The organism is Streptococcus criceti HS-6 (assembly GCF_000187975.2).
GTDB classification, from domain to species: domain Bacteria; phylum Bacillota; class Bacilli; order Lactobacillales; family Streptococcaceae; genus Streptococcus; species Streptococcus criceti.
In genome coordinates this window covers 1326121-1441463 of the sequence record NZ_AEUV02000002.1, presented here as the reverse complement: position 1 = coordinate 1441463, position 115343 = coordinate 1326121, and the positions used below count along the sequence as shown (strand labels likewise).

General features: G+C 42.3%; 95 protein-coding genes, 3 tRNA genes, 6 pseudogenes and 1 other annotated feature (2 of these 105 only partly in view). Of the genes and pseudogenes, 21 read left to right on the top strand and 83 right to left on the bottom strand.

Features of this window, described 5'->3' with window-relative positions:
• The 3 genes from STRCR_RS06715 to rplJ form a co-directional block, all read right to left on the bottom strand.
• A protein-coding gene (locus STRCR_RS06715) for a carboxymuconolactone decarboxylase family protein (protein WP_040804930.1) crosses the window boundary here: on the bottom strand, nucleotides 1-392 show its 5' portion. It extends 160 nt beyond the left edge of the window; the window shows 392 of its 552 coding nt (coding positions 1-392); the start codon lies at nucleotides 390-392; the stop codon falls past the left edge of the window.
• Between the two features lie 273 nt (nucleotides 393-665).
• Nucleotides 666-1034 (bottom strand): 50S ribosomal protein L7/L12, encoded by a 369-nt coding sequence (rplL, locus tag STRCR_RS06710; RefSeq protein ID WP_002262825.1) that lies wholly within the window; start codon nucleotides 1032-1034, stop codon nucleotides 666-668.
• A gap of 75 nt (nucleotides 1035-1109) precedes the next feature.
• Complete coding sequence (gene rplJ, locus STRCR_RS06705) at nucleotides 1110-1610, bottom strand: 50S ribosomal protein L10 (RefSeq protein WP_004228562.1); 501 nt, start codon at nucleotides 1608-1610, stop codon at nucleotides 1110-1112.
• A 26-nt stretch (nucleotides 1611-1636) separates the two neighbouring features.
• Nucleotides 1637-1795: a sequence feature (ribosomal protein L10 leader region), on the bottom strand.
• A 219-nt stretch (nucleotides 1796-2014) separates the two neighbouring features.
• Here rplJ and STRCR_RS06700 point away from each other — a divergent pair.
• Nucleotides 2015-3187 carry an MFS transporter gene (locus tag STRCR_RS06700; protein ID WP_004229680.1) on the top strand — a complete coding sequence of 391 codons (1173 nt, stop codon included), beginning with the start codon at nucleotides 2015-2017 and terminating at the stop codon, nucleotides 3185-3187.
• Nucleotides 3188-3422: 235 nt separating this feature from the next.
• Here STRCR_RS06700 and mmuM read toward each other — a convergent pair whose 3' ends face one another.
• The 16 genes and pseudogenes from mmuM to STRCR_RS06620 all read right to left on the bottom strand — a co-directional run bounded on the left by mmuM (nucleotide 3423) and on the right by STRCR_RS06620 (nucleotide 18701).
• Nucleotides 3423-4370, bottom strand: a complete 948-nt coding sequence (gene mmuM / locus STRCR_RS06695; protein ID WP_004226509.1) for a homocysteine S-methyltransferase — start codon at nucleotides 4368-4370, stop codon at nucleotides 3423-3425.
• 36 nt (nucleotides 4371-4406) lie between these two features.
• Nucleotides 4407-5780, bottom strand: coding sequence for an amino acid permease (locus STRCR_RS06690; protein WP_004227644.1), 1374 nt, complete (start codon nucleotides 5778-5780; stop codon nucleotides 4407-4409).
• A gap of 131 nt (nucleotides 5781-5911) precedes the next feature.
• The gene (locus STRCR_RS06685) at nucleotides 5912-6133 is read right to left on the bottom strand and encodes a hypothetical protein (RefSeq protein WP_004226310.1); all 222 of its coding nucleotides are present in this window, start codon (nucleotides 6131-6133) and stop codon (nucleotides 5912-5914) included.
• A gap of 18 nt (nucleotides 6134-6151) precedes the next feature.
• A pseudogene (locus STRCR_RS06680) lies at nucleotides 6152-6319 on the bottom strand (DUF1349 domain-containing protein); the annotation flags it as partial.
• Nucleotides 6320-6659: 340 nt separating this feature from the next.
• Complete coding sequence (locus tag STRCR_RS06675) at nucleotides 6660-7025, bottom strand: hypothetical protein (protein WP_004230046.1); 366 nt, start codon at nucleotides 7023-7025, stop codon at nucleotides 6660-6662.
• A gap of 8 nt (nucleotides 7026-7033) precedes the next feature.
• Nucleotides 7034-7315 (bottom strand): hypothetical protein, encoded by a 282-nt coding sequence (locus STRCR_RS06670; protein WP_004226084.1) that lies wholly within the window; start codon nucleotides 7313-7315, stop codon nucleotides 7034-7036.
• A 21-nt stretch (nucleotides 7316-7336) separates the two neighbouring features.
• The gene (locus STRCR_RS06665; RefSeq protein ID WP_004227109.1) at nucleotides 7337-9019 is read right to left on the bottom strand and encodes a lipase family protein; all 1683 of its coding nucleotides are present in this window, start codon (nucleotides 9017-9019) and stop codon (nucleotides 7337-7339) included.
• Nucleotides 9016-9483 (bottom strand): hypothetical protein, encoded by a 468-nt coding sequence (locus STRCR_RS06660; protein ID WP_004228322.1) that lies wholly within the window; start codon nucleotides 9481-9483, stop codon nucleotides 9016-9018. The genes STRCR_RS06665 and STRCR_RS06660 overlap by 4 nt, the downstream gene beginning before the upstream one ends.
• Nucleotides 9484-9666: 183 nt before the next feature.
• Nucleotides 9667-9780: pseudogene (locus tag STRCR_RS12555) on the bottom strand (lipoprotein BUG3); the annotation flags it as partial.
• Between the two features lie 80 nt (nucleotides 9781-9860).
• Nucleotides 9861-10355: a hypothetical protein gene (locus STRCR_RS06650; RefSeq protein WP_004225591.1), complete on the bottom strand. Its 495-nt coding sequence runs from the start codon at nucleotides 10353-10355 to the stop codon at nucleotides 9861-9863.
• A gap of 21 nt (nucleotides 10356-10376) precedes the next feature.
• A complete protein-coding gene (essC, locus tag STRCR_RS06645) occupies nucleotides 10377-14771 on the bottom strand; it encodes a type VII secretion protein EssC (RefSeq protein ID WP_004226693.1) in 4395 nt (1464 codons plus the stop codon).
• Nucleotides 14772-15217: 446 nt separating this feature from the next.
• On the bottom strand, nucleotides 15218-15817 hold the full coding sequence (yihA, locus tag STRCR_RS06640; protein ID WP_100207988.1) for a ribosome biogenesis GTP-binding protein YihA/YsxC: 600 nt from the start codon (nucleotides 15815-15817) through the stop codon (nucleotides 15218-15220).
• 9 nt (nucleotides 15818-15826) lie between these two features.
• Complete coding sequence (gene clpX, locus STRCR_RS06635; protein WP_004226719.1) at nucleotides 15827-17056, bottom strand: ATP-dependent Clp protease ATP-binding subunit ClpX; 1230 nt, start codon at nucleotides 17054-17056, stop codon at nucleotides 15827-15829.
• 23 nt (nucleotides 17057-17079) lie between these two features.
• A complete protein-coding gene (locus STRCR_RS12200) occupies nucleotides 17080-17250 on the bottom strand; it encodes a hypothetical protein (RefSeq protein WP_004227880.1) in 171 nt (56 codons plus the stop codon).
• An 11-nt stretch (nucleotides 17251-17261) separates the two neighbouring features.
• Nucleotides 17262-17777 carry a dihydrofolate reductase gene (locus STRCR_RS06625; protein ID WP_004228382.1) on the bottom strand — a complete coding sequence of 172 codons (516 nt, stop codon included), beginning with the start codon at nucleotides 17775-17777 and terminating at the stop codon, nucleotides 17262-17264.
• A gap of 84 nt (nucleotides 17778-17861) precedes the next feature.
• On the bottom strand, nucleotides 17862-18701 hold the full coding sequence (locus tag STRCR_RS06620; RefSeq protein WP_004230078.1) for a thymidylate synthase: 840 nt from the start codon (nucleotides 18699-18701) through the stop codon (nucleotides 17862-17864).
• Between the two features lie 287 nt (nucleotides 18702-18988).
• Here STRCR_RS06620 and STRCR_RS06615 point away from each other — a divergent pair, with 287 nt between their 5' ends.
• Both STRCR_RS06615 and STRCR_RS06610 read left to right on the top strand, forming a co-directional pair.
• Nucleotides 18989-20155, top strand: coding sequence for a hydroxymethylglutaryl-CoA synthase (locus STRCR_RS06615; protein ID WP_004226407.1), 1167 nt, complete (start codon nucleotides 18989-18991; stop codon nucleotides 20153-20155).
• Between the two features lie 5 nt (nucleotides 20156-20160).
• A complete protein-coding gene (locus STRCR_RS06610; RefSeq protein ID WP_004229006.1) occupies nucleotides 20161-21072 on the top strand; it encodes a polysaccharide deacetylase family protein in 912 nt (303 codons plus the stop codon).
• 204 nt (nucleotides 21073-21276) lie between these two features.
• On the opposite strand, the gene STRCR_RS06605 is transcribed toward STRCR_RS06610, so the two are convergent.
• Together STRCR_RS06605 and STRCR_RS06595 are read right to left on the bottom strand one after the other, a co-directional pair.
• The gene (locus tag STRCR_RS06605) at nucleotides 21277-22167 is read right to left on the bottom strand and encodes a lactate/malate family dehydrogenase (protein ID WP_004226668.1); all 891 of its coding nucleotides are present in this window, start codon (nucleotides 22165-22167) and stop codon (nucleotides 21277-21279) included.
• A gap of 918 nt (nucleotides 22168-23085) precedes the next feature.
• Nucleotides 23086-23931 (bottom strand): Cof-type HAD-IIB family hydrolase, encoded by an 846-nt coding sequence (locus STRCR_RS06595; protein WP_004227015.1) that lies wholly within the window; start codon nucleotides 23929-23931, stop codon nucleotides 23086-23088.
• A 139-nt stretch (nucleotides 23932-24070) separates the two neighbouring features.
• On the opposite strand from STRCR_RS06595, the gene STRCR_RS06590 reads away from it, so the two are divergent.
• The gene (locus tag STRCR_RS06590) at nucleotides 24071-24457 is read left to right on the top strand and encodes a hypothetical protein (RefSeq protein ID WP_004229675.1); all 387 of its coding nucleotides are present in this window, start codon (nucleotides 24071-24073) and stop codon (nucleotides 24455-24457) included.
• A 126-nt stretch (nucleotides 24458-24583) separates the two neighbouring features.
• Here the strand turns inward: STRCR_RS06590 and STRCR_RS06585 are convergent, their stop codons facing one another.
• The 5 genes from STRCR_RS06585 to yjbM form a co-directional block, all read right to left on the bottom strand.
• Nucleotides 24584-25339 (bottom strand): SDR family oxidoreductase, encoded by a 756-nt coding sequence (locus STRCR_RS06585; RefSeq protein WP_004226246.1) that lies wholly within the window; start codon nucleotides 25337-25339, stop codon nucleotides 24584-24586.
• Nucleotides 25340-25588: 249 nt separating this feature from the next.
• Complete coding sequence (pta, locus tag STRCR_RS06580; protein WP_004226241.1) at nucleotides 25589-26575, bottom strand: phosphate acetyltransferase; 987 nt, start codon at nucleotides 26573-26575, stop codon at nucleotides 25589-25591.
• A gap of 12 nt (nucleotides 26576-26587) precedes the next feature.
• Nucleotides 26588-27484 (bottom strand): RluA family pseudouridine synthase, encoded by an 897-nt coding sequence (locus tag STRCR_RS06575; RefSeq protein ID WP_004227187.1) that lies wholly within the window; start codon nucleotides 27482-27484, stop codon nucleotides 26588-26590.
• Complete coding sequence (locus tag STRCR_RS06570) at nucleotides 27481-28320, bottom strand: NAD kinase (RefSeq protein WP_004228404.1); 840 nt, start codon at nucleotides 28318-28320, stop codon at nucleotides 27481-27483. The genes STRCR_RS06575 and STRCR_RS06570 overlap by 4 nt, the downstream gene beginning before the upstream one ends.
• Complete coding sequence (gene yjbM / locus STRCR_RS06565) at nucleotides 28295-28960, bottom strand: GTP diphosphokinase (protein WP_004229525.1); 666 nt, start codon at nucleotides 28958-28960, stop codon at nucleotides 28295-28297. The genes STRCR_RS06570 and yjbM overlap by 26 nt, the downstream gene beginning before the upstream one ends.
• Nucleotides 28961-29089: 129 nt before the next feature.
• On the opposite strand from yjbM, the gene STRCR_RS06560 reads away from it, so the two are divergent.
• From STRCR_RS06560 to STRCR_RS06535, 6 genes are all read left to right on the top strand, one after another.
• On the top strand, nucleotides 29090-29662 hold the full coding sequence (locus STRCR_RS06560; protein ID WP_004226834.1) for a CYTH domain-containing protein: 573 nt from the start codon (nucleotides 29090-29092) through the stop codon (nucleotides 29660-29662).
• 181 nt (nucleotides 29663-29843) lie between these two features.
• Nucleotides 29844-30809, top strand: coding sequence for a ribose-phosphate diphosphokinase (locus tag STRCR_RS06555; protein ID WP_004227930.1), 966 nt, complete (start codon nucleotides 29844-29846; stop codon nucleotides 30807-30809).
• A gap of 3 nt (nucleotides 30810-30812) precedes the next feature.
• Nucleotides 30813-31934, top strand: a complete 1122-nt coding sequence (locus tag STRCR_RS06550) for a cysteine desulfurase family protein (RefSeq protein ID WP_004226264.1) — start codon at nucleotides 30813-30815, stop codon at nucleotides 31932-31934.
• A gap of 4 nt (nucleotides 31935-31938) precedes the next feature.
• The gene (locus tag STRCR_RS06545) at nucleotides 31939-32301 is read left to right on the top strand and encodes a DUF1831 domain-containing protein (protein WP_004227302.1); all 363 of its coding nucleotides are present in this window, start codon (nucleotides 31939-31941) and stop codon (nucleotides 32299-32301) included.
• A 126-nt stretch (nucleotides 32302-32427) separates the two neighbouring features.
• The gene (locus tag STRCR_RS06540; protein WP_004227241.1) at nucleotides 32428-33066 is read left to right on the top strand and encodes a redox-sensing transcriptional repressor Rex; all 639 of its coding nucleotides are present in this window, start codon (nucleotides 32428-32430) and stop codon (nucleotides 33064-33066) included.
• A gap of 225 nt (nucleotides 33067-33291) precedes the next feature.
• Complete coding sequence (locus STRCR_RS06535; protein WP_004228468.1) at nucleotides 33292-33984, top strand: gamma-glutamyl-gamma-aminobutyrate hydrolase family protein; 693 nt, start codon at nucleotides 33292-33294, stop codon at nucleotides 33982-33984.
• 141 nt (nucleotides 33985-34125) lie between these two features.
• Here STRCR_RS06535 and radC read toward each other — a convergent pair whose 3' ends face one another.
• The 15 genes and pseudogenes from radC to STRCR_RS06460 all read right to left on the bottom strand — a co-directional run bounded on the left by radC (nucleotide 34126) and on the right by STRCR_RS06460 (nucleotide 46472).
• Entirely contained in the window at nucleotides 34126-34821 is a 696-nt protein-coding gene (radC, locus tag STRCR_RS06530) for a RadC family protein (protein WP_004229236.1), read from the bottom strand.
• A gap of 131 nt (nucleotides 34822-34952) precedes the next feature.
• Nucleotides 34953-36911, bottom strand: a complete 1959-nt coding sequence (locus STRCR_RS06525) for a PTS fructose transporter subunit IIABC (protein ID WP_004228368.1) — start codon at nucleotides 36909-36911, stop codon at nucleotides 34953-34955.
• Nucleotides 36908-37819: a 1-phosphofructokinase gene (gene pfkB / locus STRCR_RS06520; protein WP_004227478.1), complete on the bottom strand. Its 912-nt coding sequence runs from the start codon at nucleotides 37817-37819 to the stop codon at nucleotides 36908-36910. The genes STRCR_RS06525 and pfkB overlap by 4 nt, the downstream gene beginning before the upstream one ends.
• Nucleotides 37816-38559 (bottom strand): DeoR/GlpR family DNA-binding transcription regulator, encoded by a 744-nt coding sequence (locus STRCR_RS06515; protein ID WP_268739571.1) that lies wholly within the window; start codon nucleotides 38557-38559, stop codon nucleotides 37816-37818. Before STRCR_RS06515 ends, pfkB begins: the two co-directional genes overlap by 4 nt.
• 372 nt (nucleotides 38560-38931) lie before the next feature.
• Complete coding sequence (locus tag STRCR_RS06510) at nucleotides 38932-39930, bottom strand: NAD(P)/FAD-dependent oxidoreductase (RefSeq protein ID WP_004225811.1); 999 nt, start codon at nucleotides 39928-39930, stop codon at nucleotides 38932-38934.
• Nucleotides 39908-40669, bottom strand: a complete 762-nt coding sequence (gene trmD, locus STRCR_RS06505) for a tRNA (guanosine(37)-N1)-methyltransferase TrmD (protein ID WP_004228277.1) — start codon at nucleotides 40667-40669, stop codon at nucleotides 39908-39910. The genes STRCR_RS06510 and trmD overlap by 23 nt, the downstream gene beginning before the upstream one ends.
• On the bottom strand, nucleotides 40659-41180 hold the full coding sequence (rimM, locus tag STRCR_RS06500) for a ribosome maturation factor RimM (RefSeq protein WP_004226704.1): 522 nt from the start codon (nucleotides 41178-41180) through the stop codon (nucleotides 40659-40661). The genes trmD and rimM overlap by 11 nt, the downstream gene beginning before the upstream one ends.
• A 449-nt stretch (nucleotides 41181-41629) precedes the next feature.
• A tRNA-Arg gene (locus STRCR_RS06495) sits at nucleotides 41630-41703 on the bottom strand.
• A gap of 82 nt (nucleotides 41704-41785) precedes the next feature.
• Nucleotides 41786-41869 (bottom strand) — tRNA-Leu (locus tag STRCR_RS06490).
• Between the two features lie 19 nt (nucleotides 41870-41888).
• A tRNA-Gln gene (locus tag STRCR_RS06485) sits at nucleotides 41889-41960 on the bottom strand.
• A 381-nt stretch (nucleotides 41961-42341) separates the two neighbouring features.
• A complete protein-coding gene (locus STRCR_RS06480) occupies nucleotides 42342-42581 on the bottom strand; it encodes a KH domain-containing protein (RefSeq protein ID WP_004229971.1) in 240 nt (79 codons plus the stop codon).
• 11 nt (nucleotides 42582-42592) lie between these two features.
• Complete coding sequence (rpsP, locus tag STRCR_RS06475; RefSeq protein ID WP_004227887.1) at nucleotides 42593-42865, bottom strand: 30S ribosomal protein S16; 273 nt, start codon at nucleotides 42863-42865, stop codon at nucleotides 42593-42595.
• 164 nt (nucleotides 42866-43029) lie between these two features.
• Nucleotides 43030-43820: pseudogene (locus STRCR_RS06470) on the bottom strand (SDR family NAD(P)-dependent oxidoreductase).
• A 574-nt stretch (nucleotides 43821-44394) separates the two neighbouring features.
• The gene (locus STRCR_RS06465; protein WP_004226609.1) at nucleotides 44395-45240 is read right to left on the bottom strand and encodes an alpha/beta hydrolase; all 846 of its coding nucleotides are present in this window, start codon (nucleotides 45238-45240) and stop codon (nucleotides 44395-44397) included.
• A complete protein-coding gene (locus STRCR_RS06460) occupies nucleotides 45240-46472 on the bottom strand; it encodes a PTS sugar transporter subunit IIC (protein ID WP_004225137.1) in 1233 nt (410 codons plus the stop codon). The genes STRCR_RS06465 and STRCR_RS06460 overlap by 1 nt, the downstream gene beginning before the upstream one ends.
• 327 nt (nucleotides 46473-46799) lie before the next feature.
• On the opposite strand from STRCR_RS06460, the gene STRCR_RS12135 reads away from it, so the two are divergent.
• Nucleotides 46800-47276 (top strand): hypothetical protein, encoded by a 477-nt coding sequence (locus STRCR_RS12135; protein ID WP_157769175.1) that lies wholly within the window; start codon nucleotides 46800-46802, stop codon nucleotides 47274-47276.
• Between the two features lie 538 nt (nucleotides 47277-47814).
• Here STRCR_RS12135 and STRCR_RS06445 read toward each other — a convergent pair.
• The gene (locus tag STRCR_RS06445; RefSeq protein ID WP_003048818.1) at nucleotides 47815-50712 is read right to left on the bottom strand and encodes a putative Ig domain-containing protein; all 2898 of its coding nucleotides are present in this window, start codon (nucleotides 50710-50712) and stop codon (nucleotides 47815-47817) included.
• Nucleotides 50713-50784: 72 nt separating this feature from the next.
• Here STRCR_RS06445 and STRCR_RS06440 point away from each other — a divergent pair, with 72 nt between their 5' ends.
• Entirely contained in the window at nucleotides 50785-51738 is a 954-nt protein-coding gene (locus STRCR_RS06440; RefSeq protein ID WP_004225294.1) for an IS30 family transposase, read from the top strand.
• A 14-nt stretch (nucleotides 51739-51752) separates the two neighbouring features.
• Here the strand turns inward: STRCR_RS06440 and STRCR_RS06435 are convergent, their stop codons facing one another.
• The 8 genes from STRCR_RS06435 to STRCR_RS06400 form a co-directional block, all read right to left on the bottom strand.
• Complete coding sequence (locus tag STRCR_RS06435; protein ID WP_004228931.1) at nucleotides 51753-53561, bottom strand: InlB B-repeat-containing protein; 1809 nt, start codon at nucleotides 53559-53561, stop codon at nucleotides 51753-51755.
• 365 nt (nucleotides 53562-53926) lie between these two features.
• Nucleotides 53927-55165, bottom strand: a complete 1239-nt coding sequence (locus tag STRCR_RS06430) for an ABC transporter permease (protein ID WP_004228084.1) — start codon at nucleotides 55163-55165, stop codon at nucleotides 53927-53929.
• An 11-nt stretch (nucleotides 55166-55176) separates the two neighbouring features.
• Entirely contained in the window at nucleotides 55177-55884 is a 708-nt protein-coding gene (locus tag STRCR_RS06425) for an ABC transporter ATP-binding protein (protein WP_004225948.1), read from the bottom strand.
• Nucleotides 55885-55889: 5 nt separating this feature from the next.
• On the bottom strand, nucleotides 55890-57047 hold the full coding sequence (locus STRCR_RS06420) for an efflux RND transporter periplasmic adaptor subunit (protein ID WP_004227085.1): 1158 nt from the start codon (nucleotides 57045-57047) through the stop codon (nucleotides 55890-55892).
• Between the two features lie 527 nt (nucleotides 57048-57574).
• Complete coding sequence (locus STRCR_RS06415) at nucleotides 57575-58036, bottom strand: hypothetical protein (RefSeq protein ID WP_004228324.1); 462 nt, start codon at nucleotides 58034-58036, stop codon at nucleotides 57575-57577.
• A 190-nt stretch (nucleotides 58037-58226) separates the two neighbouring features.
• Nucleotides 58227-59228 carry a DUF6568 family protein gene (locus STRCR_RS06410; protein ID WP_004229935.1) on the bottom strand — a complete coding sequence of 334 codons (1002 nt, stop codon included), beginning with the start codon at nucleotides 59226-59228 and terminating at the stop codon, nucleotides 58227-58229.
• Between the two features lie 614 nt (nucleotides 59229-59842).
• Complete coding sequence (locus STRCR_RS06405) at nucleotides 59843-60142, bottom strand: bacteriocin immunity family protein (RefSeq protein ID WP_040804923.1); 300 nt, start codon at nucleotides 60140-60142, stop codon at nucleotides 59843-59845.
• A 166-nt stretch (nucleotides 60143-60308) separates the two neighbouring features.
• Nucleotides 60309-60524, bottom strand: a complete 216-nt coding sequence (locus STRCR_RS06400; protein ID WP_004226465.1) for a Blp family class II bacteriocin — start codon at nucleotides 60522-60524, stop codon at nucleotides 60309-60311.
• Nucleotides 60525-61149: 625 nt separating this feature from the next.
• Between STRCR_RS06400 and STRCR_RS06395 the strand changes: the two are divergent.
• A pseudogene (locus STRCR_RS06395) lies at nucleotides 61150-61590 on the top strand (cysteine peptidase family C39 domain-containing protein); the annotation flags it as partial.
• A pseudogene (locus STRCR_RS06390) lies at nucleotides 61565-61779 on the top strand (HlyD family efflux transporter periplasmic adaptor subunit); the annotation flags it as partial. The pseudogenes STRCR_RS06395 and STRCR_RS06390, both read left to right, overlap by 26 nt.
• 52 nt (nucleotides 61780-61831) lie before the next feature.
• Here the strand turns inward: STRCR_RS06390 and STRCR_RS06385 are convergent.
• The 12 genes from STRCR_RS06385 to STRCR_RS06325 form a co-directional block, all read right to left on the bottom strand.
• Entirely contained in the window at nucleotides 61832-63160 is a 1329-nt protein-coding gene (locus tag STRCR_RS06385; RefSeq protein ID WP_004225929.1) for a sensor histidine kinase, read from the bottom strand.
• A gap of 2 nt (nucleotides 63161-63162) precedes the next feature.
• The gene (locus STRCR_RS06380; protein ID WP_234944271.1) at nucleotides 63163-63858 is read right to left on the bottom strand and encodes a response regulator transcription factor; all 696 of its coding nucleotides are present in this window, start codon (nucleotides 63856-63858) and stop codon (nucleotides 63163-63165) included.
• A gap of 168 nt (nucleotides 63859-64026) precedes the next feature.
• A complete protein-coding gene (locus tag STRCR_RS06375) occupies nucleotides 64027-64530 on the bottom strand; it encodes a phosphatase PAP2 family protein (protein WP_040804920.1) in 504 nt (167 codons plus the stop codon).
• A gap of 674 nt (nucleotides 64531-65204) precedes the next feature.
• The gene (locus tag STRCR_RS06370; RefSeq protein ID WP_004225450.1) at nucleotides 65205-66065 is read right to left on the bottom strand and encodes a patatin-like phospholipase family protein; all 861 of its coding nucleotides are present in this window, start codon (nucleotides 66063-66065) and stop codon (nucleotides 65205-65207) included.
• A 1455-nt stretch (nucleotides 66066-67520) separates the two neighbouring features.
• The gene (locus STRCR_RS06365; protein WP_004229141.1) at nucleotides 67521-68894 is read right to left on the bottom strand and encodes a hypothetical protein; all 1374 of its coding nucleotides are present in this window, start codon (nucleotides 68892-68894) and stop codon (nucleotides 67521-67523) included.
• 175 nt (nucleotides 68895-69069) lie between these two features.
• Nucleotides 69070-71214: a type I DNA topoisomerase gene (topA, locus tag STRCR_RS06360; RefSeq protein WP_040804917.1), complete on the bottom strand. Its 2145-nt coding sequence runs from the start codon at nucleotides 71212-71214 to the stop codon at nucleotides 69070-69072.
• Nucleotides 71215-71979: 765 nt separating this feature from the next.
• The gene (gene dprA / locus STRCR_RS06350) at nucleotides 71980-72819 is read right to left on the bottom strand and encodes a DNA-processing protein DprA (RefSeq protein WP_004230005.1); all 840 of its coding nucleotides are present in this window, start codon (nucleotides 72817-72819) and stop codon (nucleotides 71980-71982) included.
• A 117-nt stretch (nucleotides 72820-72936) separates the two neighbouring features.
• Nucleotides 72937-74424 carry an ROK family protein gene (locus STRCR_RS06345; RefSeq protein WP_004228799.1) on the bottom strand — a complete coding sequence of 496 codons (1488 nt, stop codon included), beginning with the start codon at nucleotides 74422-74424 and terminating at the stop codon, nucleotides 72937-72939.
• Nucleotides 74425-74474: 50 nt separating this feature from the next.
• Entirely contained in the window at nucleotides 74475-75041 is a 567-nt protein-coding gene (locus STRCR_RS06340; RefSeq protein WP_004227215.1) for a DapH/DapD/GlmU-related protein, read from the bottom strand.
• A 40-nt stretch (nucleotides 75042-75081) separates the two neighbouring features.
• Nucleotides 75082-75849, bottom strand: a complete 768-nt coding sequence (locus STRCR_RS06335) for a ribonuclease HII (RefSeq protein ID WP_004225828.1) — start codon at nucleotides 75847-75849, stop codon at nucleotides 75082-75084.
• A complete protein-coding gene (gene ylqF / locus STRCR_RS06330; RefSeq protein ID WP_004225448.1) occupies nucleotides 75836-76687 on the bottom strand; it encodes a ribosome biogenesis GTPase YlqF in 852 nt (283 codons plus the stop codon). The genes STRCR_RS06335 and ylqF overlap by 14 nt, the downstream gene beginning before the upstream one ends.
• Nucleotides 76688-77141: 454 nt before the next feature.
• Complete coding sequence (locus STRCR_RS06325) at nucleotides 77142-77648, bottom strand: ECF transporter S component (protein ID WP_004229654.1); 507 nt, start codon at nucleotides 77646-77648, stop codon at nucleotides 77142-77144.
• Between the two features lie 117 nt (nucleotides 77649-77765).
• On the opposite strand from STRCR_RS06325, the gene STRCR_RS06320 reads away from it, so the two are divergent.
• Nucleotides 77766-79043, top strand: coding sequence for an aminotransferase-like domain-containing protein (locus tag STRCR_RS06320; protein ID WP_004225872.1), 1278 nt, complete (start codon nucleotides 77766-77768; stop codon nucleotides 79041-79043).
• Nucleotides 79044-79482: 439 nt separating this feature from the next.
• On the opposite strand, the gene STRCR_RS06315 is transcribed toward STRCR_RS06320, so the two are convergent.
• From STRCR_RS06315 to STRCR_RS06290, 6 genes are all read right to left on the bottom strand, one after another.
• Nucleotides 79483-79821, bottom strand: coding sequence for an ATP cone domain-containing protein (locus STRCR_RS06315; RefSeq protein WP_004229942.1), 339 nt, complete (start codon nucleotides 79819-79821; stop codon nucleotides 79483-79485).
• Between the two features lie 229 nt (nucleotides 79822-80050).
• Nucleotides 80051-80998: a 4-hydroxy-tetrahydrodipicolinate synthase gene (gene dapA / locus STRCR_RS06310; protein WP_004228953.1), complete on the bottom strand. Its 948-nt coding sequence runs from the start codon at nucleotides 80996-80998 to the stop codon at nucleotides 80051-80053.
• 226 nt (nucleotides 80999-81224) lie between these two features.
• A complete protein-coding gene (locus tag STRCR_RS06305; RefSeq protein ID WP_004226467.1) occupies nucleotides 81225-82301 on the bottom strand; it encodes an aspartate-semialdehyde dehydrogenase in 1077 nt (358 codons plus the stop codon).
• Nucleotides 82302-82662: 361 nt separating this feature from the next.
• Nucleotides 82663-84183, bottom strand: coding sequence for a cardiolipin synthase (cls, locus tag STRCR_RS06300; protein WP_040804914.1), 1521 nt, complete (start codon nucleotides 84181-84183; stop codon nucleotides 82663-82665).
• Between the two features lie 151 nt (nucleotides 84184-84334).
• On the bottom strand, nucleotides 84335-85654 hold the full coding sequence (locus tag STRCR_RS06295) for an FAD-containing oxidoreductase (RefSeq protein ID WP_004227929.1): 1320 nt from the start codon (nucleotides 85652-85654) through the stop codon (nucleotides 84335-84337).
• Nucleotides 85655-85870: 216 nt separating this feature from the next.
• Nucleotides 85871-87541: a formate--tetrahydrofolate ligase gene (locus STRCR_RS06290; protein WP_004226830.1), complete on the bottom strand. Its 1671-nt coding sequence runs from the start codon at nucleotides 87539-87541 to the stop codon at nucleotides 85871-85873.
• A 180-nt stretch (nucleotides 87542-87721) separates the two neighbouring features.
• Between STRCR_RS06290 and STRCR_RS06285 the strand changes: the two genes are divergently transcribed.
• The 4 genes from STRCR_RS06285 (at nucleotide 87722) to STRCR_RS06270 (ending at nucleotide 91381) form a co-directional block, all read left to right on the top strand.
• Nucleotides 87722-88408: a phosphopantothenate--cysteine ligase gene (locus tag STRCR_RS06285; protein ID WP_004226997.1), complete on the top strand. Its 687-nt coding sequence runs from the start codon at nucleotides 87722-87724 to the stop codon at nucleotides 88406-88408.
• A complete protein-coding gene (gene coaC, locus STRCR_RS06280) occupies nucleotides 88401-88949 on the top strand; it encodes a phosphopantothenoylcysteine decarboxylase (protein WP_004227335.1) in 549 nt (182 codons plus the stop codon). The genes STRCR_RS06285 and coaC overlap by 8 nt, the downstream gene beginning before the upstream one ends.
• A complete protein-coding gene (locus tag STRCR_RS06275; protein ID WP_004225903.1) occupies nucleotides 88939-89511 on the top strand; it encodes an ECF transporter S component in 573 nt (190 codons plus the stop codon). Before coaC ends, STRCR_RS06275 begins: the two co-directional genes overlap by 11 nt.
• Before the next feature lie 151 nt (nucleotides 89512-89662).
• Nucleotides 89663-91381: a phospho-sugar mutase gene (locus STRCR_RS06270; protein WP_004228069.1), complete on the top strand. Its 1719-nt coding sequence runs from the start codon at nucleotides 89663-89665 to the stop codon at nucleotides 91379-91381.
• A 336-nt stretch (nucleotides 91382-91717) separates the two neighbouring features.
• Here STRCR_RS06270 and STRCR_RS06265 read toward each other — a convergent pair.
• A pseudogene (locus STRCR_RS06265) lies at nucleotides 91718-92334 on the bottom strand (hypothetical protein).
• A gap of 564 nt (nucleotides 92335-92898) precedes the next feature.
• On the opposite strand from STRCR_RS06265, the gene STRCR_RS12130 reads away from it, so the two are divergent.
• On the top strand, nucleotides 92899-93132 hold the full coding sequence (locus STRCR_RS12130) for a hypothetical protein (protein ID WP_040804519.1): 234 nt from the start codon (nucleotides 92899-92901) through the stop codon (nucleotides 93130-93132).
• A gap of 222 nt (nucleotides 93133-93354) precedes the next feature.
• Here STRCR_RS12130 and STRCR_RS06255 read toward each other — a convergent pair whose 3' ends face one another.
• Nucleotides 93355-94131: a class A sortase gene (locus STRCR_RS06255; protein WP_004226711.1), complete on the bottom strand. Its 777-nt coding sequence runs from the start codon at nucleotides 94129-94131 to the stop codon at nucleotides 93355-93357.
• Nucleotides 94118-96589 carry a DNA gyrase subunit A gene (gene gyrA / locus STRCR_RS06250; protein ID WP_004227488.1) on the bottom strand — a complete coding sequence of 824 codons (2472 nt, stop codon included), beginning with the start codon at nucleotides 96587-96589 and terminating at the stop codon, nucleotides 94118-94120. The genes STRCR_RS06255 and gyrA overlap by 14 nt, the downstream gene beginning before the upstream one ends.
• A gap of 206 nt (nucleotides 96590-96795) precedes the next feature.
• Here gyrA and STRCR_RS06245 point away from each other — a divergent pair, with 206 nt between their 5' ends.
• On the top strand, nucleotides 96796-97785 hold the full coding sequence (locus STRCR_RS06245) for an L-lactate dehydrogenase (protein ID WP_004226444.1): 990 nt from the start codon (nucleotides 96796-96798) through the stop codon (nucleotides 97783-97785).
• Between the two features lie 335 nt (nucleotides 97786-98120).
• Here STRCR_RS06245 and nox read toward each other — a convergent pair whose 3' ends face one another.
• The 12 genes from nox to STRCR_RS06185 form a co-directional block, all read right to left on the bottom strand.
• A complete protein-coding gene (gene nox, locus STRCR_RS06240; RefSeq protein WP_004230102.1) occupies nucleotides 98121-99491 on the bottom strand; it encodes a H2O-forming NADH oxidase in 1371 nt (456 codons plus the stop codon).
• 281 nt (nucleotides 99492-99772) lie between these two features.
• Nucleotides 99773-102169 carry a glycogen/starch/alpha-glucan phosphorylase gene (locus STRCR_RS06235; RefSeq protein ID WP_004229308.1) on the bottom strand — a complete coding sequence of 799 codons (2397 nt, stop codon included), beginning with the start codon at nucleotides 102167-102169 and terminating at the stop codon, nucleotides 99773-99775.
• A gap of 34 nt (nucleotides 102170-102203) precedes the next feature.
• A complete protein-coding gene (gene glgA, locus STRCR_RS06230) occupies nucleotides 102204-103634 on the bottom strand; it encodes a glycogen synthase GlgA (protein WP_004225316.1) in 1431 nt (476 codons plus the stop codon).
• Nucleotides 103631-104764, bottom strand: a complete 1134-nt coding sequence (glgD, locus tag STRCR_RS06225) for a glucose-1-phosphate adenylyltransferase subunit GlgD (RefSeq protein WP_004227791.1) — start codon at nucleotides 104762-104764, stop codon at nucleotides 103631-103633. Before glgD ends, glgA begins: the two co-directional genes overlap by 4 nt.
• A complete protein-coding gene (locus tag STRCR_RS06220) occupies nucleotides 104754-105893 on the bottom strand; it encodes a glucose-1-phosphate adenylyltransferase (RefSeq protein ID WP_004229068.1) in 1140 nt (379 codons plus the stop codon). The genes glgD and STRCR_RS06220 overlap by 11 nt, the downstream gene beginning before the upstream one ends.
• Nucleotides 105894-105956: 63 nt before the next feature.
• Nucleotides 105957-107840, bottom strand: a complete 1884-nt coding sequence (gene glgB, locus STRCR_RS06215) for a 1,4-alpha-glucan branching protein GlgB (protein WP_004225635.1) — start codon at nucleotides 107838-107840, stop codon at nucleotides 105957-105959.
• 173 nt (nucleotides 107841-108013) lie between these two features.
• Nucleotides 108014-110203: a type I pullulanase gene (gene pulA / locus STRCR_RS06210; RefSeq protein ID WP_004226685.1), complete on the bottom strand. Its 2190-nt coding sequence runs from the start codon at nucleotides 110201-110203 to the stop codon at nucleotides 108014-108016.
• 182 nt (nucleotides 110204-110385) lie between these two features.
• Entirely contained in the window at nucleotides 110386-111342 is a 957-nt protein-coding gene (locus STRCR_RS06205; RefSeq protein ID WP_004227041.1) for an ABC transporter permease, read from the bottom strand.
• 1 nt (nucleotide 111343) lies between these two features.
• On the bottom strand, nucleotides 111344-112414 hold the full coding sequence (locus STRCR_RS06200; protein WP_004228113.1) for an ABC transporter permease: 1071 nt from the start codon (nucleotides 112412-112414) through the stop codon (nucleotides 111344-111346).
• The gene (locus STRCR_RS06195; RefSeq protein ID WP_004230076.1) at nucleotides 112407-113942 is read right to left on the bottom strand and encodes an ABC transporter ATP-binding protein; all 1536 of its coding nucleotides are present in this window, start codon (nucleotides 113940-113942) and stop codon (nucleotides 112407-112409) included. The genes STRCR_RS06200 and STRCR_RS06195 overlap by 8 nt, the downstream gene beginning before the upstream one ends.
• 142 nt (nucleotides 113943-114084) lie before the next feature.
• Complete coding sequence (locus STRCR_RS06190; RefSeq protein ID WP_157769183.1) at nucleotides 114085-115140, bottom strand: BMP family lipoprotein; 1056 nt, start codon at nucleotides 115138-115140, stop codon at nucleotides 114085-114087.
• Nucleotides 115141-115236: 96 nt separating this feature from the next.
• Nucleotides 115237-115343, bottom strand: the 3' portion of a protein-coding gene (locus STRCR_RS06185; RefSeq protein WP_004226326.1) for a cytidine deaminase. The gene runs 289 nt beyond the window's last position; the window shows 107 of its 396 coding nt (coding positions 290-396); the start codon falls outside the window, past its right edge; the stop codon is at nucleotides 115237-115239.

The following is a 115343-nucleotide window of genomic DNA, read 5'->3' as shown; positions in this document are numbered from 1 at the left end:
CGTCCCTTGGTGTTAATCACGGCAATGGTAAATTTAGCCAGCGTATCCAGCTTGGGATCGCTGTCGATAGGCGTACTGTTGCGCAGCGCTTCCAAAAGATCCGGGGACATTTGAATTTGCTTAATCGAAAAGGCCGTGTGACCGGCGACACAAAAGGCACAGCCATTAGTTACAGCCGCAGTAATCTGAACAACCTCCCTCTCTGTCGGTGTCAGAGAATTGCGGCGGTTAATAGCTCCAACAGTGCGGTAAGTTTCCAGTGCTGTCGGTGCATTGGCCAATAACCCGATAAGATTAGGAATATAACCGCCGTTATCCTTTTCAACCGCGCGCAGGGTTTCTTTGACTTCCTCAGGTGCAGTGTCGATGGTATGTATAGTAAATTTAGACATAAAATAACCTCGATTCTTTTGATATTGCTGATAGGATACCATCTCCCGCGCACTCTGCATAGTCTAAATTTTTTATGGTCAGCCATAAACAATCTATATGGCAAATATGAGGAGAAGTATTCAGAAAATAAGCAATATACAGTATACCCATCTCGAGAAACAGAAAAAAGCCTCCCCGCAAAATAACGAGGAGACTTTGGTATTTCATTGCCTTAACACTAACACGAAAAGGCTTTTAAATTCGGCTTTCTGTTTTAAACAATCAGTAAATGATTATTTAAGAGTAACAGTAGCTCCAGCTTCTTCAAGTTTAGCCTTAAGTTCTTCAGCTTCTGCTGCTGCAACGCCTTCTTTAAGAACAGATGGTGCGTTATCAACAAGACCTTTAGCTTCTTTAAGACCTTCGCCTGTGATTTCACGAACAACTTTGATAACAGCAACTTTCTTGTCGCCGCCAGCAGTCAATTCGATATCGAATGAATCTTTAGCTGCAGCTTCTTCTCCGCCAGCAGCACCAGCAGCAGCTACAGGAGCAGCTGCAGTTACGCCAAATTCTTCTTCGATAGCTTTTACAAGGTCGTTCAATTCAAGGATTGACGCTTCTTTAATTTCAGCAATAATGTTTTCAATGTTCAATGCCATTGTGATTTCCTCCAAAAATTTTATTGTTTAATGGTTTGCAGCACTAGGCTGCGTCTGAAAAGCGACTGATGATACTTATGCCACTTCGTCTTTGCTGTCGGCAACAGCCTTGACAGCGTAAGCAACGTTGCGTACAGGCGCTTGAAGCACAGAAAGGAGCATAGAAAGCATACCTTCGCGGTTTGGCAGAGCAGCCAGAGCTTTGATTTCTTCGACTGAAGAAACAGCACCCTCAACGGCACCACCCTTAATTTCAAGTGCTTCAGCTTCTTTAGCAAAATCGTTGATGATTTTTGCTGGGGCTACGACGTCTTCGTTTGAGAAGGCTACAGCAGATGGTCCAACAAAAAGGTCCTTCATATCGTCAAGACCTGCTTTTTCAGCAGCACGAGTCAAGATTGAGTTTTTAATGACTTTAAATTCAACACCAGATTCACGAAGTGAACGGCGAAGATTGGTGTCTTGCTCAACTGTCAGACCGCGTGAGTCAACGACAACGATAGACGCAGCAGCTTTCATTTTTTCAGCAACTGCATCAACCAATTCAGCTTTTTTAGCAATAACAGCTTCACTCATTAAGTTTTACCTCCGTTTTTATTTTGTCTGGAAACGAAAAAATCGCATCCAAACCTAGACACGAAAGTACAAATACGTTTATAGACTAGCCAAGCAAGTTGGCCAAGATTTTACGTTTTTGTGCCTCGGCAGGATGTTTATGAGTTGAACTCCCCTGCTGTCTTAGGTCGGTTTTCTTAAAACCGTAACTATATTAACATGCCAATACATTCCTGTCAAGACTTTTATTTTAAGTAGCTGGCACTTTTCTTTATGACGGCTCACCTGTATAAATACAAGATAGCATGTGTTATGGGGAGTAGCTTACCTTTGTAACATACTAACGTTGAAGTTTGCGTGAGGAGATGAAAACTCCTATAAGATTTGATATGATGATAATAAATTTATTACGAAAGGTATTCATCATGAAACAAAAACGCATCTGGATAGTCGTTGGTCTAGTTATGCTGGGGATTGTCATGCGCTCACCATTTACCACTATCCCAACTATATTATCTAATATCGCTAAGAGTTTGGAGGTCCCTGTTAGCTCTTTGGGAGCTTTAACCTCCATACCGCTGTTGATGTTTGCCTTCTTTTCATCCTTGGCCCCTAAGCTGGCCCAGCGCTTTGGCCTAGAGCGCTTGATGGCAGTCATCTTGTTTCTTATGGCGATAGGCTCTGCCCTACGGGTTATTGCTCTACCGACTCTCTACCTAGGAACAGTGGTCGTCGGGGCTACTATTGCCTGTGTCAATGTCCTTTTGCCTAGTATCGTGGCTCGCTATTTCCCGCATAAGGTTGGGATTTATACGACTCTTTACACCAGCGTTATGGGCTTATCATCTACAATTTTTACCTCATTGGCTTCTCCTATCACTCACATCATCCGTTGGCGCGGCTTTATTCTTTGCCTATCTGCTATCGTTTTATTGGCCTTTATCCTATGGCTGCCTAATGTCAGCAAAAATGCTCAAGTCCAAATGGAGACTAAGACAGCAGAGCCTTCCCAGCAAAATCTCTGGACAAATAAATATGCCTTAGCCCTTTTGATTTTTGGTGGCTTGCAATCGCTGCTTTTTTATACCGAGATGACCTGGCTTCCTACCTTGTCTCAGGCCGCTGGTTTCTCAGCCAGTCAGGCTGGATCACTCCTAGGGCTCTACAATCTGGTTAGTCTGCCTATGTCTTTGACAATCCCAAATCTGGTTACAAGTCAAAAGAGTCAGCAGCGCACTTGGACCATGTTAGGATTTGCCGGTTTGACCTTTCTTGGGATTGCTATTCTCCTTTCTGCTCCAAAAACCTATTTCTTTTGGGCTCTTGGGCATGTCAGCCTAGGATTATCCGTCGCGGCTTTATTTCCCTATATGCTCGTTAGTTTCAATCTTAAAACGACCACAGCTCAAAACACCGCACGCTTATCAGGTATGGTGCAAACAGGCGGCTACCTTTTAGCAGCCATCGGTCCATTCCTCCTGGGATATAGTCAAGAACTTTTTGGATCTTGGGAGGCTCTGCTCTGGATTTTAGCGCTAATGGCTGGGATAATGGGACTTTCCTTGGTAGCTTTTGAAAAGACTGATAGCATTTTATAAAATGAAGCAGTGAGGCTGAGATAAGAAGAGTTTCATTGCTGCTTGATACAAAAAACGAACAAAATTAGAATTCTCATCATTGGAAATCTAGCTTTGTTCGTTTTTTAATCTTGTTGTCGGACTTTTATACATCATCTTCACAGGTGAGAGCACAGCCCTCATGACTGTCCGCCCCCCCCTCCTAATAGTAAGGATAGAAGATACTAGAATGTAAATAGACTTAACAGCCAACAGCCTATCTTAAGCGACTGGATAGGATTTGAATATCGCTCGGTCTGGTCCGGCAGCAGCCACCGACCACTTTGGCTCCCAGCTTCTGCCATTCCAACGTATTTTCCAAGAGGGTGTGTGAATGGTCTGGATCCTTGGTCCAAGTCTGACTAGCGCCATCGTAGACCTCACCAGAGTTAGGATAGGTTACCAAAGGTTTCTGGCTATAGTTCCTCAGCCCCTGCAAAAAACTTGGGTAAACACTGGGAGAACTGCAATTGAGACCAAGTGCTAAAATCTGCCGACTGTCATCAACTAGAGGAGCTACTTCTGCAATAGGCGTTCCATCTGAAATAGACAAACCGTCTTGAGAAGTAAAGCTCATATAAGCTTCCATGCCCGGAAATTCGCTAGCCAACAAGTCGACCAGAGCCTGAACTTCTAGAAGATTAGGTATCGTTTCTAAAGCCAGCAAGTCCACTCCCTGATCCTGCAAAATAGCTATCCGAGGGCGATGAAAGTCCATCAGTTCTTTCTTGGTGACAGAGCCATAGGCACCGGTATACTCTGAACCATCAGCCAAATAAGCAGCATAAGGACCGATATCTCCAGAGATTAAAGGATAGGGACGCTTAGCCTGTTCTTCTCCTGCCAGTTCAGACCAGACTTGATCTCGGGCAGCCTTGGCAATACTGACTGTTGAAGCGATAACCGCCTTAGCTTCCTCTTCAGACAAGCCATATTCTTCAAGTCCCGGTAAGGTTGCTTGATAGGAGGCCGTAGTGACAATGTCACTGCCTGCCCGCAAATAAGTTTCGTGAATATCTTGAATAGCCTGTGGATCTTCCAAAAGGTACTTGGCTGACCAGAGTTTACCAGAGACATCATAACCACGGTACTCCAACTCTGTTCCCAAAGCCCCATGCAAAATCAGGTTGTCTTGACTGGTCAATAAATCCTTAAATCTTCCCATGAATTTTCCTCCTCAAAACAATGATTCGAACTGTTATCAAAACTTTTTATAACGCCAATAATGATAAAGGTAACAGAAAGCAACAAAAGGAAGGCCGAAATATAGCCCAGCCCGCTGCTCCTTATCCCAAGCAATGCCGATGATAGACAGGCCTAAAAGAATAATAGTGATATAAGGCAAAATAGGATTAAAAGGCGTTTTATAGTCCAGGTCACTGTCGCTGTGATCTTTGAGCCAAACCTTGCGGAAATTTATCTGAGAAACCGGAATGGATAACCAGACTGCAACCACGGCAAAACCGGCAATAGAGACCAAAGCCAGATAGACCGTTGAGGCTGCATAGAAACTAGCAAAGAGCGACAAACCAGCCCCCAGCATAGACAGTAACATCGCCCGCATAGGAACACCGTGTTTATTGATTTTGACGACCCGCTTATCCAACATGCCTTCGTTAGCCAGTGACCAGAGCATCCGGCTGGAAGCATAGAGACCGGAATTCCCGGCCGACAGAATAGCCGTCAGGATGACGAAATTCATAATATCACCAGCATAAGGAATACCCATCTTGTCAAAGACCAGCACAAACGGTGCATCTGTTACACCCGCTTCTTTCATAGGCAAAAGGGAAGCTAAAACTAGAATAGTCAGGACAAAAAAGATAACCAAACGGCCGATAGTCGTCTTGATAGCCTTTGGTACAGCCTCCTTTGGATTGTCCGTTTCCCCCGCTGCAATCCCGATCAGCTCAGTTCCTGAAAAGGCATAGTTGACATTGAGCATGACAGAAATCACTGCAATAAAACCTTTTGGAAAGGCACCTTGAGCCGTTAGATTCTCAAAGAGAACAGGATGATGGTGCCCATTGAAAGAAACCAAGCCCAGCATGGCTCCCAAGCCTAGCGCAATAAAAACGACAATAGCTAGTACTTTAATACTAGAAAAGAACGATTCTGTCTCAGCAAAGGATCGCACTGAAAGGGCATTGATAGCAAAAACAACTAAGGCAAAGAAAGCCGCCGATATCCAAGCTGGTATGGAAATCCAGCGTTCAACCAGCATACCAGCTGCGAGGAACTCTGTCCCTAAGGCCACCGTCCAACAAATCCAATAGAGCCAGGCTACCGTAAAACCAGTCCCCGGACTAATAAATTTAGTAGCATAAGTGTGAAAAGAGCCTGTCACCGGCATAGCTACTGCCAGCTCCCCTAAGGAGAGCATGACCAGATAGACCACTACCGCCCCTACTAAATAAGACAGCACAGCGCCCAGTGGCCCTGCTTGGGCAATGGTATAGCCTGAACTCAGGAACAATCCAGTCCCAATAACCCCACCTAGGGAGAGCATAAAGAGATGGCGACTGGTCATCTTACGCTGAAATTTTCCTTGGTTTTCAAAATTATGATTGTCCATACTACCTCCAAGTAACAAATTACTATCTATGATAACACGAATCAGCAGCCCTTAGGACATAGTTATTTTCTATGAAGTCATATAAAAAATTAATTGGGCAGTTTTGATTGGTGCCAGTGAGTTTCTAGTTTTTAATTTACATAAATATATTTACGCTCATAAAAGAAAAACAGAAATAAGTGGAAGCTAGGATCTTTATCAGCCACCAGCTTAGCTAGTGGTTTTCTTGTTTTTCTCTCTGAGAAAAACTGGCTGGAAATCATAAACAAAAAGCCAACCTTAGCGGTCAGCCCTTTAAAACCTGATTTATAGATTTTTAGCTCACTTATTTTTAATAGGAGAGCTTTTTTCATATCCTAGGTAGCGTTGCCAATTCCAGATTGGTCAAAACGATGGTGGCTGTCCGCAAAGGTCGTATTAACCGTAAACGGAAAATACTGGTCGTCAACTGGTACCAAAAGAACAAGGGCGTTATCATTAATAAAGTGATAATAGGTCTTTTGCCAGAGATCTGTATGCGGTGCTGTGGTCATCTCCATGGTATCCGCGTTATAACTGACATCTACTAACTGATCTGTTCAAATAAAATTTTTTGACTCAAATGTTTTCATAAGCCCATCTCCAATTAATCATCATTGAAAATAGGACGGCTCCCAAAGATAAGGACTGCCAATCAACTACTACGTCAATCTGGTAACTCTAGAACCATGCTAACGAGTTTGGATTTTTGCCCTAGACTCTTCCTAGTTTAGCCTATCACAAAAAAAAACAAGACCTACATCCTGTGGACGGAAATTGACCGCCAAACTTAAAATGTAGGACTGAATCAGATCCGACTTGCAAGAACTGATCGTCTGCGATACGCAACTATGTACCCGCTCATGTGGCACTGTCGGTGTTGTCGTCTTGATCTTGGCGGCTTTCTTCATAAATTTTTTCAACCTGCTTGTCATATTCTTTTTTCAGTTGGGATTGCTCCTCATCCAATTCAGCTATTTCTTTCTGAAACTTTGATTTGAAATCATCGGTATTAATATCCATTTGATATAAATGACCTTTTGCTTCTGGAGACAGTTCCATTTCACGCTTTAAAGTGGCTTGGTAAACTTGTTCTTTCAAGTCGTCTGTTACCTGCATAAAACGCTGGTAATCCTCTTCTAAACTGTCTCGTTTGCTTTGAATAACCCTTAAATCACTTTCATATTGGTCATCAAGTTCTCTAATCTTATTATTAATCGTCACCATTGCATCCCCTAACTAATCGGATTTTCCAAGGTAGGCTTAGGAAGCTGGGTGAGAAAATCCGATGCTGCCTGAGCTGCTTGGCCTTCTAATCCATCCGCAATGTTCTTTTTATAAGTTGAAGTATAAGTTTTCAAAGCTTTCGCATCTTTCTCTAGGCTTGATTTCAAGCTGGTTCCCTTACTTTTAATAGCAGAGGAGGCTGCTGAAACGATTGCCTTAATAGCCGCCCGTTCCTGCTTTTTTAGAAATTCTTCTAGATCAAATTCATCACTTTTTTTCTTTTTTGACATGTAGTTTTCCCCTATTTTTCGCTATTGTGAGAGATTGGCAAAAATATCTCCTGCCTGCTGAGCATCCACAGCTTCGATATTTTGCGCCGCATAAACTAGGTCAGAAGAAAAGGTGCTCAGTTTATTCTTATAGGTATCCAGCGCAGATTTATCGGCTTCTTCTGTCCCGTCATCCCAAACATTGGACATCTCTATCTCGGCCGTCAGCTCTTCAATCTCACTGTCGCTGAGGTGCGCCCCCAAGACTTTTGACGCGGCTATCGTTACCTCAGAAAGTACTTTCACTTCGTCCTTAACGTCACTGATATGCTTCTTGGCCGCTTCAACCTTATTCGTGACATCTTCTTCCGCCAGCTGGGTCGCCATGTACAGCAACTCGGTCCGAAGCAGGATCTTCTGTGCCCCTGTCGCATGTTTTATCTTATCGTGAAAACTGCTGATATTATCCCTATCCCATTTGATGCCTTCTTTTTGAGCCTTTTTGACAATAGCCTTATACTCTGAATTAAAATCACTGATGACTTTAGCTGCCTCTGCAACGCTGATGCCTAGCGTGGCAGCCAAACTGGTGTTAGAAATCCCATTCTTTATCATTTCCATAATGGCTGAGGCGAAGGAGGGATCGACGTCTTTGCCAAGCAGTTGGTTCAGACACTTTTTCTCCAGCTTGGCTAAATCATGACCGGCTTTTAAGAGTTCGGGATGATAATGTTTAGAAGCTACTAAGGGAGCCCCATGACTGTCAATTTGAAAGGCGCCAAAATCATGGGAAGAGTGGTCCCCATCAAATGTTTTCGTATACTTGCTGGGAACAATCACTTTGACGTTCCCGAACTGGTCTTTCCAAGGCTTGTCCCGATTGAGCATGCTCACAATATCAAAGGGATTGACATAATAGGTCACATGTTTTCCCGCCTCTTGAATTTTTTTGTCAGAGACGCCGTCCATCTTTTTCAGACTGTCAGAGACATCGGGACCGTCAAAGAGGACGACCTTGCCAACATGACCCAGCTCATCATAGCTAAGATTAGCGACTGCCTGAGCGGAGACGATGGTTCCCAGTGAGTGTCCTGTCACATTCATCTTGGCTTTAGGAGAGACCTCTTTTAGTTCTGCGATCTTGACCTTCATAGCCTTGTTGGCTAACTTAGCTTGCGGGATATACTGACCCGTTACCGCAAACTTAGCATCGTTACCGATCCAGTCATTGAGGGTATCCATCCCCATCCCATCACTGCCGCGAACAACAAAGTAAGTGTTTTTGGTTGAGCTGTCAATCTTCTCCGTATCCGAGACATAGTAAGCATTGAAGCCTGCCTTTTCGTCCGTCAGGAGACCCTTTTGATAAGACTTGCCAGTCTCATACTCCTCATCATGATAGCCGCCATTAGGATCGGGGACACGATAAGTCCCTTTCTCCTTCTCCGTATGAAGCGTTTCATCAGGCTGGAGGTAGAGCTCCGTTTTACTGGCGTTGGGATCGCTTTTATCGGGATAATTTCCTCCGGAAGTACCTTCGGTGACTTGACCTTTGTATTCTCCATCTTTTGAAAAATCAAACTTGACTGACTGCCCAGAATCCAGCCTTTTCTTTCTCCCGTCTGACTGTGATTCATACGGGAAGTTTGAAGGCCTTCCTGTGTATGCACTTTCAGCTAAAGAAGCATAAATATCATTAAAATTATCCAAGTTCCAGTTGCTCAAAGAAAATCACCTCCCACTGTCACATTTTGTCCTATACCAATACCGTTAATATCAATAGTATCATCATCATTCACAGGAACATCTACTCTCCAATCAGAATCCTCAATGTTATTGACTTTTCCAAAAATTAATATATTACCATTTTTCTGAAACATTCCTGGTTCTTCCCACTTTGTCTGCTTCCAGTCAATCTGAACGCTCTCAACCTTCGGATTCGACTTTTTGACTAAATCTATAATTTTCTGCTGGTGTTTTTTGAGGTAGGCTAACTGCCGTTCATGTGGTGTCATCTTTTCTTCTTGCTTCTTTTTCTCAGCTTCTTTTGCTTGTTGCTCTCGTTTGGCTTTGACAAAGGCTTCAAAGCGGCTGTTAAAATCATTGGCTACCATTAGAGTTCCTCCTATTCCTGCTAAAATGGCTAACGCTGCTAAACTAAACAAAGTTATCTTTGTTGACTTTTTCATAAGAGCCTCCTCATTTTTAACTTAGATGCTTCATCTCGGACCTTCCTGTACAGACTGACTGTACTATCATCATTAAGGGAAATACCAATCCCCAAACTAGAATCTTCAATATGGTTTATATCACCATGAATATTAATAATATTCTGATTCAAAAAGCCAACCTTAGCTCCATTTTGTATCCTACCAATTAATCTGAACCGATTCAATCTTAGGTCTCTGTGATTTAACAAAGTCCACAATCTCCTGTTGGTATTCTTTGACATAAGCCAATTGCTGCTTCTTAACCGCCTTTTCATCATCCTGTTCCTAAAATTGTTATTAATGCTACCTCAGTGCTTTTCTTCACAAAACCTCCTAATAGGTAGTTCGTTCTAGATTTATTCATAAATCTCCCAAACATCACCTCTTAAAATATGCGGAGGATTTAGCATACCAATATTTTTAATATCTGGTAAAGATTCTTCTGAATCTAAATAAAAATCTAAAACAATGAATGTATCATCAATATGGTTAAATGTTCCACTAATAGATAAGTAATAGTCACCACCTTGTGGAGTTCCGTTACCAGCTTGATCGACAGTCATCGTTGACCAATCAATTTGAACCGACTCAATCGTCGGATATTCAGATTTTACAAAATCCACAATTTCCTGCTCATGTTCCTTAAGATAAGCCAGCTGCTTTGCCTTGGTCGTCTTCTCTTCTTCTCGCTGCTTTTTCTCAGCTTCCTTTATATCTTGGGCTAGTTTGGCTTTGCCAAAGGCCTGATAACGACTGCTAATAACTCTGACTGCGATCAGATTGCCTCCTATTCCTGCTAAAATGGCTAACGCTGCTAGACTGATTAATGTGATCTTGGTGCTTTTCTTCATAAAAGCCTCCTTATCTTGCGCTTAGAATGTTTCTTCTGTGAGGTTGCGACTCAATTTCAATTTATAATAGGTTTTACGATTATGGATATAGGCCTCATCCATAGCTGGCTGCCTTTCTTTAGAATCGTAAGCCTTATCCAAGAAATTCTGATCATTTAGTTTCATGCCAATAAAGTGATACTGACCGTTTTCCTTAAGATACTTTGGCACTGGATTAATGCTCACTAAATAAGAGTAAGTTGTCCCTACTATGATGAAAAAGCCAACTCTGGGTCCTCTCGTCATAAGCGTCACTAACTCGGTCTGGCTTAATCCAGACACTTTCTCATAGCTCTCTAAATCAGGAATAAAAGCGATACCATAGTGGTCCCAGCCATCCGTTTCTCGATTCTTAATTTCTGAAACCATAAAATCAGTCATATCACTCAGGAGAGCCGGGTCATTGACATAGTGCGATACCGTTGTCTCATAGTTTTGATAGTCACCATTAACATCTAACACAAGGGCAGTGATATTCCAGCTTGACTGGCTCACAGTCGCGATGAGGCGATCTACCATAAGGCGGACCTGTTCTGAGTTATTTGAGAAGACAACAAGATGCCTGAAGGTAGAAAAATCAAGGGCAATCGTTTCGACTGCTGTCACGTCCAAACCAAGCGGTAAGGCTGGCTTGGCTATGGCATTTTTCGTATCTGCTCGGTCCATAAATTGTTCTAGAGAAATTTCCTCTGGAACAATTGGAATTTTTGCAGGTCTGTTGCCTTGCCAGAATTGATCCATTTGGCTAATTTCTTGACGTAACGCTTGAAGCCGCTGGACTGGAGTTACTCCTCGATGAGAAAGGGCTGCTTGGAAGACTTCGACTTCTTCTATCGTTATAAGTCCTCTACCTGCAATACTTTCCGTAGATATGGTGTAATTCCCCATAATTGTTTTTATCTCTGATTCATCTGTTAATTTTAAGCTCAGACGAGTCTTGAAATTGGCCAGTAAGACGGGACGAATAGCTGCCAAGCGACCACCACTGACAATAACCGTTATTCCAAGACTGTTACCATCTCTTGCCAATGTTTGGATAAAGATATCAAAGTTGTTTCGCAGTTGCTCAGTTTGAATGTCTTTATAACCCTCATAATTATCCACGACTATGATAATTTGAGGCAAGGTTTCACCGGTGACAGCTTGGTACATTTCTTTCGAATTGACATTATGACGGTTAAAGAGCCGCTTGCGCGACTGGATTTCCCGCTTCATGAGATCCATAAACTTTGTCAGCTTTTCTTCTTGATCTGAAGTGATGAAATCAGCCGTGTGCGGTAAGTTTTTTAAGGAGTAAAGGGCGCTCGTTCCAAAGTCAAAAATGTAAAAATGAACCTGTTCAGGTGTATTTTGTCTGGATAAGTCCATAACAATGGTCTGTAAGAACGTTGATTTTCCCATCGCTGGGCCACCAAAAATAGCTAAGTTCCCATCGTCAGCTAACTGATAAGTTCCGACCGTTTGCCTTTGTTCACTTGGAATATCGACCATACCGACAATAGCTTCTAGGCGGCTGTCGCCTTGCCAGAGTTCTTGGAAACGATCTGGTCGTAGATCTTGGAGAAAGATTTGGGTTTTCAACGGCGGCAGCCAAGGCTGGGCCAGCTGGGCAATGTGCTTTTCTTGGGTCACCTGCTGGATATGCTGGACCACCGCCTCCAGCTCTGTCGGGACTTCACGGATATCAGTTGCTTCATCGAGTCCTGAGAGGTCCTGATTGAGCGCCTCGTACTGCCCTAGCTCATTGATGGCAAAAATCGTATGATCTTCTATGCCCTGATCTTCCTTATCGGGCTGGTAATCCGCCCCTGACCAAGCACTTTGAAAGAGCTCATAAACCTCGTTATTTCCCACCTGCAAATAAGCCCGTCCCGCTTGAGTGATAGTAGCCGCATCCGGCGTGTGTAACATTTCCTGTGAGTCGGCCTTATCCGCCACCTTAAGGGCAATCCGAAAGTTGGAGTTGGACCAAATTTGGTCATTGACCACCCCGGCGGGTTTCTGGGTCGCCAGAATGAGATTGACACCCAAGGAACGCCCGACCCGAGCCGTTGATACTAACTGCGTGATGAAATCGGGCTGCTCACTTTTTAATTCCGCAAACTCATCACTGATGATGATGAGATGGGGCAGGGGTTCTGAGACGTCCCCCTGCTCGTACTTCTTCTGATAGGCGTGGATATGGTTGACCCCCGCTTCATTAAAGAGGCGCTGCCGGCGCTCATTCTCCGCTCGGATCGATGCCAAGGCCCGCATGGACTGGTTGCCATCCAAGTTGGTGATGGTTCCTAAGACATGAGGCAGGTCTTTAAAGAGATTGGCCATGCCCCCACCCTTATAGTCAATCAAGAGAAAGGCCACATCGTGCGGATGGAAATTAACCGCTAGAGAGAGGATATAGGACTGGATCAGCTCGGATTTCCCAGAACCAGTGGTCCCAGCAATCAAGCCATGCGGTCCGTGCGCCCGCTCATGCAAATCTAGCTTAACATAATCCTCACCTCCGCGCAAACCTAACGGAACAGCCAAGGAGTTGTGCGGAGAGTGAGATTGCCAGCGCTCGAAAATTCCTAACTCCTCAACCCTGTCGACTTGGTACATCTCCAGAAAAGTAACCGAGTTTGGAATAGCAGATTTAAGGGTTTCGAGGTGATTGAGGGGGGCCAGCCGGCGGCTGATCCGCTCTTTGTCGTACCCTTCTGGAAAATGATCCAGCGTAAAAGTCTGCTCCTTGACACGCCTCTCTGCCATGACCAGCTCGCCAGTCGCTTGGTCTTTCAGGTGGATGACCGTCTGGACATTCTCCGGCAGGGAACGGATGGTAGCCTGCACAAAGATCAAGCTGCAGCCCAAGGCGGTCGGGTCTTTGGCGAAGAACTCCATGATGACATGATCCCTGATTAAGCTGGCATCCGTCACCAGCACCACATAGTGGGGCAGGTGGAGCAACTCTTGATTGGCCCCAGCTTCTTTTTGTTGGAGCTCACGCTGCCTTAAGATCTCCATCAGCCGGTTGAGGATTTGATCGCGGGTGCGTTCATTATAGATAAAACCGCGGACGTTGATGTCCTGCAAGGTGGCGTGGGGCAGCCAACGCAGCCACTGCCACTGGTCTTTTTCGGCCTCAGGCATAATCGTGATAAACTGAACATCATGGTAAGACTGAAAGACAGCTAACTGGTAAACGAGGAGCTGGAGCTGCTCCAGTACGAGCGAACGCTCACCAACATAGCCGACTGGGCCGTTTTTGAGCGTGGCCAGAACCGGCATATCTGTCAAGGTTTTGTGGGCCTCATAGAGGGCAAACCCTTCTTCTTCCAGAGGATCCTTAACCCCCGATCGCTCTTGTTGAGAGTAGTCTAACCGATAGCTGGTCGGTACCTCTCCCAAGCCTAAACGGTAGGAGAGAAAGTCTTCGTCTTGGGGAATCTTTTCATAAATACGGCGGGAGAACTCCTGCACTAAGCTATCCAATTCCTGAATCGTCGGATAGTGATAAGACTGCCAGCGGCGCTGGGTATTTGAAAGCTGGGTCAGCTGAATGGACTTGTCAGAGAGGTAGGCCCGGTAAGCCGAGATCCGATCCGCCAAGCTCTGCTTGTACTCCCGCTTATTGCGAAAGTAGTTCTGAACAGAGAAGACAGCGGTCACGATGCTCATGGCCACGGACATGAGGATATAGAGCCCCCGCGGCTGAAAGACGGTAATCAGGATAACCACCCCGATCATGACCAGAGGCGGCACCAGCATCCGAAGCAGCTCATTGCGTGGTTTATGGGGCTCTTGTGGCGGCGCGGTGACCGTTAGCCGATCGTCATTAAAATGGTAGATTAAGCGTGGCGAGCGGTGGTAATCTGGGTAGCCATCGTAGTAGTGATAAGCAGAATCAGCGACCTCCAGTAAGGTCTCATTTTTGACAGCACCGGAAACCCAAATTTCCTTGGGAAAGACTTTGAGCAGGCTGTTGCCAAAGGCCACCTCTGCCCCGAAGGGCAGGGCTTGGTGTTGGCTAGTGAGATGGTTATTGAGGTAGATGGGCGCCCCGAAATTGCGAAGCTGCCAGCTGCCTTTATCAGCCTTGGTTAGCAGCAGGCTAATGACCTGACTTCCCGACGAAAGGTTACTGCCTGGCTGCATGCTTACAGCCACACGGGACAGGCCAACGATGCTGTAACGGCGTCGGTTATTCGGCTGGGGATAAACGACGAGATCCCCTAGACGAATGGCTGTCGTTAGGGGAGCCGTTTTTTCTTTCGTGTGATAGGCCACCCCCTCACTGGTCTGTGAGAGACTGAGCTGATCACTGAGGCGCAGGGCACCTGTTTTAGGGACCGTCAAGACCTGACGGTAGGTCTTACGAAGGACGATGATCTCCATGGTTGTTGGTACATTCCTTTTCTATTCAAAGATAGAGAGCGTTTCGCTGGCATGATAAAAGCAGGAAGGGGGACTGTCCCTTCCTGCTCCCTTCAAGCCCGCTATGATTTTGTTTCTGACTGACGAGGCCATACGACTTGGTACTCGTCAAGCTAATGAGTCGGCAGCCAATGCCGGTATCTCACCAGACTTCATTTTTTCTTTCCTAAAGACACTTATATAGTATCTTATTGAAAAAAAAAAAAAATCAAGGGGTTTTTGATGACAAATAATTACAATTTTGTTTCAGAGGTTGACTGAAAAATGTCATTACCCCAAAAGACCGCTAGAACGCTGCGATGTATCATCACCATATTAGGATTTCAGGCATCATAAAAAGAAGATAATAACCTCTCACATAAAGTCAAAATGTGGATTGAATAAAGTGGTAAAGAAAAAAGGCCTTTTCAGGCCAGATTTTCTAGAATCGTATCCCAAGCTTGATTATAGCCGTCCTTAGTTTCTGATGAAAAAACTATAAAACTGTCTTGGCTATCAAAGTTGAGTTTCTTCTTAATCAAAGCTTCCTGCTTGTTCCACTTGCCGCGTGGTACCTTGTCAGCCTTGGTTGCTACAATAATCACAGGAATTTCGTAGTACTTAAGGAACTCATACATCTGCACATCGTCAGCTGTCGGTTCATGACGCAGATCCACCAAACTAACCACAACCCGCAGGTTATCGCGGGTGACGAGGTACTCCTCAATCATCTTCCCCCATTTAGCCCGCTCGGTCTTGGAAACCTTAGCATAGCCATAACCAGGCACATCGACAAAACGCAGTTTATCATCAATATTATAAAAATTAAGCAGTTGGGTCTTGCCAGGCTTACTAGAGGTCCGAGCCAAATTTTTACGATCCAGCAAAGTATTGATAAAACTAGACTTGCCCACATTAGAACGACCTGCCAAAGCTACCTCCGGTAAGTCGTCTTGTGGGTAATGGGATTTGTTTGCAGCACTCAGGAGAATTGAGGCATTATGGGTATTCAAAACTTCTTCTGCCATCATTAACCTCTACGCTGTTTTCAAGATGGGTTTGTCTGTCCCTTCGACCGCAGCCTTGGTCACACGCACACTAGTCACTTCTTCTTGACTTGGCACTTCAAACATAATATCCATCATGGTTTCTTCGATAATCGACCGCAAACCGCGGGCACCAGTCTTGCGTTCGATAGCTTTTTGAGCAATCGCTTCAAGAGCTTCTTGGTCAAATTCTAAATCAACCCCATCGTAGGAAAGGAGGGTCTTGTACTGTTTGACTAGGGCGTTCTTAGGTTCAGTCAGAATCCGTACCAAATCGTCAACCGTCAACTGCTCAAGGGCAGCCAAGACAGGCAAACGACCGATAAATTCAGGAATCAAGCCAAATTTTTGAATATCTTCTGAGATAATTTGCTGCATATAAGAAGCATCATCATCCAGTGACTTGTTGTTTTGGCCAAAACCGATGACCTTCTCACCCAAGCGTTGTTTGACAATATCTTCAATCCCGTCGAAGGCCCCGCCAACAATAAAAAGAATATTCTTGGTATCAATCTGAATCATCTCTTGATTAGGGTGCTTGCGGCCGCCTTGAGGAGGAACACTGGCGACGGTTCCTTCAACAATTTTCAAGAGAGCCTGCTGAACTCCTTCACCAGAAACATCCCGAGTAATAGAGACATTTTCGCCCTTCTTGGCGATCTTGTCGATTTCATCGACATAGATAATCCCTCGCTCAGCCCGCTCGATATTGAAGTCGGCTGCCTGAATTAGTTTTAGCAGGATATTTTCCACGTCTTCTCCGACATAACCAGCCTCGGTTAAAGCCGTTGCATCTGCAATAGCAAAAGGCACATTGAGACTTTTGGCCAACGTTTGAGCCAAAAAAGTTTTACCCGAACCTGTCGGACCAATCATGAGAATATTGGATTTTTGCAAATCGACATCCTCATCTTGAGAACTTTCGACGAAGCTAATCCGTTTGTAGTGATTATAAACCGCAACGGCTAAGGCCCGTTTAGCCCGATCTTGTCCGATGACATAGTCATCTAAAATCTGCAGGAGCTCTTTGGGTTTGGGCACTTCTGTCAAATCAGCCAAAACTTCTTCAGCTAACTCTTCGTTGATAATTTCTTGGGAGAGAGCCACACATTCATTACAAATGAAAACCCCGTTTCCGGCAATAATCTTTCTGACTTCGGTTTGGTTCTTGCCACAAAATGAGCAATAGACCATTACATCATTATTGGTATTATCTGTCATAGTCGTTTACAATCGTCCTATTCTTAAAAAAGTGTGCCATAGAAGGCATGAATGGTATTAATAAGGTTGGTTAAAGCATTGAGGAGAAAGAGAGTCCCGAGGCCATAACGATTCTTACGAAAGGCGGGGAGAGCACAGAGCACACAGATAATGGCTAATAGTGCCGTAAACACCCCAAAAATACTTCTTTGCATGAAAGTCTTCCTTATCTTATCTTGTTAAGTTTTGAAATAGTAAAGTTATAGGGATTCTTCTGGTCCTTGGAGAAATCCTCCTGCTCAACCAGCTGATAATCCTCTAAAGGGATCTCTGGGAAGTAGGTATCTCCTTCAAAGCAGGCATGGATGGTTGTCTTCACCAAGCCATCATAATAATCCCTGAATGCGGTATAAACACCAGAGCCTCCTGCAATATAGAGATCCTTATCCTGCTGACTGAACCATGTTAAGACTTCTTCCGGACTAGAGACTGTCTTAACCCCATCAACCTGATAAGTCTTATCGCGAGTCAAGATGAGAATTTCTCGTCCTGGCAAAACCCGACGCCCCATACCATCAAAAGTTTTTCTTCCCATCAGAACTGCTTGACCCATAGTCGTCTTTTTAAAGTGAGCCAATTCAGCCGGCAAGTGCCAAGGCATGGTTTGCTTGCTACCGATAAGGCCAGACTCGTCCTGAGCCCAGATAGCAATGATTTTCTTCCCTTTTTTAACGTTGTCCATACTGATTTCATTCTATCAGAAATTAAGAAAAAATGCATTTGAAAAAATTCAAACACATTCTTAATAATCGGTAATAAAGGCGGATCAAATCGCCAAGTCAAACTTAAGCTGGGGTTTAACAGACTCATAATCCAGCAGTTCGAAATCTTCTGGCTTGATGTCGAAAAAATTCGTCCCCTCTGGAACATTGAGCACTAAGTGAGGCTGGCAATCGGTTGCCTGACGTTTCAGCAATTCCCGAGCCTGTTCGAACTGATTATCGTAAATATGAAGATTATTGACAAAATAGAAAAATTTACCAACCTTCCAGCCAAAGTGTTTAGCAATCATCATCTGCAAGGCCACATACTGCATGGCATTGATATGGTGAGCCACCAGCATATCATTGGAGCGCTGGGTCAGGGTGGCATCTAAATAGATATCCCCATCTACCCGACGAACATCAAACATAGTCTGAAAGGCGCAAGGAAGCAGCCCTTCCGATTCCTCAAACGCTTCATAATCCCAAAGAGAGATGACATTGCGACGATTCCAAGGATTGGCTTCTAGCTGCTTGAGAATTTTATTGATGATGTCGTGCTTTTTTACAACAGCACCGTAACGCTGCCCAATAGTCCCAGTATTACCGACTTCCCAGTCATTCCAGTATTTAACCTTGTACTTATCATTCAGAAGCCCTAAATCGTTAGACTGGTCTTGATAAATCCAAAAAATTTCCTTGATAGCCGATTTAATAGGAATGGGCCGCAAAGTCGTAATGGGAAACTCTCCTTTGGCCAGATTGTACTCAGCAAAAGAACCTGTGATATATTTTGAGTTGGCTGTTTGGCCATTCTTATATTTAGGCCGAGCCTGTTCAGACCAGACCCCTTCGTCCATAATTTTCTTGATATTAGCCTTAAAAATAACATCTGCTTTAGTCATGAAAGTACCTCTCTTGGTAAATCTTATTGCCTCTTATTCTAGCTAATTTTTTTGGAAAATGCTAATGCCAGCCCTTGGCAAAAAAGCGAAGAGGACTTTTCCGCTGCTCTCAAGACGTTTGAAAAATCGACTAAAAGTCGCTGCTGTCCACCATCTTGATGGTTTTATGAAGTCAGCCGTAGGACTGATTCAACAACCTTTGGACTTGATTTCAGTTTTTTTAGCAGGGCTCTCATGACATTTATGTTACAATGGAACTATATAAATCACTTAACAGAAGGTATCTTATGTCTATTGGAATTGATAAGATTGGTTTTGCTACAGCTAAATACCAGTTGAAGATGGCAGATTTAGCTGCGGCCCGTGACACTGATCCCAATAAATACTCAGTCGGATTGATGTTAGACAGTCTCAGTATCGCCCCAATCACTGAAGATATCGTGACGCTGGGGGCTGCTGCTGCTGATCAAATCCTCACCAAGGAAGATAAAGCCACTATTGATATGGTCATCGTCGCAACGGAATCTAGTATTGACCAAAGTAAGGCAGCGGCTATTTTTATTCACGGTTTGCTAGGTATCCAACCCTTTGCCCGCAGTCTGGAAATGAAAGAGGCCTGCTACAGTGCGACAGCAGCCTTAAACTACGCTAAGCTCCATGTCACCGCCAAACCTCACTCCAAGGTTCTGGTCATCGCCAGTGATATCGCCAAATACGGTCTCAGAACTTCTGGCGAACCGACTCAAGGAGCTGGAGCTGTGGCTATGCTCGTAACCAGTCAGCCTCGGATTTTGGCTCTCAACGATGATAATATGGCCCAGACCCGTGATGTCATGGACTTCTGGCGTCCTAACTACTCAAATACTCCCTTTGTTCAAGGGATGTTTTCAACCAAACAATACCTAGACTGTTTAAAAACAACATGGGCTGAATATCAACAACGCTATGACACGAATCTAAAAGACTTCGCTGCCTTTTGCTTCCATATTCCTTATCCTAAACTGGCCAGCAAAGGACTTAATAAATTATTGGATAAGTCGCTGCCAGATGCAAAGAGGGAACAAATTCAGCAAAACTTTGAGGCTTCTATTCATTATAGCCGCCAAATCGGAAATATTTACACGGGTTCACTTTACCTGAGTTTTTTGTCTTTATTGGAAAACGCTAAAACCTTGAAGGCTGGCGATAAGATCGGTTTCTTTAGTTACGGCTCTGGGGCAGTATCAGAAATTTTCAGCGGTCAGTTAGTTGCTGGTTTTGAAAACAGGTTAGAAAAGAACCGTCAGGCTCAGCTGGAGCAGCGGCAAACGCTGTCAGTCGCTGACTATGAAAAAATCTTCTTTGAAGAAGCCCAGCTGGATGATCAAGGCAATGCCGAATTTGACGGCTATGATACCCATAGTTTTACCCTAGATCGCATCGACCAACATCAGAGACTTTATAAGAGGAATTAGACTTTATGACTGCTAGGAATCAAAAGCCCACACAGCCCAACCACACTATTCGCAATCTACTGGCCATCATTGGTTTAGTATTTGTCATTGGGGCCTTAGCTTTTATGTTTAAGAACCACAGTTTCAAGCCCAGCCAATTATTAAGAGCAGAAAAAACCAGTCAAACAGTTAAGGAGACAAAGCAAGCTCCAAAGGCCAAATCCAGCACCAGCAAGAAGGTCAATTGGGAAAAGCAGGATGAAACGGTTAAGGTACCTATTCTTATGTACCACGCTATCCATGTTATGGATCCGTCAGAGGAGGGCAGTGCCAATCTGATTGTCAGCCCTGATACCTTTGAAAGCCACATCAAGGCTCTCAAGGACCAAGGCTACTACTTCCTTACACCTGAGGAAGCCTACAAGGTCTTATCAGAAAATGTTCTCCCTGATGGAAATAAAAGAATTGTCTGGTTGACCTTTGACGATGGCGATGCCGATTTTGTCAATGCAGCCGCTATTATGAAAAAATACGGCGCAGTCGGCACCAACAATATTATCACCAGCTACGTTGACAAGGAAGGATTTTTGTCAAGCGATCAGATTAAAGAGATGGTCAAGGATGGTATGACCTTCCAAAGTCACACCGTCAACCACCCAGATTTATCTACCCAATCCGATGATAGTCAAAACACTGAGCTGAGGGAATCTAAATCTTGGTTAGATGGTTTACTCAAACAAGATACCTTAGCCCTCGCCTATCCATCCGGACGCTTCAATGACAGTACCAAATCACTGGCTGAACAGGCTGGTTACAAGATGGCCGTGACAACCAATGAAGGTCTGGCCAGTGCAGATGATGGGCTCTACGCCCTCAATCGAGTAAGAATCCTGCCAAGTACTACTGCCGATGACCTGCTTAATACTATCGCGTGGTAAATGTAATAAGATTAGAAAAAGCTCACTTATTTCTCAGATAAGCGAGCTTTTTTTCCAGTTATAATAAATTGAATCAAGGTTAAGACAATGTTGAGTAGCTTTGGTGCCAGAAGGGTCCTAAACATGAAAGTGGCAAGGAGTGCCATCTGTATCGTCTGCCCTTGTTATGTTCTTATTTCAATTGGTTGCCCATAAATTTTTAAACTAGCTGAAGGCCTTTTCCTTAATAGCCTTAGCAGAATTCTGGAGCTTTTGTTCTTCCTCTTCACTTAGGGCTAAATGCACGCGCTCCAGCACTCCCTGGCGACCGATGATAGCTGGATAGCTGAGATAGATAGCATTGTCTTCATCATAATTGGAGATCGGTAAAATCTGATGACTGTCGGTCAGAATAGCTTCCAAAAGCAGGTGGGTGGAGCTGGCAATAGCGAAATTGGTGTAGCGCTTACCATTGAAAACTTGCTGACCACCTCGGCGTACAGCTGCTTCAATATGCTCTTGCTCAACCAAACCTAGCTGGTCCAGATTGACCGTTGACCAAGCCGTAAACTGACTATCTCCATGTTCACCCAGAACATAGCCTTGGATAGACTGAGGTGCCAATCCTGTTGCCTTAGCCAATTGATTTTTAAGCCGACTGCTATCCAGCAGGGTACCAGTCCCCATAATTCTATTCTTAGGATAGTCCAACTCTCGTTGCAAGACCGTGGTAATGGCATCGCAAGGATTGGAAATTACAACGATTAAGCCAGAGAAATTAGTTCTTTTCAAACGCACAGCAATTTCCTTAGCATTAGCAATATTGATAGCCAGTTCAACCCAGCGATCAGGATTGTCACCAAAATAGGCCTTGATATCACCAACGGCAACCACCAGAACATCGGCATTATCTAGAAGACTATCATCATTAGCTGCAATCTTGACATAATGCGGACTCGTTGCCAAACTATCCTCAAGATCCAACTGATCAGCAAAGAGTTTATCTTCTCGCTTATCAAGAAGTACCAGCTCATCGACAAGACCTGAGCGGACCAAGTCACCAGCCAGTGTACTGCCAACATTTCCCATTCCGATAATTCCAACTTTTCGAGCCATAAAACTACCTCCTCGTAAAATAAGTTTATGGGGTTTTTAATCCCAAGTTTCTAATCATTTTGTTTCCTTGACTATGGCAAGGTTTCCCAAAATAATAGAGTCATGAAATGGACTCGCGGTTATTTCTTTACCTCCTTGTTCACCGTCCCAAACCTCTAATTTACAGTCAGCTTACCACTATTGCCTGGGCCTGTAAAATAGTTAATGTTTATAAGGCCTTATAAATTTAAGCAAGATAGCATTTGTGAAAGGTATGATGGGTTTAAGCTTATCCTGAATCCGTTGGCAATAACTTGAGCTTGCCCTTAATATTAATTCTTCAGAACTTGTATTCACATTTTTTGACAGTTAGTCTTATGTGGTAGGGACGCAAGCGATCTCCTAATGGAGTTCCATTGCTCATTTTCAAGCCTAAAGTCTTGAAAATCCCCTCGACGATTAACTAAATAGGGCCAATCGTCTTTTTACCACAGCGGCAACTGTCTGTTTTGAGAGTGGGACAGAAGGCGATTTTTTATATAAATTGACTTCGTTGTCCCACCTCCGCACAGTTGATTAGGATGGCCGCTAACACTTGCGGATGCGGAGCAGTTAAACAGTCCAGTGAACTGTTTAAGGGGGCGCCTGAAAATGGGACTGCACCCCAAGATAAGGACCTCCAATCAGCAGTGGTTCATTGGTGCTGGCTAAAGCACCTAATGAACTGTGCAGGGGAAAGACTTCTTGGCAGAGCTAACAAGTCTTTCTCCCAACCACTGCGTCAAACTGTTATTACTGCAAAAATAGAAGGCTGAAATACTTTTTTCCTAGACTTTTTCCAGCTGACGCTAAGAATTTAAACTTGTGAATACAGTTTCTCAGAAATTTTTCTAAAGCAGAAAAAAAGATGAACCGATATCAGTCATCTTTCATTCCTGTTTAATCTACCAATCCCAATCTTTCAAAAGCCTTGTAAAGGCCATCATCTTCCACATCAGCGGTCACTAAGTCAGCCATAGCCAAAATTTCAGGCCCACCATTGCCCATGGCGATTCCCACAGCACAGTAGTCCAACATAGGGATATCCACCTTGGCATCACCGAAAGCAATAGTATGGGATTTATCCTTTCCCAGATAACCCAAGAGGACATCAATAGCATGAGCCTTATCAATATTGGCAAGACCTAAGTCGCCAAAGAGGGCTGTTTCGCCACGACCGCCCCAGGTGCCAGCCTTCAGCTTGGGAAAAGCTTCCTTGGAGTCTAAGTGGTCCTGATAAGATTTGAGGATAAAACTAACTTTATTGAGGTCCTTACGATAGAGATTACCACCGTAGACCAAACCATGCAAAACATCTTCTGCTTCCATATTCTTAATTTGAGTCTCTTTAGCCCCTTTGGTCAGGGCATAAGCCCGCATAACTGGTCTAGCAGCTTCTTTGAAATGTTCACTGGCAAAGAGGCCGTTATTGCTTTCCAAGTAAAATTCCAGCCCGCGCTCATGCAGCCAATCAACAATAGCCCGACTATCTTCCTCAGAAATTACTTGATGCATGAGGACTGTCCCTTGATGTTCGACATAGGAGCCATTTCCACCAATCATTCCATCTAGGCCCATATTCCAGAGCTCAGGCTGGATTTCAGCATGACTGCGGCCGGTACAGATATAGACTAAATGCCCATTAGCTCGAGCCCTCTGCACAGCCTTGACAGCAGATTGAGGCAGATGATTCTTATAATCCACTAGAGTGCCATCCACATCTAAAAATATAACTTTTTGGGTCATCCTGATACCTCCACTTCTTTATAATGCTATTATAAGGAGCTAATGCCAGAAATGATGCCCTTTTTCTTCGAAAAACTGATACTATCCTATGCTAATCACAAGATTTGCAATCTAGGAGACTAACCGTTATGATAAAGACATGACATCCATTAAAACAATCATGAACCAACTTCCCAATAAAATAGCCTTTTACAATAAGAAAGGCCTGCCTCTCTACAATAATGGTCAAGCTGACGGCAGTCTCTTGCCAGACCAAAAAGCTCAGCCCTTAGAAGATTGGCTGCTAAAGGAACTTGCTGAAAATCCCGCCAAATCTTTAAGCTTTCAGGTGCCTACTCAGGCTTTCGACCAGATTTTAATGCAAACCTACCAAGTAGCCTTGGATGAGCAAGGACAAATCGTCGGAATTATGGAAACCATCACAGATTTCAAAGAACCACTAACAACTTATTTGGAAGATAGCGCCCAAGCCTTAGTTGGCTGGTCCGATGCCACTTCTGGCCCTTCTCTCAAAAGCGAAGACTGATTTCCATAAGATACGCACAACAAAAAGCCTCCAGTCAAGCGGATTCTTTCCACCTCTACTGAAGGTTTTTCTTTATCCTGAACAGCCAACTAATCGATTTGTTAGGCAAGGCGTTCTTAGATCCTTCTACTCACCCCGTTCAACTGGCTGAGGACCAAAGCTTTGCGAGGTCGGCATGATTTCAATCCGATTAACATTGACATGTTTAGGCTGCTGAGCCAGCCAAAGAACCGTATTGGCAATATCTTCTGGCCTGATGGCGTGAGCACCCTTATAGAGGTCGCTAGCCCGTTGGTCATCGCCTTTAAAGCGGATATTGGAAAATTCTGTTCCCTCACAAAGACCCGGTTCAACATTAGAAACCCGAATCTTGGTACCAGCTAAATCTGCCCGCAGATTCAGCGAGAACTGTTTGACAAAAGCCTTACTAGCACCGTAAACATTGGCACCTGGGTAGGGAACCGTGCCTGCCGTTGAACCGATATTGATGATATAACCAGACTTGCGATCCACCATTTGCGGCAGAACCTGCCGTGTTAGATAGGTCAAACCAACAATATTGGTTTGAATCATGGTAGTCCAATCGTCAACATTTGCCTCATAAGCTTTATCTAAACCCAAAGCCAGACCAGCGTTATTAATCAGAATATCAATGGTTTGCCAATCAGATGGCAGGCTAGCCAAGGCAGAATCAATAGCTTCCTGGGATGTCATATCCATCTGCAGGGGATAAAAATGAGCGCCCAGTTCTTGAGCAAGTTTTTCTAATTTAGCCAAACGACGACCAGTCCCGATCACCCGGTAGCCTTCCTTAACAAAGAGCTCTGCCATGGCTAAACCAAAGCCTGCTGTTGCTCCTGTAATCATTACTGTTTCAGTCATTGATACCTCCTATTTTGAAGAACGTCATTGTCATTAATAGAAAAGGGAAGGAAATAGCCTATTATAGACTACTGCCTTCCCACCTCCGCACAGTTGATTTTCAGCTTTTTCACCCCCACCAGACTCATCGCTTGCCTAGAAAGGAGAGTCAGACTTCCTTCTGCCTTAGCTGGCAGATAAGAGGCTAAACGCCAGCTCAGATCTATCCATCCTTGCTTATTGTTTTAAAAAAGTATAGGGGGAGAGTTTTTATCCTTCTACTGCTTGTGCAGCTGTAATAATAGCTAATTTATAGATATCTTCGGCACTCGAACCGCGAGATAAGTCATTGACCGGCATATTGAGACCTTGTAAAATTGGCCCAATTGCGTCAAACATTCCTAAGCGTTGAGCAATCTTATAGCCAAGATTACCCGACTGCAAATCAGGGAAGATGAAGACATTGGCATGTCCGGCTATATTGCTGTCTGGAGCCTTAATAGCCGCAGTCTCTGGCACAAAGGCTGCATCAAATTGCAGTTCCCCATCCAAAGCTAGCTCAGGAGCCAAGTCCTTAGCTAATTTAGTAGCTTCTTGGACCTTTTCAGCCTGAGGTGCCTTGGCACTCCCCTTGGTAGAGAAGCTCAGCAGCGCAATTTTAGGATCCAAGTCGAAAATCTTAGCTGTATCAGCCGTATTTACCGCAATTTCAGCTAACTCTTGAGGATTTGGATCAATATTGATAGCACAATCGGCAAAGATATAACGCTCACTGGTGTTTTCCCGATTCATCAGAAAGACACCAGATGTTCGAGAGATGCCAGGTTTCGTCTTAATAATTTGCAAGGCAGGCCGAACCGTATCAGCTGTTGAATGAATGGCACCTGAGACCATGCCATCTGCCAAGCCCATCTTAACCAGCATAACGCCGAAATAGTTGACATCCCGCAAAAGCCTATCAGCATCTTCTGCCGTCACCTTTTCTTTACGAATTTCCAAGAAAAGTTCCTTCATCTTAGCAAAATCCGCATAAGTATCAGGATTGATGATCGTATAATTTTGGTCAGCAAAACCAAGTCGTTTAAGAAGATTCTTAATCTGCTCAGCTTCACCTAAAATAATCGGATCAACCAGACCTTCAAACTTCAAACGAGCAGCCGCCCGAACGACTCTTTCATCATTTCCTTCTGGAAAAACAATTTTAATACCTTTACCAGCAATCTTACTGCGCAATTCCCCAAATAAGCTTCTTATCATAGGATAAACCCTCTATTCTAAATTATGTTGTAGATTCATGATAGCGCTTTCGAAATCATCTGTCAAGCCAGATTCATAGATCCGTTCTTGACCCGTAAAAGGATCGGTTAAACATAGAGAATGACAGTGGAGAGCCTGACGTTTCATTCCATAATCCAAGGAGCCGCCATAGAGGTCATCTCCAAGGAGAGGCTGACCAATGTGCGAAAAATGTACTCTAATTTGATGGGTTCGACCAGTATGCAGCTGAATATCCAGCAACTTCACCCGACCGAAACGCTCTAAAACCCGATAGCTAGTACGGGCATACTTGCCTGAGGAATGTACTTGACGGGTAATAATACTATCCGATACTCGAGCAATAGGGGCAATAATTTCTCCCTGATCTGGTAGGTCCTCCTGTCCAGCTACCAAAGCATAATAGCGCTTCTCAATGGTTTTAGCCTGCAGGGCCTTGTCCATACGTGAATGGGCATAGCCGTGCTTAGCAAAGAGCATGAGACCGCTCGTATCCTTGTCTAAGCGCGTAACAATGTGGACCTGCTGATTTTCATAACCTTTTTCCTGATAGTAAGCCTTAACAAAATTAGCGATAGTTTCCGAATGAAGGATGCTAGGGATACTAGCATACCCCGCTGGTTTATTAACCACTAAGAAATTATCATCCTCAGCAATGATAGTCAAAGGGTGATGAATAGGCAGCAGATTAGGGCTTCCCGCTTCTGCTGGAATATCAACTGCTACCTTATCTCCTTGAGTCAATAAATAAATGGCATTTCGTTCAATGCCATTTACCCATATATGTCCGCCCTGATATTTTATCTTAGCTAAAAGACCCTTAGAAATATCATGTCCCTTGAGGAAGGTCTTGATCTTGCAAGAGCGATCAGCGATAAATTCAAATCTCACGTTTCTACCTCACCGATAAAGGCATCCTTAACCCGCTCCCAGAAACCCGTATGATGGGGGGTTGACAGAAAACTAATTTTCTTATCATCCAGACAAAATTCCATCTTAGCCACATTGCGATAACTATAGGATTTATTATCAAAGGAGACTGTATAGGAGCCAACGCGTTTAGGTTCGATGGTCACGGTTTCCCCCTTAGGAATAATAGCTGAACTCCCTAAGGTCCGATAGACACGGTTGTTGAGACTGGCAATTTCCGTCATCTGAAAAGCCTCTACCGTTGGATGGAGGACCGCTCCGCCAATGGATTTGTTATAGGCTGTGCTACCTGTCGGTGTTGAGACCGTAATCCCATCACCGCGGAAACGTTCCAGAGGCGTGCCATTGATAGAAACATCCGCTACCATGGTCTTTTCCAAACGACGCAGGCTAGCTTCATTAAGAGCCCGAGCCGTCACCACTCGACCATCGGCCATAGTTACAGTCACTCGCAAAAGGGGATAGGAAATCTTCTCCCCTTGGTTTGACCGAAGATTTCTCAAAAAGGTATCCACTTCAAAGTCCCGATAATCAGTATAAAAACCTAAATGACCGGTGTGAATGCCAACAAAACGCACCTTATCCAAAGATTTCTCATACATGTGAAAAGCCGACAGAAGCATGCCATCGCCACCAATGGAAATCACAATATCAGGATTGTCCTTACTGAGATAAAAATCCCGATCGGGCTTGAGAGCCGCAAAAATTTTGGAGGCGACTCGTTTGCTTTGGTACTTACCGTTAGCAATAATGGCCACCCTAGTCTGAGGCTTACCTGTATAATTCATCTGTGTCATCACTGTTTCCTACACCATCACTTAGTTTTCTGCTAACAGGATCATACAGAAGCTGAGCTTCCTTGATATCATCCCGAATTTTTCGCATTTCTTCATCCAACTCACGCGCAATCCTGGAGGTTACCTCAAGCCGCTGCTTAATTTCTTCCGGGAAATCCCCTTTATATTTGTAATTAAGTGAGTGCTCAATGGTAGCCCAGAAATTCATCGCCAGTGTCCTAATCTGAATTTCGGCCAGCACGTTTTTTTGTCCGTCAATCGTATCAACTGGATATTCAATAATCACATGGTAAGACCGATAGCCACTGGCTTTACGATTATTGATATAGTCTCGCTCTTGGACGATTGTCATATCATGACGCTGACGAATTAATTCTAAAACCTCTTGAACGTCATCAACAAACTGGACCATAATACGCACACCAGCAATATCTTGCATATCCTCGGCCAAATGCTCTTCCTTAACACCACGAAGAAGCATTTTTTCCTTGATACTTTCAATTGGCTTAACCCGACCGGTCACAAATTCAATGGGCGAGTGACGATTCTGCTTGCGAAATTGTTTACGAATGCCACGAAATTTAATTTTCAATTCGCCAACAGTCTGAATATAGGGGTCTAAGAAGGCTTCCCATTCCATATTTGTCTGCTTTAAACTCCTGTTTTTCTAGGCTAATCGACAGTCAAGCCTTGTCAATTAGTCCACATTTTTATAGAATTAGTTTAAGTAAAATTATACCATAAAAAGGGCTACAAAAGGAAAATCAAGATGAATCATTTGGAAATCGAATACAAGACTATGCTCAATAAGGCTGAGTTCAATCGGATGGAGACCCTCTTTTCACACATTCCAGCCATCACTCAAACCAACTACTACTTTGATACTGATGACTTTATCATGCGAAAAAAGCACCTGTCTCTGCGCATTCGCACCTTTGATAAGGGAGCCGAACTGACTCTGAAAATTCCTAAAGAGGTGGGAACCTTGGAACATAATATTGACCTCAGTCGTCAAGAAGCTAGGCAGATTATTGAATCCTGCCAATTTCCTGACAATACCATCAAGGACCTCATCTATGAGCAGGGGGTTGATTGTAACCAACTTAGAAATTTGGGCCATCTGACAACCGTCCGGCGGGAAAAAGAATCCTCCATTGGCCTCATGGCCCTAGATAAGAATAATTATGCAGGCCGAATTGATTATGAACTAGAGCTGGAAGTTGAGGAAGCTGATAAGGGCAAGGCCGATTTTGAAGCCTTTCTGCTAGAAAATGGTATTGATCTTAAATATGCTAAGAGTAAGGTAGCCCGCTTCTGCTCAACCTTAAAACAAAATGATTGATTTTTCGAATAGTGATAAATGGCTGTAAAAATCAGCCTTTTTTGGTACAATATAAAGGAAAAATTCTAAGATTTCAAGACTTGAAATTAGGGAAGCTCTTCCCCTTTAATCACCCTTGATTTTCTTACCCACTCAATAAGCTTCAGAGCTTATCGCTTATTCAAAGGAGAATGACACTGTCATGGTAGAAACTAGCACCCCAAAATTATTTTCGCTGACGTCTAATACTGCTATCGCAGAAAAAATCTCAAAAGCAGCTGGAATCCCGCTTAGCAAATTAGCGTCTAAGCAATTTTCCGACGGCGAAATCATGATTAACATCGAAGAAAGTGTCCGCGGTTATGATATCTACGTCATCCAGTCGACTAGCTTTCCTGTTAATGACAATCTATGGGAGCTCCTGATTATGATTGATGCCTGCAAACGGGCTTCGGCTAATTCAGTCAATATCATCATACCTTACTTTGGTTATGCTCGCCAAGACCGCATCGCTCAACAGCGCGAACCTATCACAGCCAAGCTGGTCGCTAATATGTTGGTCAAAGCCGGAGCTGATCGTATCCTAACGCTTGATTTGCACGCTGTTCAGGTACAAGGATTCTTCGATATTCCAGTTGATAACCTCTTTACAGTTCCTCTCTTTGCGGAACGCTATGTTCACATGGGACTCAAAGGTTCTGATGTTGTTGTCGTCAGCCCCAAAAACTCAGGTATCAAACGAGCTCGTAGCTTGGCAGAATATCTAGATGCCCCAATTGCTATCGTTGACTATGCCCAAGACGATGCTCATCGTGAAGAAGGCTACATTATCGGAGAGGTCGCTGGAAAAAAAGCTATCTTGATTGATGATATTCTCAATACCGGTAAAACCTTTGCCGAAGCGGCTAAAATTGTCGAACGTAATGGCGCTTCCGAAATCTATGCGGTCGCCAGCCACGGCCTTTTCGCCGGTGGGGCCGCTGAAATTCTCGAAGCAGCTCCTATTAAAGAAATCCTAGTAACTGACTCTGTAGCGACCAAAGAAAGAGTCAGCAGCAATGTTACCTATATCTCAGCTAGCGGGCTGATTGGTGATGCTATCACTCGCATTCACAACCACAAACCACTCAGTCCACTCTTCACTTATACTGCCGAAGACGAGGATTAAGAGATGATCTATCTTGATAATGCTGCGACGACTCCATTGATTCCAAGTGTTATCGAAGCAATGACAGCGGTTATGACTGACAATTTTGGCAATCCTTCCAGTATCCATGCCTATGGACGCCAAGCCAGCCAGCTCTTGCGTGAGAACCGTCTTACTATAGCTAAAATTTTAGAGACCCAGCCCAGAAATATTATCTTTACATCTGGAGCTACCGAAAGCAATAACATGGCCATTCAGGGCTATGCCTTAGCCAATCAAGATAAGGGCAAACACTTGATTACCACTGCCATTGAGCACCATTCAGTCCTCCATGTCATGGACTACTTGGAAAAACGCTTTGGTTTCCAAGTGACCTATCTCCAGCCTAATGCCAACCATCAGTTCACTGTAGAGGCCCTCAAAGCTGCCCTTAGAGAAGATACCATCCTAGTCTCGACTATGATGGCCAATAATGAAACCGGAGATCTTTTCCCTATAAGCGACTTTGCCCAGCTTTTGGCTGACCATCAGGCAGTTTTTCATGTTGATGCTGTCCAAGCCATGGGCAAAATGGCTATTCGGCCCGAAGAACTCGGTGTTGATTTCCTTTCTGCTTCTGCTCATAAGTTTCACGGTCCCAAGGGAACGGGCTTTCTCTATGCCAAACCTCATCACATGGACAATCTCCTGCACGGTGGCGAGCAAGAGGATAAAAGACGGGCCAGCACTGAGAATATGATTGGCATTACAGGTATGGCTCAAGCACTCAAAGAGGCCGACCAAAACTTAGATGGGAACTATCAAAAAGTAGCTCACCTCCGCAATGTCTTCTTAAAAGAATTGACTAAGCAAGGCCTAGACTACTATCTCAACGGGAGTGATAACAGCCTTCCCTATGTTATCAATATCGGTTTTCCGCGAAGCCATAACAATCTTCTCCTAACCCAATTAGACTTAGCAGGATTCGCTGTATCGACGGGTTCTGCCTGTACCGCTGGTACTGTTGACCCCAGTCATGTTTTGGAAGCCTACTACGGGAGCGACTCCTCTCGCTTGGACGAGTCCATTCGCATCAGCCTGTCAGAACTCAATACCCCTGAGGAATTAATCAAACTCGCAAAACAATTAAAAGAAATTATAGGATGATACCATGGCATTTGAAAAATCTATTCACTTGGACGACTGTAAGTATACCTATACCATCAGTCCTAAGATTAAAAAATATACACTGAGAGATACAACTTTTGAACCAAATAAACTTGGTCATTACGAACTTAACCGTCTTCTGGAAGAGGTTCCCAATTCTGGACAAGGTTTCCCTGTTAAAATTACTATTCACAAGGATTTGTCTTCCTTTAAACTCAGTATCACCGACCAGTCTGGACTGCGCTTGGTCAATATCTTTAAATCAGACAAAACAGCTATTATTCAAGATAAATTTTACTTTTTGATGGATAGCTTGGTCGAGCGAGATATTTTTACGAAAACAGAAAATGACAGTCCAAATCTTTGATTTTGATAAAAGAATCCTATGCTGGCATAGGATTTTTTTATCACAAATTTGTTGCAGTTTTCACAATCTTGTTCTACAATTAACTTAGAATTATTGATTTTAAAATAGATTGGAGATAGTGCCATCATGGTTATTGATAAATCTATTCCAAAAGCAACAGCCAAGCGCCTGTCGCTCTATTATCGAACCTTTAAGCGCTTTAATGCAGGAAATATTGAAAAGGCCAGTTCCAAGCAAATTGCTGAGGCTATCGGAATCGACTCAGCCACTGTTCGCCGAGACTTTTCCTATTTTGGTGAACTAGGAAGACGGGGATTTGGCTATAACGTTAAGAAGTTGATGAATTTCTTCGCTGATATCCTCAACGATCATTCTATCACCAGTGTGGCCCTAGTCGGTTGTGGAAATATGGGCCGGGCCCTGCTCCACTATCGTTTCCATGAGCGCAATAAGATGCAAATTATAATGGCATTTGATACTGATGATAATGAACTGGTCAACACTAAGACAGATGATGGTATCCCTATCTACGGTATTTCTACCATCAAAGAGCATCTCAAAGATTCCAACTGTCAGACGGCCATCCTAACCGTTCCCAGTCTTAAAGCCCAAGAAGTCGCTGATCGGCTAGTACAGGCTGGTATTAAGGGAATTCTGAGTTTCTCTCCAGTCAATCTGCACCTGCCCGAGGGTGTTTTTGTGCAATACGTTGACCTGACTAGCGAGCTCCAGACCCTGCTCTACTTCATGAATCAGAACCACTAAAAGTTTTCAGCTCAATAAAACTGGAGAGAGTGTGTCAGGTAGACGCTTAATGGCTCTTTTGTAGGCCATCTTATGAGTTTTGGCTATGGGGACAACAGTCCTCATAGTTGCCTTATGCGCCATCTTCAGAGATTAACACATGTGTGGGTGGGGGCCAAGCCACTACGGCTGTTCTGTCCCATCCCCTTCTCAATTCATATACCTACCCCTAGGAGGTTTTCCTTAATGAAGCAAAAACCAATTATTGGTATTACAACAAATGAAAGACCCAACAGCGATAATATAATCACCAGCTATGCACCTAGAGGATTTGTCCAGGCCGTTCAAAGGGCTGGTGGAATTCCTCTGCTCCTCCCTATTGGTTCCATCGATGATGCTATCGAGTATGTTGATAGGGTGGATAAGATTCTACTGATTGGTGGACAAAATGTTGATCCTGAATTCTATCACGAAACAAAACAGGCTTTAGATGATGATTTTTCTCATCGCCGAGATATTTTTGAGTTTGCCATTATCGACGAAGCTATCCGTCAAAGAAAACCTATATTCTCCGTTTGCCGTGGTACCCAGCTCATGAATGTGGCTCTGGGAGGTAATCTTAACCAAGCCATTGAAAATCACTGGCAGGAGGCTCCAACTGACTATCTCTCTCATGAAATGACAATCAAGGCCAATACAAAATTGGCTGAAATCTATGGCTCAGAAACCACCATCAACTCCTTCCACCATCAGAGTATCAAGGAACTCTCTCCCTACCTAGATGTTATTGCCGAGGATCCTGAAGATTCAACCATCGAGGCGGTTGCCTCCAATCATCCTGATATCCATTTTTTAGGAGTCCAATGGCACCCAGAACACCTGATTGGCAGTCGGCAGGAAGATCAAGAGCTCTTCAACTATTTTGTCAACGAGTTATAGGTATGAAAAAGCGATTGAAAATTAAGAAGCTGCCCTCCTCTCATGTCATTAAGCAGCTAGCAAGAATTAAAACTTATCATTTCGACCAGACAGTTTTTCCACTGTCTGGCCTTTTTTATTAGCAAGCTAGTTTCAATGTTTTCAGCTGGGCAGGTCAATGATGATATCCGTTTCTTCCCGAAAACTGTAATAATGATCAGAACCAACGATGATATGATCCAAAAAGGCCAAGCCAAGGTCATCGCAACAGCGTTTGATTTTCTCTGTAAACACGATATCGTAACGACTCGGATCAGGCTGTCCCGAAGGATGGTTATGAACAACGATAACCGACGTTGCCATAACCCGGCAAGCGTAGTGGAGAATCTCTCGCGGTTCTGCAATAGAACGCTGGACACTACCGATAAAAATAGTTTGCTTTTTAATCAGGCGATTTTGAGTATCCAAATAGAGGGCTATCAAATGCTCCTGCCTTTTATCTCGCAACTCTGCTATCATTTTCTTAGCCAGGCGGTCACTGGAAATAATCCTTTCGGACTTCTCAGGCAGTGTTTGATTGATGCGCTTAGAGAATTCCAAGGCTGCTTTCAGCTCAATGGATTTAACCCGACCAATCCCTGGAATAGCCTGCAATTCCTCCAAGGATAAGCTGCGAAAATCGGCTAAGCTATCAACTTTCTCCAAAATATTATTGGCCAAAGTTAAAACGTGGTGCTGTCTGGTTCCCGTCCGCAAGAGGATTGCTAATAACTCCTGATTACTCAGACTCTCTGCCCCAAGACTAATCAAACGTTCTCTGGGTCTCATAGCTTCTTCATGAATTTCTACACTATACATGTTCTACCTCCTAACTTTATATTCGTAGGCCAGCAACAAAAATCCTATTTTTCCGCAACATTTTAAAAATTAAAAATCCCTCCAGCTAAATGGATACTGAAGAGATTAGATGTTATTTTTTGAAGATTAAGCTAAGCATCTTGTTCCTTGCGAAGAGCACCAAAGATGATACCGGATACGACTGCTCCAATGGCAACAAAGATCAGATAGAGCCACCAGTTTGTTGTCAAAGCAACAACGAAGATACCACCGTGAGGAGCTAAAAGCTTGATACCAGCAGCACCAACCAAAGCTCCTGTCAAAGCTGAACCGATCATAAAGCTTGGGATAGCCCGGCCTGGGTCAGCGGCACCAAATGGGATAGCTCCTTCGGTAATAAAGGACAAGCCCATAACAATATTGGTCAAACCAGAATCGCGTTCTTCTTTATTAAACTTCTTAGGGAAAAGACGAGTCGCTACAAAGACTGCCAATGGCGGAACCATACCACCAGCCATAACTGCTGCCATAACAACTGTACCACCATGCGCAAGAGCATTAGGATCTGCCAACGTACCTGTAGCGAAAACATAAGCTGCCTTATTGAATGGACCACCCATATCGATAGCCATCATGGCACCAACAATCAAGCCCAGAAGAACAGCCGAACTTCCTGATAAACCTTCCAAGAAGCTACTTAAAGCTGTGTTGATAGCTCCCATTGGTACATTGACCAAAAGCATTAAGAAGCCCGTGATAGCAACACCAAGCAAAGGTAAGAGCAATATAGACTTGATACCTTCCAAAGAGCGGGGGACTTTGACATATTTTTTCAGCATCAAAGCCACACCACCAGCTAAGAAACCACCGACTAAAGCACCGAGAAATCCGGACGGAATTAGCTTGCTTTCATCAGCACCGATCATATTGATGGCGTAACCGACTTTGGCAATATAACCAGCCGTAACACCGGCTACTAAACCAGGCTTTTCCGCAATAGAGTAGGCAATGTAACCAGCCAAGATTGGTAACATGAAGAAGAAGGCCGCTCCTCCAATTTGATTAAACAGAGCTGCAGCAGTATGGTAGTGACCTAAGTCTGATAAATGACTTTGCGGAACACCCATAAAGTTATCAATCAAGAAAGAAATTGCTGTAATGATACCGCCACCAATAACGAATGGCAACATTTGCGAAACTCCGCTCATCAAATGTTTGTAGAAGGCTGCTCCAAGACCGGTCTTTTCACCAGAATCAGCTGCAGCTGAGCTAGCTTCTCCTGCGGCCGCATGGTAGGTTTCTGCCTTACCATCCAAAATAGCATTAATCAATTCCTCTGGTTTTTTAATACCTTCAGCGACTGGGCGAGAAATCAATGGTTTGCCATCAAAACGAGGCATCTCAACAGCCTTATCCGCAGCAACAATAACACCCTTAGCCCGTTTGATTTCATCAGCTGTTAGGGCATTACCAATGCCTGAAGCACCATTAGTCTCAACTCGAACATTGACCCCCATTTCCTGTCCTTGCTTAATCAGTGCTTCTTCTGCCATGTAGGTGTGGGCGATACCAGTGGTACAAGCAGTAACCGCAACGACCAGTGGCTGGTCATCGTCAGCAGCTGGAGCAACTTTAGCAGCAGCTTCCGCCTGATTTTCTTCTTCTGCTGCATCAAAAGTTGCAATAACTTCCTCAGGACTGGTTACCTGACGCAATTTATCAGCAAAGCCGTCCTTCATCAGATACTTAGATAATTCAGCCAAGGCAGCCAAGTGAGTGTCGTTGGCACCATCTGGAGCTGCAATCATAAAGAAGAGGTCGGTCGGCTGACCATCAAGAGCTTCATAATCAACACCCTTAGCTGATTTAGCAAAGAGCACCGTCGCCTCCTTAACGGCAGCATTTTTACTGTGGGGCATGGCAATACCATCACCCAAACCTGTTGAGGTTTGGGCTTCCCGATTCATGATACCCGCTTTGAAGGTATCAAAGTCGGTGACAATTCCCTTGTCAACCAAGGAAGAAATCATTTCATCAATCGCAGCTTCCTTAGTAGTTGCCTGCAAATCCATGATCATGACTTCTTTTCTCAAGACATCTTGAATTTTCATAGTTTTTCTACCTCTACTTTTTGATAAGTTTCTTTGATAAAATCGACGCTAGCTAAATCATCGGAAAAAGCGGTCGATGTTCCGCAAGCCACGCCCCACTTAAGAGCTTGGACCGGATCACCAGATTTGACAAATTCTCCTGTGAAACCAGCAACCATTGAATCGCCTGCACCAACCGAGTTTTTAACTTGCCCCTTGATTGGTTTAGCAAAATAAGCAGCTTCTGGCCTTACCAGCAGAGCCCCATCACCTGCCATGGAGATGATAACGTTTTGAGCTCCTTTAGCCAAAATCTCTCTAGCATATTTTTCAACATCTGCTAAGCCGTTGAGCTTAACATTAAAGATGGCTTCCAATTCGTGGTTATTAGGCTTAACAAGGAGCGGTTGATAGTTCAGGGAATCTAAGAGGGTTTGACCCTCAAAGTCACAAACGATTTGAGCTCCTGCTTTCTTAGCAACAGGAAGCAAACGATTATAAACTTGGTTGCCTAGATTGTTTGGGGCAGAACCTGCAAAGACCACAATATCATCGGCCGAGAGACCTGCCAGAATAGCTTCCAGATCAGCCAACTGTTCTGAACTAATTTCAGGACCAGCACCATTGATTTCTGTCTCATCATTTGCCTTTATTTTGACATTAATTCGAGTATCTTGATCAACCTGAACAAATTTTGTTGGGATGTTTTCAGTCTTGAGTCCATCTTCAACGAACTTGCCAGTGAAACCGCCCAAGAAACCTGTTGCCGTATTAGGCACACCTAAGCGTTGCAAAATTCGACTAACATTGATGCCCTTCCCCCCAGAAAACTTATCGTCGCTGTCCACGCGATTGACACTGCCGAGAACGACACTGTCCAGACGAACGATGTAGTCGATAGATGGGTTGAGGGTTATGGTATAAATCATACTTCAATCACCTTCGTTTTTTCCTTTATAGTAGTGACAATTGGTTTAGAGGAGCGATTAATGACCAAGGTAACCTCTTTCAGTTTAGCAAACTTCGCAAAGGCTACCTGATCCAGCTTAGTAGCATCAGTCAGTACAAAGGCTTCCTTGCTGCTGGCAATGACTGCCTGCTTAATGGTTGCCTCATAAATATCGGGAGTGGTTAGATTCTCACCATCAATCCCATTAGTTCCCAAAAAAGCCTTATCAAAATTGAGCTGGTTAATCTGCTGAAAGGCGATAGGCCCAATATTAGCGTCAGTAGGAATCTTAACATTCCCCCCAATCATAACCGTAGGAATCCCCTTTTCAACAAGCTTGATGCCATGATGGATAGAATTCGTCACCACCGTCAAATTTTGACTCGTTAACTTGTCCACCAAAAGTTCATTGGTCGTCCCGGCCTCAATAAAAATGACTTCACCATCATCAATCAGGTCCTTGGCTTTCTGAGCAATCAGTTTTTTCTCTTGAACATTTTTGATAGCCTTTTGCTGGTTGCTCAGCTCTTCTTGAAGGCTGGAAAGCCTTTCTGCCCCGCCATGAATGCGGTGTAGTTTTCGCTCAGCCTCAAGTTCGTCCAAATCACGGCGGACTGTCGATTCGGACGTTTCTAACAGAGATACTAAACTGTCTAAGGTCACAAAATCATACTGGCTGATTCGCTCCATAATCAGCTTTTTACGCTCTGACTTAAGAATAGCAACACCCCCTCTGCAATCGTTTACAATCTTTATTATAAGCCAATTTCTTCCAATGTCAAGCACTTTCTTCCAAAAACAGTCAAACCCTTGCCCCACCGATAGAAAAACCAAGCAGCAACTACCGCTTGGTCTATATTACAACTATCTAAAAACCTTTGAGTTTCCAGCTGCCAACTGCCAGAAAGGAAAGTAAGACTAACAGAATCCAGCTAGGGATTCAAGTCTAAACTAGTCATTATCTAAAATTGGCAGACAACCAGCATCAGATTAGTAAAGCCCTGATGAGGTTAGATTCATAACTAGATAAATTTATCTCACAAAATTAGACCAGTTGTCACTAAGGCTAATGAATGAAAGGACACAAATATCTCAGTCTTTGATTAGGGAAGTCGAGTGAACGGCTCGATTATCACGATCAGGATAAATATACTTGATAGCATGATTAACGGCAGTTGGAGCTTCACCAAAGCCAGTAGCAATCAGGTCAACCTTGCCATCATAGTCAGCGGCATCACCGATTGCATAGACACCTTCCTGACTGGTTTGAAAGACCGGTGACACGGCGATATTGGTCCGCTTGTAGTCAATCCCCCAGTTACGCAAGTTCTTATTATTGGTTGAGAAACCAAAACTGACAATCAAGGCATCTAGGTCCAAATCTACCACTTCTTCTGCCTTCACCTTTTGAATGGACAGTCCAGTCACAGTTTTACCATCTCCATGTAAGCTCAAAGGGACATAAGGCGTCATAATCTTGACCGAGGAAGCATTCAAAAGTTCCACACTATGTTCATGAGCCCGAAAAGCATCCCGCCGATGAACAATGGTCACACTCTCAGCGATTGGCTCCAGATGCAGGGCCCAATCAACCGCTGAATCGCCGCCGCCGCAGATGACCACCTTCTGGCCAGCAAATTGGTCTAGCTTATGAACATTATAGAAAAGATTATTGTCAGCATAGCCTTCTTCACCTTCGAGGCCCAAGGTTCGCGGAGCAAAAGCCCCATTACCGCAAGCGATGATAATGGCCCGAGACAAATGTTGTCCCTTGTTGGTTTCAATAGTAAAGAGCTCACCCGTCTTTTCAAAACTCAAGACTTCTTCCTTGAGACAAATCTCAGTCGTGTCCTTAAAACGGGCCAACTGGGCCAACAAATTTTCGGTCAGCTCAACCCCATTGGTCTTAGGATAGGCAGGAATATCATAAATAAGCTTTTCAGGGTAAAGTACAGCTGGCTGTCCGCCTAGTTCAGACAGGCTTTCAATGATTTTAACAGACATACCACGCAGGCCGGCATAAAAAGCAGCAAAGAGCCCAACCGGCCCACCGCCGATAATAGTAATATCAGTAATCTTTTGTTCCGTCATTCGTTTCCTCAATTTCTCTATCTTCTTTTTTAATTTTTTCCAAAAGCTCAGCTTCTTCAGCACTCATTTGGTACTGATCCAGCAAGTCAGGCCGCCTTTGCCAAGTCTTGCGCAGACTCTGTTCCAACCGCCAGCGACGAATATTCTCGTGGTGACCACTCATCAGAACATCAGGCACCACCATTCCTTGAAAGTCATACGGGCGGGTGTATTGGGGATATTCTAAGAGACCGGATGAAAAGCTATCATCCTGATGACTAGATTCCTTACCCAAAACCTCAGGAATAAGGCGAACGGTCGCATCGACAATGGTCATAGCTGCCAGTTCACCGCCTGTCAAAATAAAATCACCCAAGGAGACCTCATCGGTCACCAAGGTCTTGATGCGTTCATCATAACCCTCATAATGACCGCAAATAAAAATCAATTGGTCTTCTTGGGCCAGCTCCTCAGCATAAGCTTGATCAAACTTTCGGCCGGCAGGATCCAAGAGCAAAACCCGAGGCTGCTGGTTCTGAATATCAATTTTTGCCATGGTATCAAAAATTGGCTGAACCCGCAGCAGCATACCTTGGCCGCCTCCATAGGGTTCATCATCAACGTGGCGGGATTTTTGCGCATTTTCACGAAAATTATGGTAAGTGATGTCTAAGAGCCCCTTCTCTTGAGCTTTGCCAACAATGGAATATTCCAAAGGGGCAAACATTTCAGGAAAAAGGGTCAGAATATCAATCTTCATCGTCATCTAACCCTTCTAAAAGCTCAACCTCAACACGTTGATTGGCCAAATCAACCTTCTTAACCACCGATGGAATATAGGGCAAGAGTAAGTCCCGTTTGCTTTTTCGCTTAACCACCCAGACATCATTGGCTCCGGGTTGAAGAATTTCTTTAATAAGGCCGATCTGCTGATTGTTCTCATAGACGGGCAGGCCAATAATTTGGTGATAATAAAATTCACCTTCAGCCAAATCTGCCAAATTTTCCTCCGCTACTTTAAGAGTGCAGCCTTTAAATTTTTCAATAGCATTGATATGGTACATATCTTTGAACTTGATGATATCAAAATTTTTATGCTTACGATGGCTGGCAATGGTTACCACTTGAACAAGCTGATCCTTATCATCGAAAAGAGCCAACTGACTCCCTTTTTTGAATCGCTCTTCCGCAAAATCAGTTACCGATAGGACTCGCATCTCTCCTTGAAGCCCCTGAGTATTAACAATAGTCCCAACTTTATAATAGTTCATACAACTTCCTTATATTATTTAGTCATTTCTTAGTATTTTACCACTCCCTAACCGTTAAAGTAAAGAGTGAAATCCCTTAATCGATCATCTAACAAGGCGAAAAATACCAGTCAAGTCCTTCCCTAAAAGTTGTCTTAGTCAAGCTATCAAAAACGAGTCTGGAACAAAAGCCCAGACTCTTTAGCATTATTCTACATTTACTAGATTGACGCAGTGGTTGGTTTTTTCTGTAACTGGAGCTTCTTAATTTTTAAGCGTCCATCTTAAACAGTCCATTGGGCTGTTTTAACTACCACGCAAGAGATAGGTCAAACAGTCTGGGCAAGCGAGGAAAATCTAAATCGTGATTTTATCACGATTTACTGATTTTTTATACGTAATCTTCAAAGATTACAATGTTTTGTGGGTGAGAGCAAAGCCATCATGGCTGTTTGTCCCACTCCTAAGGATGCACCCTAGAGGATTCGAACCTCTAACCGCCTGATTCGTAGTCAGGTACTCTATCCAGTTGAGCCAAGGGTGCTAAATCACTTGCGAAAAATCTAAACCAGTACGCAACCCTAGAACCATTATTCTAGGGCTTGACTTATCAAATAAGATCCTAATACCGGCGGCCGGGGTCGAACCGGCACGTCCGTGAGGACACTGGATTTTGAGTCCAGCGCGTCTGCCAATTCCGCCACACCGGCCTAGAAGCAAATAAAAAAACTGGGGTAGCTGGATTCGAACCAACGCATGAGGGAGTCAAAGTCCCTTGCCTTACCGCTTGGCTATACCCCAATACAACCTATATTTTACTGAAAAATGAGAAACTTGTCAAGAAGCTTAGGAATGAAAATTCCAAAAGTAAATCCTAAAATTCTTCTGGCCGGCGAGGGCAGTCCGTTAAAACCGATCAGCCTCCTATAAGTCACTGATAGAGCAATCCACAGTATTGTATGCTAGCGAATCATAGACAGCCATCAGTTATCATAAAAAATTCTGCCTAAATTGAACACTCCTACGACTCTGTAAAATTGGACTCGCTTTCCTAGAATCTTTAGAGATTCTTCGGCAAGCTCCCTAAATTTCTTTGAGTCGCTTAACGGCTTAATATCTTGTATAGGGCTTTTCCAAATAAGGAAAGGATCTAAACAGATTAAAAAGCAACAGATACTTCTGCTACTTTTCATCGATAATGATTCTAACTTTTTTGGTCTCAACGGGTACCGAATAGACAATCGACCTTATCGCTGTGATAGTTCGACCTTTTTTGCCGATAATCCGACCAATATCCTGAGGGTCCAAATCCAGATGGTACTCCATAAATTCAGGACCATCTTCAATTTTGATGCTGAAGCTATCGGGCTTTGAAATCAAAGGTTTTACGATAGCGATAATAAGATTTTCAATGGTATCCATAAGCTAAGGTTTTATTTTGAGTATTTAGAATCGTGGAATTTCTTCATAACGCCTTCACGTGAAAGGATATTACGAACAGTATCAGAAGGTTGAGCCCCTTTAGACATCCAGTCAAGGATACGGTCTTCCTTTAAAGTTACTTGGTTTTCAGCAACCAATGGATTGTAAGTACCAACAGTTTCGATAAAACGGCCATCACGCGGTGCACGTGAGTCGGCAACATTGATACGGTAGAAAGGTTTCTTCTTAGAACCCATGCGAGTCAAACGAATTTTTACTGACATGTTTAAGTCTCTTTTCTATAATAATTCTTGCTTAGCCATAGCTTCTACCATGACTTTACCTAGCCAGTATAGCAGAAAGAAAAAAGGCTGTCAAGAAAAAAACTTGACAGTCCTAAAAATTAGTCAGCTAAAATCTCAACGCTTCATTATTTTCTCAAACAATATTAGCGTGAAATAAATTTTTGAAGCATTTTTTCCATTAGCAGAGCAAGAAGCAGGAACGAGCTTCGTCAGGCGAATCAGGAAGCAGTAGCCAGCTCCTAGGTAAATAGCAATTTATTGCTCCTTAAAGCGATAAGCGACTCTTTTACACACTGCTGCGATATGATTTCAACTCTTCTGGGAGGATTATTGTCCGCAAAATCTTGTGAGAAATCAGAACCACCGCTGCTGACTCCAAAATTCGTAGCACAGGGCCCGGTTGAACTTCTGTAGTATGAACGTCTGTTCCCTTTAAATCAACTCAGAGACCACTGACAAGACCGTGAATACGATTTTTGCTAGGAGAATAGTGCACTAGGTTAGGCAGAGGATGAGTCGCTGCTCCTGCTCCAATAAAGAGTACATCCCCTTGATTTCAACAATGACAGGTAAAAAGGCTTGAGTAATCAGGGGTGGTGCCATAGCATTAGTTACCACAGCCCGCTCAACAGTATCTAAAGGGAGACTATCAGCCAAACCACTTGCACCATAGCCAACGTTATTAATCAAACTATCGATCTTCAGATCCAAATCCTCAACCTGCTGGATATACTGGTGAATCTCCTTGAATATTGATAGATCGGCACTAATGGTAAAAACTTCCAGATTAGAATTTAAGACTGCCAAGATTTCTTTAGCCTGAGATAATCTTGTTTGGTTTCGAGCGATCAGAACTTATCTGTCTAGCCTCTTTGGCAAACAGTTTAGCTAGTTCCAGTCCGATGCTCAAGGTTCCACCTGTAAGAACTTGTATTCACATTTTTTTGACAGTTAGCCTGATGTGGCAGGGACGCAAGCGACCTCCTAACGGAGTTCCATTGCTCATTTTCAAGCCTAGGGTCTTGAAAATCCCCGCGACAGTTGACTTAAATAGGTCCAATCGTCTTTTTACCACGGCGGCAACTGTCTGTTTTGAGAGTGGGACAGAAGTCGATTTTTTATATAAATTGACTTCGTTGTCCCACCTCCGCACAGTTGATTAGGATGGCCGCTAACACTTGCGGATGCGGAGCAGTTAAACAGTCCAGTGAACTGTTTAAGGGGGCGCCTGAAAATAAGACAGCGTCCCAGATCAGGACCTTCAATCAACAGTGGTTCATTGGTGCTGGCTAAAGCACCTAATGAACTGTTATTACTGCAAAAATAGAAGGCTGGAATACTTTTTTTCCCAGACTTTTTCCAGCTGACGCTAAGAATTTAAACTTGTGAATACAGTTTCTTTGAATAATTGTTTTCATCGTTTTTTTACTTTCATACTAGCCCCTAGCCCTCATAGCTTTGAAAAACAGCCCTACAGAAATAATCGTTTTTCCAGATAAATTGCCCCATTAACGGTCAGGCTTGACTGGCCTATCTGGGCGATCAATCACAATTTTTTCAGCAATATATTGAATGACTTCGGGATTGCTAGGCAGATCAGAATGGCTAGCCTCATCTCCTGATACCGTTACCTGAGTATAGTGCTTAGCCGTCTTTTGAAAGATGTATTTCCCAGTCTCTACACTTGTAAAAGGGACAATTTTATCCCCATCATAAGACGTCGTACCTGCAAGATTATAAACCGTCAAATTTTCTGGAATCAGTTCTTTTGCGGCCGTCAAATCTTTAAGCATTTGAGTCTTGTTGGAAATATTAGTTTCTTCAAAATTATAAGGAGTGGCAATCGTCAGCAGGGTTTCCATTTGGAAATCCTCCTTGCTGTAATACTTCTCAAGAAAAATAGTCCAGTTGAGTCCGCCATTAGAATGGCCAATAGCATTAAAACGCTTGAACTTATACCTATCCTGCAGGGTTTCCATGGCCAAGTCAAGCCACTCTGACTGCTTCTTAATATTGGTGTAGCCGTCCTGATTATTTTCAAAAGCAATAACAATAAACGGACGTCGGTCCTTGCTGTTGAGTTTGCCAGAATAAGTGATGGAAGCATCCTTTTTAACAGTTAGTTTTAGAATACTATGACTTTGACCACGCTCATTCAGACTAACTAACAGTCCATTGAAACGCTCTTGAGTAGCATCTGAACCTGGTACTAAAATCGTTGGGATCATTTGTGAATTATAAAGCTTGGTCTTGTGTCTGGTTACTTCATTAACATAGGCTTTTCCCAAAATTGTCATGACTATTAAAAGAAGAGCAACGAGAGAAAAGGCCAGAGATTTCAGGTGCTTTTTCATTAGTCTTCTCCTTCCAGCCATTCAGCAGCTTGAGACTCTCTTTTCAAGATAAGTCTGACAAAGGGTAAGTAGGCCAATACTGCCAGAATCAAGATCAAGGCAGTGACCAAGAGGTAACGCCAATCCCCATTGGATGCCAAAAAACCGAAGAGCAGACTGGGAGTACCATTGGGGACTGTGTAAACCGCCGGATTTAACCAACCCATTTGTAAGCAAAGGGCACCTAAGCCTTCTGCTAAAAGAGTTGTCAAAATCATAGGAAGCAATAAAATAGGTTGCAAGATAACTGGCAGCCCTAAAAGGAAGGGAAGATTTTGATCAAAAATTACAGGAACAAGAGTCCACAGCGCTAATTGATGGTAGTGTGAGCCGGACCTTCGACGACTTTCAATCAACACAGCAAGTAAGAGGGCCAAAAGGAGGCCAATCCCGCCAAACATAGCAAAACTATCCTTTAAGGTATAAAGGGTAAAAAGGTGGGGAATCTTGTCAGTTGCCTGACTTAGAGCCGCATCGAGATTATTCCCTACAACTGTTAATTCAGTATAAGGATGCAGGAGGGCATTAGGAACCAGAAAGCCAAAGATTAGCATAAAAATCGCAAATAAAGACCAGAGTAAGACCTGCCACAAGTGACTAGGACCGTCCCCCAACCAATTCGAAAAGCCCATCTGCAAGAGATATTCCGGTTTAAAGCTGGGAAAGCGCTTCAAGAGATTGGAACCAAGACAAATCACGATAAGCACTCCTCCTAAGCCTGTATAAGTCAGGGCTGAAGATTTAAAAGCCCATATTTTAATACCAAGGATAAACACAAAAGCAATAACTAACAAAAGCAACCAAAATGGCTGACTGGGACCGAGGAGATCCAGTCCCTGCCCCATCCGAGCTAGAAAGAGCCAAGTGACAAAAAAGCCTAATAGACTAGTCAGGTAGAATTCCCGATTGATAAAGCTTAAATAGTGTCTAATAAAGCTAGCCACAAAATAGGCTGTTATAAAAAGCATCAAGAACCGCAAAGCATTCCCCAGTGTCTGAGATAAAAACAGCCACCACTCCTGCAGATAAAAATCCCATTGGCAGGTTTCTGCCAAAAAGGAATTTTCTGAAACAAAAAGATTTTGACAGATAGCCAGCCAAGCATAAATCATCGCAAAAGGAAAAACATCACTGAAGCTCTGATAAAGTTGGTGTCTAAATCTCAGAGAACGCTTAAAATGAGTATCTTTCATAAAATTAACCTTCATTTGTTAAGCTTTGAAAAAGCGGTGGTTAACGTAAAGCACGATCGAATGATAAAACCATTATATCACTTCTACACTAAGAGCAAAAAAGATAACATAGCATACAGCCAAATGGGAAAAAGTTTCTCACTGAACGGCTAAGAACTATTTGAAGAAAAAACGAGCAGTGCAGTCCCAAAGTCTATCTTTTACTAGGATATGGCCTTATGGATTTGGCTGAAAATACATATAAATGAATTTAAAATCGAATGGACTCTTTAAAAACTTTCTTGCAACTGATGTTATCACCAAACTGAAAATCAAAAATAGACGTCATTGCAAACCGAACACGCTTATGTTGCTGCAAAAATAGATTATTTTTCCTTAAGTCTTTCAATTAACGACGCTACGTCAAACTTCCTAATTTTCTTTGAAACACTACTTAAGGACTTTGCATCTTCGTTCAGCTTGCTGCACTTTTATGAGAAGTTTCGCTTTATCCATTTTTTGAACTATCCGCACTTTGTCACGATAAGAACCGCAGCAATCAATGCTACTGCGGTAGCTGGAAGTGGGAAAAAAGTGTCTTTGTGCAGAAAATCGCTCCATTTTCCCACCCTCGCAAGGCGGCTAGACTTTCCTCTTGGCCACGCGATAAAAGAAAAGTTAGCCAGCCACTGCTTTTGGCTAAATGAATGGGAAATCCAGCCCATCCCACTCTCATTTTTGAGAAACTGTATTCACAAGTTTAAATTCTTAGCGTCAGCTGGAAAAAGTCTGGGAAAAAAGTATTCCAGTCTTCTATTTTTATAGTAATAACAGTTTGACGCAGTGGTTGGGAGAAAGACTTGTTGGCACTGCCAAGAAGTCTTTCCCCTGAACGGTTCATTAGGTGCTTTAGCACCAATGAACCACTGCTGATTGAAGGTCCCTATCTTGGGGTGGGGGTGCACTCCTATTTTCAGGCCCCCCCCCTTAAACAGTCCACTGGACTGTTTAACGACTCCGCAAGTGTTAGCGGCCATCCTAATCAACTGTGCGGAGGTGGGACAACGAAGTCAATTTATATAAAAAATCGACTTCTGTCCCACTCTCAAAACAGACAGTTGCCGCCGTGGTAAAAAGACGATTGTCCCTATTTAAGTCAACTGTCGCGGGGATTTTCAAGACCCTAGGCTTGAAAATGAGCAATGGAACTCCGTTAGGAAGTCGCTTGCGTCCCTACCACATAAGGCTAACTGTCAAAAAATGTGAATACAAGTTTTGACTTCCTTTGCGTATAAAAACAAGGTCGGAACGATCATTCCAACCTTGTTTTATCTCTTTTTTAATCTCTAAAGCAATGTAAAGATTAAAATACATCCTCCTCCTCATCATCTTCTTTTCTTTTTCCGGTAGCAAAGAATGTTAAAGCTGACAGCAAGAAGAAAACACCCACTAAAGGTAAATAATTATTCGAGTCTCCCGTCTTAGGCAAGTTCGTTTCCGAAGAAGACCGATTGATAACGTGATGCGACTGAGCAGTGTCATTTGGTCTAAGAGCCTTCTCAACACTTGTATTGCCAACAGGAGCTTCAGTATCCTGGTCTTTCGGATGCTTATCCTTGTTATCTGGGAGGCCGTCGTTATCATCATCCGAGTCATCGACATCAGGTGTGCCATCGCTGTCCGTATCACGTTGTACCATAATGGTGATTTCTTTAGTGCTTTCGTTACCAGAACCATCAGTGGCTTTGAGCATTACTGGGTAAGTATGCACTTCATCAGAATCATCGTTCCAAGTTTCTTGGTCCGCAGAACCTGAAATCTTGCCACTGTCCGAATCATACATCACACCTTCTGGCAAACCTGAAACGTCTGTTACTTTAGCGTCTGGATCATCATTATCCGTGACAGATATAGGTACTTCAAACGGGGTTTTCTCTGTGACTGTCTTATCGTCAGCTGTGATAACTGGACCTTCAGTATCCTTCGATTTTGGACTATTATCCTTATCATCTGGAAGTCCGTCATTATCATCATCTGGATCAGTCACATCTGGCTCTCCATCACCATCACTGTCACGTTGTACCGTAATGGTGATTTCTTTAGTACTTTCATTGCCGGAACCATCAGTGGCTTTGAGCGTTACTGGATAAGTGTGAACTTCATCGGAATCACCAGTCCAAGATTCTTGGCCTGCAGAGCCAGAAATCTTACCACTATTTGAATCGTATGTCACACCTTCTGGCAAACCTGAAACGTCTGTTACTTTAGCGTCTGGATCATCATTATCCGTGACAGATATAGGTACTTCAAACGGGGTTTTCTCTGTGACTGTCTTATCGTCAGCTGTGATAACTGGACCTTCGGCATCTTTCGACTTTGGATTTTTATCCTTATCGTCTGGAAGACCATCGTTATCATCATCCGAATCATCGACATCAGGGATACTATCGCCATCCGTATCGCGCTGAATGGTAACAGGGACATTGACAGTAATGGTTTCATTAGTGGAATTACCATTTGGACGTGTAACTTGCAAGACTATCGTAACAGAAAGATTAAAGTTTCGCTCTTCATCTTGATTACCGCTCCAATCCTTAACATCAGCCTGACCAACAAGATGACCATTGCTATCTACCGACAAACCATTGGCCACTGCACTTGGCCTCATCATGGCATTTTCTTTATTAGGAGTTACAACCACCTTATCTCCAGCATCGGTTTTATCAGTGAGGATATTAGGATTTACCACATCAGCAGCCAGCTTTTCGGTCCAAACTGCATAAAGCGTCTGATTATTAACTGGGATCTTGGCACCAGTCGCATATTGCTCATCCCCTTCTTTGGCTCCTTCCTTGGTTGACCAACCAATGAGGTTATAACCGGGGCGGGAATAGCCTTGATTTCGAATATAAATGGGACTATTTGTCTTGTGATGTTTACTAACAACCGAACCATTGCCCCCATTAGGATTATAAGTTACCGTTGCAAAATCATAGTCTGGGTTTTTACGCCATTGTGCATAAAGGGTCAAACTGTCTCCAGAAAATTGGTTGAAGCCAAGAAGATCTTTTGGACGGTAGGTCTTACCGCTACCATTTGCCTGTGTATTCCAGCCCGTAAAGACATACTCTTGGCTTGGAGCAGCCATCTCACCTTGTTCAGCAATAATAACATTCCGCATGAACTCCAGATCTTCAGTTGCAGGTGGTTGGCTGCCGCCATTAGCATTGTAGACAACCGTCTTTGTCTTGTATTCCCAGACTGGCACCAAAATTGTACCAGGATCGATAATTTCATCAGCTAAGTTAGCTTTTTCCAAACGGCCATTCACCAATTTGTACCAAATTGGCTCTAGAGTTGTTCCATCATAATTAGTCTTATCGTTAACGTCCAACTTACCGTTAAAGGTCTTGCTATTGTCAACAATCGGACTATTATTTTCATCCTTTTTCGAATGACCATCAGCATCTACTTGGGCATATTTGTTATCGGTGTTTAAAACATTATTACCCGAGCTGACCAAAAGAACATATTTATCCTTGTCATCCTTATCCAGAGTAGTATCACGATGAACCGTCACTTCAACATATTCCTTAGTCCAGCCAGCATAATAAACCAAACCACCAGCAGGTACCGTTACATTAGAAAAATCAACAGGATTACCACTGGTTGCCGCATTGTCATACCATCCAGTAAAGACATAATTAATACCATGTTCATCAGTCTTTTTAGTGACATAAGGAGTCATATTTGTTGGAACCAAAGTGGTCACACTAGATTTATAAGGAACCATGGTATGACTGTCTGGGATATCACTGTCGGTGATGAAGGCCACATTATAGGCCTTCTTTTTAAAATAAACCCAAATATCGCTATCGCTAACAATAAATTGTCGGACCCCCTGTGGCTGACCAGCAAAATTAATAAAGTCATAACCTTCCACATTTGATGACAGATTTAAAGTCGCCCCGACATTAGAATTAATTTGCTGCTGATAGAAGGTTTCCCCTGTATCTATATCAATATAGTACATGATAGGACGGGCTGAAAACCTTTTACCAGTCGCTCTAATTGTAGTATCCATGGCCGGCATTGGATAATTGGTCCGAGCTAGGAGACTTCCTCCTGGACTAATACGATTGTACATACTCCAAGAAGGCACACCCTTATTCTCCAGATACTGTGTCAAGGGTTCTCCCCATTTCACCTGATAAACAGCAACATCCCCAAAGTTGGAAAGTTCTAAAATGAAGTTAGCCACCTAAGAGTATCAAAAAACATCTCAGAGAGATATAATTGTAATCACCACAATAACAATTAGAAAGACTCTGAGATGCAAAACTATTATACACCAAAAAGTAAACATTTGACACTAACTGAACGTAGAATAATTGAACGTTGGCTTCAAGAAGGGCTCTCAAATCGTGAAATCGCTAGGAGATTGGCTAAAGCTCCTCAAACCATTCACAACGAAGTCAAACGTGGTCAGGTTAGACAACAAGTGCGTAAAGGAAAATTTGAGGTGATCTACTCAGCTGACTTCGCCCAAAAAGCCTATCAAAACAATCGTAAACGTTCTGTTAAACAAGTCTCCCTGACCAAGGGACTCAAAGAAAAGATAACTCACTACATCAAACAGAAATATTCTCCTGAGATGATAGTAAAGGCAAAAGGATTACCTGTTCCCATCTCCACTATTTACTACTGGATTCATCATGGACACTTAGGATTGACTAAAGCTGACATGCTTTATCCTCGCAAGGAGAAAACTAAGAAAAAGCATGCCAGTCCCAACTTTAAGCCAGCTGGAAAGTCTATCGAGGAACGACCAGAAAGCATTAACAAGCGTGAGAATGTTGGTGATTTTGAAATTGATACGGTTATTCAAACTCGGGCAAAAAACGAGTGCCTGTTGACTCTAACGGATAGAAAGAGTCGTTATCAAATCATTCGACTCATTCCCGATAAGTCCACGTCTTCAGTCAATCAAGCTCTGAAAGCAATCCTCAGGGATTATCAAATTAACTCTATCACAGCTGATAACGGGGCTGAATTCAGTCGTTTAGCAGAAGTTTTTGACCCTGCTCATATCTACTATGCCCACCCCTATTCTTCTTGGGAGCGTGGAACTAATGAGAATCATAATAGACTCATCCGGCGCTGGTTGCCTAAGGGAAGCAAAAATGCGACTCAACAACAAGTCGCATTTATTGAAAACTGGATTAACAACTATCCAAAGAAACTATTCAATTATAAATCTCCTAAAGAGTTTTTACAGACTGGCTAACTTGAACTTGAAATTTAGTCATCCCCAAAGTTATCTAACGTAAGATCATACTTACGGCGCTCATAGTAGACATTAAGAGTGGCTTGACCATCTCCACTTATCTTAACCACACCTACTTCAGGCTGGTAGTCTGATAAGGTATAGGCAGAAAAGAAATCTGGCTTTGTATAAGTAGCCGGATCATCAGTCCTTCCGGTTTCATTAGTAATCGTCCCGACCGTATATTGAATACCATTCACCTCACGCTGACCGGTCGGATTTTCAATCCAATGGACAACCATGTAAGGTGTATCAGTTTTAGCCTCCCATTGCGCTTGCAGACGATAGTCACGGGTAACATCGGTCGTCTCATCAACATCCTGACCAGTCTTGCTATCCATCCAACCTTTAAAATTGTACCCTTGACGCGTTGGTACAGGCAGACTGCCTAGATTATCAGCTAAACTTCCCGAATCAACATAGACATTATTAACAGGTGTCCGCCCGTTAGAATCAAAGGAAATCGTTTTTTGATTCTTAATCACGGCGTAAAGGGTGGTATCTCTATTAATTGGGGTTGAAAAATCAAAAACATCACTGCCATTAGGTGACGTTGACCAATGTGAAAAGATAAAGGAGTCCTTAGGCGACAAAATAGCTACATCATTAGCGTTAGTCCTTGTCCCTGTTGGAATTTCCTTAACAGAAACAATAATCCCTTCATCATTTTTGAAAGTTACACGAACAGTATCCGAATAATTGGCTGTAACAGTGACTTCTTGACCAACTGGAAAATCCACTGGTTTAGTAAAATCTAAAATTTGCCCATTATAAAGCCAGCCCTTAAAAGCCTTATCCCCTGATTCGGGAACATTTGGTTCCAAGAGGTAATCCCCTGATTTAACGTACTGTGTTGAAACCAGTTCATTCTCATTGTAGAAATTAACCTTGCTAATGCCAGTTCCTAAAATATCAGCAACCTCCTCTGGATCTGATGGTGTTTCAGCATCCGCTGTATTTCCCGGGACCGTTACCGCATCATCAAGGCTATTAGCAGCAACCATAGAAGCTCGCAGCAAATCACGAATTAGGGGCTGACTTTCCTCAGGACTTAGTTCAACAGCCGGTTTAGCCACTTCTGTTGCATCTGATGGATTTCCTAACTGATTTGAGGCAGCTTCACTCTGTGCTGCAGGCGTTTGGTCTGCAGATACTGTTTGCTTCTCATCATTAACATTAGATACCGAGGCAGGCACTGTCGCAGACTCTGAAGTCTGGTCAGAGTTGGCTTCCGTCACCTTATTTTCCTCTGCTGTCTTTTCCTTCACCTGTACAGTTACAGTATTGTCAGCATTCTCAGTAACAACTTGACTAGTTGGACCAGCCGCTAATTCATAATTGACCAAAGCAGGGTTAGCCAAATCTGCCGAACCATCCTCCGTAACCGTCAGGCTAGCAGGACTATCTCCCTCAATTGTAATTGTCTTAGTCTTGGTTGTACGATAAATTTCCTGACCCGCCCCATTGACATAAACTACAGTATAGGTAATCGTCACCGTTCTGGTCTTACCATCTTCAGAATCTGGCTTCTCTGGTTGGCTAGTGGCAACATCGGAAGTAGACTGATTATCCTCAGTAGGACTAGCAGCTGGACCAGCCACAGGATTCTCTGTAACTTGAGCAGCAGAGCTAGAACTACCTTCCCCACTCACATCATCTGACTGAACCTGTCCCCCTCCCAGAGACATCATCAGTAAGGTCAGGCCCAAAAGAACTGAGCCCGCTCCGATGTGTTTCCGCTTTCTGATAGAAAAACGCTGTTTTTCCTTAATAGAATGTTTCATAACAGCTATCATACCTCTTTCTAAAAATCAGCAACTAACTCTCTCCCAAATATTCGTTAATTACGAACAAAAAAACTGAGATTATCTTGCTAAAATTAAAGTTAATATAAACATTCTACTTCTTTTACGAAGAGACTGTCAATCAATATGCAATGGTTTTGTTAACTTTTTGACAGTTATCATAAAAATGTATAAAGTCCTATCAACAATACAAAATAAGCTTTTAAGAATAAAATAGTTTTATCATTAAAATCACCTTCTTCACTTTCTAAAAACTGAGTCCATCGCCATTATTCAGTTAAAAATTCCAAAAGAAAACGACCTCTAAGAGATCGTTCAATACCGTTTTAGGATAAAATGTTCGGCTATTCATAACGCAGTGCTTCAATCGGATCCAGCTTGCTGGCCTTGTTAGCCGGCAGGATTCCAAAGACAATACCGACAAATACCGCAAATAAGATACTTGTTAATACAGTCCTAAAAGCAATAATAGGCTTACCTATTTGATTGACTAGGCCTTCTGAATTTCCTAATAGACCAACTAAGCCATAGGCTAGAACAAGTCCGATTATACCACCAATCAATGTTAACATAATAGATTCTATCAAAAATTGAAGCAAGATATTCTGACGCGTAGCCCCCAGTGCCTTACGCAGCCCTATTTCTCGTGTCCGTTCAGTTACAGATACCAGCATAATATTCATGACACCAATACCACCTACTAGAAGAGAGGTTCCGCCAATAATCCCAATAAACAAAGTAATTCCGGCCAACTGAGCATTAGCACTGGCAATAACCTTCTTGAGATCAAAAGTCTTAAAGTGACCCTCCTTAGCACCTGACAGCTTGGTCAGTTGTTTAGCTGCTTCTTTACCAGATGATGAAGAATTAATAACATCAGGTATGTGAACATAAACACCGCCAATTTCATCAACATTAAATTCTGAAGCTAACTGAGTATTAGTCAAAATAGCATTACCACCTGAATTCATTCCATAAGCAGATGAACCCGCATCGGGATCTTTATAAACACCTACAACTCGATATTGTTTCCCACCAACGTCAATAATATTATTAAGAGCAGCATCGTAAGTTGAAAATAGTTTCCCAGCTAAAACTTCATCAATCATGATGTAACGAGAAAATTGCGTATAATCAGATTTTTCTAAACGCCTACCAGCAACAACCTTATATTTTTTTACATCAAAATATGTCCTGCTAACTCCTGTCAGAGTTACTGATTTTGCTTTTTTACTGCTATAAGAAACATCGGCATTAGTCGTATTCGTTACATAGTATCCACTGACACCATCAACATTTTTTGATATTGTTTGAAGCCATTCTTCTTTAATTTTTGGAGCATTCTTACTAGCTGAATCAGTTCCAAAACCTTCATCTTGATATTGATCCTCATCAGAAGAATAATAGATTTGGACATCATGCTGATATTTACTAATTTGGTCGCCAATAAAATTTCGCATGCCTGTCCCGATGGCCATAACAACTGACACTGACGCCACTCCGATGATAACCCCCAACATTGTCAGAAAGGAGCGCATCTTGTGCCCCATGATTGAACCAAGGGCGAATTTCCAATTTTGCATCATAAACCTCCCTAATCAATCCGGACACTTTCGGTCGTGTCTTGGGTAATCTCACCATCACGAATAACAATTTTACGCTTGGCATAGTCAGCAATCTCAGGCTCGTGGGTAACCATGATAATGGTCTTGCCTTCCTCATTGAGCTGGGATAAGAGTTCCAAAATCTGATTGCTGGTTTTGGTATCCAAAGCTCCTGTTGGTTCATCGGCCAAGATAATTGACGGATCGTTAACCAGAGCTCTGGCAATAGCCACCCGCTGCTTCTGTCCTCCTGATAACTCAGATGGCAGGTGCTTGCTGCGATCAGACAATTCAACCTTTTCCAAATACTGCTGGGCTAATTTGCGTCTTTGAGAACCACCAACTCCTGCATAAATCAGAGGCAACTCGACATTATCTTGAGCATTAAGCTTGGATAAGAGGAAAAACTGCTGAAAGACGAATCCCAACTCCTCGTTACGGACGCGAGCCTGTTCCTTTGGGGATAATCGCTCAACAGCCTGCCCAGCCAGAGTATATTCCCCCGAGGTTGGCTTGTCCAGAAGACCGATGATATTCATCAAGGTTGATTTCCCAGAACCCGAAGGCCCCATAATAGCCAGAAATTCCCCCTCCTTAACAGTCAGGTCAATGCCTTTCAGGACCTGAAGTTCTTGATCCCCGTTCTGGTAAGACTTGGTGATTCCTGTGAGCGCCATTAAAACTTTTTGATCAGCCATAGTCCTCACCCCTTATTAGATGATGCCATATCTGATTGAGACAACTTTTGTCCATCCTTGAAGTCCTTGCTTGGATTAGCAATGACTGTTTTACCTTCGTCAAGACCAGCAACAATCTGCTGTTGCTTAGCATCGGCATTACCCAACGTTACTTGAGTTTTAGAAATCTTACCAGATTTCTTATCGTAAACCCAAACATAAGACCGATCGCCAATTGTCGTCACGGCTTTGACAGGCACTAAAATAGCTTCACTGTCACTCTTAACTTCAATCGATGTTGAAAAACCTTGCTTGAGATCACCAATATCGCTGGTAATATCGACCTTATACTTATAGGTTGAACCTGAAGAGGACGATGAACCTGAACTAGAGCCTGACTGACTGTCACCGCTGCTCGAATCAGACTTTTCATTTGGGTAGTTTGAAATATAGCTGATGGTACCAGTCCACTCCTTATCAGGATAAACCTTGGACTTAATGGTAACCTCCTGACCAACCTTGACATTGGCCAAATCATATTCGGTTAAGGTACCTTGGATCTGTAACTGACCTTCACTAGCCACATGAACCAAAGTTTGGCTGGTTTGGCTAGAAGGATTAATGCTTTCGGCTACCTCAACGACCGTTCCGGAAACATTGCTGAGAACTGTTGTTGAATCTAGAGCCAGCTGAGCTTTAGTGACCACAGACTGAGCATCCGCATAAGCATCATTGAGAGCCTGCAGCTGACTGTTATAGTCTGCCGTTCCAGCTACAGCAGCATTAGCATTTTTAAAGTTTTGAATATCAGCAGCGGCCTTGTTAAGCGCACGAACAGCACTATCATAGTCAGCCTGAGCCGCTGTTGCATCGTACTGAACCAGAGCCTGACCAGCAGAAACTTGATCGCCTACATGCACCGGAATGGTAGGATTACTGCCCTTGCTTGGCTCGTAATAGACATATTGCTCAGATACAGACTTAACTTTACCAGACAAAATAGTTGCAGAAGCTAGACTGCCCTTGTTAGCCTTGGCTGTTTTATATTGGGTCGTTTGAGCACCGCCCCCCAAGAAGGCCTTAACGATCATAAAAGCAATAACCAGAGCTCCTAGAATGGAAACCCCTATCAGAGACCATTTCTTCTTTTTAGACATGGCCTTTTTCTTCCGTGTACGCGTCATTTGATTACTCCTTTTCTAAAGATGCGAGAGAAAGCCCAATCAGTTCATGAAGTTCCATGATCTCGATAGAAATCCTCTAGAGTTTAATAGACTGGTTATCAGGTCTTCCAAACTTTTTGACTATCTCTGAAGCAACTGTAAAAACATTAAACGACTAGATGTTCTCAACAAGAACTTCCTAAGTCAATTGTAGCAATAATACTCAAGTCTTCCCTTACAGTTTTGTAAGATTATCTATTTGTACTATTCTCATAATATAAGTATAATACATCAGCAAAAATCCGTCAACAAGAAAACGTTGTCATCCTGAATTTAAAGGCTAAAAATTACTTTAAAGTTCAAAGTTTTCTTGTACTACCTCTCCTATTTCTAACCTAGGGAAACAAGCTCGCTAAAATGAATACCTTCATTATAGACTATTGTAAATAGATTATGAGACCAATGTCATGAAAGGGCCAAAATATGTCATAAACGATCATTCCAGCCATTATGATTCTTAAAAAAGAGAAGCCGAGCCTCTCTTTTCATTAACCAACCTCATTAAGCTGTTTAGCCTTGAGATAGGTAAAGACAATGATCACTGCTTGGACAAGATAAATAGCTACTGCCAGCCAGCTAAATCCAGTCATAACTTGAGTGATAATCGGCAGAATCAGGAAACCTAAACTCAAGTAATAAGGCCAATAGCTAATATAGTCCTTATTCTTAATAGCCTTGTGATTCTTAAAGAGCAGATAAATAATAACGGCATTGAGAACGAGGGCGAGTAAATAGCTAGCCAAAAACCATGGTGCCACAGCTTGACGCGCCTGCTCGATCTGCTGACTGGACAGTCCCGCCTTTTCGTAAGTCCCGTTCTTTAGGGAAGCTATATTGGTGTAGTAACCAATAATTCCAAAGACATCGAAAACAAGGCTCAAAATCTTCCAGACAAACACCGTCATGTTTAAAGATTTGAGGGTCGTTTCAAGTTTTTCAATTGAAATCATAAATGTCTCCTTTTCTATTTGGGGTAGAATACCCATTTTTATTGTAGCCGACAGCACAAATTTTACACTATTACTATACCACTTTTATAAACCTTCCCAATATTTATGTCGTAAAATGGCCAAAATATGTCGTGAACGGGAACTTTTGACTAAAAACTTTAAAATAGTGGGCACCTTTGCGAGTAACAGCTTAGGCTCCAAACTTAGCCAAGAACTTATCAAAAAGTGTCAAAACTTTATTGATAACCTTCGTTAAAGTATTCGTATCTAACTTTTCTGATTTCACCACTTCTTTTGTTTGCGATTGGTGACTGGTTTTTGATGAGGCATCTGCCGCTTTCGCAATTGCATCGGTAATTGTTTGTTCAGCTGCTTTCTCATTCGCTGTTGGGGACTGCTGGCTAGGTGTAACCACCTGAGAGGTATCGGGCCTAGTATCTGTAGATTTAAATACCTTGTTATACAAGTCTTGAGCCGTACCGCCACTGCCTAACTGACCAGAAACGATTTGTCCTTTTTCAAGATGGAGTACAGTTGGTGTCACAAAAACGCCGATTTTACTCCTTAGAAATTCCTTAGCAACTGAGCTAAAATCCGTGCTGTCTATATTGTAGTAATAGACTTGCCCGCCAGAAAGACTATTAAAGTCCTTGATGACAGGTGAGAATTTCCGACAATAGATACAGGTTGGACGGCCTAAATAGAGGGTATAGCTGCCGTTCGGGTCATCAAACATGTGATAAACGTCTGCCATTGTAACCTGTTTAAGGCCGGCAACATTTGCCTCATATTCTTCCGTTGAAATATCAGGGGCCTCCTGACCTTCTTGACTATCACTATCTGCTACAGTACTAACATCAGCTGTAGATTCCGTAACTTGTTGACTCAGATTAGCTGATCCTTCAGTTTCTTGATTATTAGAACGAGTGCCTTCTTCCTGCTTAGCCGTAGAATCCTGTGATTGTGAAGTTTCTTCGGAACTTGTCAGCAGCTGTTCCTGTTGATTTGTTTCAATTTGGTTGGACTGCTGATTAGCTGTAGCTTGTTGACTAGCTTGGCTATCAGCTTGCGCAGTAGCTGCAGGTACTTGCCCTTGGTCATCATTTTGACTCACTTCATCAGCGTAAGTTGTACCTCCCACTAATAGCAAAGCTGTTGCTGAGAATAGTAATAATGATTTATAACGATTCATAAGTAACCTTTCCTTTCATCTTTTTTTGTTTAATTTAATTAAATATAAGGACACCTCTAAAAATAATTCGTCTCAATACTCTTGATTGCATATTTTTAAAACGTCTATTCAGGACAAAATTCGACTCATTTTAAAAAATAAAATATTATAAAACAGACTAAGGCCACATTAGATTCTATATTTAACCTCACTTAGTAGCAGTAAGCCATAATTTATTATTGATTCATAAAAGCGAAAGTTGAAATCTTCCAACTTTCGCTCAACTGTCTTACTGTCTATTTTTTCTTGAAATAAACTTATACAACAAAACCGCCAGAACATAAACTAGGGCAACAAGAAAACCAATTTTTCTCCCCACAATCCAAAAGTCACTCCTATTACTCCTCCCCCTATTACCGAAGTCTGAGTAGAACGCTTCATAATTATTGGCTCCTTTTACTCATACTACTAAGAGACTTACAACTTTCGATACCAATTCCATCCAATTAGTATGTTGTACTTAACCTGAGTGTAAAGACAATCTTGCCAATGTTTACCACCATTGATAAGTAATGAATCTTCTGATAACAATAACAATTTTTTGTGTACATCAAAATTAAATTCTATGAGAGGATTTAATAATAACCATATCTTATATATGACAACTTTCTTATAGAATCTAACTGCTCCCTCACCTTATTGTTTAGAATAATATTGCTATTCCTAAGTACCTCAGATAGCTCTATATTAAAACGGCTAAGAATTGTTGGGATCGGTGCCTTTTGCTTTTCAAGCTCTTCCTTATAAGCTAATAAAAATTTTTGTAAGGATTCACTACCGTCTATCTCTTTTAGTTCTATAATTATAGACTCAAGTAAGTCCAATGCATTATCCCGTCTTTCTTTTCCACCAGAAAACCACTTTAATTTAGACATAAAAAACCTTTCTACTTTAAACAAAACATTTTTTATTTGATCAAAAGATATGTTGGGATTCGGCAACAAGAAAACAAAGAGCTGAACAAAAAGAAACACTCAACTCTTTGTTTTCCAAAAACTTCATTTTTTAATTACAGTTAGTAAAATAACATCTCTAGACTGACTAAATCACACCTCCAGAGTGCCAGCCTGCATTACCTTGAGTTGCCCAATTCATGGCAGAGTTAGTTGCAATTGAATTAATTGTTTGTCCCCAATCAACCCAACATGTCTTATTACAGTATACTCCATTACCATAATAAATTGTTTTCCCACCTTCAACAGCAGCGAGTTCTTGAACATCCATTACATCAAATTTTTCAATAGCTTGTGTTTTCATTTTGCTACCTTCTTAAACATTGTTATTAAACTAGCTAGCTAAACCAGTTTATTAACATAATAAATTTTTGTAAACTGATTAATCGCTTTACGGTTATTATCTTACCATTAAAATCTAGTCTTTCCTGATATTCTCAAATATGAAATTATTTTTTTCATATTTTCAACTTTCTTATGTTTGAATGTTTTAGATATATAATAACCTCAGAAGGATAAACCAATTTCTGCATTGAGAAGTTTGTAACTTCTAGAGTTAAATTTGCTGGAAAGTATCTGGCTGTTCAATTCCAGATGACTTTCTTTTTGTCTCTTGCAAGTGACACCTATAGGCTACCAAAAATTTTGAGCTGTGCCCGTTTATGTCGTGAAACGGCCAAAATATGTAGTGAACGGGCATTGCTTCCAGTTAGTCATAGTTTTATTTTCCCGTTCACGACAAAATAAGGCCGTTTCATGACTTGGATAAAATTTTAGAGAGATTTTATGGCATAATAACTCTGATTGCGCACCTCATTGAACACGAGCTAAAAAAAGATAAACTTCCTTGTGCTTTAGTGGCACTGTGTCAATTTCCTATTTTTATATAGGTTTTTTAGCGCTCTTTATATCTTGATAAAGGAGTTTTTATGAACTTTTACAAATTTATTTCCCAGATTGATTCTAGAGATTGCGGAGTAGCTGCTCTGGCATCCGTTGCCAGATATTATGGCTCTAACTATTCCTTAGCGCATTTGCGAGAACTGGCTAAGACTGATAAGGAAGGAACGACAGCTCTGGGAATTGTTGAAGCTGCCAAAGCTATGGGCTTTGAGACCCAAGCTGTTCGAGCTGATATGACCCTCTTTGACGAAAAGGATATCCCTTTTCCTTTTATCGTCCATGTCAATAAAGAAGGAAAACTGCAACACTACTATGTAGTTTACAAGGCCAAGAAAAATCACTTCATTATTGGTGAAGTCAAGGTTACCAAGATGAAAAAGGAAACCTTTGAAAAAGAATGGGACGGTGTTTCCATCTTCTTAGCTCCAGAACCTGCTTACAAACCTCATAAGGATAGGAAAAATGGTCAGCCACATTGATAAAACAGCAACCACAACAAAACAAGGTAATGTTTTCAAAATAACAGCTAAGATAAAGCTCAAAAAGCAAGATAAAAGCTCTCTCAAATATGGTCTACAAGGTAAGGTGACCAGCATCGTGGCTAAAAAAGTTATTTTGATTACTACAAAGAAAAGATACTCGCAACCTTTAACTAAGCTAGCATGCGAAAACTCCCAAGTCTAACAGATTTGGGAGTTTTCATATCGTTCACACCTCTACCTCTAGCTGTTGAGTGAAGAGACCATTTTGACTGCTGGTTTTTAGGACAGCATTAGGATAGTTTGCCAAAATCTGCTTGACAATAGCAAGGCCGATCCCCCTATCATTTCCCTTAGTGGAGACATCCAATTGAAAAAGATCAGCAATGTTTTCTGTAGTTGACTGGGTACTATTGACCAGAATGAAAACAAAAGCGCCACCGTGTTTAAAATAAGACAAGGAGAGCTGTCTAGCTTCAGACTCATCAGCGGCCTCGATAGCATTATCCAGTAGATTCGATACTAATCTGACAAAGTCAAGAGTACTAAAGTCCGCCGGCAGTCCTATTGGGTCAGCAATCTCTACCTTGACATCCAGCTTTAAATCAATAGCTCTAGATAATTTGGAAGACAGGACACTCTTAAGAGCATTATCGGTAATATTGGAGAGGTTGGCCATTTCAAACTTCTGAGCATCAAGGATTTCATGCGACTCCTGGCTAATCTCATCTAGGGTCTGGCGAATACTGGTCAGATCCTCGTTGTCGGCGCTGTATCGGAGACTAGCTAGGATATTGCTGTAGTCATGGCGGAAGGAGCGAATCTGACCGTAAAGTTCTTCAATCTGGTGACTGTAGTTAGTAATATATTTGAGTTCATTTTCCTTTTGAAGTATCAAGCGTTTCTCATAAATCATCGAAACACGGTAATTAAGTGCTGAAATAAAGGACAAGAGAAACACCATAAACAAGGTGCTTGTATTGACACGATAAGTAACACCTAAATTAGCAGGTGTAATCAAATAGCTCAGCCATAAAGTTATGAAATAAGCGATAAAGAAAATATTATAGTAGATGATAGAAGACTTAACACTCCGATCATCAATTAACTCATTAATTTGCAAAAAATCCATTCTTAAATAATGAAGAATTAATTCATTGACCAGAAGGGATAAGGCTGTCTGAATCAGGATTGATAGCACAGGAAAATAATTATTGGTTAATTGAGGGAAAAAAGGGTAGATGACCACAAACATCATAAATCTAGCAATGATATCGATACCTAGTTTGACATAAAATATAAAGAAAAGCCTTAACGAGAAATCTTTAACCTTATCGCTAAACTTAAAGATGAGATAACTAATTAAAGCCAACTCCCAAAATTGATTGCTAGCATAAAAATCTTTTAACCAGACATAGGGAAAACTATTTAAGACAAGAAAAGCCAATTGGTAAGCCCAAGGGATGCGAATCTTAAAAGAACGCTGCATGATAAATAACTCAACAACCGACCAAAGAAACATTTGAAAAGTCCGATTGATATACAATAACGATAACATCGCTACCTCCTATGCAATTTCTTCAGAGTGCTGGCTAAAGCTCGCATCTTAGTTTTGGCAATGACACAGGTTTCACCATTGGGAAAATGAGCTAATCGCTGAATTTTATCGACCTTAGCAACATTGGCAGGATTGAGACTGATAGACCGATGGACTCGAATAAAACGATCCGTTGCCTTATCAACCTCAGCTAGACTACCATAAAACTCCATATAATCCTTACGACCATGCAAAATAATCTTGTGGGGACTAGATGAAGCTTCAATAAAATAAATATCACTGTAAGGCATTTGGATACGGAACTGCTCATTTTCAAAAAGGAAGGAATCCTCTGACAAATTCTTACCAAGATTTTCCTGTGCATGGCGTAAAATATTAGCCAATCGCTGCCGAAATGCTTCTTCTGGCAATTCTTTATCGATAAAATCCAAGGCAGAAACCTGATACTTAAAAGTCAGGGGCATAAAATTGGAATGGGTAGTGACAAAAACAATCAAAGCCTGACTATCCCTAGCTCGAATAGTTCTTGCCACCTCAAAGCCCTTCTTTTTTTCGCCATTTAAATCAATATCTAAGAAGAAGATATGCTGCTCCCCTTTACCTTTAATACTTTCCATCAATTGGTCGGGTTTGCCAGAGACTAAAAGTTCATAATCTAAATTCTCTTCTTCGGCAATATTCCGAATGGCACGTTCAATCCTAGCCTATTGCTTAAAATCATCTTCTAAGGCATAAATATACAGCAAAGACAAACCTCCTTAATACTTACGATAAAAGAAACCCGATTTTACTTATTATACAAAAAAAGACAAGCTAAAGGTTAGCTATGTCGTGAAATGGTCTTAATTTGTCGTGAACGGGCAAAATTAGAGAAAAATGAGAAGTAAAAGTCCAGCTAGGACACCAACCAAATAGCCTAGAATGACGTCTCTGGGATAATGAACTCCCCCTAGAACTCGGCAGAGGGCTAGAATAGCTGATAAAACTAGGCAAAGAACACTGACGCGAGAACTGATTTGGTAGAGACAAAGGCTTACCATGGCTGCCGAAAAGACATGTCGACTAGGCAAGGAGTTGCCCTTGGAAGCCTTGTGAATCAGAGGACTTATTGCCCAAGTCTCATAAGGCCGTGGGAGATTAAGGCTCATCCGGAAGTAACTGAGTCCTGTAAAAGCCAGACCTGGAATAAGGATGGTTAAACCTAAGTCGTAAAACTGTCTCTGCCAAAGCAAATCAAGCAATAAGAAGGGGTATAAAACAGCCATAAACTTGGTTAAAATCCAATTGCTTGCTCGCAACGCTTTTATTGCCCAAGGACGCCCTCGTAAGGGAGCCGTTAGACGGTTATAAAATTTAGCATAGTCTTTTATCACTTATCTATTGCTCCTCTTTCTTTTATTTTCTAAACCAGTCAACCTTATTACTTAGAACTTGTATTCACATTTTTTGACAGTTATCCTTATGTGGTAGGGACGCAAGCGACCTCCTAACGGAGTTCCATTGCTCATTTTCAAGCCTAGGGTCTTGAAAATCCCCGCGACAGTTGACTTAAATAGGTTCAATCATCTTTTTACCACGGCGGCAACTGTCTGTTTTGGGAGTGGGACAGGAGTCGATTTTTTATATAAATTGACTTCGTTGTCCCACCTCCGCACAGTTGATTAGGATGGCCGCTAACATTTGCGGAGTGGTTAAACAGTCCAATGGACTGTTTAAGGGGGTGTCTGAAAATGGGACTGCACCCCAAGATAAGGACCTCCAATCAACAGTGGTTCATTGGTGCTAAGGCACCTAATGAACTGTGCAGGGGAAAGACTTCTTGGCAGTGCCAACAAGTCTTTCTCCCAACCACTGCGTCAAACTGTTATGACTGCAAAAATAGAAGGCTGGAATACTTTTTTCCCAGACTTTTTCCAGTTGATGCTAAGAATTTAAACTTGTGAATACAGTTTCTTAGTCTAAACTAATTTAGCCATTTCCCCACATCGCCAGCAAAGCTAGTGTCTTTTTTGATAGAAATTGGTAAGATGACACTGCGAAAACCTCAAGCTTGGTCATGATCTCTTCTTTGCAAGTAAGCCTTTAATTGAGGCATCATTTTCTGAGCATCCCTAAGGCCAATATTGTAAATCTCATCAAACTTCTCAGGATCTGTTTCCAAACGGCCAATATCCAAATCTTTATCAGGACGAATAGCAAACAAATCTCCCGACTCTTCAAGTTTTATGACCTCTTCTACTTCACGATTATAAGTCTTCCAACGCTGACTGGCTACTCTAACAAATTCAGGGTACTTACGATAAAAGAGCTGATATAGCCGTCCCTTGGATGGTTTCTTGCGGTAGTCCAGCGGACGCGTCAAAACAACAATGAGTTTATCATAACCCAAGCTCCTAGCAAATTCAACTGGAATAGAATCCGACAAACCACCATCTAGGTACTTTTTCCCTTGCCAGTCAACAACCTTGGAAACTAAGGGCAGAGCTGAACTAGCCCGAAAAACTTCCATCTCCTTAAATACATTTTTGACAGAAAGATAGGCCGGTTGTCCTGTCTCAACATTGGTGGCAACAGCATAAAACTCTGCCCCTGATTCTTCAAAAGTCTTTTGGTCAAAGACATCCAACTCCATCGGAACCTTATAGTAGGTAAACTCTTTATTGACAAAGTTCCCCGTTTTTAGCCAAGACCAAAAACTCATATAATTTTTCTGACCAATAAATCGTTTATTATAACGCAGGCCACGTCCTCTCTGTTTGGATAAGAGGTTAACGCCAAATAGAGCCCCAGCAGAGACACCAATGACACCAGCAAATTTAAGATCTTCATCTAAAAAGGCATCGATGACCCCTTGGCTATAGAGCCCTCGCATTCCTCCGCCTTCCAGTACTAAGCCAACTTTCATAAATACGGTCACCTCCAACAAATTAGGACTATTATAACAAAAAGCTGGGAGCGATTGAGTCCAACAGCATTAAATTAGACAAGGAAGAAGAAATGTCTAAAAACTCCTAAATTCTACTGACTCTTAAGGCCAACCCCAGCAAATGCCAGCAATGCTCTGGGCGCTAACTTGCCTCACCTTAAAAAAATCATCACGCAAGACCTACCCAACAAAAATCAAGAGAATACTGACTTACCGCAATGCCAACCCGACCGATGACTGAAAGGCTCTGTCCAATAACCAAATATAAAAATTCCTAGGCTAGCTCACCAAGAGAGCAGGTAGTCAAAAGGAGCTGAGTCAATATTGACCAGTCAAAACTACTGAATTAATCAAGAATAGCTATCCAGAAAACTGGCGGTTAAACCAAACCTTCCATTCCATAAAGTGATACTTTTGATCAGTGAAAAGATAGAACTAGGCAGGCAGTGCCAGTTCAAAAGATACTACCAATCCTTAAAGGAAGCTGCCATTACCTCAACAAGCACCCTGTTTCTAACGCCATCACCTGATTTATACGAGCAACTAGTCAGTGGCGGACAGAGATTCCATGATGAACTGTTTTTATACGTAATCTTCAGAGATTACAATACTTTATGGGTGAGGTTAAAGCCATCATACCTGTCTGTCCCAAAAGCCTTTTTAACGGAAAAACCCTACAATAGAATCTTATAGGAGCACTCATAAAACTAGAAACAGCTGATCTTTCCCCTAAGAAAATGCTGGTAGCCCCTGCTTGATGGGTGAGTAATAAAGCCTTTTATAGTTAATAGCCATGGATTTAGTCTAGCAGAAATTTCAGGAAAGTGCCAAATACAATTAAATGATTTAAACGATAAAAAGGGAGCGGGAAAGAAACCAAAACTTGAAAATTTGGGTTCTCACCACGCCCTAGTTTTAAGGTGGTGACCTAAAACGGCCTCTTCCCAGACCGTTTCACTCCCACCCCGAACAGCTCAAAGGGTCTGGAGGGCCTTTCGAGGTTAGAAAGAGTCTAGGACAAAAGTCCAGACTCGTTAGCATTGTTCTGGATTTACTGATTTTTGCTCCACTCTCTTGTTTAGTCTTCCCACTTTGGACTTGTAGCAAAAGGAAAACCAGTCAGCAGTGGTTCAGTGAGGCTGGGAAAAAAGTATTCCAGCCTTCTTGTTTTGCAGTCATAGCAGTTTGACGCAATGGTTGGGAGTCCTTATCTTGGGGTGCAGTCCCATTTTCAAGTACCCCCTTAAACAGTCTACTGGACTGTTTAACTACTCCGCAATTGTTAGCGACTAACCTAATCAACTGTCCAGGGGTAAAACTTCTTGGCCTAGCCAACAAGCCTTATTCCCAACCACTGCGCCAAGAGCTTATTCCAAAACAAGAAGACTGGACAAGTCTTTGCCCAGCCTCTTGATAGGTTAGCTATTATTAGCATTAATCGTTAGAGATACCAGCACCATAACCATATTTATAGCTCAAATGGTAGGTATCACCATCATCAGTTGTTGTGAACTCCAATGAAATACGTTGAGCATGAGAATCATCAGCATCAAGATCTTCATATTCGACTGTCAAACCTTTTTCAAGCTCACCTGCGGAATAAGTCCTTACCGTATAGTAAGCTACAGAGGGTTTTGCATGCTTGCTCTTAACATCAGACCAGCTGGTGCCACCAGCACCGGATTCATCATCACCAACTTTAAGGGCATCAAAATCAGCCTTGGTCCAATCAGACTTATAAGAATCACTAATATCAATATCATCTGCCTCAAAAGTTCCTTCAATATAAGAGATAACCCAAGTGCCACCATGTTCTTTCTCAAAAAAGACCGTAACTTCCTGTTCAGTATCTTCTTTTGATTTGTCTTCATAACGCAGGGTTAACTCATCACCAGAAATTTCTGCTTCAGTTGCTTTACCATGCTTCTTGATAACATCAGCGACTGTATCACTTTCAACTTTCAAATCTGAAACATCATCTTGTTTCCATTCGAACTTGTAGTTTTTATCCATATAGTCATTGACATCTGTACTATCATCTTTGACCTTACCACCCTTCGCGCTAGTCACTGATGATGAGTTATCGGACTTAGATACAGAGTGGCGAGAATTACTAACAATAAGGCCAAGAACGCTGATCAAAACAGCCAAAAGAGCGACAGCTCCAGCAATGATTGACAGCAACTTTTTGCCCTTAAGATTTAAAATCAGAAGAACTATAGCAAAAATCAGTCCCAATACCGAAAGACCAAGAAAGACTGGGGCAACCTTTGTAAATGAGAAGGCTGCGAACAAAACAGATAAAACCAAAGATACAATTGGCAAGATCAAATCTAAAACTTGATTGGAACGATTTTGGCCCGGCTGTGCACCAGAGAAAGCCGGCTGTTGGAAGTAGGATTGTTGGAAAGTCTGAGGCTGGTCAAATGCTCCTTGTGACTCATATCCCTGCGGCACTTGCCCTACCGGAGGCTGTTGTGACAAATCATTTGGCATTTGCTGACTAGAGATAGCCATTTGACCTTGAGGTGCCTGTTCAGTCTGTCCAGCCGGAACTTCTTGAGGTTGGCTTGCCTTAGCATCCTCAGTCAAATTTGCTTGATTCATGGCTTGGGCATTTTCTGTCGCTGCTGTTTCAGGGCTTACTCTTATGTCTGAAGCTTGAGCATTTGTTTGATTAGCATTTATAGATGCTGTCAGTTGTTCCAAATCAAAATCAGTTTCTTTAGCCTTTGCAAATTCCTTGGCTGTTGGTTTGCGCCCAGTCAAAACTTCAAACTGCTTGACCCATGCTTCTTTATTATTCATTGTTAACTCCTTTGCTTTAGTTTATTTCTAAATTAAACACTAGTTTATCTTAACATGTTTTAAGTTTATGTAAAGGATTTTGCTCGATTTTTTACTTTTTCAAACCTGTTTACAAGCCACTACAGCATTCAAACTTAAATTTCCATAATAAAAAGGAGAGGAGACTCCTTTTTACTTATTTCACTTTTTCTTCTTGATAATCACAGTCAGTATTGCTGCAAACAACCTGTTTGCCACCACCCCGGACCTTCTTTTCAACAAGATAGTGATCACACTTTGGACAGGAACGTCCGACTGGCAAATCCCAAGAAGTAAATTCACAATCAGGATAGCGATCACAGCCATAGAAAATCCGATTGCGCTTGGTCTTGCGTTCGATGACTTGACCTTGACCGCAGGTCGGACAAGTCACACCAATTTCCTTAGTGATAGCCTTGGTATTGTGACATTCTGGAAAATTGCTGCAAGCATAGAACTTACCATAACGGCCAAGTTTAATGACCATCGGGTGGCCGCAGAGATCACAGTCAAAACCGGCAGGCTCATCCTTGATTTGAATTTTTTCAATGCCTTCTTCAGCCTTTTCCAATTCCTTTTCAAAAGGCTTGTAGAATTCATCAACGACCCTCTGCCACTGCTCCTTACCAACCTCAACAGCATCCAGCTTGTCTTCCATTTCAGCCGTAAAGGCCACATCCACAATATCTGGGAAGAATTCGACAATCAGGTTATTGACAATTTCTCCTAATTCGGTTGGTTCAAAGCGTTTAGCTACTAGGCGAACATAGTAACGCTTCTGGATGGTTTCAAGAGTGGGAGCATAGGTTGATGGCCGTCCAACACCGTTTTCTTCCAAAGTCTTAATCAAAGTTGCTTCAGAATAACGGGCAGGCGGCTGCGTAAAATGCTGCTCAGGACTGGTAGAAACTTTCTTAACCGTATCCCCTTGTACCATATCTGGCAGCATCTTATTTTTATCAGAGTCGTTGTAAACAGCTAAATAACCGTCAAACTTGACCTGACTGCCGTTGGCTGTAAAGGTGACACCATTTTGACTCAAGGTCACCTTCATGGTATCAAAGACAGCTGCTGTCATCTGACTGGCCACAAAACGATTCCAAATCAGAGTATAGAGTTTGAGCTGATCCTTGTTGAGGTACTTGGCAATAGACTCCGGTGTATTGAAGACACTGGACGGCCGAATAGCTTCGTGAGCATCCTGAGCACCGGAGCTATTGCGAACCCTACTGCCGTGCCTAGAATACTTAGCGCCAAAACGATCGGTGATAAAGTTGGCCGCATCATTTTGTGCTATGGGGCTAATCCGCGTTGAGTCCGTACGCATGTAAGTAATCAGGCCTTGCTGACCGCCACGTCCTAGGCTGATTCCTTCATAGAGCTGCTGAGCTACCATCATGGTCTTGCGGGTTCTAAAATTAATCTTATTAGCTGCATCCTGCTGCATAGACGAAGTCGTATAAGGTAAGGGAGCATTGCGACGCCGCTCCTTCTTTTCAACCTTATCAACATTAAAGTCATCACTGGTAATCTTGGCCAGAACCTTTTTGACATCATCATTGGTTTCCAGTTTTAACTTCTTGCCATCCAACCCATAGAAGCTAGCTTGAAACTTCTTGTTGCCCTTCTTGAAGGCCCCATCAATCGTCCAGTATTCTTGGGGTTTAAAAGCCTTGATTTCATTTTCGCGATCAATAATCAGTTTGAGGGCAACAGACTGTACTCGACCAGCAGACAGGCCTTTTTTGACCTTCTTCCACAAAAGCGGAGAAATAGAATAGCCAACAATACGATCTAAAACCCGACGGGCCTGTTGGGCATCAACCAAATCCATATCAATAGCCCTTGGCTCAACGAAGGCATTTTTGACAGCATCCTTGGTAATTTCATTAAAAACTACCCGATTTTTGCCCTTTTCATCTAAGTCCAGAATATGGGCTAAATGCCAAGAAATAGCTTCTCCTTCACGGTCCGGGTCACTAGCCAGAAAGACTTGTTTGGCCTTCTTAGCTTCTTTTTTTAAGTCATTGATAAGAGGACCCTTGCCACGAATATTAATGTACTGCGGTTCATAATTATTGTCAAAATCAATGGACATGGAAGACTTCTTCAAATCCCGAATATGTCCAACAGAAGCAACAACCTTGTAGCTTCGTCCCAGATACTTCTCAATGGTTTTAGCCTTGGCTGGCGACTCAACGATCACTAAGTTTTTCTTGGGGGTTGTCCGCTTCTTTCCCTTACTAGTAGCTTTTTTACTGGTTGTTTTTTTGCTAGTTTTAGCCTTGGTTGCTACTGCCATCAGCATCACTCCCTCAATTTTCGAATAAACTTCTAGCATGATAACCTACTTTTTAGGGACTGTCAATAAAAAACTTTCTCCTATAGGAAAAAGCAAAAAGCCATCAGTTTAACCAAGAGTAAAGAAAAGACGGCCGTTAAGGCAAATAGAGCCTACAGACTAAGAAACTGTATTCACAAGTTTAAATTCTTAGCGTCAGCTGAAAAAAGTCTGGGAAAAAAGTATTTCAGCCTTCTATTTTTGCAGTAATAACAGTTTGACGCAGGGGTTGGGAGAAAGACTTGTTGGCTCTGCCAAGAAGTCTTTCTCCTGCACAGTTCATTAGGTGCTTTAGCACCAATGAACCACTGCTGATTGGAGGTCCTGAACTGGGACGCTGTTTTATTTTCAGGCGCCCCCTTAAACAGTCCACTGGACTGTTTAACTACTCCGCAAGTGTTAGCGGCCATCCTAATCAACTGTGCGGAGGTGGGACAGAAGTCAATTTATATAAAAAATCGACTTCTGTCCCACTCTCAAAACAGACAGTTGCCGCCGTGGTAAAAAGACGATTGGCCCTATTTAAGTCAATCGTCGAGGGGATTTTCAAGACCCTAAGCTTGAAAATGAGCAATGGCGCTCCGTTAAGAGGTCGCTTGCGTCCCTACCACATCAGGCTAACTGTCAAAAAAATGTGAATACAAGTTCTAAATATGAAGCAACTAAAACACTTTTACTATAAAATTCTATTTTTTGAACATAAAGAGACAAGTCAAAACCTGTCCCTTAATCATATTCTTCCAGAATATCCAAGCCAGTCATGAGACACTTAGCGCCTTCTTGAATCAGATGGTGACAGCCATCGGAACGTCCATCCAGAATATTACCTGGTACAGCAAAGACATCGCGCCCTTCTTCCATGGCGCGCTCACAGGTAATCAAGCTGCCCGACCTCTGCTTGGCTTCAACAACAACTGTCCCCTGAGAGAGACCTGCTATAATCCGATTACGCTCGGGAAAATGGAATTTTAGAGGGGCTTGGCCAGATTCGTATTCAGTCAAGACCAGATGGTGTTTAGTCAAATATTCCTGCAAATCACGATTTTCCTTTGGATAAAAAATATCCAATCCTGTACCGATAACAGCGATGGTTTTCCCGCCATTTTTCAGGCAGGCAATGTGGGCTGCTGTATCAATTCCCCTAGCCAAGCCGGAAACAATAACAAAATGATTTTCCAATTCTCTAATAAGTTTTTGAACAGACTTAGTTCCAAGATTGGTGCAATCTCGTGACCCCACTATAGAGAGCTTTGGGGTATCCAAAAGGGTTAAGTCCCCCTGATAAAACAGAAGAACAGGCGGATTATAGATTTGGATCAAATTTTCGGGATATTCCTTATCCAAAATGGACAGGGAAGGAAATTGATTAAACTGTTGGCGAAGGGCCTTGAGGTCTAAATGCTTGTAGCTTTCCATAAAATGTCCTGCCTTGCTGGTCTGGGAGACAACAGCCATATCCCGCAAAGACAGAGATTTGCCAACTTTTTTTTGATAGTCCAGAATATTGAGTATCTGCAGATTAGTCAAACCAGCCTTTTTGAGTTTAAAGAGCTCAAAATTATTCATAAAATCACCTCTACCTATTAATACGAAAAGCCCCGCAAAAAAGCAGAGCTAAAAAATAGATACATATTAATAGAAAAAGGAGGATAGTTTAGCCCTATGAAATAAGAAGTTTCACTGCTATTTTCGATTGACCATCAGGTGAAGGTAGGCACCGATGAGATTGGCATCGTTACCATTGGCAGCCGCTTCGATTTCCAACTGTTCAAAATGCTGGAAGGCAAGAACACTGGTGAAGAGCTTATCATATTGCTCATTGATCGTCCTAACTAAAAGCGGTTGCCTACTGATGCCACCACCGATGGCTAAATTTTCCACCTTGAGGAAAGTTTGGAGATTAAGGACAAGATAAGCAATGTCTCGACAATAGGTCTCAAAAAGTTCCTGCAAGGCCTCTGGCGGTTCTCCCTCCAAAGCTTGGAAAACTTGTCTACCATCAGCTTCCTCAAGCCCCAAGAGTCGGCTAGCATCCTCAACAAACTTAACTGCTGAACCAGCATTGGAAAAGAGGCTCTCAATCCCAATCCGATTAAGTTCTAAGGTATGGCTGATTTGACGCCAGACTGACTCATCATTAGAACGAAAGTCTTGGACACTAGACCGCAAATCACGTGACGGAAAAGTCATCAGACGATTCTCAGAAACCACACCTAAACCGACACCGGTTCCCAGAACGAGAATCGCCCCGCAGTGACTGTCTTTGAGAACGCCTGACTTGGTCTCTGCCAGAGCAGCTGCATTAGCATCATTGAGAACTGTTACGGGCATTGAAAATTGTTCAGATAAATCTTTGGCAAGAGGAACATTTTTCAAATAAGGAATAAGACCGCCGCGATAAACCCTACCATTCTTACTAATTTCTCCCGGACAAGAAATGGCAATGGCCTTAATCTCATCCTGATATTGGTCAACAATCGCTGTCAAACTGGTCCAAAATTCTTCCAAACTAGCTGGTGTTGGCACTTGTCCTTCTTGTGTCAGAGTCAGCTGTTCATCAATCAGAGCGTGCTTGATTGCACTGCCCCCGATATCAATGGCCAAGTAGCTCGTTTCTGTCAAGTCCTTAATGACCTGAGCCGGATTTCCAGCGATAACCACATTGTCACCAAAAGATTTGGTAACCACAGAGCCGGCCCCAACAACCACATTGTCTCCTAAGGTCACTCCCGGTAAAATGGTCGAACCACCACCGCACCAGACATTATCACCAATGGTAATCGGACTGCCAAATTCCTTCCCCTTGATACGCTCTTCTGCCTCTAATGGATGAAGAGCTGTCAGAAGCTGACAGTTGGGGCCAAACATGACATTATCGCCAATCCGAATTTCACAAACATCTAAAAAGGTACAATTATAGTTGGCATAAAAATTTTCCCCAACATAAATATTGCTACCGTAATCACAAACAAAGCGCGGATTAACAGTGATATTTTGCCCTGTTTTACCAAAGAAGGTCTTGAGCAGGGCTTGAGCCTGCTCCTCATCTTCCTCAGCATTGAACATCCGCGTAATGACCCTAGCCTGCTGACGTAAATCAACTAATTCTGGATCGGAGGCATCATAGAGTCGCCCCGCCAACATTTTCTCACGTTCCGTTACTGTTCCCATACTATTCTCATTTCATCATCAGGCCTGATTGCCTTGCTCATTTAATCTTCTCACTCGATTTTTTTAATGTGCCGAGCTGGTACTCCGCCAACAACTGTATTGGCTGGAACATCACGATTTACCACAGCCCCTGCAGCAATTACCGCTCCATCGCCGATGGTCACCCCTTGCGTGATTGTAACATTGGAGCCAATCCAGACATCTTTGCCAATCTCAATAGGAGCTAGATAGAGATTCCCCCTGCGACTGGGTTGCAAATCATGGTTAAGAGTTGCTAAAACCACATTATGGCCAATTAGACAATTGTCACCAATACTAATACCACCTTGATCTTGAAAACGGCAGCCAGCATTGATGAAGACATTTTGTCCAAATTTAATATTAATACCACAATCCGTTGAAAATGGCGGAAAGATTCGCAAATTATCCGGCACTACTTGCTCTGTCAACTCCCGCATCAAAGCAACAATCACTTCTGGCTCATGATAGGAACCGTTCATTCGACCAGTGATAGTTAAAGCCCGTTGACTATAAGCATGAAATTCTGCAGCCAATTCAGACCCCGCCTGAATAATGGAACTTTCATTTAAGGCCTGCCGAAATTCTTCTATATCCATAATGCACCTCCAAAACGTGAAGCAAACAGCTTCATAAAAATTATAGATCTATCATTGATTTAACTGGTTCAAAACTATGTCGATGAATGGGGCTTATACCCAATTTTTTCAGTCCCTCCAAGTGAGCCTGAGTGCTATAACCCGCATTGTGAGCAAAGTCATAACCCGGAAATTTCCTATCGTAATCCCTCATCAAGCGATCCCTAGTGACCTTAGCCACAATCGAAGCCGCAGCGATAGACAGGCTATTGGCATCCCCTTTGATAATCGAAGTCTGGGGCAGGGCTAGATCCAATTGCATGGCATCAATCAGCAGGTGTTGCGGTGAGAGCTGTAAATTAGCCACAGCTTCTTTCATAGCCAGCTTAGTCGCCTCATAAATATTGACCTGATCAATAACCTGATTGGATTTAAAACCAAGACCGATGGCCAAGGCTTTCTCTATAACTTGATCATATATTTCTTGGTGTTTCTTTTTAGGGATCTTCTTACTGTCATTTAGACCCTTGATTTTACAATTCTTTGGCAGGATAACAGCAGCAGCTACTACTGGACCAGCCAGAGGACCGCGACCGACTTCATCAATGCCAGCAATCAGCTCAAGACCACTCGCATAAAGCTTTTTTTCATAAGTCAGCATAGCTTCCAAACGCTGCTCCTCAGCTAAGTCAGCCTGAATCTCTCGCTGGCGTTTCTTGATGGCAGCCTGAACACCAACTCGCTCATCTTCAGCCAGACTAGCAAAAAGGGAGCTGGATAGGTCCGTCACCCCAGCTAATTGAGTCTGAATTTCTTTAATGGTTGCCATCGCTATCACTGACCTTATCTAGCGTGTAACGCCCCAACTTGCCATCACGAACTTCCTTGACAAAAAGGTTGTAAAAACGATCGTAATCATCACGAAAACCCAACTTCTGGGTCAAGTCCATAATCATCTCAGGCACTTCTTGCTCCAAATCAAGTCCCTTGAAGCGGTCTTTTAAACGCTCAGGGTAATTTTCTTTGAAATAGTTAAGGCCAAAGATCGTGACCTCATCCATAGGCAACAGATTATCCTTGATAGCACCGGTCAGGGCTAATTTCAAGCCGACTAACTGGTCCTCAAACTTGGGCCATAGAATCCCCGGCGTGTCTAGGATTTCCAAATCTTTATTAGACTTGAGCCACTGCTGGCCCTTGGTAACACCTGGTTTATTACCAACTACAGCAATCTTCTTGCCCGCCAGCCGGTTCATCAGCGTTGACTTGCCTGCATTAGGAATACCGATAATCATGGTTCGCAGGGTTTCTTTATTAATTCCCTTCTTCTTCAATCGTTCCAACTTATCCGCCATCAGACTCTTAGCTGCTTCTGTCAACCTTTTAACCGTCGACTGATCCTTGGCATTGATCAGAAGGGTTTTAAGGCCCTGATTTTCAAAATAAGACTGCCACTCTTTGATTAGAAGCGGATCAGCTAAGTCTGCCTTGTTTAGAACCAAGAGTTTGGGTTTATCGCCGACGATCTTATTGAGCATAGGATTTTGGCTGGATAGGGGCAGACGGGCATCCACCAAAACCGTTACAAAATCGACAAATTTGAGATTTTCCTGGACCTGCCGTCTCGCCTTGGACATGTGACCAGGAAACCATTGAATAGTAGCCATGACTTCCCTCGAATAATTTTAAATAATAACAGTATTATATCATGGAATTTAGACAAAAATCCTGACTGACAACTTTAAAATTATGTTAAAAAAAGAAGAGAGTGGGACAGAAGTTTTCAACCTTATTTATTTGGTCATTTTATCTGCTCGGCGCAGTGGTTGGTTGGATATCCTTATCTTGGAGTGCAGTCCCATTTTCAGGCACCCCCTTAAACAGTCCACTGGACTGTTTAACTACCATACAAATGATAGCTCCAACAACTGTTGGAGGATATCCAATTCTATGAACGTTAGTTCATGTCAATCCCTAACCAACTGTGCGGAGATGAGACAACGAAATCAAATTCTTCGAATTATTGATTTCTTATACGTAATCTTCAAAGATTACAATGTTTTGTGGGTGAGAGCGAAGCCATCATGGCTGTTTGTCCCACTCTCTCCTCCTATTTCTCACTCAATTTTCCCAAGCTTGCTTAAACATAGTGACAAATCGAGTATGGTAGTAAATAAAGTAAACCATCAAGATGGACAAGACAGCTGCCAGGCTGTCAAAAGGCAATTTCACAAGAGCCGTTGGCAGATTGGCATAAAGGAAACTCCGCCCCAGAAAATACCCAATTAAATTAAGGATACCACCCAAAACCAGAGCTGTAAAAAATCGGCTTTTAGACAACTTCTCATACGACTGCTTGACTAAAAAGCTAACAACCAAGACCTGAAGGCTATGACTAATCAGGGTTACAAACATTGGAGTTGGATAAAAGAGAAAGTCACCGATAAAAGAACCAATTCCAGCAACTATTACACTCTCGGTCGGTGGGAAAAGCAGACCAGTCAGACAGATCACAATACCATTAATATAAAAATGACCGCCGGGAACTGGCACTGACAGATAGGACGAGCTCAAAATAATAACCAAAGCCATAAAAAGAGCTGCAAGTGTAATTCTTTTCGTTGACATCAACATCACCTCATCTAGTAAAGAAACTCATTTCGAGTCCCTCTTAATGCTTTCCATTGTATGCCTAGACCAATTAAGTTACAATAGTCTTATCTTAAAACTGTATGGGGACAGATTATGCCTAGTAAATTTCAAACTCTTTATCAAAACCTAGCCCAAGCCATCCGAAGCGGACAATTCAAAAAGGGCGATAAACTGCCCTCGGTTCGCAAACTGAGTCAAACTTACGGCTGTAGCAAGGATACAGCCCAGCGAGCCCTCCTTGAACTCAAATATCAAAATCTGATATATGCAGTCCCCAAGAGCGGTTACTATGTTTTAGAGGGTAAGGATCAAGATAGCGACAATCTGGCAATTAGCCTTGAAGCCTATAACAAGCTAGCCTATCAAGACTTTAAAACCTGTTTATCTGAAACCCTTGTTGGGCGGGAAAATTACCTCTTCAACTACTATCACCAACAAGAGGGGTTAGCTGAATTGTTAAGCTCTCTGCAGGATCATCTCCTTGAGCAAGATATTTACAGCAAGATAGAAAATCTAGTGGTAACCTCGGGAACCCAACAAGCCCTCTATATTTTAACTCAGATGGCATTTCCCAACCAGAAACCAATTATTCTTTTAGAACAGCCCACCTACCATCGAATGAATAGTCTGGTGAGAAATCAAGGGCTACCCTACTTAACAATAGACCGAGATTTTTCTGGTCTTGATCTAGAGCGACTGGAAAAACTCCTTCAAAGTCATCCTATCAAATTTTTCTATACTATCCCAAGAATCTCCAACCCTCTGGGCCTCTCTTACAGTTCTCAGGAAAAGCAAGCCCTAGTTGATTTGGCCCATCGTTATGATGTCTATATTATCGAAGATGATTACATGGGCGATTTCACAAAATCTGAAAATCTACCTTTACATTACTACGATACCCATGAGCGGGTTATCTACCTCAAATCGTTTTCGACTACCCTCTTTCCAGCACTGCGATTAGGGATGTCCGTTTTGCCACAAAAGCTCATGCACGATTTCCTTGCCTACAAAAAATTGATGGATTACGATACTAGTCTGATAATGCAGAAGGCTCTATCTTTGTATTTAGATAACGGTATGTTTGCTAAAAATCTTAGTCAGCTCAAGCACTTCTTTGAGCAACGCCTAGATCAGGCTACAGATCTCTGCCAAACTTTACCCGATTATTTAAGCTGCCAAATCGGTCCAAAGCATATTAGTATTAAACTACCAAAGAAACTCAAATTAGGACGTTTTAAAGAAAGAGGCATACAGACTCTTGATCCGGCCACAAGAGTTGACCAGTATGAACTTCCTTATCTCTACCTAGCCAACGACCAAACACTAGCGAAAAAACTGAAGACGATTACGCAAATCCTTAAGACTTTGTAAGAAAATTCATTCTTTCCCTTGTTTAGTCATCAAAAAAAAAGGGGAATTAACCCAAAAATTAAAACTTTTGGTTCACATCCCACCCCGCACAGCTCAAAGAGAGGCTGGGAGACCTTTTGAGGTTGGAAATAAGATGAATGAGGATCATCACATTCGTTTAGGTTTTCTACTTTGGCCCTGTGGCAAAAGAAAACCAACCAGCAGTGGTTCATTGGTGCTAAAGCACCTAATGAACTTGCAGGGGTAAGACTTCTTGACGTAGCCATAAAGGCTTGCTCCCAGCCATCATTACATCAAGAGTTTATTCTAAATAAATGGAAACTAGAAGCTTTATCATCCACCAGCTTAGCCGGTGGTTTTCTTGTTTTTCTCAGAGAGAAAAACTGGCTGGAAGCCATAATAGAAAGGCTGGACAAGTTTTTGCCCAGCCTTTTAAACGTTATTTCAATTTTTCAAAACGCAGGTGAACTGCAATTTGGTTGCCGTAACCATTACGTTCCAAATCTCTTTGTAAACGGTAGGAAATATAATGCTCCGCAATATTAATATAACCAGCGTCCATGAGACGATTTTCAACTTGGGATTGCACCATCGAGATAGTTGGACGGTCAGCATGAGCTTCCTCTAAGTCAATCACAACCTTCTTGGTTACTTCTGCCAACTCTTGACGAAGCTTATCATCAAGGACAAAGACAGATTGGGCCGCCTTGAGAATAGCCTGATAAATTTTATCTGGATCAAATTCAACAACTTGACCGCTGCGTTTGGTAATTTGCATGAAATCGCCTCTTTTCTATTCTGATATTTAATGATTAGATAACTCAAAGCTTTTAAAAGCTGGGAAGAAAATAGATAACGAAATACTGAATCGCTCTACTTCCTCCCCGCCGCAAATGGATAAAGATATCTATCTTGAGTTTAAACACTCTCACTGTAACCATTATCCTTGGCTTAATCACTTTTGTCAAGATAAGTGTCTGCCAGTTCCAATTCGCCAAATACCAGAATTAGTAATCCGGCCGCACAACACCTGTCACCGTTTGACGGGTGGCCTCGATGTCTTCTTCTAAGACTACCTTGATAATACGTTTTTCTTCTTCTGGTGTACAGGCTACCAGAGGTAAGCGTAAAGGCCCAACATCAAAGCCAAGATGATTGAGAACGGCCTTGACAGGGGCTGGACTTGGAACAGAGAAAAGAGCATTAACCTTAGGAATGAACTTGCGTTGAATACCCGCAGCTTTCTTAATATCACTCTGCTCAATGGCCTGCAACATTTGGTACATTTCTTCCCCATTGGAATGACTAGCAACCGAAATCACACCATCAGCTCCGATATTCATAGCATGGAAGGCTTCGCCATCTTCACCGGTATAAATCAAGAAATCATCAGGCTTATGTTCAATCAGATAAGCCATATTATCCAGACTAGTACACTCTTTAACCCCGATGATATTAGGATGTTCCGCCAAACGCAGCATGGTATCTGGAGCCATTTCTACCACAACCCGGCCTGGGATATTATAGATAATAATAGGTAGATCACTGGCATCTGCAATAGCCTTAAAATGCTGATACATCCCTTCTTGGGAAGGTTTATTGTAATAAGGGACAATGGCTAAACCAGCTGCAAAACCGCCAAAGGCAGCAACTTCCTTGGCGAAATCAACAGAGTCCCGAGTATCATTAGTACCCACCCCAGCGATTAGAGGCACACGCCCATTGACAATCTTTTGCACAGCCTTAAAGAGCTCCAATTCCTCATCATGGGTCAAGGTTGGACTTTCAGCCGTTGTTCCAGCTAAAAGCAGACCTTGAGTATGATGGGCCAAAAGATGTTCAACTAAATCAGGCAAAGCCTCAAAGTTAATAGAGCCATCAGGCTTGAAGGGCGTAATCATAGCTGTAATAAGTTTCGCATGACGCAGTTGTTGGATGGATTCTTGAGCAGTCATAATAACCTCCTAATTATGCTTGAACCAAGGCCACTCCCCTTAGCGGGACTGACCCAATCCTCATTACAAAAAGAGGGCTGGAGACTCTTGTCCCAGACCCCAGTGGTAGCTAGATAATCAAAGAAAATTTAAATGAGACAGAGTTAGAACTTATAGGCTTACCATTCATCTATTGTTTGGCAAACCAATTTTTTGAAGCTCTTTTCTCTTAGATAATCAAAAACACTTATTTCAATTCAAATTTTAAATCCTTTGTTGGACGAACCAGGTCTTTTTCATGGAGCGTTTCTGCAATTTGCACAGAGTTCCAAGCAGCACCCTTGAGCAGGTTGTCAGAAACAACCCACATGTGAATACCTTTTTCGACATCTAAATCCTTGCGAATCCGACCGACAAAGGTTTCCCGTTTACCGACAGCATTGACTGCTTGTGGGTAAACTTGATGGGCCACATCATCTTCCAAAACAGCCCCTGGGAAGTTGGCGATAGCTGCCTTAACATCTTCAATCGGTGCGACTTCCTTGGTTTCAATATAAACAGACTCTGAATGGGCCAAGAGTACAGGAATACGTACACAAGTCGCTGAAACAGCGATGGAATCATCATCCATGATTTTCTTGGTCTCATTGGTCATCTTCATTTCTTCATAGGTGTAATCATTGTCAGTAAAAACATCAATTTGAGCCAAGGCATTGAAAGCGATTGGGTAGTGCTTTTTGTCGCCACCTGCTGGCAAAATATCTGCCTTGACTTCCTTAGGGTCCTTACCATCATTAAGAACTTCCTTGAGTTCACGTTCGGTTTCATTGATAGCTGATTGACCAGCACCTGAAACAGCTTGATAGGTAGAAACAATGATACGTTCCAAACCCCATTTTTGCCGAACGGGCTCCAAGGCTACCATCATTTGGATCGTTGAACAGTTAGGGCAGGAGACAATCCCATTGTGAGCTTCCAAAGCCTGTGCATTGACTTCTGGAACAACCAAAGGGACATCAGGATTTTGCCGGAAATAAGAGGTGTTATCAACCACAACAGCTCCTGCCTTAACGGCATAGGGAGCAAACTTAGCTGAAACAGAACCACCTGCAGAAAAGAGGGCAATGTCAACCCCTGCAAAAGAATCCTTCGTCGTCAATTCAACTGTCACATCCTGCCCCTTATATTTAAGAACCTTGCCCGCTGAACGGCTAGAGGACAAAAGGCGCACCTTATCAATCGGCAGACTGGACTGCTCCAATTGTTGAATCATGCGAGTTCCAACGGCACCTGTGGCGCCAACAACAGCTACTGTGTATCCCATAGTTTAGACCTTCCTCAATAGATTGTTCGTCAAAATTTTCTAAAAATTTATAATAGGTTCATTATACACTTTTTTAAGACCCTTGAAAAGTCCAAACTGGCTGGTTTCATCAAGAAGTCCTTTAATAATCCATACAATCTCTATTTTTCACAAAGGCCTCAGATCAAATGAAAATTCTTGTGTCCTCTAAAACATAAAAGAGCCTAGATTTTCACCTAGACTCAAGGGCACTTATTAAGTGTGATAGAAAGGTTCACACAGACTATCAAGGTCCGCTCCTGCGTTAATGACCTCCCTGCGCAATATGGTCAAAAGACCAAATCGACTCATCGCATAACTACATTGTAACACAGGGCAGACTCTAAAGCAAGGGAGCAATAGCCTTAACGACTGCTCCAATTGCTTTGACTGAAATCGGCAATTCTTTAAGGCTTTGCTCGGTTACTTGACGGCAGTCAGCCAAAGTTGCTTGGAAGTCTCGCTCAATCTTAGGAATTTCCGAAGAATGATAAAGGTAGGCAGCACACTCAAAATGGTGGTAGAGGCTGCGGTAATCTAGGTTAATAGTTCCGACAACCGAACGACTATCATCAGCCACAAAGACCTTGGCATGGACAAATCCTGGACTGTATTCATAAATCTTTACACCCGAAGCCATCAGTGATTTGTAGTAGGTTTTAGCCAAATAGTATGGCACCTGCTTATCGGGAATCCCCGGCATGATAATTTTCACATCCACGCCCCGCTCAGCCGCAAACTTGAGAGCATGCTCCATTTCACTGTCTAAAATAAGATAAGGAGTCATGATATGAACGTAATCACGCGCCTGATTGAGAATATCAATATAAACATTCTCGCCAACTTTTTCATTATCCATCGGCGAGTCGCCAAAGGGAATAATAAAACCATCAGTCGAGAGCTTATTGGCATGTTGACCTAAATAGGCCTTTACTTCTGTTCCGTCATCTTTAATAGTTTTCCACATTTGTAAGAACAGAATCAAGAAAGTATCAACAGCACGTCCGCGAACCATAATGGCTGTATCCTTCCAATGACCGAAGCGTTCAATCGCATTGATATATTCATCTGCCAGATTGACTCCGCCAGTGAAGGCTACTTCACCATCAATAACGACAATCTTACGGTGGTCACGGTAGTTGTAATAGGTTGATAGAAAAGGTGATAAAGGAGCAAAGGCCCGCGATTGAATCCCTAAGCGCTCGAGTCGCTTGCTATAATCAAAGCTCAAGGTGGTCATTTCAATCATACCGTCGTACATCACTCGAACTTCAACGCCTTCAGCTACCTTTTCTTCCAGAATGGACAGGATTTCACCCCACATTAGACCTTCATCAATGATGAAGTATTCCATAAAAATATAGTGCTTGGCCTGACGCAACTGCTTCTTGAGTTCAGCAAATTTTTCCTCCCCAGATGAGAAATAGGTAACTTGGCTATTTTTATAAACCGGGAAATGATTATCCCCAAAGCTGAGATACTTAGCCAGATTAAAAGCTGTACTGTGAGAGGTCTTTAATTCGGCTAAGACTGAATCATTTTGACGGAGTAAGGGAACGGTCTTTTCAACATTCCCCTTTAACTGCCGCTTCATGCCATTATAGCCCCAGTCAATCTTAGTGTAGAGCAGAAAGAGGCCTCCCAAAACTGGCATGGGTAAAACAACCAGCATCCAGGTCAGCTTAGCTGTACTATCCATATCACTATTAATTAAATAGAGAACCGAAGCAACAGCAATAAGTAAGCCAGCAATTTGAATATGAATTTGGTATTGTTGAAACCACACATAACCCGATGCAATCACGTAAAGTTGCAAAATCAAAAGCAGTACAATGACCGTTGTCCGGCTAAAAATCCCCCGCAGTAAGCTCCGTTGACCTCGTTTTAAGAGCCGCCTTGTTTTTGTTTCTTCGTCTATGACAATCTCCTCCTTCATAGATTAGTTTCCTATCATTATATCACAAGATTAAGGTAAAAAAGTTGAGGCAGAAAAAATATTTTTCCTGCCTCATTTGTTAAAAATTAAAAAGATCATTCAAATTTTCAGCCATCGTTGGATGCGTGAAAATTTGCTTTTGAAAATAAGTATACGGAACCTGATTATCCATAGCCATAGTGATAAGATTGATTAACTCTTGCGATTCTGCTCCAAAAAGAGTCGCTCCCAAAATAAGCTTGGTATTAGTATCCACCACTACTTTGAAAATACCGCGCAAGTCAGCATTAACATGAGCACGCGGCATACCCGCAACGGGCAGAACGTTAGCCTTATAAGGCAAGCCCTGTGCTTTAGCTTGAGCCTCATCAAGCCCCACACGCGCAAGCGGTGGATTGATAAAGGTCGTATTTGGAATATGGTGCCGGTTCTTATTAGAATAAGATTTATCCCCATTTAGATAATTCCAGACAATACGAAAATCGTCTAAAGAAACGTAGGTGAATTGCAAACCGCCTGTTACATCACCAACAGCAAAGACGTTGCTGACAGCTGTCTGACAGAATTCATCCACCTTAATGGCCCCACGTTCTGTTAGTTCAATAGCAGTATTTTCTAGCCCAAGGTCCGCAGTGTTAGGTCTGCGGCCTGTCGCATACAATACAGCATCAAAGGAATAAGTTCCGTTTTGTGTTGTAATAAGGACTGACTGGCCTTCATTAGAGACTTGTGAGATATTCGAACCTAGTTCAAATCTCACGCCTGCTTCTTCCATATACTTTTGTGCAAGAGCAGAAATCTCCTCTTCTTCACGACTAAAAATGCGTGTCAGTGGGTCAAAAACAGTTACTTCAGAGCCGAGTTTAGCGTATAGACTAGCGAATTCTAAGCCAATATTGCCCCCACCGATAATTCCCAAACGCTTAGGCTGCTCTTTCAGAGTTTGAATACCCGTAGAATCATAGACCTGCTTGCTTTCGGTCAGACCAGGGATAGGAAGAACATTAGAAACAGCGCCTGTATTGATAATAATAACTTCTGCTGTTAGTTTCTCAGTTTGATTATCCGATGAAATCTCCACAACTTTATCAGCAAGAAAGCGCGCTTTGGCATTGTAAACATCCGCTGTTGCCGCATTGTCTAACATAGCAAAATTCTTAGCACGCAGACGAGAAGTTACCGCTTCTCTTTCTGCCATTGCTGATTGGAAATCATGCCCCGTCTCCGCAGCATGAATAAGAACCTTGGTTGGAATACATCCGATATTGATACAGGTACCGCCGTACATCGTAGCATCTGCTTCAATCATAGCAACAGATTTTCCCTGAGCGGCTGTTTTGGCAGCCAGCGTCTTACCAGCTTTACCAAAGCCGATAACAATCATATCATAAGTTTTCATGATGATGGCTCCTTTTAGTGATATAAATCATTATAGCAAGGCTTATGACCACTTGTCAGAAATCTGCTACGAAAAAAATCACAGAAGGAAATCTGCGATTTATTGTGTATATGAGAAACGTCAACTGATGCACAAATCAGGTTTTGACAACACCATCTACTACTTAAGGTAAAAATCCTTAATCTTAATAATGTTATCAACAGAGATTTCACCTGATCAGAACAACCCCAAAGCTGTGCCATCTTCGTCAACATCCATCTTAAGGGCGGCTGGTTGCTTAGGCAAGCCAGGCATAGTCATGACATTGCCAGTTAGGGCCACAATAAAACCTGCACCCGTTTTAGGAACCAACTCGCTGATAGTAATGGTGAAATCATTAGGCGCACCCAGTAAATTTTGATTATCTGAGAAAGAATACTGGGTCTTGGCCATACAGACAGGTAGCTTATCCCAGCCGTTAGCTTGAAATTGCTTGAGTTGCGCCTTAGCTTTAGCTGTAAACTCAACTCCCTTTCCACCATAAATTTCTTTGACAATCGTCGCAATCTTCTCTTCCAAACTAGCTCCGTTATCATAGAGACGGTGATAGTCGCTGGTTTGGTGTTCGACCAGCTCCACTAAGCGTTTAGCCAAAGCTTGACCTCCCTCAGCACCATCTGCCCAGACACTGGTCAATTCAACTGGTACAGCAATTTGCTCACAAAGCTCTTTAAGAGCTGCAATCTCCTCTTTGGTATCCGAAACAAATTCATTGATAGCTACGACAAGCGGCAAACCAAATTTACGAATATTCTCCACATGGCGTTTAAGGTTAGCAAAACCGGCCTTAACCGCTTGGACATTTTCCTGCTTCAAATCAGCCTTAGCAACCCCACCATGCATCTTGAGAGCCCGCAGAGTTGCCACAATAACCACAGCATCTGGTGACTTCGGTAGATTTGGTGTCTTAATGTCAAGGAATTTTTCCGCTCCTAAATCAGCTCCAAAACCAGCCTCAGTAACAGCATAGTCCGCTAAAGCAAGGGCCGTAGTCGTCGCCAGTACTGAGTTACAGCCATGTGCAATATTCGCAAATGGACCGCCATGAACTAGAGCAGGTGTTCCATAGATGGTTTGAACTAGATTCGGTTTAATAGCATCTTTCAAAATCAAGGTCAGGGCTCCCTCGACTTTAAGGTCTCGGACATAAACCGGACTACGGTCGTAGCGATAACCAATAACAATATTTGACAAACGCTCCTTCAGGTCCTTAAGATCTGTTGCCAGACAGAGAATAGCCATGATTTCTGAAGCCACGGTAATATCAAAACCGTCTTCCCGCGGAATTCCATTGACTGGACTGCCTAAACCAACAGTTACATGGCGCAGGGCACGATCATTCAGATCCACAACCCGTTTCCAAATAATCCGCCGCTGATCAATGCCCAGCTCATTGCCTTGATGGAGGTGATTATCAATCAGAGCAGATAAGGCGTTATTAGCCGTTGTGATGGCATGCATATCACCAGTAAAGTGGAGGTTGATATCTTCCATAGGCAGGACTTGAGCATAACCGCCCCCAGCAGCTCCTCCTTTGATTCCCATTACCGGACCTAAAGAAGGTTCCCGTAAGGCAATCATAGTTTTCTTACCCAGTTGATTAAGGGCATCCGCTAAACCAATAGTCACCGTTGATTTCCCTTCACCCGCTGGTGTTGGATTGATGGCTGTTACCAAAATTAATTTACCAGACTCCTGATTTTTCAAACTCTTGATTTTATCAAAAGAAATCTTAGCTTTGTACTTGCCATACAATTCTAAATTATCAGTCTCAATGCCGACTTTCTCAGCAATTTGGGCAATAGGCTGGAGCTTAACGTCCTGTGCAATTTCAATATCAGACTTCATGAAATACCTCGCTTTTGATAGGATAAAACTATTATAACAGACATTATAAAAAATACGCATGTTTCCTACAATTTATTTTTTATCGTTCGGTTTTAATGTCTTCAACAAGATCTACCAAGATTGTTATCCTTAGTCTATCAAATCGTTTACTAAAATAGGACTTTTTAGTATAATCGTCCTATGAAAATTCTAATCACATCGGGCGGTACATCTGAAAAAATTGACCAAGTCCGTTCGATTACTAACCATGCTTCAGGCAACTTGGGCAAAATGATAACGGAGCTCTTCCTGCAAAACGGCCATCAGGTTACTCTTGTTACAACCAAGGCTGCAGTAAAGCCACAAAAGCAAGATGGCCTGACTCTCAAAATTGTCAGTGATGTTGCTAGTCTGCAAGCTACTTTGGAACCCTTGGTTAAGACACATCAAGTTCTCATCCACTCTATGGCGGTTTCCGACTATACTCCTATCTACATGACCGACTTGGCTGAGCTTCAGGCAGCTCGTGATGTGAACCAATTATTAAAGAAAAGCAATCAAGAAGCTAAAATTTCATCGGCAGCTGATACGCAAGTGCTTTTTCTTAAAAAGACACCAAAGATTATCAGTCTGGTCAAGAAATGGAACCCTACTATCCGTCTGGTGGGCTTTAAACTGTTGGTTGATGTTCCCAAGGAAGAGCTTTTTTCGGTTGCTAGAGACAGCCTCAAACGTAATCAGGCAGAATTCATCATTGCCAATGACTTGACCAATATTAATGATCGGCAGCATATCGCTTATATGGTTGATGAAAGCACAGAAGAACTGGCTCACACAAAGGCAGAAATTGCTCAAAAAATTTACGAAAGGGTAATCGCACATGACTAAAAGCATCCTACTTGCTGTAACGGGCTCCATCTCAGCCTACAAGGCAGCAGATTTAACCAATCAACTTAGAAAATTAGGTTACAGCGTTCAAATTATCATGTCCCAGGCAGCGACAGACTTTATCACCCCACTGACCTTGCAGGTCCTGTCGAAACAGCCTGTCTACCTCGATGTCATGATTGAGGAACAACCAGACCGCATCAATCATATCGATTTAGCTAAGGAGGCTGATCTTTTCATCATCGCTCCTGCTTCTGCCAATACCATAGCCAAATTAGCTAACGGCCTCGCTGATAATCTAGTAACGGCAACTGCCCTAGCTCTTCCTAATGACCTGCCAAAACTAGTTGCCCCCGCTATGAATACCAAGATGTACGACAATCCTCTCACCCAGCGGAATCTATCAACACTTAAGGAAGTTGGCTATCAAGAAATCGAACCGCGCTCCAGCCAATTGGCCTGTGGAGATATCGGCCGCGGTGCCCTTGCAGATCTTTCGACTATTATTAAAAGAATCGAGGAGGCTCTAAATGAATCGTAAAAATAAGTCGCAGAAAGTTGCCCAAACCGCCCTTCTCTTAGCCACCATGGTCGTCATTGAATTCGTCAGTCAAATCGTCTTTGCGACCTTTGCTCTTCCCATCAAACCAACTTTAACAATGATTCCTGTCATCATCGCCTCTATTATTTACGGTCCTCAGATTGGTGCCAGTCTGGGCGGCTTTATGGGAATAATGAGTATCATTAGAAACTCAATTATCCTCTTACCAACCAGCTATCTCTTTTCTCCATTTGCCCCAAACGGTTCTTGGAGGTCTGTGATTGTTGCCCTTATTCCGCGGATTTTGATTGGAATCTTCCCTTATTTCATATATAAAGCAATGCAAAATAAGGCGGGATTGATTCTATCAGGCATTATCGGCTCCTTAACGAATACCATTTTTGTTTTCTTAGGTATCTATCTGCTTTTCTCTGGGGTTTACACTGGTAATATTCAGCATTTATTAGCTGCAGTATTTACCACAAATGCTCTGGCTGAAATGATTATCGCTGCTCTCTTGACAACAGCCTCTGTTCCGGTCTTGCAACGTTTGAAAAAATAATCCTCAGTTAAATAGCTCTACAATCCTCCACAAATGCTGAAAAATAGCCTCTCTGGCTATTTTTTTGCGATCATCGTCATCCCCGTCCAAGCTTGAAGCTGTCTTAATGATATGGTATAATGAAAGCGTTTAAAAAATAAAGGAGGCACTCATGACTTATACAGAAAACTATGAAAAATGGCTCAACTATGCGGAACTCCCCGACTATCTCCATGACGAACTTGTCAAGATGGATGAAAAGACCAAGGAAGATGCATTCTACACCAACCTTGAATTTGGAACGGCTGGTATGCGGGGTGTTATTGGTGCTGGGACTAACCGTATCAATATCTACGTGGTCCGCCAAGCAACCGAAGGCTTGGCGAAATTGATTGAAACCAAAGACCAAGCGATTAAACAACGTGGAGTAGCCATCGCCTATGACTCCCGTCACTTCTCTTCTGAGTTTGCCTTCGAATCAGCTCAAGTCTTGGCTCAACACGGTATTAAATCCTATGTCTTTGAAAGTTTGCGCCCAACACCCGAGTTATCCTTTGCTGTTCGCCATTTGGGAACCTTTGCCGGTATCATGGTAACCGCCAGCCATAATCCTAAACAATTTAACGGCTACAAGGTCTATGGTGAAGATGGTGGACAAATGCCGCCTCACGATGCTGACGCCTTGACAGACTTTATCCGAGCTATTGATAATCCCTTTGATATCCAACTAGCTGATTTAGAAAATGCAAAAGAGTCTGGCCTTATTACCGTTATTGGTGAAGATGTTGATAAGGAATACCTCAAAGAAGTCAAAGGTGTGAACATCAATCAAAAATTGATTGATGACTACGGTAAAGACATGAAGATTGTCTACACACCGCTTCACGGTACAGGTGAAATGCTGGCTCGCCGGGCTCTAGCTCAAGCTGGCTTTGATTCCGTCCAAGTGGTTGAAGCTCAAGCAGTCGCTGACCCCGACTTCTCAACCGTCAAATCCCCAAACCCAGAAAATCAATCAGCCTTTGCCCTTTCCGAAGAATTGGGACGCCAAGTAGATGCTGACGTCTTGGTGGCAACTGACCCTGACGCTGACCGTCTCGGTGTTGAAATCCGTCAACCAGATGGCTCTTACCTCAACCTTTCAGGTAACCAAATCGGTGCACTGATTGCCAAATACATCTTAGAGGCTCACAAAACAGCGGGCTCTTTGCCAGCCAATGCGGCTCTTTGTAAGTCTATCGTTTCAACCGAATTGGTAACCAAGATTGCCCAAAGCTATGGTGCAACCATGTTCAATGTTCTAACTGGTTTCAAATTCATCGCTGAAAAAATTCAAGAGTTTGAAGATACAGGCCATCATACCTATATGTTTGGTTTTGAAGAAAGCTTCGGCTATCTCATCAAACCGTTCGTTCGTGATAAGGATGCTGTCCAAGCTGTCCTGATTGTCGCTGAAATTGCCGCCTACTACCGCTCTCGAGGCATGACCTTAGCTGATGGCATCGCTGAAATCTATAAGGAATATGGCTACTATGCTGAAAAGACGATCTCAGTAACCTTATCCGGTGTTGATGGTGCCTCTGAAATCAAGAAAATTATGGATAAGTTCCGTAACAAGGGTCCTAAGGACTTCAATAAAACAGCTATCGTCAAAATCGAAGACTTCTTAGATTTAACGGCCACTGACCAAGATGGCAGCGTTGAGAAATTAACCACACCGCCAAGCAATGTGCTCAAATACCATCTGAGCGATGATTCTTGGATTGCTGTACGTCCGTCTGGTACCGAACCAAAAATTAAATTCTATATTGCAACCGTTGGTGATTCTGAAGCTAATGCTAAAGCTAAAATTGCAAGTATTGAAGCAGAAATCAATGACTTTATTAGCTAACGAATCTAACATTAAACCATCAAAAAGGAGCTCCATTCAGGAGCCCTTTTGATTTTGTGCCAAAATTTACTAGAAAGATAAAAAGATCAACTGAAGATTGGAGCCTTAAATCATATTACAGTCTAAAGATCTGCTGATCATGAACAATTGGGCAAATAAAACGAAAACGGGTATTGCTTCTCCTTCAGTTGTAAGCATTTGTCCATTTTTTCCAGATATCCTAAAGGCTCGAATTCTTGGTACTATAGAAATTTTTTCCTTCACATTCCGTACTCGAACATCATTAAGGTTAAGGGAATGACGAAAACCGCCGAAAATTGTTTAAAATATCAGAGACTATGAAAGAGACTTGATAATCTCCACTCTGGTAATCACGCCATCTTTTATGCTGTCAACTCGCAAAGCAACATCATTTAAATAAACAGCTGCACCAATCGTAACATGCTTTTCCTCAGCCTCCAAGTGACGTGCAACAAAATCTCGCAATAACTCACCCTTTTCACCAGCCAAGTTGACACGCGCTAAAATATTAGCAATCTTAACCTTTTGACTTCCTCGAACAATGATATTAGCAGAATCATCAAAATTGGTGAAAAGATATTTACGTGTGGCAAAGAGAGACACAATCGCCAAAATACTCATAGAGAATTCAAACCTCTGCTTTGATCGACAACAACATGCCTCGCTATGGCAAAGAGCAAAACCTCAATGACAGTCGCCGAAGTATGCTTACTCAGCATCTTGATTAACTCAACACCGATAGCAATACTCATGGCTTGATTGAGAAAATGCTGTAGATAGTCTTCAATAGGTCCTTGAGAATTAAAAACCCCCATAATAGTCATGGCCAAAGAACCAGTCGCAAGGATAAGAACAATCATTAAAATAAAGGAAATCAAAATTTCGACATAAAACGCCATCTCATAAAAGCTTACCTGCAAAAACTTCCGCATAAAACTCCCCTCTCATATAACCAATAACAAGTTACACGTAGCTGTTTCTCTATTATAACCTATCTCAAAAAGAAAAGGTAGCTCCGAAAATTATCAGTATAAAAAGAGAGTCAAAGCATTCTGGAATCTTTGCATCTTACCCTACCGCATAATATTTGGAGACATTAATCCATGGATCTCTCTGCTAAATATCATAGCTACACATATAAGTCTTAAGTCATATTCCAATCTTATTCTTCAGGTCACAAATCTCCTAGCTGGCAAGGTCAACCAGCAGAGCAATCATAACCCTTTAACCAGTGTGCTCATTATCGGCCTAATTCCAATGTGTAAATAAACTTCCAGAAAATTATCGGAACTATTTGCAAAACAGTTAACATCTCTTAACAAATAGCTTTTTTGCCTGAATTTTACTTAAATTATATTAAAACGAAAATATATTTGACGGACGGGTTGGTACCGCTCGCTTTGGAGAGTATAAAAAGATATTTTTAACAGGGGGAAGTATTATAATGAATACTTTAGCATTTGAAGAATTTGAAGATATGGATACAGAAGGGCCTCATGGCTATTGAAGGAGACTGGATTTTCCAAGTCCGATTCCAATTAATTACGATGCTTTGCTTGGTGCCGTTGTTGGTCTTGCAGCGAGGCTGGGAAAAAAGTATTCCAGCCTTCTATTTTTGCAGTAATAACAGTTTGCCGCAGTGCTTGGGAGAAAGACTTGTTGGCTCTGCCGACTTAGTCTTTCCCCTGCACAGTTCATTAGGTGCTTTAGCACCAATGAACCACTGCTGATTGGAGGTCCTAAACCCTTTCTCCGCAAGTGTTAGCGGCCATCCTAATCAACTGTGCGGAGGTGGGACAACGAAGTCAATTTATATAAAAAATCGTGTCCCACTCTCAACAACTTTCTATTGAAAATACCCTAGGTCTGCCTTCTCCTTTCAAACTGGGCAGGCTTCTGTTTTTAGAAATTCAAAATCAGCTTCTGCCTTTTGCGGAAGCTGATTTTTTTATTTACATAGATAATTGGTTATAAGAGCGATTAAAGGCATCTAACATTTTTTGTGAAGCCTTATCATAGGCTACCTCTTGCTTATAATTAGCCGAGACAATAATTCGATGACTGGCCTCTGCATCATCACAGGTAACCAAGGTTAAAGTCTTAGCACCCGGCGTATCGTCGATAACGGCAACATCAGATGGATCAACCGTCTTAACCTCTGTAATGACATAGGTATAAACCTTATTTTTATCGGTCAGATAAATATCCATCCCATTTTTTGCATGGTCCAAAGGAGAAAAGAGCATCTTGGAAGCACCAGTGACACCAAAAACGTGGTGACTAGCCAGAGCATAGTTATTCTCACCGCCCATGACTTGGTTTTCCTTCATAGTACCAGCCCCATAAGAAAGCTCAGTGTTCCCCAATCCCTTAAAGATTGGCAGATTTAACTCTAAATCAGGGATGGCAATTCCACCAATAACCGGCAAATCTTGAGCATCCATCTGAGAGCTGATAACTGACTGAGCTGAAACTGATTCAACCGAATCGAAATCGTAATTCACCTTGGCTTTTTTATTTTTTTTCAGAGTCTTCTCATCCACCTTAGAGACTTGATATTTATTGGTGTTCCAAGCAATCAGTGAATTACGAATGGAACGGTTAAAAACCAGAGCAAGGCCGACTACTAACAGCAAAACAACTAAAATTGTTCTCAGCCAATGATGCTTTTTCTTAGAAGAATCCCTCTTCTTACGGTGATCTGACTGCCGAGATTTAGCTGTCTTCATTTACCTTTTGCTCCTTCTCTTCCTCTTTACTGTCTTCTTCATTTTCAATGAGTGCAAATGTCACAATCTTAGCACTGTCATCCAAGCGCATGACCTTAACTCCCATGGTTGAACGACCTGTTTGAGAGATATTAGAAACACCAGTCCGGATAATAATACCGGTATCCGTCATGATCATGATATCTTCATCGCCATGTACAGTTACTAAACCTGCTAAAGAACCGTTCTTATCGGTGATATTAGCAGTCTTAATGCCTTTACCACCACGACCCTTAGTTGGGTATTCACTGGCAAGTGTTCGCTTACCATAACCCCTTTCAGTGATGACCAGTACTTCTTGATCATCAGTAATAACTGAGGCACCGATAACCTGGTCACCATCACGCAGGGTAATCCCCTTGACACCTGTCGCACCACGCCCCATATTTCGGACCACTTCTTCTTTAAAACGAACAGAATAACCAAACTGAGTACCGATGATAATATCATCTTGACCAGTTGTCAGAAGGACATTGATCAATTCATCACCATCCTTAAGATTAAGGGCTCGCAAGCCATTCTGCCGAATATTAGCAAATTCCGAAATATTGGTCCGTTTGACGACCCCCTGCTTGGTCGTAAAGAAGAGAGACTTTTCAGCAATCTCTTTTTGGTTAAGACTGATGATGGTTTGAATAGTTTCCCCTTCAGTCAATTTCAGGAGGTTAACAACCGGCAAGCCCTTGGCTGTCCGTCCATATTCTGGAATTTCATACCCTTTGAGGCGATAGACACGGCCTTGGTTGGTAAAGAAGAGAACCACATCGTGGGTACTGGTTGAAACCAAATCTCGCACGAAGTCGTCATCATTAACGCCTGTACCTTGAACACCACGGCCGCCACGTTTTTGAGCTCGAAATTCATCCTGAGCCAAACGTTTGATATAGCCCTTATTTGACAAAGTAATGAGAACGTCCTCTTCTTCGATTAGATCTTCATCTTCTAGAGAAAGGACTTCACCAACCATGAGCTCCGTTCGACGAGGATCAGCAAATTTTCGCTTGATGTCATCCATTTCTTCTTTGATAATGGTCACAACTCGCTCTGGTTTAGCTAAAATATCAGCCAAGTCAGCAATCAAAGCCAAGAGATCATTGTATTCATTTTGAATCTTGTCACGTTCCAAACCGGTCAAACGGCGCAGACGCATATCGAGAATTGCCTGACTTTGGCGCTCTGATAATTCAAAACGAGACATGAGCTCGGCTTGAGCTTCAGCATCAGTCTGGCTGCCCCGAATAATGGCAATAACTTCATCCAAATGATCTAAAGCAATCAACAAGCCCTCTAAAATATGGGCTCTAGCTTCAGCCTTTTCCTTATCAAAACGAGTCCGGCGAACGATAACTTCTTTCTGGTGCTCAATATAGTTATCAATGATTTGTCGCAGTGACAAAATCTTTGGCACACCCTTTTCAATAGCCAGCATATTAAAACTAAAGTTCGTTTGCAAGCTGGTCAATTTGAACAAGTTATTGAGGATAACGTTGGCAGAGGCATCACGTCGGACCTCAATGATAAAGCGAACACCTTCACGGCTGGATTCATCACGAACAGCTGTAATGCCTTCCACGCGCTTTTCCTGAGCCAAGCGCACAATATGCTCATGCACCTTAGTCTTATTGACACCGTAAGGGAACTCTGTCACAACGATACGTTCACGACCCGATTTAGTCGTCTCAATCTCGGTTCGTGAGCGCAAAACGATAGACCCCTTACCTGTTTCATAAGCGCGATGAATACCCGATTTCCCCATAACAAGAGCACCGGTAGGAAAATCTGGACCGGGCATAACTTCCATAATATCTCTAGTTGTAGCATCTGGCTTATCCATCACTAGCTTCACCGCATCAATCGCTTCACCCAGATTGTGGGGAGGAATATTAGTCGCCATCCCAACAGCAATCCCTGTTGCACCATTGACTAGCAAATTAGGAAAACGAGCCGGCAAAACCAGCGGCTCCTTTTCACTACCATCGTAGTTATCTTGAAAATCGACGGTATTTTTATTGATATCACGGAGCATCTCCAAGGCTATTTTGGACATACGGGCTTCGGTATAACGTTGAGCCGCAGCGCCATCACCGTCCATAGACCCAAAATTTCCATGACCATCAACCAACATGTGACGATACGACCACCATTGAGCCATCCGCACCATGGCTTCATAAATAGAGGAGTCACCGTGGGGATGGTATTTACCCATGACATCCCCAGTAATCCGAGCGGATTTTTTATGGGGCTTGTCCGGCGTGACTCCCAGTTCATTCATCCCGTAGAGAATACGACGGTGAACCGGTTTGAGACCGTCTCTAACATCTGGCAGGGCCCGAGCGACAATAACACTCATGGCATAATCAATGAAGCTGGTCTTCATTTCACTGGTCAGATTCACATCTACTAGATTATTATCTTGCATTAAATCTGTCTCTTTCTTGTTTAAGTATACCATATCATTATAGCATATTTGGGGGATTCTTTCAGCAATTTCACCTATGAAATCAAGCTTTCACGGGTTTGCAAAGTTTACATTTTCCAACCATTAGCTAGTGACATTTACGATAAAAGGTGGTAAGATAATACTGTATGGGCTTAAGCCTAAAAAAATTAAGGAGATGTTTAGACATGACTGCAACTAAACAACATAAAAAAGTCATCCTCGTTGGTGACGGTGCCGTAGGTTCTTCTTACGCATTCTCACTTGTCAACCAAGGAATCGCTCAAGAGCTTGGTATCATCGAAATCCCACAATTATTTGAAAAAGCTGTTGGTGATGCTCTTGACCTCAGCCACGCCCTTGCTTTCACTTCACCTAAGAAGATTTATGCTGCTAAGTACGAAGACTGCGCTGATGCTGACCTTGTTGTTATCACTGCGGGTGCTCCTCAAAAGCCAGGTGAAACTCGTTTGGATTTGGTTGGTAAGAATCTTGCTATCAACAAATCAATCGTTACAGAGGTTGTTAAATCTGGTTTTAACGGTATCTTCTTAGTTGCCGCTAACCCAGTTGATATCTTGACTTATGCAACTTGGAAATTCTCAGGATTCCCTAAAGAGCGCGTTATCGGGTCAGGTACTTCACTTGATACAGCCCGTTATCGTCAAGCTTTGGCAGACAAAATTGGTATTGATGCACGTTCTGTCCACGCTTACATCATGGGTGAACACGGTGACTCTGAATTCGCTGTTTGGTCACATGCTAACGTTGCCGGTGTTAAATTGGAACAATGGCTACAAGATAACCGCGATGTTGATGCAGAAGGCTTGATTAGCTTGTTCGAATCTGTTCGTGATGCTGCTTACACTATCATCGAAAAGAAAGGGGCTACTTTCTATGGTATCGCCGTTGCCCTTGCTCGTATCACTAAGGCTATTCTCGATGATGAAAATGCTGTCTTGCCACTATCGGTCTTCCAAGAAGGCCAATACGATGGGGTCTCAGATTGTTTCATCGGTCAACCCGCTATCGTTGGAGCCCACGGTATTGTACGTCCAGTAAACATCCCTCTTAACGATGCAGAATTGCAAAAGATGCAATCTTCTGCTACGGCTTTGAAAGCTATCATTGATGAAGCTTTTGCCAATCCAGAATTCCAAGCTGCTTCTAAAAACTAAGCAGTCGAAAAATGAGATAAAGAAAAAAGGTTGAAAAGTTCATTTTTCAATCTTTTTTCTTTTACTAGACTTATTTGATAACCAAAACTGGTATGCTAAACTCATGAAAGCCGCATACGAAAAGCCCTAAAACCTTACTCAGCACATTTAAAATGGTTAAGCTAAGTTGGTTTGTGGCATTATCAATTAGGAAAGGCGTTAGTTTTCGAACAAATTTACTGATTATTATAGAACCTAATAATGCCTTGACAACCACATCTTTTATTTTGGCAAAATTGTGTTCATGAAAAGCAAAAGGCCGTTGATGCTAAAGACATCAGCGGCTTTTTCAGGATCTATTTCTCTGCTCCAAGAGCTGCCATTGTAATATAGTTATATGGCTTGTTGAAATGTGGGAGGAAGAAAATATCGGTCAGGGCTAATTTATCAATAGTGACGCCTTCTTGAATAGCCAATGAGAACATGTGAATCCCCATAGAAATATTTTCCCTAGAAGCCATCTGAGCCCCTAGAACTTTGCGGTTATCCTTATCGTAAACAATTTTGAGAGTAACAGGCTCATTAGCAGTTTCCATAAATTCAGGCTTCTGTAAATCAGTAAATTCAGTTACTGCCGCATTAAAGCCTAACCGCTTGGCTTTCTCCAAGGTTAAACCAGTCGAAACCATGTTGAAACCATAGATAGAGATTCCATTAGATCCTTGGACACCAATACCCTCTAAATCATGTCCGGTAGCATTGTGAGCCGCCACAATACCAGTTCGAACAGCATTAGAAGCTAGTGCAATGTAGTTTGTATCTCCGATAGCATTATCATAGATGGTTGCACAATCCCCGATAGCATAGACATCCTTGATACTAGTCTCTTGCTTTTTATTTACAATCCATGCACCATTGCGGAAGGTATCTAAACGACCTTCCCCAAGAGCAGTATTTGGTCGGAAACCAACTGCCATGATGACCATATCTACATCAAATTCGGCCTTATCGGTAATAATCTTTTCAACCTTATGCTGACCAGCAATTTCCTTAACAGTTTGGCCAAAGGCTAACTGGATACCGTGATCCGATAAGTTCTTAGCCATCTTGTCAGTCAAATCACGATCGTAGTATCCTGCCATACAGGTATCAGCGACATCAATTAAGACGACTTCTTTCCCCTTGCGTTGGAAAGCTTCAGCTAATTCAACTCCGATATAACCTGCACCAACTACAGCGACACGGCTAATATCCTTATCTTTCAAACGTTCAATAACGTCTTGAGCATTTTGGTAAAGCTTAACAAATTGTAAGTTCTCTAAAGTTGCTTCAAACTGACGGGAACCTTCTTTGAGAGCGGCCCCCTTAATTGGTGGCAAAATAGGTTGCGAACCTGTTGCTAAAATTAATTTATCAAATGACTCTTGATGTTCCTGACCATCAACCAAAGCTGTCACAATCTTTTTATCATAGTCAATATGGGTAACAGGTGAGTTCATATAAACCTTGGCACCAAGGCTTTCAAGTTCTTCTTTGTTTGAATAAAATAGACCATCACCAGTCGAGATTTGGTCACCAATCCAAAGAGCCATACCGCAGCCTAAGAATGAGATATTTGAGTTCTGATCAAAAGTAACAACTTCATTTTCAGAACCGTAATTGGTCAGAATCGTTTTGATAGCTGCTGTACCAGCGTGGTTCGTTCCGACAACAACGATTTTTGCCATAAGTTTTCCAACTTTCTATTTTGGTTACTTCTAAAGCCTACCACAATTTGTAAGCGATTACAAATTATATGCTCACAGCTTTCAGAAAAAACTGAGAAAATCAGAAGGCCTAATTGATAAAAACTACTGAACTCATGAAAAAACGGCTCATTGTCAACTGTAGTAGGTAACTCTGAGAGGTGATATACTCGAGAAAAAAAGAGATCTTATCCCAAACTTGGAATAAAATCTCCTAGCTTAATGACATTGGACTTCCATCTAATCTTTTATTCTAAACAAGCCTACTTTTGTAGTTCCCAAATTTCCTTAGCATACTGAGTAATTGTATCATCAGCAGTAAACCTATGCGATTTGGCAATATTAGTCAAACTGATGCGAGCCCATTTATCTTTATCACGATAAAGAGCTTCAATCTTTTCCTGTGCTGCTACATAAGAATGAAAATCCTCTAGCAAGAAGTACTCGTCATTATGTTGAATAAGGGCTTCATAAATTTCCATTCCTTCGCTTTGAATGTTTGGAATGGTACCGTTAACAAAACTGTCAATCACTCGGTGAATGGTTGAGTCATTTTCATACAAATCCCAAGAATGATAGTCATTAGCATGGTAGTGTGCATAGACTGCATCCTTATCCATACCAAAAATAACAATATTGTCGTCCCCTACTTCATCCTTGATTTCAATATTTGCGCCATCAAGGGTCGCTAAAGTAATAGCTCCAGTCATCATGAACTTCATATTTGAAGTACCAGAAGCTTCCTTCGATGCTAGGGAGATTTGCTCTGACACATCCGCAGCAGGAATAATCAATTCAGCCAAGCTCACATTATAATTTTCCAAGAAGAAAACATGGAGCTTGCCTTGCAAGCTTTCATCGTTATTAATCAAATTAGCTAACTCATTGATAACCTTGATAACCGACTTAGCAAAGTGATAGCCGGGTGCTGCCTTAGCTCCAAAAATGAAAACTCGAGGAACCATATCTTTATTAGGATTATCTTTTAAATCCCAATAGAGCTTGATAATATGAAGAACATTGAGCAGTTGACGCTTGTAAGCATGAAGACGTTTAACTTGAACATCAAAAATAGCATCTGTTGACACTTGGAAACCTGTTGTCTCCCTAATATAGTTAGCTAAACGACTCTTAGCATCCTTTTTAACCTGATAGAAGGTATCAAGAGCTTCTTGGTCATCAAGATAAGTTGAGAGGCCTTCCAACTGGTGGATATCACTGCGCCAACCATCACCAATAAATTGGTCAATAGCACTGGATAATTCTGGTGCCGCAATTTGTGTCCAGCGACGAGGGATAATACCATTCGTTTTATTGTTAAATTTTTCAGGATAAAGCTTATAGAAGCTCCGCAAGGTATCTTCCTTCAACAGTTCCGTGTGCAGCTTGGCTACCCCATTGACAGAGTGACCACCAATAATGGCTAAGTTGGCCATGTGGATTTGATCATCTTTTACAATACGAGTATTATTGACAACATTTGCATCGTAGCCTGCCTTACCAAGCTCTGCAACAAAGCGATTATCAATTTCCAAGATAATTTGATAAACACGCGGCAGAACTTTCTTGAAGAGCTCCGCATCCCATTTTTCTAGAGCTTCAGACATGATAGTGTGGTTAGTATAACTCATAGTCTTGACGGTCGCCTTCCAAGCATCATCCCATTCTAAACCATAATCATCAACCAAGAGTCGCATAAATTCCGCTGGGGCAACCGCTGGATGGGTATCGTTAATATGAACGGATACCTTCTTGTAGATATCCTCCAACGGAGATCCTTGCTTGAGATAGTACTTAATAATCGTTTGCAAGCCAGCACTAGTCATAAAGTACTCTTGAATCAAACGCAATTGCTTACCTTCTAAAGTTGAGTCATCGGGATAAAGAATTGACGTGATATCACTAATAGCCCGACGAGACTCTACCGTTGGATAAAGAGCTTCTTGGTCAGCCGGAATCTCAACATCCCAAAGACGCAAATTATTAACATTACCATTTTGAAAACCAATTTGTGGCACATCATAAGGTACTGCACGAAGAACCTGACTATTATGGTAAGTCGGAACAAGGTTTCCTTCTTCATTCTGCTCCAGAAAGACATCTCCGAAAAGACGGACATCCACAGCATCGTGTTCCTTGCGGATTTCCCAAACATTACCTAGGCTACCGAACCAATCATCAGGCAATTCAACCTGATGACCATCGACAATCTTTTGTTTAAAGAGGCCATAGCGATAGCGCAACCCATTCCCAAAGCCAGGGTAACCCGTTGTTGCCAAGGAATCCATAAACGCTGCAGCTAAACGTCCTAGACCACCATTTCCCAGTGCCATGTCGTGTTCTGCATTTTTAACATTTTCAAAATCAACACCAAGTTCAGCAAAACCTTCCTTAACAGTATCCAAAATACCAAGATTTAGCAAATTAGTTTCCAGCATCCGGCCTGGTAAGAATTCAATCGAAAAATAATAGGCAATTTTTTCTTTATTGACTGTTAGATTACGATTACGTTCCAACCATAAAGGAGTGTAATACTTCCGAATCACCTTAGCTAAAGCTGAGAAAAGTTCTGTAGGAGTAGCATCTGGAACCTTGATTAACTGTTCTTCATGCAAGGTATCCTTAAAATCGCGAATAAATTGATCTTTAGTTAGTGTCATGATAATAATGCCTTCTTATCTATTATTAGTAAACTTAAAAAAGTTCATGATAGAGATTAACATAAGCTTGACTAGCTGTATCCCATGAGAAATCTCTCGTCATAGCATGATTTTGCAGAGCCTGCCAATCCTCTGAACGATTTTGATAGACTTCTAATGCCAATTTTATAGTATTGGTCATAAGATAGCCTGAAAAACCGTGGAAGGAGAATCCTGTACCGGATTGATCATGTTCATTGTAAGGGACGACAGTATCTTTCAACCCCCCTACTTCATGGACGATTGGCAGACTTCCATAACGCATAGCCATCATTTGCGAAAGGCCACATGGTTCAAAAGCAGAAGGCATAAGGAAGAGATCACTAGCACCATAAATTTGTTGAGCTAAACCTAAGTCAAAAGTTATATTAGCCGATAACTTGTCAGGATATTGGCTGGCAAACCAAGAAAAGCCATTTTCATAGTCCGCATAGCCTGTTCCCAGAACAACAACTTGCAAATCAAACTGTAAAATATGTTGAAGTTCACTAACAACCAATGAAAAACCTTTTTGGTCGGTCAAACGAGATACAATTCCAATCAGAGGAACATCATTCCTAACTGGTAGACCCAAGCGTTTTTGTAATTTGGCCTTATTAACAGCCTTACCAGATAAATCATCCGCTGAGAATGGGGCATCCAGATATTGGTCGGTAGCTGGATTAAAGAGTTCCGTATCAATCCCATTAACTATGCCTGAAATCTTGCCAGACTCCATCCGCATGACTTGATCAAGCCCCTTACCAAATTCAGGTGTCATGATTTCTTGAGCATAAGATGGAGAAACTGTGGTTACTCGATCGGCATAAAGCACTGCTGCTTTCATCCAGTTTAAACGGTTATTCCAACGGAGTGTCCCATCAGCATAACGCTCATAACCAACTCCAAAAAGATCCCAAAGCATCCCAGAATCAAACTGTCCTTGAAACTCAATATTATGGATGGTAAAGACTGTCCGAATGTTTCGGTAGGCGTTAATCCAACGATACTTTTCTTTGAGCAAGAAAGGAATCATCGCAGTGTGATAATCGTGTACATGCAGAATATCTGGGATGAAATCAATCTTTTCCATCAACTCAAGAGCTGCTAGTTGAAAGAAGGCAAAGCGCTCACCATCATCCCAGTCACCATAGACATGACCGCGGAAGAAATAAGATTGATTATCCAAAAAATAAAAGCTAACATTATCCTTGATCAGTTTCTTAACACCAACATATTGGTGACGCCAACCAACATTGGTGAAGTAATACATGACATCTTCAACCTGATCCCCAAATTTATTATCTACTGCATCATAATAAGGTAAGACAACCGCAACCTCATGACCCTTTTTGACAAGGGATTTAGGCAAGGCCCCAATCACATCCCCCAGACCTCCAGTTTTAGCAAAAGGCGCACCTTCTGCTGCTACAAACATGATTTTCATTGAACAATATCTCCAGTAACTTCTTGACCTTTACCGATAACCAATGGCTTTTCTGCACTGCCTCGCAGGGTTATACCAGCTGGGACTGTGACTCCCTTATCGACAATCACATGTTCGAGTTGGGCCCCTTGACCAATTTTAACCTTAGGGAAAATGACAGAATCACTGACCTTGGCCCCTTCTTCAACATAGCAGGAACGCGACACAATGGAATGGTGTACGGCTCCCTTGATAATGGAACCAGATGCAAATTGAGACCGCTTGACATCAGAACTTGGCGCAAAGTAACTCGCTTCTTCATTTTTAACCTTAGTATAAACCTTTTGGTTGCTGTAGAAGAGAGCATAGAACTTTTGCGAATCCAACATATCCATATTAGCATCATAATAAGACTTAACTGAACTGATATTAGAAAGGTAACCAGTATGCTCAAAAGCCAAAGCCTCAGTATCAACCAAAAGATCGCGCAGAAGATAACGAATTTTTCTTGGTCGTTCCTGCTTAGCTTCTTTTTCCAATTGTTCAATTAACCATGGTGTATTCACCACAAAGATATCGGCAGACATTGGTACAGGTTCGTCCACATTTTGCAAGGCGAGTTTACCCGTAACATGGTCTGTCTCGTCAATTTTCAAAATCTCGTTAGCATCTGAGATATGCTCCCTAGGAACCTTTTTATAAACAACAGTGATATTGCGATGATTAACATTATGCAGATGAAGCACCTGCTGCAGATTAATATTGCAGAGTATGTCACTGGACATATAAACAGTTTGATCTGTATCTGCTCGCTTAAGATAGGTTAAAATTTGTTTATAGTAATTAGCATCTGAAATATGCGTTTGATCATCGCTTTCATAGAAACCAAGAAAATAATGACTCAAGAGAGTATTGAGCCCCCATTCACGGCCTGAACGGATATGGTCAAAAACTGAACGGATATTTTGACCACGGAAAATACCGTAAACACTGCGGATACCAGCGTTAGCCAAACTAGATAATTGAAAGTCCAAAAGACGATACTTCCCGTCAAAAGGCAGACTGGCTAAAGGTCGATTTTCAGTCAATTTTCCCATATCATGGTAACCGACTGCATTTCCTAAGATGGCAGAATATTTATCAATCTTCATTTGGAACCCCCACTACTTCATTATAACCAACAACTTGAACGTCATCGCTACCATCAATAACGACATTTTCACCGATAACAGCTCCTTCACCGACAATTGCCCGAGTAACCTTGGCCCCCTTCTTAATTGTCGCACCGCTCATGATGAAGCTATCCTTAATTTCAACGCCCTCTTCAACTTTAACGCTGGTTGAAAGAATGGAATGGTCAACCTTGCCAGAAACCACACAGCCATCAACAATTAAGGAATCCGCTACTTGAGCCTGCTCCGTAATAAAGTTTGGTGGAGCAATCAGGTTCTTAGAGTAGATTTTCCAGTTACGATCACGACTATGAAGGGCATTATCTTCACCAATGTACTCCATGTTAGCTTCCCAAAGGGATTCAATTGTACCAACATCCTTCCAATAACCTGAGAAATTATAAGTATAAACAGGCTCACCTTGCTCCAAATAGGCAGGAATAACATTTTTGCCAAAGTCAGACATATCAATATCATTCTTTTGAGCATCAAGAAGCATTTCTCTCAACTTCTTCCAATCGAAGATGTAAATTCCCATAGACGCTTTAGTTGATTTAGGCTGTTCAGGTTTTTCCTCAAATTCAACAATTCTGTCATTGGTATCGGTGTTCATAATACCAAAACGGCTAGCTTCTTTGAGTGGGACATCAATCACCGCAACGGTCAGGCTGGCCATATTATCCTTGTGAGTTTGCAGCATATCATCATAGTCCATCTTGTAGATATGGTCCCCAGATAGGATCAAAACATACTCAGGATTCATGCTGTCGATATAGTCAATATTTTGATAGATAGCATGACTGGTACCTTGGAACCAACGATTTCCTTCAGTTGCTGAATAGGGTTGCAAGATGGTGGCACCGCTGTCAATACCATCTAGCCCCCAAGCAGAACCATTTCCAATATGGCTATTTAGTGCCAGAGGTTGGTATTGGGTAATCACACCAACATTGTTGATGCCAGAATTAGCACAGTTAGAAAGGGCAAAATCAATAATCCGATAGCGACCCCCAAACTGGACAGCTGGTTTAGCAATGGATTGGGTCAATTTCCCCAAACGCGTACCTTGACCACCTGCCAAGATAAGTGCTAACATTTCATTTTTCATGTAAAAAACTCCTTCCGATAAGATGTTAAGCTATTAAAATCGACGAGGCAAGAAAACCTCCATCTATTTATTCGGTTTTGTTCGCTGATGTCTCTTCACACGCCAGATACTTGCACCAAGGGCTGGCATAGTGAAAGTCAAAGTTTGTTGATAATCCTTCCACAAACCAGGCTGTGTCTTGGTTGATGGATTAGATTTTTTCCAGACACCGCCAAATTCTTCCAACTCAGTATTAAAGACCTCTTCATAGAGACCAGCTACAGGAACACCAATTGTAAATTCTTTACGTTCAACCGGCGCCATATTAAAGACGCAAATAAGAAGGTCCCCTTTCCTGTCTCGGCGAACAAAGGATAGAATAGATTCTGCAGTATTATCTGCATCAATGATTTCAATACCATCATAAGAATCATCAATTTGCCAAAGAGCCTTGTGTTCCTTATAAAATTGATTGAGTTTTGCAGTGTAATTCTGCATTTGATGATTAAGCTTATCTTCCAGATTGGTCCATTCCAACTGATGGTCATACTTCCACTCTAAGAACTGACCAAATTCAGAACCCATGAAGAGCAGCTTTTTACCGGGATGGCACATTTGATAAGCATAGAGACAGCGTAGACCAGCAAATTGATTATAGCGGTCCCCCCACATCTTGTGCATAAGACTCTTCTTGCCATGAACTACTTCATCGTGGGAGAAAGGTAGGATAAAGCTCTCAGAAAAAGCGTACATAAAGCTAAAGGTAATCAAATTAAAATCATACTGGCGATAGATTGGATCTTCCTCAAAGAACTTGAGTGTATCATTCATCCAACCCATATTCCATTTATAATCAAAAGCCGGTCCGCCCGATTCAATCGGTGACGTAATTGGTGTTGCTGCTGTTGATTCCTCAGCAATCATCATCACATCAGGGTGGTGGTAATGAACAACACCATTTAATTTTTGCAGGAAGTTAAAACCTTCCAGATTACGATTACCGCCAAAAACATTAGGAGTCCATGGACCATCATCATAATCACGGTAAAGCATGTTACTAACAGCATCTACCCGTAAGCCATCAATATGATACTGTTCAATCCAATAGAGAGCACTGGACACCATAAAGGACTGAACCTGATTTTTACCGAGGTCAAAATTCAGGGCTCCCCAACGTCTATTATGGGCACGATCGCTATCGGCATACTCAAAAGTTGGCGTACCATCATAATAAGCCAGTGCATCATCATTTTGAGTAAAATGACCCGGTACCCAGTCTACAATAACCCCAATGTTATTCAGATGACAAGTTTCAACGAATTCTTGAAAGTCTTCTGGCTTGCCATAAGTATGCTCAAAGGCAAAATAGCCCATCAGCTGATAACCCCAAGACATGCCTAAAGGGTGAGCCATCAATGGCATAAACTCAACATGGGTATAATTCATTTTGACTAAATAAGGAATCAATTCCTTAGTCAGTTCCTTGAAAGTCAAGAGTCGACCGTCAGGTCCCAGCTTCCAAGAACTTGAATGGACCTCGTAGATATTGACAGGACGCTCCTTGAAACCAAATCGTTTCCGCCGACCCATCCAGAGTCCATCTTTCCACTTCTTTTCTTCAAAAGTCTTAATGATAGCCCCTGTTCCCGGACGAGCTTCCAGATAGAGAGCACAAGGATCAATTTTTTCAACGACTTGACCACCACGACGTTGAACCAAAAATTTATAAATTTGACCTTCTTGGGCTTGATCGGTCCTAGCCTCCCAAACTCCTGCATGATTCAAGGCCATATCCAGAGGATTGTCAAACCAACCTGTAAAATCACCAATAACTTGCACATGCTCGGCATGTGGAGCCCACACTCGAAAACTGTATTCGCCATTTTCTTCGCGATGAACACCTAAGTAATCTTGCACATGAAAATTTTCGCCAGTCCCGAAAGTATAAAGCTCTAATTCTTTTTCCATATAACCACCTACCTTTTTTTGAGTAATATCACCGTCAGCCCTAGACAATATTTGATAAAACAAAGAGCAGCCCTAAAATTAAGGCTACTCGAATTGTCAATGACCTAAGTAAACATTTAAAATGTTAGCGACCTTATTAACCACCTTTATTTTATCATAAACTGATAGCTTTGTCAGGTCATTTTCAAGGAAATTTCTTGGTTATTAAAAATGAAATCGCCTTCTTTTGATGAAATTTCTACAATCCCCGAATGATAAGCATTGCTCTTGATAGTAATATTTGTATATATGTCCTCAAATCTTGTTTCAGAAAATTCTCGTCCGCTTTTCTTGCAAGCAATCATCATTTTAATTTTTTCCAATAACTCTTGATGCTCTGTTACTAAAGTCCAGTCAATAGCATTGACTAAATCTGGCGCATTGTAACTGTTACTGGCTCGCTTCAAATCTTCTATTGTCACTTCACCATTTTGACCTGTCGGCCGAATCTTCGTCCGCATAAATTCCTGTCCCAGCTGCATAAAGCAGATGCCCTGCATGGATAGATTTAAAGCGTTAGCCAAATAGACTCTAGCTTTACGCGTCTCTAAGCTGTCCTCAGGATGGAGAATCGCTAACAAATCGTTAAGGTTATAGTTGTCATGAGCCTCGACATAGTTTAAAACCTGACTTGGAGTTGAATAAGGTGCAAAGGCCTGACTGCCCAGCAATGCTTGAGAGACTTCCCATTCAAGCGGTGCTCCTGAAACATAGCCAGCCTTGATATCACCATAAACTTCTGCCCCTTTGACAGCATCTCTAGCATTATCATTAAAAAAGGCAACGCGCGGCATCACATCCGCATTAATCTTAGCTGCCTTCTGCCTTTGGGCCAGACCAATTCCCATATCCCAGCCTTCGCCATAAACCAAAATCCGCTCATCAATACTATCCAAGAGATCACGAATAAGATTTATAGTCTGGGCATCATGGAGCCCCATCAAGTCGAAACGGAAACCATCAATATTGTATTCTTGCACCCAATAACGTACAGAATCCAGCATATACTTACGGAACATCTCCTTTTCACTAGCTGTCTCATTGCCACATCCTGAGCCATCTTGGAAGGAACCATCGGCATGCATCCGATAGTAATAATAAGGACAGGATAACTGGAAAGGAGAATTGTAAGAGGAATAGGTATGATTATAGACGACATCCATAATCACACCAATACCGGCATCGTGATAGGCTTGAATCATTTGCTTGAATTCAAGAATCGGTGCCAAGGGATTAGACTGATCAGCAGCGAACTGGCGATCGGGAACATTATAATTTTCAGGGTCATAACCCCAGTTATAGAGGAGCTCCCCTGTCTTTGAATAAGTCTTATGATGGTCGAAAACCGGCTGCAATTGAATATAAGAGTAACCCATATTTTTAATATGTTCAAAAGCTGTCGGATGACCACTAGGATTTTTCACAGCAGCCTGACTAGCTCCTAAAAAAGTCCCCCTAAGTTCTGGACTGACTCCCGAGGAGACATGTTTCGTAAAGTCTCGCAAGTGCAGTTCACTAATAACAGCCGAACAAGCATTATTAGTTCGCCAATGTGCATCTCTCCCCTGTTTAACCTCAAATCCCTCTGGCCGTAAATCTTCATCCGGGACAATCAGGGATTTCTTATTATCTAAGCTCAGGACTATACTATAAGGATCTCTGGTATCTTGATAAAAGTTTGCCTCATGATAGATTCGGTATTGATAGGACCAGCCTTTCAAATCTTCATTAACTGTCACCGACCAAACACCATGATTATTCAACTCATGATGGTCTGTATTAAACTTATGTCCCCTTTTCATAAGAATCAAGCGTGCTGGACTCTGAGCATCCTTATAAAGTAAGAGATAAATCCTATCGGCTAAAGGAGACCAAATTTTAAACTTTGTTTGATCGGTTTGATAACGAAAACCAAGCCAGCCTTGATAGCCCCAGCGACGATCAAAATCATTAGCATGAATTCCCATATCAAAAGCCTTGTCGTCCTGACCAGTATAAAAGGGACTAGTCTTAGCTACCTGTTTAGAATAATAAACTTGGTCATCTCCTGCAACCAACCAAATGCTGTTAGGCGCATCTCCTGAGAAACGTCTAACCGTATAATCACAAGTCTGCGATGACCAATCAGCTGTTTTAACCAAAAGATGAACCTGACTAGCAAAACGTTCAAAGGGATAACTAATCTTCCCCACTAGGCCAAAATCATCTTGACTATCAAATTGGGCATCTTCGCCCCAGTAACCATCTAACCATTTCCACATACTACAATTATCATAATTTCCCTGACGATTATGGAAATGAACCGTCAATTGATTTTCTATCATACGAACCAACTCCCAAATATTAGAATACACTCCCTTACTAACATTCTATCATAGTTCAAACTTCTTGGATAGACAAACAGGCTAGAAACTAAGGTTTCTAGCCTGTTTATCTATATGCAGCACGCTTATCAGTTAGAAATCTACAGATACCTACCATAAGTCTATGCTCAAAATGATTATGATTACTTAGTCTTAATATAATTGACACCATCTGCTTTAGGAGCGACAGCTTTACCGAAGAAAGCTGCCAAAACAACAATAGTTAAAACATAAGGAGCAATTTCCAAATAAACTGATGGCACATGGGTTAAACCAGGAATCTTATGGCCAATAATAGCCAGAGACTGTGACAGACCAAAGAATAGACTGGAAAGCATAGCACCAATTGGATTCCAACGTCCAAAAATCATAGCCGCCAAGGCAATGAAACCTGGACCAGCAATAGTGGTGACCGCAAAACTATTAGAAATAGCTTGAGAATAAACAGCACCGCCAATCCCGCCAAAGAAGCCTGACAGCATAACCCCAGCATAACGCATTAAATAGACATTGATACCAAGAGTGTCCGCAGCTTGGGGATGTTCACCAACAGAACGTAAGCGCAAACCGAAACGAGTTTTAAAGATTAGGATATAGGCAAGAAAGGCCACCAAAATAGCTACATAGCCAATCAATGACGTGTTTTTGAAAAAGATATCACCAATCACTGGAATGTCCTTCAAAATAGGGAAAGAAAAGCGTCCGAAGGATTGGCTGATAGTGTCGGTTTCCCCTTTACCATACATGACACGACAAAGGAAAACTGCCAAGGCAGGAGCAATCAGATTCAGAACAGTCCCAGAGACAACATGGTCTGCCCGAAAATTAACAGTCGCTACTGCGTGAATAAGGGAATAAACAAGGCCAACGAGACCAGCTACCAAACACGCTACCCAAGGAGTTGCCTTCCCTAAGCTATCTGCAAAGGCAAGGTTAAAAACAACGCCAGAGAAAGCCCCGATAACCATAATTCCTTCCAGACCGACATTGACAATACCACCGCGTTCAGAGAAGGTCCCACCAATACTGGTGAAAATAAGGGGTGTTGAATACTTGAGGGCTGAAGAAACTAAAAGAACTAAAACTGCAAGTAGACCCATCTTATTTACCTCCTTCCGTTACGACTTTTTTAGCATTTTTAGCCGGTTTAATAAAGCGACGAATAATATAGTTACTGCCGACAAAGAAGATAATTAAGGCAGAAACAACATCAATAACTTCAGATGGCACATCTACCATACCAGTTTTACCGACCGATAACACACCAAAGAGAAGGGCAGCAAATGGTATACCGATTGGACTGTTAGAAGCCAAGAGGGCAACAGCCATACCATCCCAGCCAATTTGTAGGGAACTGGTTTGGACATAGACATTTTCATACGTTCCAAGACCATCAACAGTTCCTCCCAGTCCGGCTAAGGCACCCGAAATAACCATTGACCAAATAATAACTTGTTTAGAAGACATACCGGCATACTCAGCCGCATTAGGATTAAGCCCAACTGCTGTGATTTCATAACCAGTTTTAGTCTTTTTCAAGAGGAACCAGATAACAAAAACAGCCGCTAGAGCAATAAAGAAGCCAAGATTGAAACGAGAATTGTCAGTGAGACTGGACAAGAAGTTAGTTTGATAGGAAGCAGACTCCGATACTTTAATACTAGCTGTTGTGGTCCGCATGACATCCTTAGAGATACCATCGAGAATAATAGCCTTAGAAACGTAGAGTACCACATAATTCATCATGATGGTGACAATAACTTCACTGGTTCCTAAGTAAGCTCGTAAAATCCCAGGAATGGCTCCAATGATGCCACCAGCAATTAAACCAATTAGAACCGTACAGATAACAGAGACTGGCTTAGGCAGATCTGGGAAAGATAAAGCGAACCAAACTGACATCAGCCAACCAGCTAGGGCTTGACCCGGCAAACCGACATTAAAGAAGCCCGCCTTAGAAGCCACGGCAAAGCCTAGGCCAATCAGAATCAAAGGACCCATGGCCCGCAGAATCTCACCAATATTTTTGATTGAACCAAAAGCAGAATAAAGCAAATCATTGTAGGCCCAGAAAGGGTTGTAGCCAAAAATCAACATGATAATGGCTCCAGCAAGCATCCCCAGCAAGACTGCAATCAGGGGTACTGCCCAATTTTGCGTTTTCTTAGACATTTGCGTCCTCCTTCTTCAAATCGCCACCAGCCATCAAAACACCTAATTCTTGTTTATTGGTTTGGGCCGGGTCTAAGATACCTTGAATTTTACCATCATGAATAACAGCAATCCTATCTGACAAGTCTAGAATTTCATCTAATTCAAAGCTGACTACTAAAACAGCCTTACCTTTATCACGTTCTCCGACTAAGCGTTTACGGATATATTCGATAGCACCAACATCCAAACCTCGGGTTGGTTGACTGACAATCAAGAGGTCCGGATCGCGATCGACTTCTCGAGCAATCACCGCTTTTTGCTGATTACCACCCGACAAGGAGCCAGCAGAAACTTGTTCACTGGCAGCTCGAACATCAAACTCTCCCATCAGACGCTTGGCATTTTTATTGATGTAGTCATAATCCAAAACACCGTGGTGACTGAAAGGCTCCTTGTAATAAGTTTGTAGAGCCATATTTTCAGCTAGCGTCATTTCAAGAATCATTCCATCGCGATGCCGATCTTCCGGAATATGACCAACACTCATTTCTGTGATTTGACGAGGACTGGCATGGGTAACTTCTGCTCCCTTAACTGTGATAGAACCAGATTTAGCCTTACGTAAACCAGTGATAGCCTGAATAAGCTCGGTTTGGCCATTACCATCAATCCCAGCGATACCTACGATTTCACCACCACGAACATCTAGGGACAGGCCCTTAACAGCAGGCACACCACGGTTCTCATCAACCACTAAATCTTTAATAGAGAGTACCACATCTTTTGGCTGTGACGCAATCTTATCTGTTTTGAAAGAAACCGCACGACCGACCATCATTTCAGCTAATTCTGCGCTGGTTGTTCCAGCCACTGGCACGGTCTGAATGGACTTACCACGGCGGATAACTGTGACACGATCGGCAACTGCACGAATCTCATCCAATTTATGGTTAATAAGGATGATTGATTTGCCTTCCTTGACCAAGTTACGCATGATATCCAAGAGCTCAGCAATTTCTGCTGGAGTTAGGACAGCAGTCGGTTCGTCAAAGATTAAGATATCTGCACCACGATAGAGGGTTTTCAAAATTTCTACCCGCTGCTGTGCTCCAACTGAAATATCAGCAACCTTGGCCTCAGGGTCAACTGCCAAGCCATACTTTTCAGAAAGTTCTTTGATTTCTTGACCTGCCTTTTTGAGATCCAGAAAGGCTCCCTTTGTGACCTCAGTCCCTAAAATAATATTTTCGGCGACTGTAAAGGCATCCACCAACATGAAGTGCTGGTGAACCATACCAATCCCTAAACTTGCTGATTTAGATGGCGAATCCAATTTTACAGCTTTACCATTGAGAAAGATTTCTCCTTCTGTTGGTTCGAGCAGTCCTGACAACATATTCATCAAGGTCGATTTACCAGCACCATTTTCACCCAATAAAGCATGGATTTCACCCGCTTTGACATCCAGATTAATATGGTCGTTGGCCACAAAATTACCAAACTTTTTGGTAATATTGCGCATTTCAATGACAGTTTCTTGTGCCATAGTAGTTCCTTTCAACTTATATTTTTAGGTCAGTTAAACCCACTAACGACTACTGCTAATGGATTTAACTGAGATAAAAATCTCAGTCCTTTAAAAAGCGACCATTTTAGGTCGCCCTTTTAAGAGTTATATTTTTGCTCGTTTATTTTTTCTTAACACCATCGTCAACCTTGGTTTTACCATCAATAATGTCTTTCTTAGCACTGTCAACGGCCTTCTTGATATTATCTGGCAAATTCTTAGTGACAATATCAACACCCTTATCTTTCAATCCATAGGTTGTTGTTTTTGCTTGGAATTTCTTGCCATCCAATTGATCATTAGCGATATCTTTTACGACTGTACCAACTTCTTTAACGGTTGAAGTCAAAACAAAGTTTGATTTCTTACCATCTTGAGCAGTATAGTTTCCTTCTTCGGATTGATCACGGTCAACACCGATAACCCAAACCTTATCAGCAGCATCAGAATTCAATCCTTCATTGATTTCCTTAGCTTGCGAGAAGACACCTTTACCAGAACCACCAGAAGCATGGTAGATAACATCGGCACCACCAGAGTACATTGACTGAGCAATGGTTTGTCCCTTAGCAGCATCATTGTAAGAACCAACATATTGAACTTCTACTTCAATATCCTTGTTCACAGAAGCAACACCAGCTTTAAAGCCAGTTTCAAAACGAGTGATAGTATCAGATTTAACACCACCAACAAAACCAACCTTGTTCGTCTTAGTTTGCATAGCAGCTGCGATACCTGCAAGGTAGGCACCTTCATTATCAGCGAAAAGGACACTAGCTACATTTTTTTGGTCTTCAATGACATCATCAATGATAACATAATTTGTCTTTGAATTTGATTGAGCTGCTTCAGCGACAGCATCATGAAGATTGTAACCAATACCAAAGATCAGGTTGTAACCCTTGCTTTGAGCTGAATCTAGGTTGGTTGCGTATTGAGACTCATCATCTGATTGGAAATAAGTGAAATCAGTATCCTTCTTCAACTTATTTTCTTTACCCCAGGCTTGCAAGCCTTCCCAAGCCGATTGGTTGAAGGACTTGTCATCAACCCCACCAGTATCTGTTACGATAGCAGCCTTAACAGAACTTGATGATGAGTGTGATGAACGGCTACAAGCACCGAGTGATAGGATGGCAACTGCTGCCAAACCTAAGCCAATAAGTTTTTTGTTCATCTTCATAAATGAACTCCTCCTCTAAAAAAATCGCAACTAGGTTGCAAAAATATCTTAAACCCTAGGGTCTAATCCAATTGACATGAGAACCTATTCCTATTCTAGGCTCTGAAAAGAGTATGGTAGTAACTCACCTACTGTCATCTCGACAGTCGCACCATCTTTAGAAACTAAAGTGACAGGGCAATCCAAATCAAAGAACT

Bases quoted from the DNA above. Each gene is read 5' to 3' on its own strand.
- STRCR_RS06315 (WP_004229942.1), bottom strand. From the start codon at position 79,821: ATGCAAATTACCAAACGCAGCGGTCAAGTTGTTGAATTTGATCCAGAT.
- STRCR_RS06550 (WP_004226264.1), top strand. From the start codon at position 30,813: ATGATCTATCTTGATAATGCTGCGACGACTCCATTGATTCCAAGTGTT.
- nox (WP_004230102.1), bottom strand. From the start codon at position 99,491: ATGGCAAAAATCGTTGTTGTCGGAACGAACCACGCTGGTACAGCAGCT.
- rplJ (WP_004228562.1), bottom strand. From the start codon at position 1,610: ATGAGTGAAGCTGTTATTGCTAAAAAAGCTGAATTGGTTGATGCAGTT.
- STRCR_RS06480 (WP_004229971.1), bottom strand. From the start codon at position 42,581: ATGGATACCATTGAAAATCTTATTATCGCTATCGTAAAACCTTTGATT.
- STRCR_RS06700 (WP_004229680.1), top strand. From the start codon at position 2,015: ATGAAACAAAAACGCATCTGGATAGTCGTTGGTCTAGTTATGCTGGGG.
- STRCR_RS06525 (WP_004228368.1), bottom strand. From the start codon at position 36,911: ATGAAAATTCAAGATGTCTTGAGAAAAGAAGTCATGATCATGGATTTG.
- STRCR_RS06430 (WP_004228084.1), bottom strand. From the start codon at position 55,165: ATGCAAAATTGGAAATTCGCCCTTGGTTCAATCATGGGGCACAAGATG.
- STRCR_RS06660 (WP_004228322.1), bottom strand. From the start codon at position 9,483: ATGAAAAAGTCAACAAAGATAACTTTGTTTAGTTTAGCAGCGTTAGCC.
- STRCR_RS06425 (WP_004225948.1), bottom strand. From the start codon at position 55,884: ATGGCTGATCAAAAAGTTTTAATGGCGCTCACAGGAATCACCAAGTCT.
- STRCR_RS06685 (WP_004226310.1), bottom strand. From the start codon at position 6,133: ATGAAAAAAGCTCTCCTATTAAAAATAAGTGAGCTAAAAATCTATAAA.
- STRCR_RS06540 (WP_004227241.1), top strand. From the start codon at position 32,428: ATGGTTATTGATAAATCTATTCCAAAAGCAACAGCCAAGCGCCTGTCG.
- STRCR_RS06190 (WP_157769183.1), bottom strand. From the start codon at position 115,140: ATGAACAAAAAACTTATTGGCTTAGGTTTGGCAGCAGTTGCCATCCTA.
- STRCR_RS06610 (WP_004229006.1), top strand. From the start codon at position 20,161: ATGACTGCTAGGAATCAAAAGCCCACACAGCCCAACCACACTATTCGC.
- STRCR_RS06590 (WP_004229675.1), top strand. From the start codon at position 24,071: ATGACATCCATTAAAACAATCATGAACCAACTTCCCAATAAAATAGCC.
- pfkB (WP_004227478.1), bottom strand. From the start codon at position 37,819: ATGATTTATACCATAACCCTCAACCCATCTATCGACTACATCGTTCGT.
- STRCR_RS06465 (WP_004226609.1), bottom strand. From the start codon at position 45,240: ATGAAAAAGCACCTGAAATCTCTGGCCTTTTCTCTCGTTGCTCTTCTT.
- STRCR_RS06245 (WP_004226444.1), top strand. From the start codon at position 96,796: ATGACTGCAACTAAACAACATAAAAAAGTCATCCTCGTTGGTGACGGT.
- gyrA (WP_004227488.1), bottom strand. From the start codon at position 96,589: ATGCAAGATAATAATCTAGTAGATGTGAATCTGACCAGTGAAATGAAG.
- STRCR_RS06440 (WP_004225294.1), top strand. From the start codon at position 50,785: ATGCAAAACTATTATACACCAAAAAGTAAACATTTGACACTAACTGAA.
- STRCR_RS06340 (WP_004227215.1), bottom strand. From the start codon at position 75,041: ATGGATATAGAAGAATTTCGGCAGGCCTTAAATGAAAGTTCCATTATT.
- STRCR_RS06570 (WP_004228404.1), bottom strand. From the start codon at position 28,320: ATGACACAGATGAATTATACAGGTAAGCCTCAGACTAGGGTGGCCATT.
- STRCR_RS06510 (WP_004225811.1), bottom strand. From the start codon at position 39,930: ATGACGGAACAAAAGATTACTGATATTACTATTATCGGCGGTGGGCCG.
- STRCR_RS06410 (WP_004229935.1), bottom strand. From the start codon at position 59,228: ATGAATCGTTATAAATCATTATTACTATTCTCAGCAACAGCTTTGCTA.
- yihA (WP_100207988.1), bottom strand. From the start codon at position 15,817: ATGGCAGAAGAAGTTTTGAATACCCATAATGCCTCAATTCTCCTGAGT.
- clpX (WP_004226719.1), bottom strand. From the start codon at position 17,056: ATGACAGATAATACCAATAATGATGTAATGGTCTATTGCTCATTTTGT.
- STRCR_RS06305 (WP_004226467.1), bottom strand. From the start codon at position 82,301: ATGGGATACACAGTAGCTGTTGTTGGCGCCACAGGTGCCGTTGGAACT.
- ylqF (WP_004225448.1), bottom strand. From the start codon at position 76,687: ATGGCTACTATTCAATGGTTTCCTGGTCACATGTCCAAGGCGAGACGG.
- STRCR_RS06415 (WP_004228324.1), bottom strand. From the start codon at position 58,036: ATGATTTCAATTGAAAAACTTGAAACGACCCTCAAATCTTTAAACATG.
- STRCR_RS06435 (WP_004228931.1), bottom strand. From the start codon at position 53,561: ATGAAACATTCTATTAAGGAAAAACAGCGTTTTTCTATCAGAAAGCGG.
- STRCR_RS06405 (WP_040804923.1), bottom strand. From the start codon at position 60,142: ATGTCTAAATTAAAGTGGTTTTCTGGTGGAAAAGAAAGACGGGATAAT.
- STRCR_RS06205 (WP_004227041.1), bottom strand. From the start codon at position 111,342: ATGGGTCTACTTGCAGTTTTAGTTCTTTTAGTTTCTTCAGCCCTCAAG.
- STRCR_RS06335 (WP_004225828.1), bottom strand. From the start codon at position 75,849: ATGGCAACCATTAAAGAAATTCAGACTCAATTAGCTGGGGTGACGGAC.
- glgA (WP_004225316.1), bottom strand. From the start codon at position 103,634: ATGAAAATCATGTTTGTAGCAGCAGAAGGTGCGCCTTTTGCTAAAACT.
- pulA (WP_004226685.1), bottom strand. From the start codon at position 110,203: ATGATAGAAAATCAATTGACGGTTCATTTCCATAATCGTCAGGGAAAT.
- STRCR_RS06535 (WP_004228468.1), top strand. From the start codon at position 33,292: ATGAAGCAAAAACCAATTATTGGTATTACAACAAATGAAAGACCCAAC.
- STRCR_RS06365 (WP_004229141.1), bottom strand. From the start codon at position 68,894: ATGAATAATAAAGAAGCATGGGTCAAGCAGTTTGAAGTTTTGACTGGG.
- STRCR_RS12200 (WP_004227880.1), bottom strand. From the start codon at position 17,250: ATGCAAAGAAGTATTTTTGGGGTGTTTACGGCACTATTAGCCATTATC.
- glgB (WP_004225635.1), bottom strand. From the start codon at position 107,840: ATGGAAAAAGAATTAGAGCTTTATACTTTCGGGACTGGCGAAAATTTT.
- STRCR_RS06620 (WP_004230078.1), bottom strand. From the start codon at position 18,701: ATGACTAAAGCAGATGTTATTTTTAAGGCTAATATCAAGAAAATTATG.
- STRCR_RS06345 (WP_004228799.1), bottom strand. From the start codon at position 74,424: ATGGGAACAGTAACGGAACGTGAGAAAATGTTGGCGGGGCGACTCTAT.
- STRCR_RS06625 (WP_004228382.1), bottom strand. From the start codon at position 17,777: ATGGACAACGTTAAAAAAGGGAAGAAAATCATTGCTATCTGGGCTCAG.
- STRCR_RS06325 (WP_004229654.1), bottom strand. From the start codon at position 77,648: ATGTCAACGAAAAGAATTACACTTGCAGCTCTTTTTATGGCTTTGGTT.
- STRCR_RS06670 (WP_004226084.1), bottom strand. From the start codon at position 7,315: ATGTCAAAAAAGAAAAAAAGTGATGAATTTGATCTAGAAGAATTTCTA.
- STRCR_RS06195 (WP_004230076.1), bottom strand. From the start codon at position 113,942: ATGGCACAAGAAACTGTCATTGAAATGCGCAATATTACCAAAAAGTTT.
- radC (WP_004229236.1), bottom strand. From the start codon at position 34,821: ATGTATAGTGTAGAAATTCATGAAGAAGCTATGAGACCCAGAGAACGT.
- STRCR_RS06560 (WP_004226834.1), top strand. From the start codon at position 29,090: ATGAATCATTTGGAAATCGAATACAAGACTATGCTCAATAAGGCTGAG.
- yjbM (WP_004229525.1), bottom strand. From the start codon at position 28,960: ATGGAATGGGAAGCCTTCTTAGACCCCTATATTCAGACTGTTGGCGAA.
- STRCR_RS06545 (WP_004227302.1), top strand. From the start codon at position 31,939: ATGGCATTTGAAAAATCTATTCACTTGGACGACTGTAAGTATACCTAT.
- STRCR_RS06235 (WP_004229308.1), bottom strand. From the start codon at position 102,169: ATGACACTAACTAAAGATCAATTTATTCGCGATTTTAAGGATACCTTG.
- STRCR_RS06285 (WP_004226997.1), top strand. From the start codon at position 87,722: ATGAAAATTCTAATCACATCGGGCGGTACATCTGAAAAAATTGACCAA.
- rpsP (WP_004227887.1), bottom strand. From the start codon at position 42,865: ATGTCAGTAAAAATTCGTTTGACTCGCATGGGTTCTAAGAAGAAACCT.
- STRCR_RS12130 (WP_040804519.1), top strand. From the start codon at position 92,899: ATGGCTATTGAAGGAGACTGGATTTTCCAAGTCCGATTCCAATTAATT.
- STRCR_RS06255 (WP_004226711.1), bottom strand. From the start codon at position 94,131: ATGAAGACAGCTAAATCTCGGCAGTCAGATCACCGTAAGAAGAGGGAT.
- STRCR_RS06585 (WP_004226246.1), bottom strand. From the start codon at position 25,339: ATGACTGAAACAGTAATGATTACAGGAGCAACAGCAGGCTTTGGTTTA.
- STRCR_RS06460 (WP_004225137.1), bottom strand. From the start codon at position 46,472: ATGAAAGATACTCATTTTAAGCGTTCTCTGAGATTTAGACACCAACTT.
- mmuM (WP_004226509.1), bottom strand. From the start codon at position 4,370: ATGGGAAGATTTAAGGATTTATTGACCAGTCAAGACAACCTGATTTTG.
- trmD (WP_004228277.1), bottom strand. From the start codon at position 40,669: ATGAAGATTGATATTCTGACCCTTTTTCCTGAAATGTTTGCCCCTTTG.
- STRCR_RS06595 (WP_004227015.1), bottom strand. From the start codon at position 23,931: ATGACCCAAAAAGTTATATTTTTAGATGTGGATGGCACTCTAGTGGAT.
- STRCR_RS06270 (WP_004228069.1), top strand. From the start codon at position 89,663: ATGACTTATACAGAAAACTATGAAAAATGGCTCAACTATGCGGAACTC.
- STRCR_RS06320 (WP_004225872.1), top strand. From the start codon at position 77,766: ATGCCTAGTAAATTTCAAACTCTTTATCAAAACCTAGCCCAAGCCATC.
- STRCR_RS06650 (WP_004225591.1), bottom strand. From the start codon at position 10,355: ATGAAGAAAAGCACCAAGATCACATTAATCAGTCTAGCAGCGTTAGCC.
- glgD (WP_004227791.1), bottom strand. From the start codon at position 104,764: ATGAAGATTGATAAATATTCTGCCATCTTAGGAAATGCAGTCGGTTAC.
- STRCR_RS06420 (WP_004227085.1), bottom strand. From the start codon at position 57,047: ATGACGCGTACACGGAAGAAAAAGGCCATGTCTAAAAAGAAGAAATGG.
- STRCR_RS06400 (WP_004226465.1), bottom strand. From the start codon at position 60,524: ATGAAAACACAAGCTATTGAAAAATTTGATGTAATGGATGTTCAAGAA.
- STRCR_RS06690 (WP_004227644.1), bottom strand. From the start codon at position 5,780: ATGGACAATCATAATTTTGAAAACCAAGGAAAATTTCAGCGTAAGATG.
- rplL (WP_002262825.1), bottom strand. From the start codon at position 1,034: ATGGCATTGAACATTGAAAACATTATTGCTGAAATTAAAGAAGCGTCA.
- STRCR_RS06385 (WP_004225929.1), bottom strand. From the start codon at position 63,160: ATGTTATCGTTATTGTATATCAATCGGACTTTTCAAATGTTTCTTTGG.
- STRCR_RS06290 (WP_004226830.1), bottom strand. From the start codon at position 87,541: ATGAAGTCTGATATTGAAATTGCACAGGACGTTAAGCTCCAGCCTATT.
- STRCR_RS06200 (WP_004228113.1), bottom strand. From the start codon at position 112,414: ATGTCTAAGAAAACGCAAAATTGGGCAGTACCCCTGATTGCAGTCTTG.
- STRCR_RS06615 (WP_004226407.1), top strand. From the start codon at position 18,989: ATGTCTATTGGAATTGATAAGATTGGTTTTGCTACAGCTAAATACCAG.
- essC (WP_004226693.1), bottom strand. From the start codon at position 14,771: ATGGAGATCATCGTCCTTCGTAAGACCTACCGTCAGGTCTTGACGGTC.
- coaC (WP_004227335.1), top strand. From the start codon at position 88,401: ATGACTAAAAGCATCCTACTTGCTGTAACGGGCTCCATCTCAGCCTAC.
- STRCR_RS06295 (WP_004227929.1), bottom strand. From the start codon at position 85,654: ATGAAAACTTATGATATGATTGTTATCGGCTTTGGTAAAGCTGGTAAG.
- dapA (WP_004228953.1), bottom strand. From the start codon at position 80,998: ATGACTGCTCAAGAATCCATCCAACAACTGCGTCATGCGAAACTTATT.
- dprA (WP_004230005.1), bottom strand. From the start codon at position 72,819: ATGAATAATTTTGAGCTCTTTAAACTCAAAAAGGCTGGTTTGACTAAT.
- rimM (WP_004226704.1), bottom strand. From the start codon at position 41,180: ATGAACTATTATAAAGTTGGGACTATTGTTAATACTCAGGGGCTTCAA.
- topA (WP_040804917.1), bottom strand. From the start codon at position 71,214: ATGGCAGTAGCAACCAAGGCTAAAACTAGCAAAAAAACAACCAGTAAA.
- STRCR_RS06275 (WP_004225903.1), top strand. From the start codon at position 88,939: ATGAATCGTAAAAATAAGTCGCAGAAAGTTGCCCAAACCGCCCTTCTC.
- STRCR_RS06370 (WP_004225450.1), bottom strand. From the start codon at position 66,065: ATGAAAGTTGGCTTAGTACTGGAAGGCGGAGGAATGCGAGGGCTCTAT.
- pta (WP_004226241.1), bottom strand. From the start codon at position 26,575: ATGATAAGAAGCTTATTTGGGGAATTGCGCAGTAAGATTGCTGGTAAA.
- STRCR_RS06555 (WP_004227930.1), top strand. From the start codon at position 29,844: ATGGTAGAAACTAGCACCCCAAAATTATTTTCGCTGACGTCTAATACT.
- STRCR_RS06605 (WP_004226668.1), bottom strand. From the start codon at position 22,167: ATGGCTCGAAAAGTTGGAATTATCGGAATGGGAAATGTTGGCAGTACA.
- STRCR_RS06675 (WP_004230046.1), bottom strand. From the start codon at position 7,025: ATGGTGACGATTAATAATAAGATTAGAGAACTTGATGACCAATATGAA.
- STRCR_RS06220 (WP_004229068.1), bottom strand. From the start codon at position 105,893: ATGAAAAATGAAATGTTAGCACTTATCTTGGCAGGTGGTCAAGGTACG.